Source organism: Kribbella sp. CCNWLW201 (assembly GCF_037203805.1).
GTDB lineage: Bacteria > Actinomycetota > Actinomycetes > Propionibacteriales > Kribbellaceae > Kribbella.
The window spans coordinates 284,788-396,030 of record NZ_JBBCBQ010000006.1; the positions used below are offsets into that span (position 1 = coordinate 284,788).

General features: G+C 67.9%; 118 protein-coding genes and 1 riboswitch (2 of these 119 cut by a window edge). Of the genes, 55 read left to right on the forward strand and 63 right to left on the reverse strand.

Annotation, left to right across the window (positions count from 1 at the left end; genetic code table 11):
* From V9K99_RS25425 to V9K99_RS25450, 6 genes are all read left to right on the forward strand, one after another.
* Window positions 1–373 carry the 3' end of a hypothetical protein gene (locus tag V9K99_RS25425; protein ID WP_337004546.1) on the forward strand. 1,199 nt of this gene lie to the left of the window's left edge, so 373 of the gene's 1,572 nt are visible here — the last part of the coding sequence; the start codon falls outside the window, past its left edge; the stop codon is at window positions 371–373.
* A 51-nt stretch (window positions 374–424) separates the two neighbouring features.
* Window positions 425–757 carry a cupin domain-containing protein gene (locus tag V9K99_RS25430; protein ID WP_337004548.1) on the forward strand — a complete coding sequence of 111 codons (333 nt, stop codon included), beginning with the start codon at window positions 425–427 and terminating at the stop codon, window positions 755–757.
* Window positions 758–949: 192 nt separating this feature from the next.
* Complete coding sequence (locus tag V9K99_RS25435; RefSeq protein ID WP_337004550.1) at window positions 950–1,375, forward strand: helix-turn-helix transcriptional regulator; 426 nt, start codon at window positions 950–952, stop codon at window positions 1,373–1,375.
* Window positions 1,376–1,385: 10 nt separating this feature from the next.
* On the forward strand, window positions 1,386–1,793 hold the full coding sequence (locus tag V9K99_RS25440) for a VOC family protein (RefSeq protein ID WP_337004552.1): 408 nt from the start codon (window positions 1,386–1,388) through the stop codon (window positions 1,791–1,793).
* Window positions 1,794–1,874: 81 nt separating this feature from the next.
* Entirely contained in the window at window positions 1,875–4,256 is a 2,382-nt protein-coding gene (locus V9K99_RS25445; protein ID WP_337004554.1) for an excinuclease ABC subunit UvrA, read from the forward strand.
* Window positions 4,257–4,316: 60 nt separating this feature from the next.
* Window positions 4,317–4,475, forward strand: coding sequence for a hypothetical protein (locus tag V9K99_RS25450; protein WP_337004556.1), 159 nt, complete (start codon window positions 4,317–4,319; stop codon window positions 4,473–4,475).
* 14 nt (window positions 4,476–4,489) lie between these two features.
* On the opposite strand, the gene V9K99_RS25455 is transcribed toward V9K99_RS25450, so the two are convergent.
* Window positions 4,490–5,203, reverse strand: a complete 714-nt coding sequence (locus V9K99_RS25455) for a hypothetical protein (RefSeq protein WP_337004558.1) — start codon at window positions 5,201–5,203, stop codon at window positions 4,490–4,492.
* Between the two features lie 431 nt (window positions 5,204–5,634).
* On the opposite strand from V9K99_RS25455, the gene V9K99_RS25460 reads away from it, so the two are divergent.
* Entirely contained in the window at window positions 5,635–6,015 is a 381-nt protein-coding gene (locus V9K99_RS25460; protein WP_337004560.1) for a hypothetical protein, read from the forward strand.
* A 12-nt stretch (window positions 6,016–6,027) separates the two neighbouring features.
* Here the strand turns inward: V9K99_RS25460 and V9K99_RS25465 are convergent, their stop codons facing one another.
* Both V9K99_RS25465 and V9K99_RS25470 read right to left on the reverse strand, forming a co-directional pair.
* The gene (locus V9K99_RS25465) at window positions 6,028–6,270 is read right to left on the reverse strand and encodes a hypothetical protein (RefSeq protein WP_337004562.1); all 243 of its coding nucleotides are present in this window, start codon (window positions 6,268–6,270) and stop codon (window positions 6,028–6,030) included.
* A gap of 27 nt (window positions 6,271–6,297) precedes the next feature.
* On the reverse strand, window positions 6,298–7,257 hold the full coding sequence (locus V9K99_RS25470; RefSeq protein WP_337004564.1) for a helix-turn-helix transcriptional regulator: 960 nt from the start codon (window positions 7,255–7,257) through the stop codon (window positions 6,298–6,300).
* A 91-nt stretch (window positions 7,258–7,348) separates the two neighbouring features.
* Between V9K99_RS25470 and V9K99_RS25475 the strand changes: the two genes are divergently transcribed.
* Window positions 7,349–7,810, forward strand: coding sequence for a VOC family protein (locus V9K99_RS25475; protein ID WP_337004566.1), 462 nt, complete (start codon window positions 7,349–7,351; stop codon window positions 7,808–7,810).
* Here V9K99_RS25475 and V9K99_RS25480 read toward each other — a convergent pair.
* From V9K99_RS25480 to V9K99_RS25490, 3 genes are all read right to left on the reverse strand, one after another.
* A complete protein-coding gene (locus V9K99_RS25480; protein WP_337004568.1) occupies window positions 7,807–8,514 on the reverse strand; it encodes a class I SAM-dependent methyltransferase in 708 nt (235 codons plus the stop codon). The genes V9K99_RS25475 and V9K99_RS25480 overlap by 4 nt on opposite strands.
* Before the next feature lie 154 nt (window positions 8,515–8,668).
* Window positions 8,669–10,828, reverse strand: coding sequence for an RNA polymerase recycling motor ATPase HelR (helR, locus tag V9K99_RS25485; protein ID WP_337004570.1), 2,160 nt, complete (start codon window positions 10,826–10,828; stop codon window positions 8,669–8,671).
* A 323-nt stretch (window positions 10,829–11,151) separates the two neighbouring features.
* On the reverse strand, window positions 11,152–11,874 hold the full coding sequence (locus V9K99_RS25490) for a VOC family protein (RefSeq protein ID WP_337004572.1): 723 nt from the start codon (window positions 11,872–11,874) through the stop codon (window positions 11,152–11,154).
* A gap of 104 nt (window positions 11,875–11,978) precedes the next feature.
* Between V9K99_RS25490 and V9K99_RS25495 the strand changes: the two genes are divergently transcribed.
* Window positions 11,979–12,176 carry a hypothetical protein gene (locus tag V9K99_RS25495; RefSeq protein WP_337004574.1) on the forward strand — a complete coding sequence of 66 codons (198 nt, stop codon included), beginning with the start codon at window positions 11,979–11,981 and terminating at the stop codon, window positions 12,174–12,176.
* 22 nt (window positions 12,177–12,198) lie between these two features.
* Here V9K99_RS25495 and V9K99_RS25500 read toward each other — a convergent pair whose 3' ends face one another.
* Together V9K99_RS25500 and V9K99_RS25505 are read right to left on the reverse strand one after the other, a co-directional pair.
* On the reverse strand, window positions 12,199–12,690 hold the full coding sequence (locus tag V9K99_RS25500) for a hypothetical protein (protein WP_337004576.1): 492 nt from the start codon (window positions 12,688–12,690) through the stop codon (window positions 12,199–12,201).
* A gap of 151 nt (window positions 12,691–12,841) precedes the next feature.
* The gene (locus tag V9K99_RS25505) at window positions 12,842–13,618 is read right to left on the reverse strand and encodes a DinB family protein (RefSeq protein ID WP_337004578.1); all 777 of its coding nucleotides are present in this window, start codon (window positions 13,616–13,618) and stop codon (window positions 12,842–12,844) included.
* Window positions 13,619–13,748: 130 nt separating this feature from the next.
* Here V9K99_RS25505 and V9K99_RS25510 point away from each other — a divergent pair, with 130 nt between their 5' ends.
* The 4 genes from V9K99_RS25510 to V9K99_RS25525 all read left to right on the forward strand — a co-directional run bounded on the left by V9K99_RS25510 (window position 13,749) and on the right by V9K99_RS25525 (window position 16,526).
* Complete coding sequence (locus V9K99_RS25510; RefSeq protein ID WP_337004580.1) at window positions 13,749–14,849, forward strand: ABC transporter substrate-binding protein; 1,101 nt, start codon at window positions 13,749–13,751, stop codon at window positions 14,847–14,849.
* Window positions 14,850–14,990: 141 nt separating this feature from the next.
* Window positions 14,991–15,338: a putative quinol monooxygenase gene (locus V9K99_RS25515; RefSeq protein WP_337004582.1), complete on the forward strand. Its 348-nt coding sequence runs from the start codon at window positions 14,991–14,993 to the stop codon at window positions 15,336–15,338.
* A gap of 13 nt (window positions 15,339–15,351) precedes the next feature.
* Entirely contained in the window at window positions 15,352–15,918 is a 567-nt protein-coding gene (locus V9K99_RS25520) for a dihydrofolate reductase family protein (RefSeq protein WP_337004584.1), read from the forward strand.
* Between the two features lie 290 nt (window positions 15,919–16,208).
* Window positions 16,209–16,526: a hypothetical protein gene (locus V9K99_RS25525; RefSeq protein ID WP_337004586.1), complete on the forward strand. Its 318-nt coding sequence runs from the start codon at window positions 16,209–16,211 to the stop codon at window positions 16,524–16,526.
* A 199-nt stretch (window positions 16,527–16,725) separates the two neighbouring features.
* Here the strand turns inward: V9K99_RS25525 and V9K99_RS25530 are convergent, their stop codons facing one another.
* From V9K99_RS25530 to V9K99_RS25540, 3 genes are all read right to left on the reverse strand, one after another.
* Complete coding sequence (locus V9K99_RS25530) at window positions 16,726–17,316, reverse strand: GNAT family N-acetyltransferase (protein ID WP_337004588.1); 591 nt, start codon at window positions 17,314–17,316, stop codon at window positions 16,726–16,728.
* A 54-nt stretch (window positions 17,317–17,370) separates the two neighbouring features.
* A complete protein-coding gene (locus tag V9K99_RS25535; protein WP_337004590.1) occupies window positions 17,371–18,084 on the reverse strand; it encodes a VOC family protein in 714 nt (237 codons plus the stop codon).
* Window positions 18,085–18,214: 130 nt separating this feature from the next.
* Entirely contained in the window at window positions 18,215–18,856 is a 642-nt protein-coding gene (locus V9K99_RS25540) for an HAD family hydrolase (RefSeq protein ID WP_337004592.1), read from the reverse strand.
* Window positions 18,857–19,045: 189 nt separating this feature from the next.
* On the opposite strand from V9K99_RS25540, the gene V9K99_RS25545 reads away from it, so the two are divergent.
* Window positions 19,046–20,812, forward strand: coding sequence for an ABC transporter ATP-binding protein (locus V9K99_RS25545; RefSeq protein ID WP_337004594.1), 1,767 nt, complete (start codon window positions 19,046–19,048; stop codon window positions 20,810–20,812).
* Window positions 20,805–22,586, forward strand: coding sequence for an ABC transporter ATP-binding protein (locus V9K99_RS25550; RefSeq protein ID WP_337004596.1), 1,782 nt, complete (start codon window positions 20,805–20,807; stop codon window positions 22,584–22,586). The genes V9K99_RS25545 and V9K99_RS25550 overlap by 8 nt, the downstream gene beginning before the upstream one ends.
* A gap of 28 nt (window positions 22,587–22,614) precedes the next feature.
* On the opposite strand, the gene V9K99_RS25555 is transcribed toward V9K99_RS25550, so the two are convergent.
* The 3 genes from V9K99_RS25555 to V9K99_RS25565 are packed head-to-tail and all read right to left on the reverse strand — an operon-like array spanning window position 22,615 to window position 24,778.
* Entirely contained in the window at window positions 22,615–23,538 is a 924-nt protein-coding gene (locus tag V9K99_RS25555) for an LLM class flavin-dependent oxidoreductase (RefSeq protein WP_337004598.1), read from the reverse strand.
* 41 nt (window positions 23,539–23,579) lie between these two features.
* Window positions 23,580–23,897: a hypothetical protein gene (locus V9K99_RS25560; RefSeq protein ID WP_337004600.1), complete on the reverse strand. Its 318-nt coding sequence runs from the start codon at window positions 23,895–23,897 to the stop codon at window positions 23,580–23,582.
* A gap of 47 nt (window positions 23,898–23,944) precedes the next feature.
* Window positions 23,945–24,778, reverse strand: a complete 834-nt coding sequence (locus V9K99_RS25565) for a phosphotransferase family protein (protein ID WP_337004602.1) — start codon at window positions 24,776–24,778, stop codon at window positions 23,945–23,947.
* A gap of 142 nt (window positions 24,779–24,920) precedes the next feature.
* Between V9K99_RS25565 and V9K99_RS25570 the strand changes: the two genes are divergently transcribed.
* The gene (locus tag V9K99_RS25570; RefSeq protein ID WP_337004604.1) at window positions 24,921–25,772 is read left to right on the forward strand and encodes an aldo/keto reductase; all 852 of its coding nucleotides are present in this window, start codon (window positions 24,921–24,923) and stop codon (window positions 25,770–25,772) included.
* A 13-nt stretch (window positions 25,773–25,785) separates the two neighbouring features.
* Here the strand turns inward: V9K99_RS25570 and V9K99_RS25575 are convergent, their stop codons facing one another.
* Entirely contained in the window at window positions 25,786–26,289 is a 504-nt protein-coding gene (locus V9K99_RS25575) for a cysteine dioxygenase family protein (protein ID WP_337004606.1), read from the reverse strand.
* A gap of 75 nt (window positions 26,290–26,364) precedes the next feature.
* On the opposite strand from V9K99_RS25575, the gene V9K99_RS25580 reads away from it, so the two are divergent.
* The 3 genes from V9K99_RS25580 to V9K99_RS25590 all read left to right on the forward strand — a co-directional run bounded on the left by V9K99_RS25580 (window position 26,365) and on the right by V9K99_RS25590 (window position 28,524).
* Window positions 26,365–27,252, forward strand: coding sequence for a LysR family transcriptional regulator (locus tag V9K99_RS25580; RefSeq protein ID WP_337004608.1), 888 nt, complete (start codon window positions 26,365–26,367; stop codon window positions 27,250–27,252).
* A 25-nt stretch (window positions 27,253–27,277) separates the two neighbouring features.
* The gene (locus V9K99_RS25585; protein ID WP_337004610.1) at window positions 27,278–27,661 is read left to right on the forward strand and encodes a VOC family protein; all 384 of its coding nucleotides are present in this window, start codon (window positions 27,278–27,280) and stop codon (window positions 27,659–27,661) included.
* A 131-nt stretch (window positions 27,662–27,792) separates the two neighbouring features.
* Complete coding sequence (locus V9K99_RS25590; RefSeq protein WP_337004612.1) at window positions 27,793–28,524, forward strand: VOC family protein; 732 nt, start codon at window positions 27,793–27,795, stop codon at window positions 28,522–28,524.
* 4 nt (window positions 28,525–28,528) lie between these two features.
* On the opposite strand, the gene V9K99_RS25595 is transcribed toward V9K99_RS25590, so the two are convergent.
* Complete coding sequence (locus tag V9K99_RS25595; RefSeq protein ID WP_337004614.1) at window positions 28,529–29,398, reverse strand: metallophosphoesterase; 870 nt, start codon at window positions 29,396–29,398, stop codon at window positions 28,529–28,531.
* A gap of 24 nt (window positions 29,399–29,422) precedes the next feature.
* Window positions 29,423–29,501, reverse strand: a riboswitch (ZMP/ZTP riboswitch).
* Between the two features lie 45 nt (window positions 29,502–29,546).
* Window positions 29,547–30,557 carry a pectate lyase family protein gene (locus V9K99_RS25600; protein ID WP_337004616.1) on the reverse strand — a complete coding sequence of 337 codons (1,011 nt, stop codon included), beginning with the start codon at window positions 30,555–30,557 and terminating at the stop codon, window positions 29,547–29,549.
* A 292-nt stretch (window positions 30,558–30,849) separates the two neighbouring features.
* Between V9K99_RS25600 and V9K99_RS25605 the strand changes: the two genes are divergently transcribed.
* Window positions 30,850–31,776, forward strand: coding sequence for an NAD-dependent epimerase/dehydratase family protein (locus V9K99_RS25605; protein WP_337004618.1), 927 nt, complete (start codon window positions 30,850–30,852; stop codon window positions 31,774–31,776).
* Here V9K99_RS25605 and V9K99_RS25610 read toward each other — a convergent pair whose 3' ends face one another.
* The 8 genes from V9K99_RS25610 to V9K99_RS25645 are packed head-to-tail and all read right to left on the reverse strand — an operon-like array spanning window position 31,777 to window position 37,373.
* The gene (locus tag V9K99_RS25610) at window positions 31,777–32,334 is read right to left on the reverse strand and encodes a cysteine hydrolase family protein (RefSeq protein ID WP_337004620.1); all 558 of its coding nucleotides are present in this window, start codon (window positions 32,332–32,334) and stop codon (window positions 31,777–31,779) included.
* Window positions 32,335–32,393: 59 nt separating this feature from the next.
* Window positions 32,394–32,696: a DUF1905 domain-containing protein gene (locus V9K99_RS25615; protein ID WP_337004622.1), complete on the reverse strand. Its 303-nt coding sequence runs from the start codon at window positions 32,694–32,696 to the stop codon at window positions 32,394–32,396.
* Window positions 32,689–33,639: a helix-turn-helix transcriptional regulator gene (locus tag V9K99_RS25620; protein WP_337004624.1), complete on the reverse strand. Its 951-nt coding sequence runs from the start codon at window positions 33,637–33,639 to the stop codon at window positions 32,689–32,691. The genes V9K99_RS25615 and V9K99_RS25620 overlap by 8 nt, the downstream gene beginning before the upstream one ends.
* Before the next feature lie 18 nt (window positions 33,640–33,657).
* Window positions 33,658–34,266 carry a hypothetical protein gene (locus V9K99_RS25625; RefSeq protein ID WP_337004627.1) on the reverse strand — a complete coding sequence of 203 codons (609 nt, stop codon included), beginning with the start codon at window positions 34,264–34,266 and terminating at the stop codon, window positions 33,658–33,660.
* Window positions 34,263–35,138: a hypothetical protein gene (locus tag V9K99_RS25630; RefSeq protein WP_337004629.1), complete on the reverse strand. Its 876-nt coding sequence runs from the start codon at window positions 35,136–35,138 to the stop codon at window positions 34,263–34,265. Before V9K99_RS25630 ends, V9K99_RS25625 begins: the two co-directional genes overlap by 4 nt.
* A complete protein-coding gene (locus V9K99_RS25635; RefSeq protein WP_337004631.1) occupies window positions 35,135–36,004 on the reverse strand; it encodes an ATP-binding cassette domain-containing protein in 870 nt (289 codons plus the stop codon). The genes V9K99_RS25630 and V9K99_RS25635 overlap by 4 nt, the downstream gene beginning before the upstream one ends.
* Entirely contained in the window at window positions 36,001–36,816 is an 816-nt protein-coding gene (locus V9K99_RS25640) for a zf-HC2 domain-containing protein (RefSeq protein WP_337004633.1), read from the reverse strand. The genes V9K99_RS25635 and V9K99_RS25640 overlap by 4 nt, the downstream gene beginning before the upstream one ends.
* Window positions 36,816–37,373, reverse strand: a complete 558-nt coding sequence (locus V9K99_RS25645; protein WP_337004635.1) for an RNA polymerase sigma factor — start codon at window positions 37,371–37,373, stop codon at window positions 36,816–36,818. The genes V9K99_RS25640 and V9K99_RS25645 overlap by 1 nt, the downstream gene beginning before the upstream one ends.
* Before the next feature lie 122 nt (window positions 37,374–37,495).
* Between V9K99_RS25645 and V9K99_RS25650 the strand changes: the two genes are divergently transcribed.
* Window positions 37,496–38,443 (forward strand): helix-turn-helix transcriptional regulator, encoded by a 948-nt coding sequence (locus V9K99_RS25650; protein WP_337004637.1) that lies wholly within the window; start codon window positions 37,496–37,498, stop codon window positions 38,441–38,443.
* Here V9K99_RS25650 and V9K99_RS25655 read toward each other — a convergent pair.
* Window positions 38,425–38,859: a GNAT family N-acetyltransferase gene (locus V9K99_RS25655; protein WP_337004639.1), complete on the reverse strand. Its 435-nt coding sequence runs from the start codon at window positions 38,857–38,859 to the stop codon at window positions 38,425–38,427. The genes V9K99_RS25650 and V9K99_RS25655 overlap by 19 nt on opposite strands.
* Window positions 38,860–38,957: 98 nt before the next feature.
* On the opposite strand from V9K99_RS25655, the gene V9K99_RS25660 reads away from it, so the two are divergent.
* Window positions 38,958–39,857: an LppU/SCO3897 family protein gene (locus tag V9K99_RS25660; RefSeq protein ID WP_337004641.1), complete on the forward strand. Its 900-nt coding sequence runs from the start codon at window positions 38,958–38,960 to the stop codon at window positions 39,855–39,857.
* Window positions 39,858–39,888: 31 nt separating this feature from the next.
* On the opposite strand, the gene V9K99_RS25665 is transcribed toward V9K99_RS25660, so the two are convergent.
* Entirely contained in the window at window positions 39,889–40,314 is a 426-nt protein-coding gene (locus tag V9K99_RS25665) for a nucleoside deaminase (RefSeq protein WP_337004643.1), read from the reverse strand.
* Entirely contained in the window at window positions 40,311–41,159 is an 849-nt protein-coding gene (locus V9K99_RS25670; RefSeq protein WP_337004645.1) for an LLM class flavin-dependent oxidoreductase, read from the reverse strand. The genes V9K99_RS25665 and V9K99_RS25670 overlap by 4 nt, the downstream gene beginning before the upstream one ends.
* A 94-nt stretch (window positions 41,160–41,253) precedes the next feature.
* Between V9K99_RS25670 and V9K99_RS25675 the strand changes: the two genes are divergently transcribed.
* Both V9K99_RS25675 and V9K99_RS25680 read left to right on the forward strand, forming a co-directional pair.
* Window positions 41,254–41,718 carry an Lrp/AsnC family transcriptional regulator gene (locus tag V9K99_RS25675; protein ID WP_337004649.1) on the forward strand — a complete coding sequence of 155 codons (465 nt, stop codon included), beginning with the start codon at window positions 41,254–41,256 and terminating at the stop codon, window positions 41,716–41,718.
* Window positions 41,719–41,904: 186 nt separating this feature from the next.
* The gene (locus V9K99_RS25680; protein ID WP_337004651.1) at window positions 41,905–42,678 is read left to right on the forward strand and encodes an SDR family oxidoreductase; all 774 of its coding nucleotides are present in this window, start codon (window positions 41,905–41,907) and stop codon (window positions 42,676–42,678) included.
* A gap of 391 nt (window positions 42,679–43,069) precedes the next feature.
* Here the strand turns inward: V9K99_RS25680 and V9K99_RS25685 are convergent, their stop codons facing one another.
* Window positions 43,070–43,504: an OsmC family protein gene (locus V9K99_RS25685; RefSeq protein ID WP_337004652.1), complete on the reverse strand. Its 435-nt coding sequence runs from the start codon at window positions 43,502–43,504 to the stop codon at window positions 43,070–43,072.
* 30 nt (window positions 43,505–43,534) lie between these two features.
* Window positions 43,535–44,185, reverse strand: a complete 651-nt coding sequence (locus V9K99_RS25690; protein WP_337004653.1) for an SDR family oxidoreductase — start codon at window positions 44,183–44,185, stop codon at window positions 43,535–43,537.
* 42 nt (window positions 44,186–44,227) lie between these two features.
* Between V9K99_RS25690 and V9K99_RS25695 the strand changes: the two genes are divergently transcribed.
* Window positions 44,228–45,004 (forward strand): alpha/beta fold hydrolase, encoded by a 777-nt coding sequence (locus V9K99_RS25695; protein ID WP_337004654.1) that lies wholly within the window; start codon window positions 44,228–44,230, stop codon window positions 45,002–45,004.
* Here V9K99_RS25695 and V9K99_RS25700 read toward each other — a convergent pair.
* Window positions 44,992–46,872, reverse strand: coding sequence for a propionyl-CoA synthetase (locus V9K99_RS25700; protein ID WP_337004656.1), 1,881 nt, complete (start codon window positions 46,870–46,872; stop codon window positions 44,992–44,994). The genes V9K99_RS25695 and V9K99_RS25700 overlap by 13 nt on opposite strands.
* Before the next feature lie 40 nt (window positions 46,873–46,912).
* Here V9K99_RS25700 and V9K99_RS25705 point away from each other — a divergent pair, with 40 nt between their 5' ends.
* On the forward strand, window positions 46,913–47,833 hold the full coding sequence (locus V9K99_RS25705; RefSeq protein ID WP_337004658.1) for a threonine/serine dehydratase: 921 nt from the start codon (window positions 46,913–46,915) through the stop codon (window positions 47,831–47,833).
* Here the strand turns inward: V9K99_RS25705 and V9K99_RS25710 are convergent.
* On the reverse strand, window positions 47,826–48,440 hold the full coding sequence (locus tag V9K99_RS25710) for a rhomboid family intramembrane serine protease (protein ID WP_337004660.1): 615 nt from the start codon (window positions 48,438–48,440) through the stop codon (window positions 47,826–47,828). The two genes, V9K99_RS25705 and V9K99_RS25710, sit on opposite strands and share 8 nt — an antisense overlap.
* A 229-nt stretch (window positions 48,441–48,669) precedes the next feature.
* On the opposite strand from V9K99_RS25710, the gene V9K99_RS25715 reads away from it, so the two are divergent.
* Window positions 48,670–49,869 carry a Cmx/CmrA family chloramphenicol efflux MFS transporter gene (locus V9K99_RS25715; RefSeq protein ID WP_337004662.1) on the forward strand — a complete coding sequence of 400 codons (1,200 nt, stop codon included), beginning with the start codon at window positions 48,670–48,672 and terminating at the stop codon, window positions 49,867–49,869.
* Here V9K99_RS25715 and V9K99_RS25720 read toward each other — a convergent pair.
* A complete protein-coding gene (locus V9K99_RS25720) occupies window positions 49,811–51,229 on the reverse strand; it encodes an APC family permease (RefSeq protein WP_337004664.1) in 1,419 nt (472 codons plus the stop codon). The genes V9K99_RS25715 and V9K99_RS25720 overlap by 59 nt on opposite strands.
* A gap of 114 nt (window positions 51,230–51,343) precedes the next feature.
* Here V9K99_RS25720 and V9K99_RS25725 point away from each other — a divergent pair, with 114 nt between their 5' ends.
* Complete coding sequence (locus V9K99_RS25725; protein WP_337004922.1) at window positions 51,344–52,297, forward strand: DUF389 domain-containing protein; 954 nt, start codon at window positions 51,344–51,346, stop codon at window positions 52,295–52,297.
* A 181-nt stretch (window positions 52,298–52,478) separates the two neighbouring features.
* Window positions 52,479–53,429, forward strand: a complete 951-nt coding sequence (locus V9K99_RS25730; protein WP_337004666.1) for a LuxR C-terminal-related transcriptional regulator — start codon at window positions 52,479–52,481, stop codon at window positions 53,427–53,429.
* 1 nt (window position 53,430) lies between these two features.
* On the opposite strand, the gene V9K99_RS25735 is transcribed toward V9K99_RS25730, so the two are convergent.
* Together V9K99_RS25735 and V9K99_RS25740 are read right to left on the reverse strand one after the other, a co-directional pair.
* A complete protein-coding gene (locus tag V9K99_RS25735; protein ID WP_337004668.1) occupies window positions 53,431–54,060 on the reverse strand; it encodes an HNH endonuclease family protein in 630 nt (209 codons plus the stop codon).
* Window positions 54,061–54,174: 114 nt separating this feature from the next.
* Window positions 54,175–54,990, reverse strand: a complete 816-nt coding sequence (locus tag V9K99_RS25740; protein ID WP_337004670.1) for an MBL fold metallo-hydrolase — start codon at window positions 54,988–54,990, stop codon at window positions 54,175–54,177.
* 185 nt (window positions 54,991–55,175) lie between these two features.
* Between V9K99_RS25740 and V9K99_RS25745 the strand changes: the two genes are divergently transcribed.
* Entirely contained in the window at window positions 55,176–56,510 is a 1,335-nt protein-coding gene (locus V9K99_RS25745) for an acetamidase/formamidase family protein (protein WP_337004672.1), read from the forward strand.
* Here V9K99_RS25745 and V9K99_RS25750 read toward each other — a convergent pair.
* Together V9K99_RS25750 and V9K99_RS25755 are read right to left on the reverse strand one after the other, a co-directional pair.
* Window positions 56,507–57,268: a YaaA family protein gene (locus V9K99_RS25750; RefSeq protein WP_337004674.1), complete on the reverse strand. Its 762-nt coding sequence runs from the start codon at window positions 57,266–57,268 to the stop codon at window positions 56,507–56,509. The genes V9K99_RS25745 and V9K99_RS25750 overlap by 4 nt on opposite strands.
* Window positions 57,265–58,209 (reverse strand): aldo/keto reductase, encoded by a 945-nt coding sequence (locus tag V9K99_RS25755; RefSeq protein ID WP_337004676.1) that lies wholly within the window; start codon window positions 58,207–58,209, stop codon window positions 57,265–57,267. Before V9K99_RS25755 ends, V9K99_RS25750 begins: the two co-directional genes overlap by 4 nt.
* A 35-nt stretch (window positions 58,210–58,244) precedes the next feature.
* On the opposite strand from V9K99_RS25755, the gene pepN reads away from it, so the two are divergent.
* The 3 genes from pepN to V9K99_RS25770 all read left to right on the forward strand — a co-directional run bounded on the left by pepN (window position 58,245) and on the right by V9K99_RS25770 (window position 63,403).
* Window positions 58,245–60,701, forward strand: coding sequence for an aminopeptidase N (pepN, locus tag V9K99_RS25760; protein WP_337004678.1), 2,457 nt, complete (start codon window positions 58,245–58,247; stop codon window positions 60,699–60,701).
* A gap of 188 nt (window positions 60,702–60,889) precedes the next feature.
* Complete coding sequence (sepH, locus tag V9K99_RS25765) at window positions 60,890–62,161, forward strand: septation protein SepH (protein ID WP_337004680.1); 1,272 nt, start codon at window positions 60,890–60,892, stop codon at window positions 62,159–62,161.
* Between the two features lie 60 nt (window positions 62,162–62,221).
* Window positions 62,222–63,403 (forward strand): tetratricopeptide repeat protein, encoded by a 1,182-nt coding sequence (locus tag V9K99_RS25770; protein WP_337004682.1) that lies wholly within the window; start codon window positions 62,222–62,224, stop codon window positions 63,401–63,403.
* A 2-nt stretch (window positions 63,404–63,405) separates the two neighbouring features.
* Here the strand turns inward: V9K99_RS25770 and V9K99_RS25775 are convergent, their stop codons facing one another.
* Window positions 63,406–64,416 (reverse strand): BtrH N-terminal domain-containing protein, encoded by a 1,011-nt coding sequence (locus V9K99_RS25775; protein WP_337004684.1) that lies wholly within the window; start codon window positions 64,414–64,416, stop codon window positions 63,406–63,408.
* 240 nt (window positions 64,417–64,656) lie between these two features.
* Here V9K99_RS25775 and V9K99_RS25780 point away from each other — a divergent pair, with 240 nt between their 5' ends.
* Window positions 64,657–65,070 (forward strand): hypothetical protein, encoded by a 414-nt coding sequence (locus tag V9K99_RS25780; RefSeq protein WP_337004686.1) that lies wholly within the window; start codon window positions 64,657–64,659, stop codon window positions 65,068–65,070.
* Window positions 65,071–65,162: 92 nt separating this feature from the next.
* Here the strand turns inward: V9K99_RS25780 and V9K99_RS25785 are convergent, their stop codons facing one another.
* The gene (locus V9K99_RS25785; protein WP_337004688.1) at window positions 65,163–65,546 is read right to left on the reverse strand and encodes a winged helix-turn-helix transcriptional regulator; all 384 of its coding nucleotides are present in this window, start codon (window positions 65,544–65,546) and stop codon (window positions 65,163–65,165) included.
* 90 nt (window positions 65,547–65,636) lie between these two features.
* On the opposite strand from V9K99_RS25785, the gene V9K99_RS25790 reads away from it, so the two are divergent.
* Window positions 65,637–66,455 carry an NAD(P)H-binding protein gene (locus V9K99_RS25790; RefSeq protein ID WP_337004690.1) on the forward strand — a complete coding sequence of 273 codons (819 nt, stop codon included), beginning with the start codon at window positions 65,637–65,639 and terminating at the stop codon, window positions 66,453–66,455.
* On the opposite strand, the gene V9K99_RS25795 is transcribed toward V9K99_RS25790, so the two are convergent.
* Window positions 66,448–67,008, reverse strand: coding sequence for a TetR/AcrR family transcriptional regulator (locus V9K99_RS25795; RefSeq protein ID WP_337004692.1), 561 nt, complete (start codon window positions 67,006–67,008; stop codon window positions 66,448–66,450). The two genes, V9K99_RS25790 and V9K99_RS25795, sit on opposite strands and share 8 nt — an antisense overlap.
* Before the next feature lie 102 nt (window positions 67,009–67,110).
* Between V9K99_RS25795 and V9K99_RS25800 the strand changes: the two genes are divergently transcribed.
* Complete coding sequence (locus V9K99_RS25800) at window positions 67,111–68,508, forward strand: MDR family MFS transporter (RefSeq protein WP_337004694.1); 1,398 nt, start codon at window positions 67,111–67,113, stop codon at window positions 68,506–68,508.
* Window positions 68,509–68,554: 46 nt separating this feature from the next.
* Window positions 68,555–69,658, forward strand: coding sequence for a Gfo/Idh/MocA family protein (locus V9K99_RS25805; RefSeq protein ID WP_337004696.1), 1,104 nt, complete (start codon window positions 68,555–68,557; stop codon window positions 69,656–69,658).
* 61 nt (window positions 69,659–69,719) lie between these two features.
* Here the strand turns inward: V9K99_RS25805 and V9K99_RS25810 are convergent, their stop codons facing one another.
* The 4 genes from V9K99_RS25810 to V9K99_RS25825 form a co-directional block, all read right to left on the reverse strand.
* Window positions 69,720–70,277, reverse strand: a complete 558-nt coding sequence (locus V9K99_RS25810; protein ID WP_337004698.1) for a GNAT family N-acetyltransferase — start codon at window positions 70,275–70,277, stop codon at window positions 69,720–69,722.
* A gap of 49 nt (window positions 70,278–70,326) precedes the next feature.
* Window positions 70,327–71,580: an enolase C-terminal domain-like protein gene (locus tag V9K99_RS25815; RefSeq protein WP_337004700.1), complete on the reverse strand. Its 1,254-nt coding sequence runs from the start codon at window positions 71,578–71,580 to the stop codon at window positions 70,327–70,329.
* On the reverse strand, window positions 71,581–72,459 hold the full coding sequence (locus tag V9K99_RS25820; RefSeq protein ID WP_337004703.1) for an NAD-dependent epimerase/dehydratase family protein: 879 nt from the start codon (window positions 72,457–72,459) through the stop codon (window positions 71,581–71,583).
* A 106-nt stretch (window positions 72,460–72,565) separates the two neighbouring features.
* Window positions 72,566–73,348 carry an alpha/beta fold hydrolase gene (locus V9K99_RS25825; protein ID WP_337004705.1) on the reverse strand — a complete coding sequence of 261 codons (783 nt, stop codon included), beginning with the start codon at window positions 73,346–73,348 and terminating at the stop codon, window positions 72,566–72,568.
* A gap of 41 nt (window positions 73,349–73,389) precedes the next feature.
* On the opposite strand from V9K99_RS25825, the gene V9K99_RS25830 reads away from it, so the two are divergent.
* Window positions 73,390–73,989 (forward strand): GNAT family N-acetyltransferase, encoded by a 600-nt coding sequence (locus V9K99_RS25830; protein ID WP_337004707.1) that lies wholly within the window; start codon window positions 73,390–73,392, stop codon window positions 73,987–73,989.
* Here V9K99_RS25830 and V9K99_RS25835 read toward each other — a convergent pair.
* Window positions 73,986–75,041 carry a DUF4185 domain-containing protein gene (locus tag V9K99_RS25835; RefSeq protein ID WP_337004709.1) on the reverse strand — a complete coding sequence of 352 codons (1,056 nt, stop codon included), beginning with the start codon at window positions 75,039–75,041 and terminating at the stop codon, window positions 73,986–73,988. The genes V9K99_RS25830 and V9K99_RS25835 overlap by 4 nt on opposite strands.
* 67 nt (window positions 75,042–75,108) lie before the next feature.
* Window positions 75,109–75,666, reverse strand: coding sequence for a helix-turn-helix transcriptional regulator (locus tag V9K99_RS25840; RefSeq protein ID WP_337004711.1), 558 nt, complete (start codon window positions 75,664–75,666; stop codon window positions 75,109–75,111).
* 291 nt (window positions 75,667–75,957) lie between these two features.
* Here V9K99_RS25840 and V9K99_RS25845 point away from each other — a divergent pair, with 291 nt between their 5' ends.
* Window positions 75,958–76,926 (forward strand): zinc-binding dehydrogenase, encoded by a 969-nt coding sequence (locus tag V9K99_RS25845; protein ID WP_337004713.1) that lies wholly within the window; start codon window positions 75,958–75,960, stop codon window positions 76,924–76,926.
* Here V9K99_RS25845 and V9K99_RS25850 read toward each other — a convergent pair.
* From V9K99_RS25850 to V9K99_RS25860, 3 genes are read right to left on the reverse strand one after another with little or no spacing between them, the layout of a single operon-like run.
* Window positions 76,923–77,876 (reverse strand): cyclase family protein, encoded by a 954-nt coding sequence (locus V9K99_RS25850; RefSeq protein WP_337004715.1) that lies wholly within the window; start codon window positions 77,874–77,876, stop codon window positions 76,923–76,925. The two genes, V9K99_RS25845 and V9K99_RS25850, sit on opposite strands and share 4 nt — an antisense overlap.
* 13 nt (window positions 77,877–77,889) lie before the next feature.
* A complete protein-coding gene (locus V9K99_RS25855) occupies window positions 77,890–78,708 on the reverse strand; it encodes a sulfurtransferase (protein WP_337004717.1) in 819 nt (272 codons plus the stop codon).
* On the reverse strand, window positions 78,705–79,358 hold the full coding sequence (locus tag V9K99_RS25860) for a thymidine kinase (RefSeq protein WP_337004719.1): 654 nt from the start codon (window positions 79,356–79,358) through the stop codon (window positions 78,705–78,707). Before V9K99_RS25860 ends, V9K99_RS25855 begins: the two co-directional genes overlap by 4 nt.
* A 121-nt stretch (window positions 79,359–79,479) precedes the next feature.
* Here V9K99_RS25860 and V9K99_RS25865 point away from each other — a divergent pair, with 121 nt between their 5' ends.
* Entirely contained in the window at window positions 79,480–81,123 is a 1,644-nt protein-coding gene (locus V9K99_RS25865) for a S8 family peptidase (RefSeq protein ID WP_337004721.1), read from the forward strand.
* On the opposite strand, the gene V9K99_RS25870 is transcribed toward V9K99_RS25865, so the two are convergent.
* The 5 genes from V9K99_RS25870 to V9K99_RS25890 all read right to left on the reverse strand — a co-directional run bounded on the left by V9K99_RS25870 (window position 81,120) and on the right by V9K99_RS25890 (window position 86,463).
* Window positions 81,120–82,244 (reverse strand): alkaline phosphatase family protein, encoded by a 1,125-nt coding sequence (locus tag V9K99_RS25870; RefSeq protein ID WP_337004723.1) that lies wholly within the window; start codon window positions 82,242–82,244, stop codon window positions 81,120–81,122. The genes V9K99_RS25865 and V9K99_RS25870 overlap by 4 nt on opposite strands.
* 5 nt (window positions 82,245–82,249) lie before the next feature.
* Window positions 82,250–82,861: a DUF5998 family protein gene (locus V9K99_RS25875; RefSeq protein ID WP_337004725.1), complete on the reverse strand. Its 612-nt coding sequence runs from the start codon at window positions 82,859–82,861 to the stop codon at window positions 82,250–82,252.
* 57 nt (window positions 82,862–82,918) lie between these two features.
* Complete coding sequence (locus V9K99_RS25880) at window positions 82,919–84,568, reverse strand: FtsX-like permease family protein (protein WP_337004727.1); 1,650 nt, start codon at window positions 84,566–84,568, stop codon at window positions 82,919–82,921.
* Window positions 84,565–85,275 carry an ABC transporter ATP-binding protein gene (locus V9K99_RS25885; protein ID WP_337004729.1) on the reverse strand — a complete coding sequence of 237 codons (711 nt, stop codon included), beginning with the start codon at window positions 85,273–85,275 and terminating at the stop codon, window positions 84,565–84,567. The genes V9K99_RS25880 and V9K99_RS25885 overlap by 4 nt, the downstream gene beginning before the upstream one ends.
* Before the next feature lie 108 nt (window positions 85,276–85,383).
* Window positions 85,384–86,463, reverse strand: a complete 1,080-nt coding sequence (locus V9K99_RS25890; RefSeq protein WP_337004731.1) for a P1 family peptidase — start codon at window positions 86,461–86,463, stop codon at window positions 85,384–85,386.
* Window positions 86,464–86,520: 57 nt separating this feature from the next.
* On the opposite strand from V9K99_RS25890, the gene V9K99_RS25895 reads away from it, so the two are divergent.
* Window positions 86,521–87,033 carry a DUF2087 domain-containing protein gene (locus V9K99_RS25895; protein ID WP_337004733.1) on the forward strand — a complete coding sequence of 171 codons (513 nt, stop codon included), beginning with the start codon at window positions 86,521–86,523 and terminating at the stop codon, window positions 87,031–87,033.
* A 135-nt stretch (window positions 87,034–87,168) separates the two neighbouring features.
* Here the strand turns inward: V9K99_RS25895 and V9K99_RS25900 are convergent, their stop codons facing one another.
* Window positions 87,169–89,862: a bifunctional acetate--CoA ligase family protein/GNAT family N-acetyltransferase gene (locus V9K99_RS25900; RefSeq protein ID WP_337004735.1), complete on the reverse strand. Its 2,694-nt coding sequence runs from the start codon at window positions 89,860–89,862 to the stop codon at window positions 87,169–87,171.
* 35 nt (window positions 89,863–89,897) lie between these two features.
* Between V9K99_RS25900 and V9K99_RS25905 the strand changes: the two genes are divergently transcribed.
* The 4 genes from V9K99_RS25905 to V9K99_RS25920 are packed head-to-tail and all read left to right on the forward strand — an operon-like array spanning window position 89,898 to window position 93,717.
* Window positions 89,898–90,950, forward strand: coding sequence for an SLC13 family permease (locus V9K99_RS25905; RefSeq protein ID WP_337004737.1), 1,053 nt, complete (start codon window positions 89,898–89,900; stop codon window positions 90,948–90,950).
* Between the two features lie 10 nt (window positions 90,951–90,960).
* On the forward strand, window positions 90,961–92,661 hold the full coding sequence (locus V9K99_RS25910) for an AMP-binding protein (protein WP_337004739.1): 1,701 nt from the start codon (window positions 90,961–90,963) through the stop codon (window positions 92,659–92,661).
* Between the two features lie 43 nt (window positions 92,662–92,704).
* Window positions 92,705–93,472 (forward strand): ABC transporter permease, encoded by a 768-nt coding sequence (locus tag V9K99_RS25915; RefSeq protein ID WP_337004741.1) that lies wholly within the window; start codon window positions 92,705–92,707, stop codon window positions 93,470–93,472.
* Complete coding sequence (locus V9K99_RS25920; RefSeq protein ID WP_337004744.1) at window positions 93,469–93,717, forward strand: DUF2630 family protein; 249 nt, start codon at window positions 93,469–93,471, stop codon at window positions 93,715–93,717. The genes V9K99_RS25915 and V9K99_RS25920 overlap by 4 nt, the downstream gene beginning before the upstream one ends.
* On the opposite strand, the gene V9K99_RS25925 is transcribed toward V9K99_RS25920, so the two are convergent.
* The 4 genes from V9K99_RS25925 to V9K99_RS25940 are packed head-to-tail and all read right to left on the reverse strand — an operon-like array spanning window position 93,714 to window position 96,480.
* The gene (locus V9K99_RS25925; protein WP_337004746.1) at window positions 93,714–94,136 is read right to left on the reverse strand and encodes a TIGR03667 family PPOX class F420-dependent oxidoreductase; all 423 of its coding nucleotides are present in this window, start codon (window positions 94,134–94,136) and stop codon (window positions 93,714–93,716) included. The genes V9K99_RS25920 and V9K99_RS25925 overlap by 4 nt on opposite strands.
* A 12-nt stretch (window positions 94,137–94,148) precedes the next feature.
* Window positions 94,149–94,553, reverse strand: a complete 405-nt coding sequence (locus V9K99_RS25930) for a CoA-binding protein (RefSeq protein WP_337004748.1) — start codon at window positions 94,551–94,553, stop codon at window positions 94,149–94,151.
* A gap of 29 nt (window positions 94,554–94,582) precedes the next feature.
* The gene (locus V9K99_RS25935; protein ID WP_337004750.1) at window positions 94,583–95,236 is read right to left on the reverse strand and encodes a response regulator transcription factor; all 654 of its coding nucleotides are present in this window, start codon (window positions 95,234–95,236) and stop codon (window positions 94,583–94,585) included.
* Window positions 95,218–96,480, reverse strand: coding sequence for a sensor histidine kinase (locus V9K99_RS25940; protein ID WP_337004752.1), 1,263 nt, complete (start codon window positions 96,478–96,480; stop codon window positions 95,218–95,220). The genes V9K99_RS25935 and V9K99_RS25940 overlap by 19 nt, the downstream gene beginning before the upstream one ends.
* A gap of 121 nt (window positions 96,481–96,601) precedes the next feature.
* On the opposite strand from V9K99_RS25940, the gene V9K99_RS25945 reads away from it, so the two are divergent.
* The 8 genes from V9K99_RS25945 to V9K99_RS25980 all read left to right on the forward strand — a co-directional run bounded on the left by V9K99_RS25945 (window position 96,602) and on the right by V9K99_RS25980 (window position 106,359).
* Complete coding sequence (locus V9K99_RS25945; RefSeq protein WP_337004754.1) at window positions 96,602–97,369, forward strand: ABC transporter ATP-binding protein; 768 nt, start codon at window positions 96,602–96,604, stop codon at window positions 97,367–97,369.
* Window positions 97,366–99,306 carry an FtsX-like permease family protein gene (locus V9K99_RS25950; RefSeq protein ID WP_337004756.1) on the forward strand — a complete coding sequence of 647 codons (1,941 nt, stop codon included), beginning with the start codon at window positions 97,366–97,368 and terminating at the stop codon, window positions 99,304–99,306. Before V9K99_RS25945 ends, V9K99_RS25950 begins: the two co-directional genes overlap by 4 nt.
* A 210-nt stretch (window positions 99,307–99,516) precedes the next feature.
* Complete coding sequence (locus V9K99_RS25955) at window positions 99,517–101,889, forward strand: DNA gyrase/topoisomerase IV subunit A (protein WP_443137119.1); 2,373 nt, start codon at window positions 99,517–99,519, stop codon at window positions 101,887–101,889.
* A gap of 5 nt (window positions 101,890–101,894) precedes the next feature.
* The gene (locus V9K99_RS25960) at window positions 101,895–102,605 is read left to right on the forward strand and encodes an LppX_LprAFG lipoprotein (RefSeq protein WP_337004760.1); all 711 of its coding nucleotides are present in this window, start codon (window positions 101,895–101,897) and stop codon (window positions 102,603–102,605) included.
* A complete protein-coding gene (locus V9K99_RS25965) occupies window positions 102,602–103,213 on the forward strand; it encodes a hypothetical protein (protein ID WP_337004762.1) in 612 nt (203 codons plus the stop codon). The genes V9K99_RS25960 and V9K99_RS25965 overlap by 4 nt, the downstream gene beginning before the upstream one ends.
* Complete coding sequence (locus tag V9K99_RS25970; RefSeq protein WP_337004764.1) at window positions 103,210–104,877, forward strand: MFS transporter; 1,668 nt, start codon at window positions 103,210–103,212, stop codon at window positions 104,875–104,877. The genes V9K99_RS25965 and V9K99_RS25970 overlap by 4 nt, the downstream gene beginning before the upstream one ends.
* Window positions 104,878–104,923: 46 nt before the next feature.
* Window positions 104,924–105,865, forward strand: coding sequence for a sucrase ferredoxin (locus V9K99_RS25975; protein ID WP_337004766.1), 942 nt, complete (start codon window positions 104,924–104,926; stop codon window positions 105,863–105,865).
* Window positions 105,862–106,359 (forward strand): beta-class carbonic anhydrase, encoded by a 498-nt coding sequence (locus V9K99_RS25980; protein WP_337004768.1) that lies wholly within the window; start codon window positions 105,862–105,864, stop codon window positions 106,357–106,359. Before V9K99_RS25975 ends, V9K99_RS25980 begins: the two co-directional genes overlap by 4 nt.
* 8 nt (window positions 106,360–106,367) lie before the next feature.
* Here the strand turns inward: V9K99_RS25980 and V9K99_RS25985 are convergent, their stop codons facing one another.
* Window positions 106,368–107,006, reverse strand: coding sequence for a HEAT repeat domain-containing protein (locus tag V9K99_RS25985; RefSeq protein WP_337004770.1), 639 nt, complete (start codon window positions 107,004–107,006; stop codon window positions 106,368–106,370).
* 86 nt (window positions 107,007–107,092) lie between these two features.
* On the opposite strand from V9K99_RS25985, the gene V9K99_RS25990 reads away from it, so the two are divergent.
* Window positions 107,093–107,302, forward strand: coding sequence for a hypothetical protein (locus V9K99_RS25990; protein WP_337004772.1), 210 nt, complete (start codon window positions 107,093–107,095; stop codon window positions 107,300–107,302).
* Here V9K99_RS25990 and V9K99_RS25995 read toward each other — a convergent pair.
* Window positions 107,296–108,081 carry a carbonic anhydrase gene (locus V9K99_RS25995; RefSeq protein WP_337004774.1) on the reverse strand — a complete coding sequence of 262 codons (786 nt, stop codon included), beginning with the start codon at window positions 108,079–108,081 and terminating at the stop codon, window positions 107,296–107,298. The two genes, V9K99_RS25990 and V9K99_RS25995, sit on opposite strands and share 7 nt — an antisense overlap.
* Before the next feature lie 132 nt (window positions 108,082–108,213).
* Here V9K99_RS25995 and V9K99_RS26000 point away from each other — a divergent pair, with 132 nt between their 5' ends.
* Window positions 108,214–109,506, forward strand: coding sequence for a hypothetical protein (locus V9K99_RS26000; protein ID WP_337004776.1), 1,293 nt, complete (start codon window positions 108,214–108,216; stop codon window positions 109,504–109,506).
* Here V9K99_RS26000 and V9K99_RS26005 read toward each other — a convergent pair.
* Window positions 109,503–110,792 carry a Gfo/Idh/MocA family oxidoreductase gene (locus tag V9K99_RS26005; RefSeq protein ID WP_337004778.1) on the reverse strand — a complete coding sequence of 430 codons (1,290 nt, stop codon included), beginning with the start codon at window positions 110,790–110,792 and terminating at the stop codon, window positions 109,503–109,505. The two genes, V9K99_RS26000 and V9K99_RS26005, sit on opposite strands and share 4 nt — an antisense overlap.
* Before the next feature lie 10 nt (window positions 110,793–110,802).
* Window positions 110,803–111,243, reverse strand: partial view of a carbohydrate ABC transporter permease gene (locus V9K99_RS26010; RefSeq protein WP_337004780.1) — the 3' portion only. 390 nt of this gene lie beyond the right edge of the window; only the last 441 of its 831 coding nucleotides appear in the window; the start codon falls outside the window, past its right edge; its stop codon occupies window positions 110,803–110,805.

Consider the following 111,243-nt stretch of genomic DNA (forward strand, 5'->3'; position numbering starts at 1 on the left):
GCAGTTCGAGGACATCAGCCACGGTGCGATCGACGTCGAGTTCGCGGTCCGGGCGTTCCGGGCGCGGCTCGGATTCACCGGCGTGGACATGGCCCGGATCGCCAGGACCTACACGCAGAACGTCGCAACCACCGACGCCGGTGGATTGCCGGCAATCCACACGACAGTCGCGGGTACGGCGATCGGCGCCGCGTCGGTCGCGCACCAGGCACCCCGATGGATGCAGGCCGCCCCGTGGGATCCCGCCGTACACCAGCACTGCCTGGCGCTCTACAACCGCTACCAGCCCACCCCCGAACGAGACGGCCAACAAGCCATCGGCTTCGGCTGGCTCCTAGCCAACGTCGCCTACCTCAACTGGGGCGCGAAGTAGCTCCGCGCTTGGTTCCGTATCGTCGGCCTACCTGGTTGTAGCCTCGGGTGGGTGGCTGACTTTGTCATGCGGCGGTGGGATCTGACACCTCATCCGCATCCTCAGGCTCCGTTGCATGTTCATGATCGCGGCGACGAGGGGTTCGTCGTACTGACTGGCGAACTCGACGTCACGCTTGGCCCGGAGGTACGGCGTCTTGGAGTCGGGGACTTCGTCGTCGTACCTGCTGGAACTCCACACACGTTCGCAACGGTTGGCGAGCTGCCGACGTCGGTGCTGGTGACGATGACTCCCAATATCGACGCCCTGGTCCGCGAGCTGCACGAGGTCCCCGAGGAAGACCGCCCACTGGTCTGGGCCCGCCACCATTCGCGCATGCTCTGATCGGCAACTTAGGTGTCCTGGAGTTCGGCTGCCTGGGCTGTACGCCGACCGTCTCGACGACTGAGGACGCGAACAACTCCAGGTCGGCACGAGGAGCCGCGGGGGGATCGTGCGTGGCCGGTCAGGTGTCGTCACGGTGTGTGATGGGTGGGCTCGAGGGGGACAGCGTGGCATGATCTTGGGGTGGCTGGGGTGAAGGATTTGCGGGATCTTGCGTTGTTGCGGCGTGTGAAGGACCGGATCGATCGGGAGTACGCGCAGCCGCTCGACGTCGAGGCGCTGGCTCGTGGGGTGAACATGTCGGCCGGGCACCTCAGCCGGCAGTTCAAGCTCGCGTACGGCGAGGCGCCGTACAGCTATCTGATGACGCGGCGGATCGAGCGCGCGATGGCGTTGCTGCGGATCGGCGAACTGAGCGTGACCGAGATCTGTTTCGCGGTCGGCTGCTCGTCGCTGGGGACGTTCAGCACCCGGTTCACCGAGCTGGTCGGCGTACCGCCGAGTGTGTACCGCGAGCAGGAGGAGGCGCGCTCGACGGCGGGGATCCCGGCGTGCCTGGCCAAACAGGTCACCAGACCGATCAGGAATCGAGAAGCGCCGGCCGCGAGCGCGAACTAGCGTGAGCGTCATGGACATCAAAATTCAGCAGACCTACCTACCGCACAACGATCCTGACGCCGCCATCGCCTTCTACCGCGACGTCCTCGGCTTCGAGGTCCGGATGGACGTCGGGTACGAGGGGAAGCGCTGGATCACCGTCGGCCCGGTCGGCCAGGCCGTGTCGATCGTGCTCTATCCGCCGGACGCCACCCCGGGTCTCACCGAGGACGAGCTCCGCGCGGTCGTCGAGATGATGGCCAAGGGCACCTATGCCAGCATCAACCTCGGCACCCCCGACCTCGACGCCACGTTCGCGAAGATCGAGGCGACCAACGCCGAGGTGGTCCAAGAGCCGACCGACCAGCCGTACGGTGTCCGTGACTGTGCGTTCCGTGACCCCGCGGGCAACATGATCCGAATCGCACAGGCCGGCTGACAGCACGGTTTTCCCGAGCTGAGGCGCTGGTACGGCGCCTCAGCCCTGATCCGCTCGCTGCCCAGACAGATGGAGACGACGATGCCCACCAAGGCCACCAGGAAGACCGCGTCGCCGCACACCGCCGACAGCCACGACCTGATCCGGGTCCAGGGGGCGCGCGAGAACAATCTCAAGGACATCAGCATCGAGATCCCGAAGCGCCGGCTGACGGTGTTCACCGGGGTGTCCGGCTCGGGCAAGAGCTCGCTGGTGTTCGGCACGATCGCCGCGGAGTCGCAGCGGATGATCAACGAGACCTACAGCGCGTTCCTGCAGGGCTTCATGCCGAACCTGAACCGGCCCGAGGTCGACATGCTGGAAGGCCTGACCACGGCCATCATCGTGGACCAGGAGCGGATGGGCGCGAACCCCCGCTCGACCGTGGGCACCGCGACCGACGCCAGCGCGATGCTGCGGATCCTGTTCAGCCGGCTCGCGAAGCCACACATCGGCCCGCCGACCGCCTACTCGTTCAACGTTCCGAAGCGTACGGCGACCGGCTCGATGGTCGCTGACAAGGGCCACGGCGAGAAGACCGTCGTACGCAACGCCGTCTACCACGGCGGCATGTGCCCACGGTGTGAGGGCATGGGCGCGGTCACCGACTTCGACCTGACCGCCCTGTACGACGACAGCAAGTCGCTGAACGAGGGCGCGCTGACGATCCCCGGGTACAGCATGGAGGGCTGGTACGGCCGGATCTTCCGCGGCTGCGGCTACTTCAACCCGGACAAGCCGATCAAGAAGTACACCAAGAAGGAACTGCACGACCTGCTCTACCGGGAGCCGACCAAGATCAAGGTCGAAGGCATCAACCTGACCTATGCGGGCCTGATCCCGCAGATCCAGAAGTCGTTCCTGTCCAAGGACGTCGAGGCGATGCAGCCGCACATCCGGGCGTTCGTGGAGCGGGCGATCACGTTCCAGACCTGCCCGGACTGTGACGGCACGCGGCTCAGCAAGGAAGCGCTGTCGTCGAAGATCAAGGGCAAGAACATCGCCGACCTGTCCAAGCTGCAGATCAGCGACCTGGCCGACTGGATCCGCGACCTCGACGAGCCGTCGGTGGCCCCGCTGCTCCGCGGGCTGCAGCACCTGCTCGACTCGTTCGCGGAAATCGGCCTCGGCTATCTGTCCCTCGACCGGCCGGCCGGCACGCTGTCCGGGGGAGAGGCACAGCGGACCAAGATGATCCGTCATCTGGGCTCGTCGCTGACCGATGTCACGTACGTCTTCGACGAGCCGACGATCGGTCTGCACCCGCACGACATCCAGCGGATGAACAACCTGCTGCTGCAGCTGCGCGACAAGGGCAACACCGTGCTCGTGGTCGAGCACAAGCCGGAGACGATCGCGATCGCCGACCACGTCGTCGACCTCGGTCCGGGCGCCGGCTCGGCCGGCGGCACCGTCTGCTTCGAGGGAACCGTCGAAGGGCTGCGCAAGACCGACACCACCACCGGCCGCCACCTCGACGACCGCGCGAAGCTCAAGGAGTCGGTGCGCTCGGCCTCCGGTGCGCTCGATGTCCGTGGCGCGTCGACGAACAACCTGCAGAACGTGAGTGTCGACATTCCGCTCGGCATGCTCTGCGTGATCACCGGCGTCGCCGGCTCCGGCAAGAGCTCGCTCATCCACGGCTCGGTCGCCGACCGCGAAGGCGTCGTGGTGATCGACCAGGCCGCGATCCGTGGTTCGCGCCGGAGCAACCCGGCGACGTACACCGGACTCCTCGACCCGATCCGCAAGGCGTTCGCCAAGGCCAACGGGGTGAAGCCGGCCCTGTTCAGCTCCAACTCCGAAGGTGCCTGCCCGACCTGCAACGGCGCCGGCATCATCTACACCGACCTGGGTGTGATGGCGACCGTCGAGTCGACCTGTGAGGAGTGCGAAGGCAAGCGGTTCCAGGCATCGGTGCTCGAGTACACGCTGGGCGGCCGGAACATCGCCGAAGTACTCGCGATGTCCGTGAACGAGGCCGAGGAGTTCTTCGAGGACGGCGAGGCCCGTACGCCGGCCGCGCACAAGATCCTGGACCGGATGGCTGACGTCGGACTCGGATACCTCACCCTCGGCCAGCCCCTGACCACGCTGTCCGGTGGTGAGCGGCAGCGGCTGAAGCTGGCCACCCAGATGGCCGAGAAGGGTGACATCTACATCCTCGACGAGCCGACCACCGGTCTCCACCTCGCCGACGTCGAGCAACTGCTCGGCCTGCTCGACCGCCTGGTCGACTCGGGCAAGTCGGTCATCGTGATCGAGCACCACCAGGCCGTGATGGCGCATGCCGACTGGATCATCGACCTCGGCCCGGGCGCCGGTCACGAAGGCGGCCGCGTCGTCTTCGAAGGCACCCCGTCCGATCTGGTCGCCGCCAAGTCCACTCTGACCGGCGAACACTTGGCGTCGTACGTCGCCTGATTCTGAGCCTGAATTGCGAGGTTGCCCCTGACGCAGGGTCAACCTCGCAGCATGGTCGGCATGACCAATGCGATAGAAGTCACCGGACTTCGCAAGTCGTACGGCGAGCACGAGGTGATCGCCGGCTCAGCCCGCCACCTGATCAACCTCCTCAACCACCGAGGCTGGACCGGCTGGACCAAACTAAAACGCGTGCCACCAGCACCCGCTCGCCGCTGAAGTGGATCGGGCGCCTACTCGCCGACGAGTGGGTCGATGGGGGCGGTCCAGCGGAAGTAGACGGGGTCGTTGAAGGTGCCGGGGACCTTGCCGAGGCCTTGGATGACTGTGGCGGTGCCGTTGGCGTGACCTACGGCGTACAGGTAGGCCGACTGGGTGTCCTTGTCGATGCCGAGCAGCAGGGTGCCTTGGAGACCGCACTTCTGCGCGATCAGAGACTCGAAGCCCTGCCAGGTCCGGGTACGCACCGGCTTGACGACTGGTTTCATCGGCGACGTCGTCGGGATGTGAATCGTGTAGAGCGCGCCGCCCCGGGTGTTCGCCAGGAAGGTGTCATAGGTCGGCGTCTTGCTGATCAAGGCCATCGACTTCACCGGCGCGAAGCCTGGGTACGAGCCGGTACTGCGCCAACCCGCGCTGCTGATGGTCCACCTGAACAGCACCCCGTCGCCGCGCAGCCCGTAGGCCGTCGTCCTCGCCGCGAAGTTTCCCGCGAAGTCGACGTAGCGGGACTCCTCGAACGCGACGAAGGCACCCCAGCCGCCTCCGATTCGATCCAGACGGACTGAATCCGGATCGAGCTCGCGGCCCAAGACCAGCGTGTAGGCGCTGCGGGCCAGGGTTGCGCCGATGACCACATGGCCGGAGACATCAACTCCGCCCGGGTCTGGTGAGGCGAGCATCGAACCACTGAGCCGTACCTGGGCGTGGTACAGATCGGGCGCCACCACATGATCGTCCGATCGAGTCGGAGGCGAGGTAGCGGTGACGCGCTGCGACCGGTGATCACCTCCGGCCGTAACCGACCCCAAAGCCATCGAGCACTTGCCCGCGCCCGCACTGCCGCCGGTTGTCGTCACCGCATCCGCGTCTCCAGCGACCAAGCCGGCGGTAAGGAGTGCAGCCGCGCCCAAGACAACCGAGCCCCGGCGAACGAACCTTCGCTGACCGTCCATCTCGCAACCTCCCGTGACCTAACCCCCCAGGTTGCAGGCGCAACGCCCACCAGCAGATCCTCACTTCCCTCGATGCCCCCAACCCACCCAAAGTTGCGCCCCTCAACCCACAAACCTCACCGAGGAAGACCAAGCTCGGCGACGGCGTACAGGTCCTCACCTACACACCGCAGAGCTGATTGACTTGTGGCAAGGTCAGGTCTGTGTCGTTCGACGTCTTCTTCCAGCGGTTCCTCGACGGCGAAGCCCAGCCCGGCGGCGGCGAGCTCATGCGGGCGGTTCTCGCGCCGTTCATCGTCCGCGAGGAACCTCAGCGCCGGTTCACCCTCGTCGAGTACGGCGACGGGTCAGCAAATGTCTACCTCGACGGCGACAGCATGATGGCCAACTGCGTCAGCGGGACGGATCCGTGGCACCTGCTGGTCCAAGGCGCCCTCGAGTCCGGCTGGGTGATCATGCCCGTCGGGTGCCCGACCTGCATCACCGACGAAGGCCAACGCCTCCACCTTCCCGAGGAACTCCGGGACGATGTGGCCGTCGTGACGAGCGGCGCGGACCTTCTCGCGGTGATTACGGCCGCCTGAGGCCTGGGGTGCTCAGGTCTTGAGCCAGCGTTGGACGGTGAAGGTGAGGGCTCGTCGTTCGGGGTGGTCGGATTTCCAGGTCGCTTTGGTCAGGGTGAGGAGGGCGACGTGGCCGCGGCCGGTGACGACGCAGAAGCGCTTGCCCTCTGCCGCCGCACACTGGCCTTCCAGAACCACTTCCTCCAGCTGTATCGGCAATACCAGCTCGCCGAACTCGCCTCGGGCGACGCAGACCGGCACCAACTCGCGACCCACCGCCTGACCCAGATCGTCTTCCCCGCCTCATGAAACCGCCGAGCCGGCGGACAGCAGCCGCTCGGCCAGCACGCGGCACCGATTCCTGAGCTCCGGAGGTTCGAGGACCTCGAACTTGTGCCCCAGCAGGAGCACGTGCATCAGCGCGAAGTCGAGGCTCGCAGCGCCACTGACCACCTCGCAGAGCTCGTCACCACGAGGACGTCCGACGGCCGCCGACGCCGGAACCTGCGCGCGCACAACCTCGGCCGACGCATGCACGAGGAACCGCGCCTGGTGCGGATAGACCCGACTTGCCACACTCTCCTGCACGAAGGTCGCCGCGTCCGGCGCCGCCCGCGGCCGGAAGCGCCAGGTCCGCGCAGACACCTCGGTCATCCGGTCGACGCGGAAGCTCCGCCAGTCGTCGCGATCGAGGTCGTAGGAGAGCAGGTACCAGCGCCGATCGGAGGCCACCAACCGATAAGGCTCGACGCGACGCCGCCGTACCTCGTCCCCGGATGGGTAATCGAAGTCGGCCTCGACCTCATCGCGACATGCCCTGACCAGCGTCATCAGTACGTCGGGATCGATCGGCGTACGGCCTCCGCCGAAGGACTCCACCGAGCCGGAGAGCGCGCGCACCAAGTGCCGCAGCCGAATCGGCAGCACCCGATCGAGCTTGGTCAGAGCCCGTACGGCGGCATCGCCGGCGCCGGCCACCGCACCACCCGCACCCGCGAGCAGCGAGACTGCGGTCGCGATCGCCTCCTCGTCGTCGAGCAGCAGCGGCGGTAGGTCCTGCCCTGCTCCGAGCTGGTAGCCGCCGCCGACACCTTGGCTGGCGTGAACCGGGTAGCCGAGTGCGCGCAGTCGCTCGACATCACGCCGTACGGTGCGCGGGGTGACGCCGAGCCGGTCGGCGAGTTCGGGGCCGGTCCACACCTGGCGCTGCTGGAGGAGTCCGAGCAGGGTGAGCACTCGCTCCGTCGTACCCCGCTCGTCCATATCGCCAAGCTTGCCAGAGATAGCGGACCGAATCTGTCCGCTAGGGGTGCCAGAGTGGTTCTCAACGGAAGAACACGAATGGAGTAACCCGATGAGCCGCGAGTTTCAGGTCACCTTTGATGCGCACGATCCGCAGGCGCTGTCGACGTTCTGGCGCGACGTCCTGGGGTACGTCCACCCCGGGCCGCCCGGGGTCGAGTTGCCTGAGGGCGCCGATCCGTTGGCCGCGTGGGACGAGTTCCTCGAGAAGATCGGCGTACCGGAGGAGGAGCGCAACACGAGATCAGCCCTCGAGGACCCGGACGGCGACGGCCCGCGGATCTTCTTCCAGCAGGTGCCGGAGGACAAGGTGGCCAAGAACCGCGTCCACCTCGACGTTCGGGCCGCGCCCGGGCTCCAGGGAGACGAGCGGATGGCGGCGCTGGAGGCCGAGTGCGACCGACTCGTCGCGCTGGGAGCCAAGCGGGTACGGCGCTTCGATCCCGCTCCTCCGCTGGAACTCGGCACCATCACGATGACGGATCCCGAAGGCAACGAGTTCTGCCTGGACTAATCGACGCCGAACAGGCCTGCATTCAGGAAGTCGGCGCCGAAGGCGCCTTTACGGTCCGGTCGGACCGCGCGGAGCTCGATCGCGTGCAGCGGGGCGAAGATCTCGGCGAGATCGTCGAGTGAGAACGCCATACCGCCGCTGGTATCGCCGCTGACGACGATCTGGTCGTCGTGCGGCGTCTCCACGCGCCCGGCAGCGAAGGTGACGATGCCGAACCGCTGACCGACCAACGGCAACACCCGCTCGAGATACGTGATGCGCCGGTGTGGCGCGATGTGGTGGAAGCAGCCGGAGTCGTACACCAAGTCGAACGGCCCGGCCGGCAACGGATCCCGCAGTACGTCGATCGCAGTCAACGTCACCGACTCCGGCATGGTCGCCCGCACCTGCTCCAGCAACCCCGACGCCAGATCGATCCCGGTGACCGAGGCGCCGTGCTCCGCAAACCACCTGCCGTTCCGACCGGCACCACACCCGATATCCAGCACCCGAGCCCCATCCAGGCTCCCCAGCAGCCCACGCTCGTGCCAATCCACCAGCACCTCATCCGGCAGTTGCGTAGCCAGCGGATGCCCCGGCGTCGTGAGCAACTCACCCCAAAACTCCGCAGCCGACCCCCGAGCCCGATCCCCACGCTCACTCGCCTCAACAACCCGATCCAACAGCCCCAGCAACTGCTCCACAGTATGAACGCGCCCAACCATCACCGAACCCTATCCAGCGGCCGGCTTACAGAAGATCTAGACGACTGGAAGCAAGACCGGGTGGGAGCCCGGGCCCAGCGACGCGTGACCCGGAGCCGGGCCAGGACGACTGCCCTGGCCCGGCTCACGCGTCAAGCGCCGGTGGACTTCCGCGTCACGCGCTGGTGAGGATGACGAGTTGCTGGGTTGCTCGGGTCATGGCGACGTACCGGTCGACCGCTCCTTCGATGCCCTCGCCGAACGTCTCCGGGTCGATCAGGACGACCAGGTCGAACTCCAACCCCTTCGACAGTTCCGGAGTCAACGATCGGACGCGGGGCGTCGTACCGAGTTCGACGTCCTTGACGCTGATCACGCAGGCGATCCCTTCAGCGTGCTCGGCCAGCCAACTGTCCAAGATCGAGTCCAGGTCCGCGGTCGATCCGTGGACGACGGGGAGGTCGCTGCTGCGGATCGAGGTCGGCACATTGGCGTCCGGGAGCACGGCCCGGATGACTGGCTCGGCTTCCGCCATCACCTCTTCCGGGGTCCGGTAGTTGATGCTCAGCGAGGCCAGGTTGATCCGGTCGAGCCCGACCCGCTCGAGCCGTTCCTGCCACGACTCCGTGAACCCGTGCCGGGCCTGGGCGCGGTCGCCGACGATGGTGAAGCTCCGGGACGGGCAGCGGAGGAGCAACATCTGCCACTCCGCATCGGTGAGCTCCTGCGCCTCGTCCACAACGATGTGCGCGAACGGGCCGGCCAGCAGATCCGGGTCAGCGGTGGGCAGCGCCGTCTCGTCGACCAGAGCCTCCCTCAGGTCCTGCCCGCGCAGCATCGGCACCCAGCCTTCGTTGTCGTCATCGGCCTCGAGAATGTTGTCGATGACATCGGCCATCCGCTCGCGTTCGGCTGCGGCAGCGGCCTTCTGCCGACGCTTCCGCCGGGATGCCTCCGGATCGCCGAGCCGCTGCCGGGCGGCATCCAGAAGCGGCAGGTCCGACACCGTCCAGGCCTGCGGATCCGCTCGCTGCAGCTTCCGAACCTCATCGGGCTCAAGCCAGGGCGCACACATGCGGAGGTACGCCGGTACCGACCAGAGATCTCCGACGAGGTCGGTCGGTTCGATCAGCGGCCACGCCTTGTTGAACGTGGTGACCAGTTCCTCGTTCTGCTGCAGGGATCTGCGCAGCATCTCCTCCGAGACGTCGTCGTCCTCGTACTCGTCGGTGTGCTTGTCAATCAGGATCGTCAGCAGCTCTTCCCAGACCAGATCACGCGCCTCGTTGTGCGGCGTACCGGAGTCTGCTGCTCCGAACGCCTCGGCCCAGTCGGCGGCGCTGAGCCAGATGTCGGACCAGTGGGTCTCGACCGTCATCGGCTTGGTCGGCGGTTCCTCGTACAGCCGAACGGCCGGCTCGATCGCCTTCACCATGTCCGCGGACGACTTCAGCCGGGCCACGTCCGCGTCGGGCTCTTCCGGTGCCGACGGTCCTTCGGGGAGGAGGTCCCGCAGGGTGCAGGTCTGCACACCTTCCTCGCCGAGGCTGGGAAGGACGTCGGAGACGTAGGCCAAGTAGGGCTGGTGCGGCCCAACGAACAGTACGCCGCCCCGACGGTGACCGAGCCGTGGATCGGAGTACAGGAGGTAGGCCGTGCGGTGCAGGGCCACGACCGTCTTGCCCGTACCCGGACCGCCGTCGACCACGAGAGCACCCCGGGAACCCGCGCGGATGATGGCGTCCTGGTCGGCCTGGATCGTGCCGAGCACATCGCGCATCCGGGGCGAGCGGTTGCTGCCCAGGCTTGCGACGAACGCGGACTGGTCATCGAGCGAGGCGGCGTACCCTTCGAGCCCGTCCGGGGTGAACACCTCGTCCCAGTAGTCGCTGATCCGGCCACGCGTCCAGCGGTACCTGCGGCGACTGGCCAGCCCCATCGGGTTGGCGTGGGTCGCGCCGAAGAACGGCTCGGCCGCGGGCGAACGCCAGTCGATCAGGAGCCGACGCCCGCTGCTGTCGGTGAGGCCGAGGCGTCCGACGTACACGGGCTCGGATTCGTCGCCGACCATATGGCCGAGGCACAGGTCCAGGCCGAACCGCCGCAGGGCGCGCAGACGCGAGGTGAGCCGGTGGATCTCCAGATCCCGGTCCAACGCTTCCTGGCCGGTACCGCCTGGCGCCTTGCGGGCGGCATCGAGCCGGTCGGACAGATCGGCGATCGTCTGCTCGAGGCACTCCGCGATCGCGGTGAAATGCTTCTCGTCGTTCGAGATCAGCGCCGGATCTGCCTTGGCGACGAGGTTCTCGGGAAGGTTGAACGCACTGGAATTCATCGGCAGCTCCCTTCAAGCACCAGCTCGGCATCGAGAGCCTGCAACTGCACGGCTAGCGCGATCAGCGGTTCGACGTCCCCGCGCGACTCATACGTCGACAACAACACACGCACTACAGGACCCCCAAGTCCCTTGGTTTCTGGCTACAGCCGAGGATTCTGCGCCACAAACCGGGGCTTGCCGCAAGCCCACCCATGCGCTATAAGTTAAGAGTGGAAAGGGAGTATCACTCTCTTTCCCTTTTCTTTTGCCCGCTGGACCGCGCTCCGCGGCCGTCCAGGATGTACGACGGACCGCGCACTCGCCGTACCGAAAGACCGGCGCTATCGGGGAGTCAGGACGCAGAACTCGTTGCCGTCGGGGTCGGCCATCACGACCCAGCTGACGTCGCCCTGGCCGATGTCGATGCGGGTTGCGCCGAGGGAGACGAGTCGGTCGACCTCCGCTTGCTGATCGCCGTCGGCCGGGGGAGCAAGGTCGAAATGCAGCCGGTTCTTCCCCGGCTTCGGGCCCACCGGGGGACCGCCCCAGGTGATCTTCGGGCCGCCGTGCGGTGACTGGATCGCGGTCTCCTGGTCCTGGTCCCAGACCAGCGGCCAGTCCAGCGCCTTGCTCCAGAAGTACCCGACCTCCTGGGTCCCGTCACTCGCCAGCGCCCCGACGAATCCGCAGTCGGCGAGGAAGTTGTTGCCCGGCTCGATCACGCAGAACTCGTTGCCTTCGGGATCGGCGAGTACGACGTGTCCCTCTTCGGGGAGTTGGCCGACGTCGATGTGCCGGGCGCCGAGCTCGAGCGCTCTCGCCACCGTCTGCTGCTGATCCTCGAGGGACGTGCTGGTCAGATCGAAGTGCATCTGGTTCGCCACGATCTTCTGCTCCTGGCTCGGCACGAACCGGACCCGGAACCCGGTCTCGTCGTTCGGCAGCAGGGTGATGCCGTCGTGGTGGTCCTCGGCCGTCTCCCAACCCAGGAAGCCGGCCCAGAAGCGGGCGAGATCGTGCGGGTCGTTCGCGTCGAAAGTGAGCGCAAAGAGTCGAGATGTCATGCCGCTCCGATCTGCTTCTCACAGCCTGCCCATGAGGAAACCAACGCTAGGCCGCTCGGACCCCGCGACGCACCCGAATTTCAGGCGACGACGAGGATGGAGCCATGAACCGATGGCAGGAACGCTTCCCGAAGCTCTTCGCCCGCTCAGCCTTCGAGTGGGGCGGTGTCGCATCCGGCGACCTCGACATCCAATTCTCTTTGGAGCTCCCGCCCGACGAGCTGGTCAGCAACGTGAAAGTCATCGGACGGACCGCCGGGGGAGTCGTGGTCTGCGAAAGCATAGCCACGGCTCACGTCTGAGAGGCTGTCGTGTTATCGCGGCCTAGCGGTCAGTGCCAGGTTTGCGGTGGGTCCTGACCATGACGAAGGTGACCAGAGCGAGTAGCAGAATCGAGACGGGCGCCCACAGCGCTCGTTCGGCCGTGCTTTGCGTGATCAGGTTGAGTACGACGGCGATCCCGGCGTACACCATCGTGAACCAGGCCAGCACAGTCGTGACGCGGACTGGGAGCCGCCGCCCGAGCGGGCCACGTCCGACCCTGCTGAGGATCGCGCCCGCCATCACGATAGACAGCACGCAAGACACGGCAGCCACGATGCGCCCAGACGCGGAGAGAGTGCCGCTCGTCCCGCCGCCTTGTGTGTACTCGCCCCACGGAGCCCCAAGGACGAGAGCCGCATGGAAGGCGGCGATGATGCAGAACAACACAGCAGCCGTCCAGGCCACACCGACCGGAACGGAACGAGGAGCGCCCGCCAGGGACAAGCCGCCGTCGTCCGGAGCCGTTCGGCGGGTGGTACGGAACGCGGTCATGTCGGCCTCCTGACGGTAGACGTTCGATCCCGTCACTGCCAGCCTGCCGCCTGCAGGTCGCTCAGATCAGGGACGAACGTCCCCCTCCAGATGGCCATCAGCCCTCACTCGCAAGCGCCGGCCCGTCGTGCGGCCAGGTCTCGGAGTGGCTTCAACTCACAGAGTCATCACCTTTGGCGCCGGCCTCGAGCACGGCGAGGTCGCGTACGGCGTAGCGGTGGTGCTCGGCCTCCTCCTTGAGGATCACCTTGAGGCAGCGGCGTACGACGTACTCCTGCTCGGGATACGGATCCGCCGGCTTGCGACCGCAGACCCGATCCAGCTCGGCCTCGGTGAGCCCGTCGACGACACGCCGCATGGTGGCCATCCGGGCGAACCGCGCCGCGAGCACCTCGTCGAGCGTCGGGGTGGCGTCGAGGGTGAGCCCGAGCTTCGCCGACTCTTCGGCAGGCATCCCGCCGGCCGTGTAGCCCAACGGGTGGTACGGCGCTTCTTCCTCGAGTACGGCGTTGCCGAGCCACGCATCGCTGGCGAACAGCAGATGCCGGTGAGTTTCGACGAACGACCACTCGTCGTTGACCCGCTCGTGCAAAGTGGCCTCGGGCAACATCCTGGCGCGCTTGAGCGTCTCCTCCCACAGCGCCTCGATCGCATCCCAAGCAGCCCGATAGTCGTCGGGCGAGGCGGCGTCACGCGCCAGTACCCGGGTGGGGTGCTGGCGGTCGAGCTCGGCCTCGACATAAGCGGTCACGTCGACGTCGTTGACGACGACCCGCTCGAAGTCACCACCGAGGTAGACGTCGCTCCCATAGCAGTCGACGATCTTGAGACCGCTGACCTCGCAATCACGGATCTCCAAGCCGGCAAGCTCGCACAGGTGGATGCGCCCACCACGAAACTGGTCACTCTCGACATATTCAGCAGCCATCGACGTAGTCTCCCTCACCCACCCGCGCCCACGCCACCACGGTCGCCCTCACGGCGTGATGGGATCAACAAGTACCACCCTGCGATCCGGGCATACGGCAACCATGTCGTCACACGGGAGGCCTCAACGCATGACTACGCCACCACCATCGCCATCCGGAGCCAACGGATCAGCCGTGCAGATCGGCGCTCTCGTACCGCTCAGTCGGCCCGGCTGGGTCGAGGCGGGCCAACACCTGCTCGCTGGCCTCGAGTTGGCCGTTCGCGACGTCAATGACGCCGGCGGGATCGGTGGACGACCACTCGAACTGGTGGTCCGAGACACCGCGGCTGATCAACAGAGGGCCGTGGTGGCCGTCGATGAATTGGCTGGCCTGGGCGTTGCAGCGCTGGCGGGGGAGTACCACAGCGTTGTCGCTCGTGCCGCTGCCGCCAGGGCAGACGCCCTCGGCCTGCCGTACCTGTGTTCGTCAGCGGTTCTCGACACACTTACCGAACAGCCCACGGACTGGGTAGCGCGCCTGTCTCCACCGCAGTCCCGCGGCTGGCAGGTCTATGCAGACTTCCTCCTCAGCGCGGGTCACAGCCGAATCGCCGTAGCAACCCAGCCGAGTATCTACTGGGCCGCTGGGACTCGCATCCTGCGGGACTACCTCGCGCCACGCGGCGGTACCGTCATCGAACTCGACCTGAGCACGCTCGCACCTGCAGCCGTCTGCGATCAGATTGTCGACAATCGCACGACAGCCCTCCTTCTCCTGGTCGGCCACCCGGAGCCGGCAGTGTCGATCGTCAAGTCAGTCCGCCGCGACCAGCGCCTCGCCGAGATCCTGATCGGCGCTCCGGCCGGGCAACCGGAGTTCGCGGAATGGGCGACGTTGCTGGGCGACGACGGCGCCGCGATCCCGTTCTTGCGCTACCTGCCCGAGCGCCTCACCCCGCTCGGTGCACGAGTCGAGACCGCCCTCCGCGAACTGCTGCCCGACGCGCCGTCTTTCGTCGCCTTCGAGGGCTACGACACGATCGCCGTCCTTGCCGCCGTACTGCGTTCTCACGGCACGGACCGTGCACACGTCGCCTGGTCACGCGTAGTAGTCGAAGGCACCCGCGGCCAGATCCAGTTCGCCCGCACACCAGGCATCACCGTCTGGCAATGGCCTTCGACACCAATCCAAGTAGTCGACCGAGATCCAGCGCACCCCGAACGCTTCCGGATCCTCCACGCCAGCTGACAGACCTGGTTGTGTCAGTCGTTCGGGCTAGATGTCGAGAACTCGAAGACGGCTCCGTCTCTGCTGTGAAGGCGGCCCACAGGGGGCGCGCGCCAAGGCGAGGAGTGAGCAACGATGGCGACATCTCCGACTGGACGAGGCATGAGTGAGCTCATGGGTATCGCGCGGTTCACGTTCCACGAAGGCAAGGTCGACGACTTCAAGCGCCTTGCCGATGAGTGCATGGAGATCGTGCGAACCAAGGACACCGGGACCTTGCAGTACGACATCTACTTCAGCGTCGACGAGACCGAGGCGATCGTCATCGAGCGCTACCGAGACCTCTCAAGCGCTCGTCGACACCTCACGAACATCGGCGAGGACCTGATGACGGCCGTCGGCGCCACCGGATCGGTCCACGGCGAACTCCTGGGGGAGCCGAGCGCAGAACTGAGGGCGAACCTGGAAAGTGGCCCGGTCCGCCTCTTCACCCCATTCCTCACTGCATAGAAAGTCTGGCGCCATGCGAAAATTGATCGTCCAGCAATGGGTTACCGTCGACAACATCGCCGCGGAAGAGGACGGCGGGCTCAGCTTCGTATCAGGGGAGCCATTTTCCGAGAAAACCAACCCTGCGTTCAAGGAAAGCCTGATGGGATTCATCGACGCGGTCGACACGATGATTCTCGGCGCGAACACCTATGCCCAGTCCAAGGACTACTGGCCGTACGCCGAGGAGCAGGGCGAGTACGGCGAGAAGCTCAACAACCTCACCAAGTTCGTCGTCTCCTCGAAGCTGGATGACGCTCCCTGGGGCGACTTTCCCGCCGCGACGGTGACGCGCGACCCTGTCTCCACCATCCGGGAGCTCAAGGAGCAGAGCGGCAAGGACATCTGGCTGTGGGGGAGCCTGAAGCTCATGCACTCCCTGCTGGCCGCCGACGTTGTCGACGAAATCCGGATGCTGGTCTGTCCGGCATCACGCGGCAAGGGAACACGCATTTTCGAGGATCAGCAAGAACTGAAACTACTCGAGGGCACTTCATTCGAAAACGGCATAGTACTTATGCGCTACGAGATCAAGAATTAGGCCGCACTATCGACGGCAACGGCGGTGGGACCGGGGGAGCACCTGCCGGTCAGTTTGGGTAGCGCTTCTTTGCGAAGAGGAAGCCGTAATGCAGGCTCGACAGCACGTGGATCTTTGCTGTTGGATCGGGTGGTTTGATCAGTCGCACCGATGGTGCGAACCTGCCGACAGAAGGAGCGCTCGGTGCCGACGACCGATTTCGACGAGTTCGCTGAGGCGTACGCCGCGGACAACGAGGTCAATCTGCTCAACGGCTACTACGAACGGCCGGCGATGCTGAGCCTTGCCGGGTGCTGAAGGCGGGCGGACGCCTCATTCTGTCGGCGAACCACCCGATCCTCTACACGGCATTGAAACCTGACGGCGAGTACTTCGACGTCGCCGAGTTCTCCTATGACGCCGAGCACGCCGGCCGCACGGTCGTCTACACGAACTGGCACCGGCCGCTGCAGGCGGTGTCCGACGCCTTCACGGCCGCAGGTTTCCGAATCTCGGTCATCAGCGAGCCACCGATGGCCCCGGACACGCCGACCGAACTGCGTCCGCAGGAGCTGAAGCACCCAGCGAGGTCCATCAGCTTCATCTTCTTCGTCCTCGAGGCGTGCTGACAGCACCAGTCACACCTACTCGAACCCCCATGCTGCTTGCGCCGATAAGCGACATTATGTCAACTTGTACGCTCCGTGCATCAGATGAGGCCCTGATCCACTACCCCGGCGGCGACGACGAAACCACTGTTGACCTGCGACGCTCCGCGGCTACCAGTCCGCACTGCGCGCGTTCACCAGCTACATCAGCAACCACGCCTCAGGCAGGATCGACCGTTTTCACCATGACGCAGTTCTTCAGACCTTTGGGCCGGTCGTAGGTGAAGCCGAGCCGCTCGTAGAGTCGACGGGTGCCGTTGTAGAGGAACGACGACGACATCTTCTTGGTCTGGTTGGTCAGGTCGTGTGGATAGCTTTCCACCCGCCCGCCGCCGGCCTGCGCGATCAGGTCGAGTGCCCCGGTGATCGCCAGCTCCGTCATGCCCTGTCGCCGGTGGCGCTTGTCGACGAAGACGCAGGTGATTCGGTAGTCGGGATCCGCGGTCTTGGTGGCGTCGTACTCCTTGCGGTGGTGGAGGGTGGGCAACTCGACCGGCGTGCCGTACTCAGCCCAAGCGATGGCCTCGTCGCCGTCCATCACCAGTGCTGCGTGCGCCTTGCCCTGCTCGACGTAGGCCCTTTTCAGAGCTCGGTTGGCCTCGGCGCCCTGGCCGCGCTCGGGCCCGTCAGGATGGAACCAGATGCACCAGCAACCCCCGAAGATGCCGTTGTGCCGCTGCACCAGCGCATCGAAGGCCGACCAGGTCTCGGGGCTGAGAGGCGCGATGGTGCACGACGACTCCGTAACCATGCCGCACCTTATCCCGTTGGACCCGCACGGAAACAGAAGTCGCGGGCCCGCGGGTCAACCGAGTTCCTTCTTCGCAGCGGACACGTCGACGCACACGATTCCCTTGTTGCCGTCCTGGTCGGCGATCACGGTGAGCGAGGGCGCGTTGCTGTCATCGACGACGGTCCCGCCCGCGGCGAGGGCCGCGGCGATCCGTTGGTCGGCCGCCTCGGGCGCCACATAGACCTCGATGTGGAACCGCTGAGGCGGGGTCTCGTCTTCGTCGGCATCCCCGAACCACAGGTTCGGTACCCGGCCCGTGGCGTCCCGGATCTCGTCGCTGGGGGTCCCCCGGCCCTGGGCCTCGGCGCTTCCGGTCAGCAGGGCGGCCCACACCGGGGCGATGGTCGCGGAGCGTGCCGTGTCGAGGCCGAGCTCGATGTCGCTGACCGAGGCCGGGTCGGCGGCGACCTTGTGGTCGACGGCGATCTCGGTGATCCGTCGCGCCAGGTCGACGTCCTGCTGGGTCACCCATTCGACGACGTGTTCCGTGCCCTCGTCGTCGCGGTAGATGGCGTCGTCGCTGACCAACTTGAGGTCGACGTACCCCTTGCCGATCGATACGCGCGGGTGGTGGCCGAGCGTGTCGCCCGCCTCGCCCACCGCGGCGACGAACCGTACGCCGGTGCCGAAGTCGTCGACCAGGTAGCGGGCATGCAGTCCCTGGGCCAGCTTGCGCCAGTCGGTCAGGTTGGCCTCGGCGATCTGTTCGCCCCTCAGCATGTCCATAGACGGGGACCCTACTCCTGATTCAGCAGCGGTGGCGCAATGAACGACCGATCAGCGCCACTCCCCTACGGCATATGTTTGGTTGAACGCGACTGCCGACGGGCTCGACCAGGCGCGCGTAGATGTTCCTTCAGGTTACTTTGAGGATGATGTCCTTCAGTTCCATCAGGGTTTTGATTCGATAGGTGGCCTGGGAAAAGTTCTGTGTTTTTGTGAAGTCGCTGTGGACAATGGCGCAGTCAATGCCGGCCGCCACGGCTGAGGTCAGCCCTCTGAGTGAGTCCTCTACGACCAGTGTGTCTTCTTCGGTGGCTCCGAAGCGCTTCAGGCCGGTCAGGTACGGTTCCGGGTGCGGCTTGCTGAGCTTGTAGTCCTCGCGAACAAGGACGAACTCCATGAACTGTCTGACCTGGCGCTTCTCGTGGATAAGGTCGAAATCCACCCGTTTTGCCGTCGTCACGATGGCCATGCGGACGTATTGTGACAGTTCGGCGAGGGTGTCGACGACGCCCTCGATCTCAATGGCTTCTTTTCTAAGATATTCCTGATAATAGTCATCGCGAACTTCGCGCTGCCTGCTGATGGTCTGTTCGTCGATACCTGCTGCCCTGGCTTGGGCCCAAGTGCCCAATCCCTGGTTCATGTCCCGGAGGTATTGATCCTTGTCCAACGTCAAGCCAATGTCCGCCAGTGCGCGCTCCCCAGCTTTGTAATACCAGGGTTCGGTATCCACCAGAACGCCATCATGATCGAAGAGTATGTACTTTTTCACTCCCTTGATCCCTTCCTGGGAGAGACGGCAGCAGCACAACGCTAGTCGCTCCCCCGCCGCGTCGCTGGGCTACTCCCTTCGGCGGCAGGACGCGCCCTTGTGAAGCCAGTCACAAATGGTCAGGTGTGGATGGAATGCTGGGAGGATCGCAGCATGGCCAGCGACGGTGCACGGCAGTCGGTGTGACCGATGGTGCCCATTCGCGAGTGGCTGGACAGGACGACCGAGACGTGGACGCCGCCGACTGCCCGTGATCTGGCCGGTCCTTACCGCTTCCTTTTCTGGCTTACGCGATCGCAGTCACGACGTGTCGCGTTGGGTGCGGCGCTGGGCACCTGCTGGACGGTCGGCCTGGCAGTGCCGCCATGGGTGCTGTCCCGTGCGGTTGACGAAGGACTTGTCGCAGGCGATACCGCTGCCCTGGTCGGGTGGGCTTTGGTATTGCTGGCCGTCAGCGTGCTGAACGCGCTGTTGGGGATCGGTCGGCATCGAACGATGACCAAGATCCGGATGGACGCATCGTTCCGCTCGGTCCGGGCGACGGTCTGGCACACCTCCCGCTTGGGTGCCTCTTTGGCGCGGCGCGTGAGCGCTGGAGAAGTGGTGACAGTCGGCATCACCGACGTGTACACAGTTGCGCAGGCGCTGACTGTCACCGGTCCTGGCGTTGGCGCGGTCATCGCCTACGCCGTCGTTGCAGTCGTCCTGTTCGCCATGTCGCCGTTGCTGGCCGCGGTGGTCCTCGCTGGTGTTCCGCTGCTTGCTGTCGCAGTCGGTCCGTTCTTGCACCGCATTGAACGCACGGGCGGCGAGTACCGCGTGCACCAGGGACGGTTGACGACCCGACTGGTCGACGTGCTGGCCGGGCTTCGCGTGCTCAATGGCCTCGGCGGGAAGACGGTCGTCGCCGAGCGGTACGGAGAGCAGTCGCAGAGACTGGTGAGACGCGGCTACCGGGTCGCCGGACCGGCCAGTTGGGTTGGCGCATTGGCGACTGGTTTGCCAGCCCTGTTCCTCGCCGCAGTGGTCTGGTTGTCGGCGCGGATGGCTGCCACCGGGGACATCACGATCGGTGAAGTTGTCGCCGTCTACGGGTACGTCGCCGTGCTGGTGGTCCCGGTGTCGTTCTTCATCGAGGGTGCTGGTGACATCGCTCGTGCTCGGGTAGCCGGTCAGCGAATCATCGACCTGCTCAACCTGCCGGTCGCTCGCCACAACGACCACGATGCGATGATCCCCAGCGGCCATGGCCCGTTGGTCGACCCTGAGTCGGGAGTGATCGTTCGTCCCGGCCTTTTGACAGCGTTGGTCGCTGCCCGGCCGGCCGAGGCGATCACGGTGATCGAGCGGCTTGGGCAACTGAGCACTGATTCTGACCCGGGTGTGACGTGGGCCGGCGTACGGATCGATGATGTCGCCCGCGAGGAGTTCAGGCGCCGGTTGGTTGTCGCCGACAACGATGCCGAGGTGTTCGCCGGCACAGTTCGTGAGATCGTCGCGGGACGCTTGGAGCCTGACGACAGCCGGATTCGTGCGGCTCTCCACGTCGCCGTGGCCGAGGATGTTGTGGAGGCGTTGCCCGGCGGTCTGGACGCGGCGATCGCCGCCGGCGGGAGTGATCTGTCCGGTGGCCAACGGCAACGGATCCGACTCGCCCGCGCTGTCTATGCGACACCCGACGTACTGCTCGGCATCGACCCGACCTCAGCAGTCGACGCGAACACCGAATCGGCCATGATCGACCGGATCCGCGAAGCCAGGCGCGACACGACAACTGTGATCACGACGACGTCGCCACTCGTGCTGGCCCGCGCTGACGAGGTCATCGTCCTGGTCGACGGCAAGGCGTCATCAGTCGGGACACACGCGGAACTTCTGCGCAGCGATCCCTGCTATCGCGACCTGGTGTCCCGCGCCCAGGACGGCATCGACGACGATCGGACGGCCGATGAGTAAGCAGCTGCCGGTCGCGGGTCGTGCCGAAGTCCGGGCAGCGGCGTTCCGTGACTTGGGGGCAGACCGTCGTGCTGTGGTTGGGATCATCCTGGTCAACGGGCTTGCCGCCGCGGCGGGTTTGATAGGTCCGTGGCTGCTCGGCCGAATCATCGACACGATCCAAGCCGGCTCCGGTGACGTGCTCAGTGCGGTGGACCGTCTCGCCTTCGGTGCCCTGCTGTTCACCGTCGTACAGACAGTGCTGGCGTGGTGGGCGCTCAAGATCGGCTATCGGTTCGGCGAGCGCACCGCCGCGCGTGTTCGAGAACGATTCCTCGGGCGGACCCTGGCTCTGCCCCCGCGAGTGGCGGACCATCTTCCGGCCGGCGATCTGATCGCTCGCGGAAGCACCGACGCGCCCCTGGTGGCGTTCACCTTGCGATCTGCTGTGCCCGAGATTCTCGTGGCCATCGTCCACGCTCTCTTCCTCATCGTCGCGGTGCTCGTCTTGGACCCGCGGCTCGGACTCTGCGGACTCGTCTGCTTGATCGGCGTCGGAGCGGCGATCCGCTGGTACCTGCGACGTGCGCGGCCGGCGTACTTGGCAGCTGCAGCAGCTGGTGCAGACCTGGCCGACGTCGTCGCCAGCACCGCCAAAGGCGCCCGCACGATCGAACTGCTCGGATTGGAACGCCGCCGGACGGAGGTCACAGAGGCCGCCATCTCTCGGGCCCGGTCCGCGCGCCTCGAGACGCTGTGGCTGCGAACGGTCCTGTTCCCGTGGTCAGAAATCTCGCTGGCTCTCCCAGTGGTGGGAGTCCTTCTGGTCGGCGGCGCCCTGTACGCCAATGATCTGGTCAGCCTCGGAGTCGTAGTGACCGCAACGGTGTACCTACGCCAACTCGTCGGCCCGCTCGACACCCTGATGCTCTGGATCGAACAACTACAAGGCGCCGGAGCCTCCTACGCCCGCGTCGAAGGCCTGGCGGACATCTCCACGGCGGAGCCGCAGGAGACCCCGTCGGCGCAGAACGACGGCGACCACGGTGACCGTATCCGAGTCAGCAACGCGCACTACAGCTACACGGGCGCTCGGGACGTGCTTCACGGTATCGACCTGCTGGTGCAGCCCGGAGAACGCTTGGCCATCGTCGGCACCTCCGGAGCTGGAAAATCAACCCTCGCGCGTCTTCTCGCCGGTCTCGACCGCCCGCACACCGGGTCAGTGACCATTGGTGGTACTCCGGTTGCTGAGCTGCCGCCCGACGAACTGCGCGAGCACGTCGTTCTGATCACCCAAGATCATCACGTCTTCCACGACACCGTGCGCGACAACCTGCTGATCGCGAAACCCCACGCAACGGACGAGGAGTTGTACGACGCGCTGGACGCCGTCGGGGCCGGGTGGTGGAACGACCTACCACACGGGCTCGACACCGAGATCGGCTACGACACCACCCTCGACGACGCCAGCGCCCAGCAACTCTCGCTGGCCCGAGTCGTCCTCGCCGATCCCCACACCCTGATCCTGGACGAAGCCACCGCACTCCTCGACCCCAAGACAGCACGACAAACGGAGCAATCGCTAGCCGCCGTACTCCGGGGCCGCACCGTGATCGCGATCGCCCATCGCCTGCAGACAGCGCACGACGCGGACAGAATCGCCGTCATGGAAGCCGGTGAACTCATCGAACTCGGCACCCACGACGAACTCGTCAGCGCAGGCCGCGTCTACGGCCAACTCTGGCAAACCTGGCACGCAGAACCGCAGAACCCCAAGGCCGACGAGGAGTAGCCGGCCCCCAACGCCTGAGCGAGAGTCTTTACGACAGGCGCGGTACGACGTGTGTCGCGAACGACTCGAGTTGGCGAGCGGACTCCCCCACGGGCCACAGGTCGACGCGGTGGCATCCTGCTTCTGCGTAGCGTGACAGGAGGTCCGCGCAGTGGCCGGCGGGGCCGATGCACACCCGGTCGCGCAGTTCGTCGACGTCGCGTTTCAGCAGCGGAGCCAGGACGTCGCGAAGCACGTGATCGCGCTCGGTCCGGTCCTCTGTCACCCAGGTCCACATGGTCACGAGCGCGTTCGGGAACCCGTCCGCGATGCGGCCCCGCCGTACCAGTTCTCCGGCCAGCCGCTCTCGTCCTGCTGCGAACTGATCAGGCGTCGTGTTGTACGCCGACGCGAGCCAGCCGTCGGCCAAGCGCGCGACCCTGCGGAGCCCCGCCGGCGATCCCCAGCTCCCGATCCACACCGGAATGTCGCGTGCCGGAGACGGCAGCAGTTCGTCGTCAGGCATCGCGTACCAGCGCGTTTCCTGCGGAGCCGGCGCCCGGCCCAACAACGCACGGAGGATCGCCACCGCCTCCTCGAAGTGACTCCATCGGTCCTCGAACGGTACGCCGACGGCGTCATAGTCACGCCGGGACGAACCGGGACCCAGGCCGGCGATGAGCCGCCCACCCGACAGGACGTCCAATGCGACAAGGGCTTTGGCGAGCGGCACCGGCCCGCGCAACGCGACCAGGGAGATCGTCGTCGCCAAGGTCAGGTCGCCAGAACGCTCCAGCACCGCGGCGAGCGCTGTCGGTCCGTCGAGCCAGGGCGTGGAGAACACGAAGTGGTCGTTCGCCGACACCGTCGTGAAGCCGCCCGCGCGCGCCGCATCCACGGTCGCCTGGAGCCGACCGAGAGACAGCCCCTCACCACCGAACTCCATCAGAGGCAGATGAACCCCGAGCTCCACTCAACCTCCCCCCACCTGTCCAGTATGGGATCGGTGCCGGCTCAGTTGGAGGGCGGCGGCGATGGGGAATGTTGCTCAGCCCGGGCGACGCGTTCCTCGAGGGCCCGGATGCGGTCGTAGAGATCGACCAGGGTCACACCGTCTGCCACGACGCCGGGCCGCTGCCAATGCCTCCGGACGAAGTCTTCCCTGGTCTCTTGTGACAACTGCTGGAATCCGGTCGGCGCAGCGGCGTGCGGTGCCGGCATGACGTCGCCGCGTCCCACCGAGGCCTTTTGCAGCTTCACCACGAGAATCGCACCGAGCACGATCACCACAAGAGCGGCGACCGGTATGAGCATCGCCAAAGTGGACGACATGAGCACCCCCGGGTCCCTGACAGTGGGTCGACCCTACCGTTACGGCGCTAGTCGAGCGCGTCGGCCAGTGCTTCGGCGATCATTCGGTGGCCTTGTTGTTCGAAGGGGACGTCGTGGACTTGGTAGGCCCAGACTGCGGTGCCGATTGCTTCGCGGAGACGGTTTCGGTGCCAGGCGCCGGGTTCGCGTGGATCGGCGCCGTACCCCCGCAGGAATGCTGATTCGAGTGCCGGATTCTGCCGGAACTGCTGCGCCGCCAGGCGTCCGAAGTCTGTCAGGGCCGGCCGGAGATCGGCGCGGCCGAAGTCGATCACGCTGACGGTTCCCTGGTGGATCAGCCAGTTCCGGGGCTGCCAGTCGCCGTGCGTCGGTACCAGCGTCACCGCGGGTGTCGGCCAGGATTCGACTTCCGCGCGCAGACGCTCGGTCAACTCAGGTGCAATTCGGTGCGGCTTGCCGAGCGCCTTGAGCGTCTTCCTCTTCTCGCGGGCCTCGAATTCTCGATCCGGCACTGACAATTGCGCGTGGAATTGCGCCAACAACTCACCGCCTTGGAAGTAGACATCAGGCAGCAGTTCGTATTCGCCGTCCTCCACCAACTCCCCCGGCAGATAACGCGTCAGGAGCAGTTTCGCCTCGGCGTCAGCCTGGACGAGTTGCGCTGCTCTCCCCCGCTTCGTCCAGGGTTCGAGCCACTCGTTGTGGGCGCGCAACTCACGCGTGATGTGGTCAGCCGAGTCGCCGGCCTTCGCGACGTACTGCGTCCCGTCGTGCATCAGCTCGAGCACGGTGGTGCCCACGAGTCCCCAGCTGTGGTCCTTCACGACCTCGGCGCCGGGTAGCCAGTCCTGCAGCAGGCGCCGCTGACGCTCGTCGATCACGCCGCGAATCATAGTGGAGGGAAAGTTGCCACAAAAGCTGGACGTAATTCACAGCTGGGCTTATCCTGGCCGAATGCAGAATTCACAAAAGAATGCATCTCTACCAATTAACTTATCACCGGAAAATGCGCGGCGCAAGTCGATGATCGGCGACCGGCCGGTTGAGCGCATCGGCTTCGGGACGAAGCGGCTGGCCGGCAGCACCGGTGACTACGCCCAGGAGCGTGCGATCGCTCTGCTGCGCCGGGCGGTGGAGCTCGGCGTCAACCACATCGACACCGCCGGCTTCTACCCGTCGATCGGCGGACCCAGGCTTTCCCTCGAGTTCACCAATCTCGGCTGGGCGAACGACGTGGTCCGCCGCGCGCTGGCGCCGTACCCGGAGGATCTGGTGATCGCGACGAAGGTCGGGCCGACCGAGGCCGGGCTGGCGTCGCCGGATCAGCTGCCGGGGCTCGTCGAGGAGGACCTGCGCGCGCTCGGACGCGATGTCCTCGACGTCGTGTACCTCCGCCAGCAAGGCCTTGAGTCGATCGCGGAGCACTTCGGGGTCCTGGCCGAGCTGCGGGACAAGGGGCTGATCCGGCATCTGGGGCTGTCCAACGTTCGGATGCACCACATCGCGCAGGCGCAGGCGATCGCGCCGATTGTCGCGGTGCAGAACAGGTACGGCGTTGGGTTCGGTCGCGTCAACGACGAGCTGGTGGGCTTCTGCGGTGAGCAAGGGATGGCGTTCGTGCCGTTCTTCGCAGTCACCGGCGCTGGTCGTGAGGCGGGTGGGGTTGCCGCGGACGAAGCGGTGGTCGCGATCGCCCGTGAGCACGAGGCGACACCCGCTCAGATCCGCATCGCCTGGACGCTGAGCCGAGGCGACCACGTCCTCGCCATCCCGGGCACCGGCAGCCCCGACCACCTGACAGAGAACGTCGCAGCCGGCCACATCCACCTCTCCCCCGAACAACTCGCCGTACTCAACAACCTGAGGGACGACTAACTGCGTCGTCAGGTCAGTTGTAGTAGCGGCGGACGCTGGAGCCGATTCGGGTGACGTCGGTGCCGTAGATGTGGAGGGAGATGGCGGTGGTGTCGGTGGTGTTGTGGACGCGGTGGATGTCGCCGGGTGGGGCGAAGCCGCTGACGTCGCCAGTCTGGTTGTCGCTCGAGCCGATCAGCCGGAGGTCGGCGTCGTACAGATCCTCGTGTTCGACGCCTTGGAGTACGCCGAACACGCACCAGGTCACGTGGTCGTGGATGCGGGTGATCTGACCGGGTCGCCAGACAAGACCGATGATCGAGAACGACCCGTCGGGCTCGACGTGCAGTACGTGGCTGCCGTAGCTGTCCGGTGAGCCGTCGCGCTGCTCCGGGGTCAGTACGTCGGGGCCCGGTAGGTGCAGGCGGAGCTGCTCGGCGACGAGGTCTGCGGTGTCGGACCAGTTGGCGTGCTGGTTGACGGCGGTGCGCACGCCCTCGGTCAACGCGGTCAGGGGGTGAATCAGTGTGGTTGTCATGCTTCGAGGGTGCGCGCGCTCGACCCATAGCGTCTAATGTCAATTTTCATGCTCATTGATAGATAGAGTTGATACATGCTGGACGTCGCCCGCCTGCGCGTGATCGAGGCCGTCGCCCGCCACGGCTCCGTCACCGCGGCGGCCAAGGAGCTGCACTACTCGCAGCCGTCCGTCACCCACCACCTGGCCCGGCTCGAAGCCGAAACCGGTGCGCAACTGATCCAACGCGTCGGCCGTGGCATCCGCCTCACTCAGGCCGGCCAACTGCTCGCCGACCGGGCCGCCGAGATCCTCGGCCGGATCGACGCCGTCGACGCCGAGCTCGCCGCCCACGTCGGTCTGACCGCAGGCCGCGTACGCCTGGCCGGCTTCTCATCGGCCATCGGATCGCTCATCCCGCGCGCCGTCGCCGCGCTGGCGGAGACCCATCCGGGCCTGCAGATCGGTCTGACCGACATGCATCCACCCGAGGCGCTCGAGCTCCTCCGCACCGGCAAGATCGATGTCGCCGTCGTCTTCCGGTACGACGAGACCGAGCCCGAACCAGCCGGCGTACGCCTGCATCACCTGCTCGACGACCCGCTGTACCTGCTGTCTGCGGGCCAAGGGCAACGACTTGCCGACCTGCGCGACGCGACCTGGATCGCGGGCTGCGATCGGTGTCGCAGTCACCTGTTGTCGCTCTGCGCCGAGGAGGGGTACGAGCCGCAGATCGGCTATATCTCCGACGACATGGTCGTCATGCAGACGCTGGTCGCCGCGGGACTCGGCGTCACGACGATGCCAGGTCTGGCCCTGCGTGCCCACCGGTCGGACGGTATCGTCGCGACCGAGTTGCCGGGGTCGCGCCGGCACGTCTATGCGGCGACGTACGGCGAACCACCCGATCCGCCCGCCACTGCAGCCCTCCTGGCAGCCCTCGCTCAGGCGAGCACAGACAGCGCAGATCCGGGAACCGCTTGAGCGGTGGCTCCAGTAGCCTGCTCGGATGGGGATGCATTGGACGCTGGGGTGTGATGCCGACGATCCGCAGAAGTTGGCCGCGTTCTGGGCTGACGCACTCGGCTATGTGAAGGAACCCGGGTACGACGACCCGGACGGTGCGTCGATCGTGGATCCGGACGGCAAGGGGCCGGCGATCGGGTTTCTCCGCGTCCCCGAGAAGAAGACGTCGAAGAACAGGATGCACATCGATATCCGGGTCGCTGGTGAAGCGCCGTGGGACATGACTGTGCGGGAGCAACTGATCCGGGCGAAGGCTGCCGAACTGGAGTCGGCCGGCGCGACGAAAGTGCGCGAGGACTACTACGGCGAACCACTCGGTCACATCGTCATGCTCGACCCCGAGGGCAATGAGTTCTGCGTTGCCTGACACGACTCTTCGAGCTGTCCTCTTCGATCTGGACGGAACTCTGGTCGACCAGCAGTCCGCAGCCGCCGCCGCGGTTTCGGTCGCTGCATGAGCTGGGCGGTTGCTGACCCGTCCGGACATAGGATCGCGGCATGGGACTGCGACTTGTTCAGGTGAATTTCAAGGCTCGGGATGACGCGGCGCTCGGCCAGTTCTGGGCCGACGCCCTCGGCTGGGGTGTTTCGAGCGAGGGCCCCAGCGTGACCAACGTCGAGCCCGTGGGTTTCGACTGGCCGGACCCCACCGCCGTGTGCGTCGATGTCGTCACCGTCCCGGACCCCGAAACGGTGAAGTACCGCGTGCACCTCGAGCTCGCCACCACCTCGGCGGCCCATCACGCCGAATTGGTGCAGCGCCTGAAGGAGCTCGGTGCGACGACCGCCGACGTGGGCCAAGGCGACGTCCCGTGGACGGTCATGGCCGACCCGGAGGGCAACATGTTCTCCGTCTTGGAGCCTCGGGAGATCTACCGGGACACCGGGCCGATCGCCGCGGTCGTGGTCGACTGCGCGGACCCGCGGGCGATGGCCCAGTTCTGGGGCGAGGCGATCGACTGGACCCTGCACGAGGTGACCGACGATCGTGCACTGCTGCGCTCCGCCAAGGGTGTCGGTCCGTACCTGGAGTTCGTCCGCGCGTCCCGCCAGAAGCCAAGCCGCGTCCATCTCGACGTGCTGCCGTACCCCGGTGACGACCAGGCGGCGGAGGTCGACCGCCTGCGTGCTCTGGGCGCCACCGACGCCGACGTCGGTCAGGGCGATGTGCCGTGGAACATCCTCGCCGACCCGGAGGGCAACGACTTCTGCGTCCTCGCCCTGCGCTGACGCTTCAGGAGCTCTCGATGGTGTCCTCGCCGGTCAGTGGGTTGTAGACGTACACCTCCAAGCCGGCGCGTGGATCCCGCGCGTGCACGGTGTGGAACATCGGCGACGACGGTCCACCGAGGTCGACGACGGTCGCTCCGGCACCCAGGACGCCGCGGACGAGCGCGCTCGGTGCCGTCAGGTCGATGCGGGTGATCACGCCCGGCGTCACCCACACTGGCTTCTCCCCCACCATGCCGGACAGCTGATGATGCAGATGACCGCAGAGGACGGCCTGTACGTCGGTCCCGGCGATCACGTCACCGAGCGCCGCAGGTTCCTGCAGTACGACGGACGTCATGTACGGAACCGCGTCCACAGAGATCGGCGGATGATGCAGTACGACGAGTGATCCGGCCGGCGCCGGTGTGGCCAACTCAGCCGCCAGCCAGTCCAGCTGGTCGCGGCCAAGCACTCCATGGGTCTCGCCGGGGACCAGGCTGTCGAGGGTGATCACGCGCAGCCCGTTCACGATGCTCACCGCCGCGATCACCTCGGCGATCTCCGTGCGCCGCCCGATCGGTGAACCGTCCGGACCGAGATGGCCCCAGCCGAGTGCGGCCTCGAATCCTTCCCGGCGATCGTGGTTCCCGGTGCTGTAGATGTGCGGGATCCCTCGCTCCGCAGCGAACGCGCCGACGGCCGATCGGACCGCTGAGCAGCCCTCCTTGGAGCCGTCGTCGGCGATGTCACCGCTGACGATCACCAGATCCAGCGATGTTACGTGGCGAACGTCGTACAGCAGCTGTTGCAGAGAGGCGACGCCGTCGACGCCGTCCTCGTCCGGGCCGGTGCGACTGACATGGGTGTCGGACAGATGCAGAACACGGTGCACGAGCTGGCTCCTCGACATCGTTGCCTCGGGCACCCAGGCGGTCGATGCCCTGCTGTCACTCCCCGGTGGTGTGCACCCACCCTCGCCAGTCGTGTGCGACCAGCCTACCGGTGCCCCGGGTGGCAGAGGCCCAGGGCACCGGAGCCGGCTAGATCTTGCCGGTGCCCGCACCCCCGGTGACGAGCGACTTCACGTTCTCCGCGGCGTCGACGACGTACGAGTACGGGATCGCGGCGACGCTGGCCGAGTTGCGGGAGGCCGGCGTACCGGAGTTGGCGAGCCAGTTGTTGAGGAGCTTCACGTTGCCTTGCGGCGAGTCACCGGTCTGGGTGACGACCGTGCTGCCGACGTTCTCGAAGTAGTTCCGCTCCACGTAGACGCCCGCGTTGCAGGTCGACGCGACGCCGTATCCGCTGTTGCCTCGGTAGTAGTTGTTGACGACGTGCACCGGGTTGCCGAACCGGACCCGCGGGTGCCGCTGCGTGGTCCCGTCGAACCAGTTGGCGTAGTAGGTCACCCGCAGCTTGCCGATGTCCTCGCCGCCGTTGTCGTCGCTGTGGCCGATCAGCCCGACCTTGTCGTGGTTGAAGAACTTGTTCCACGACACGGTCACGTAGTCCGACGCCCGCTTGACGTCGACGGCGCCGTCGTACCCGTTGCTGAAGTTGTTGTGGTCGACCCAGACGCGGGTCGAGTACTGGACGTTGATCGCGTCGTCACCCCAGTCCCGGAAGTTGAGGTTCCGGATGATGACGTTGCTGACGCTGGCGACGTTGAGCCCGCCGCCGGTGATCGTGGCGCCGCTGCCGACGCCGATGATCGTCTTGTTGGCCGCGACCTTGTTCATGCCGGACAGGTTGATCGTGCCGGAGACCCGGATCACCCGGGAACCGCTGGCCTGCATGTTGCTGATCAGGGCCGACGCGGTGGTGACGGTCACCGGAGACGCGCTGCCGCCGCCGGTGGTGCCACCACCCTGAGTGGCCCAACCCTGCAGCGCGAAGGTGGACGCCGACGCCTTGGGCAGCGACTCGGGTACGGCGACCGCGGACACCACGGCCGTCGCGGCGACAGTCAGCGCGGTGGCCGCCGCCAGGTACGGCAACCGTCGCCGACGGGACTTGGCGATCAGACGCGTTGGGGACGCGAAGAAGGACATGAAGAACCTCCGATTGGGGCGGTTGGCAGGCATGCCGCAGTACGCCGTCGCCACGGCGGCAGTGCTTGCCGAGATGAATCGGAAAGCGCTTTCCTTATGCAGGGAACCGTACAGAAACCGGTTTCTCCCTGTCAAGGGCTCGTCACTGTTGGTAGCTCGAAGCGGTTCGATGGATCGTTCGAATCGCCGTCCCGGGCCTGATCGGAACCCGTGTCCCAGGTCACAGCAGTTGCATGTCACGGCATCTGGGACGGGACGTGTCTTCACAGCAAGACGACGGAAAGGAACGAACATGCGAGTCTTCGTCACTGGCGCAACCGGAGCACTCGGGCGGCACCTGGTGCCCGGACTGGTCGCGGCGGGTCACCAGGTCACGGCCACCACGAGGTCGCACGGCAAGGTCGCAGGGTTGCTGGAGGCCGGCGCGGAACCGGTCGTGGTCGACGGACTGGACCGCGAGGGAGTGATCGCCGCGGTCTGCGCCGCCGAGCCCGAGGTGATCGTGCATCAGATGACCGCGCTCGCCGAGATGCGGAACCTCCGCAACGTCGACAAGGTCTTCGCCGCCACCAACACCCTCCGGACCCGCGGCACGGACAACCTGCTCGCGGCCGCCGAGCGCGCGGGTACCCGGCGGGTCGTCGCTCAGGGCCACAACTTCGTGTACGAGCAGTCCGGCGGACCGGTGAAGACGGAGACCGACCCGCTCATCTCGAAGCCGGTCTCCTCGGCAGTGCAGACGATGGCGGCGATGAAGTACGTCGACCAGACCGTGCCGCTCAAGGCACCCGAGGGAATCGTTTTGCGCTACGGCACCTTCTACGGCCCGGGCGCCTCGGATGCGCTGGTGGAGCTGGTGCGCAAGCGGCAGATGCCGATCGTGGGTGGCGGGACCGGCATCTGGTCCTTCATCGAGACCAGCGACGCCGCGGCCGCCACGCTCGCCGCGGTCGAGCGCGGCGAGCCCGGTGTCTACAACGTGGCTGACAACGACCCGGCGCCGGTCGCCGAGTGGCTGCCGTACCTGGCCGAGCTCGCCGGCGCGAAGCACCCGATGAACGTGCCCGCCTGGCTCGGGAAGCTGCTGGCCGGCGAGTTCGTCCTGGCCCAGATGACCACCGCGCGCGGCGTCTCGAACGAGAAGGCGCGGACGAAGCTCGGCTGGGAGCCGAAGTACGCCAGTTGGCGCGACGGCTTCCGCGCCAGCGTCAACAGCTGACTAGGCCTCCTTGAACGTGACGTCGGCGGTGGTTTCGACGGCGGCGGTCCGGCCGGGGGCTCGGTGGTACTGCCAGTACATGTTGGTGTGGGCGATCACCTTGTCCGGCGGCGGGGCGCCGTACTCGGTCAGGTCCTCGGTCGTGTGGGCGTCGCCGACGAGGGTCACGTCGTACCCGCGGACGAAGGCGCCGTGGATCGTCGAGCGGATGCACTCGTCGGTCTGCGCGCCGCTGACGAAGATCCGGCCGATCCCGGCCTTCGCCAGCACCTCCTCGAGGTCGGTCTCCTCGAAGGAATCGGCGTACGTCTTGTGGACGATTGGCTCCGAGTCCTCGCGTCTCAGCTCGGGGACGAGTTGCCAGTTGTCGCTGTCCTTCGGCAGTTGCTCGCTGTTGTGCTGGACCCAGACGACCGGCACTCCCCCGGCGCGCGCCTTGCCGACCAGGGTGCTGATGTTCGCCACCACCTGGTCGCGGTCGTAGCCCTCCGACACGACGCCCTGCTGGACGTCGATCACCACGAGGGCCGTGTTCGGCCGATCTGACAACGTGGACATCTCGTTCCCCTCCCTCTGCCAGCTTCCAGAACGAACGCTAAACCCACCCGCCGACAGTTTCAGGAGACCTTCCAACTGCGAAGCCGCAGGCGGACCGTCGGTACGTCGCCGTCGTCGAGGTCCTCGGCCCGCCGCACCGCCGCCTTCACCGGCAGGATGTACCGCCCGTCCTTGGGGAACATCGAGGTGTCCCAGACGCTCTCCCCGATCTCGGCCTGGACCGGGATCATCCCCCAGCCGTAGGTGACGAAGTTCGACTCGGCCTCGAAGTACCCGCACTCCTCCTCCGGCACGGTGATGAAGTACCAGGGCGCCGGTCCGCGCCAGAACCAGATCTCCCCGGCGAACTCGATCTCAGTCACCGGCACCTGCCTCCAGCAATCGTCGGCCGAGCTCGCGGCTGGCTTCCTGCAGCTCGGGTGAGCCGAGGATCCGGTACGGCGCTCCGATCGCGGTGAGCTGGCCGGCGTACCAGTCCGGCTCGTCGGTACTCGCGAGCAGCCGGGTGTGCGAGGCGTCGATCTCTTCCAGCCGGCCCATGCTCCGCGGGATCCAGCAGGCCGCGTCCGCGAGCGGCGCGTCGATGATGACCTCGATCTTGTACTTCCACCCCAACGCGAGGTGTTCCTCGACGGCCGCGAGCGGGTCGAGGTCGTGCGGAGGGGTGAAGGTCTCGGCCTGAGCCTCGACCCGGCGAATCTTGTCGACCCGCAGCACCCGCTTGGCCGACTTGGAGTTGGACCAGCAGAGGAGATACCACCGGCCCCGGCGTACGACGACCGCCCACGGATCGACGTCCATGGTCCAGCTCTCCCCCGGCGACCGCTCGTAGTCCAGCAGCACGCGCCGCTGCGCCGTACTGTGCGAGACCAGTTCGGCGGTCACCGTGGGATCGGGAGTGCGGGCACCGGGATCAGGTCCGCGGGCGCTGACCCGGCGTACGGCGTCGGTCGCCCGGGCGATCGATTCGGGCAGCACCCGGATGATCTTGCCGAGTGCGTCATCGACCGGATCGTCCACACCGCGCGGGCTCTCGAGGATCGCCATCACCAGGCCGAGTGCTTCGGCGTTGCTGAACATCAACGGTGCCAGCCGCAGTCCACGGCCGACCCGATAGCCGCCGTACGGGCCGCGGACCGATTCGATCGGGATCTCGGCCTCGCGCAGGATCGCGACGTACCGCCGGGCCGCCCGCTCGGAGACCCCGAGCTTGTCCCCGAGTTGCTCGGCCGTGATCCCCGGGCTGTTCTGGATCAGCTCGAGAACCATCAACGTCCGGGCCGTCGGACTCACGTCGTACGCCATCACTCACCATTCCGGAAGTCAATCGTCCGGAACCGACCTTAGCTTGTGGCCATGGAGTCGGCGAGGGTGTGCCAGCAGACTAATCACCAGGGCGGCAGGTAAGGCCCAGAGGGCGCGGCTGGTCGACCAGTCGTCGTCGGCTGTGTAGGGGAAGACCGGTACGACGTCCGCGAACGGGCGGGCCAAGGCGACGAATGTCGCGATTCCGACGATGCCGGCCGACACCGCGCGTGCCGGGCCTTCGGATCCGCGAGAGCGTTGCCAGGTGAGGAATCCGGCCGTGGCGACGACCAGGGCGATCCCTTGCCAGGCGACGTCCGCCGCGTGACCGAAGTACCCAGGCCGCGTCTCCCGTACGGCGACCACCCACACCACCACCAACGCGACGGCGCCGGCCGACCGTGCCGTCGTACGCCACCAAAGGCCGCGCGGGAGCGTGTCGACGACCGCGGCGGCCGGCTCCGGGTAGCACCAGACGACTGTTGCCGCGAGCAACCCAACGGCCGTCCCCTGCAACGGCCACAGCGTGTAGGGCCACCGCTCCACCAGCAGGAGCAGTCCGATCGTGAGCGCCGCGCCGGTCCCCAGGAGTCCCCAGGGAACGGCGCGGGCGGCATAGCGGATCATGGCTGTGACGGCAACGGGTTGATCATGACGTCCGGCACGCCGGTGGTGATCGCGAGTACGGCGCTCGTCACCGCGAGCACCACGATCACGGCCAAGGCGACCAGCAACTGACGCCGCGGACGTTCGCGATCGTGCAGCAGGGCGAGTACGACGCCCAGCGCACACAGCGCCAGCAGGTAGACGCAGTACCACTGCGGTGACCCGGTCAGGATCGCCATCCGGTCCGCATCTCCGGGAACGCCGTACGGACCGGCGAAGTAGGTCCACGGCGCAACCAGCCGGATGTATCGCAGCGGCTCGAACAGGCCCTGCATGATGATCGTCTCGGTCACCAGCAGTACGGCGAACAGCGGCGCGGCGCCTCGACGCGGCAACCACCGCCCGAGCAGCAGCCCGAGGATCGGCCCACCGAGTGACGGGATCAGCCCGAGCGCGATCAGGTTCGCGACAACCCAGCCGTCGCCGATCCCACCGAACGGCGCACCGTGGGCGGGCACCGGCCAGTGCCGGTACGCCCAGATCGCCCAGCCGAGCCAGCACAGACCCGCCGCGAACGGCACGACCAGCGCACACACCAGGGCAAGGGTCCGGGTTCGCTCGCTCACCACGACCGCGCCGGCGGCCGAGGCGATCTGGTCCGACGTCCGGGTCAGCGCGGCCATCACGAGCAGTCCGATCACGCCGAGCCCGGCGGCCGGCGCGATGACGTTGCCGAGCGAGGACATGTTCCCGTCCGGCTTGCCGATCGAGCTCAGGGCGACCAGCGCGACGCCGGCGAGGAAGAGTGGATGCGACGCGTAGCGGGCGATCTCTTTGCGCGCGAGCTGACCGAGCATCGACGTAGGCCGAGCGGCCACGACAGCGGTAGTCATCGTGGTTCTCCGATCATGGTGTCGCTGCGGACCAGCAGATACGCGTCTTCGACCGCAGGCTCGGCCGGACGACTGCCCGCTGCGGGGATACCACCCAGCGATCGCACTTCACCGGTCCCGGTACGCCACGACGACAGCGCCCCGGAGTTCACCTCGGCACCGATCCACACCTGGCCGTGAGCCAGCGCGATCAGCGACGACACCGATCCGTCGAACCGGATCCGGCCGTCGTCGAGGATGATCACCCGGTCGCACAACGCCGACACGTCCTCGGTCTGATGCGTCGCGATCAGGACCGCACCGCGATCGGCGTACGACGACAGGATGCCGCGCAGCGAGGCCCGTTGCTCCGGATCGAGACCGGTCGTCGGCTCGTCGAGCACGACCAGATCGGGGACGCCCATCAGCGCCTGGGCGAGGGCGAGCCGTCGGCGTTGGCCACCGGACAGTGCCGACACGCGTTTGGTACGCCGGTCCGACAGCCCGACCAGGCCGAGGACACGGTCGACCTCGCGATGCCGCGCGTCGGTGTCCTTCCATTCCTTCAGTACGGCGATGTAGTCGAGGAACCCGAAGCTCGTCATCCGGCGTGGGATGCCGACCTCCTGCGGTAGGTAGCTGAGCCGGCGACGGGCCGCCGTACGGTCTGCGGCACCACCGGTGACGACGTGCCCGCTGACGACGATTCGTCCGGCGGTCGGCGGCATCGCGGTGGCCAGCAGCCGCAGCATGGTCGACTTGCCGGCGCCGTTCGGGCCGAGCAGGCCGATCACGCCGCGGTCGAAGCCGAGGTCGGTGCGGTGCAGCACCTCGGTACCGCCGTACGACTTGGTGACGCCGTCGAGGACGGCGATCTGGGAGCTCATGCGTAGCCTCCTGGTGCGTGGTGTGAGGTGAGCCGGATGGCGAGAGCGGCCAGCGCCAGGAGGGCTGCGACAGCGAAGGCCAGTTGGGCGAACGGGGTGTCGACCGCACTGAGCTGATCCATGGACCGCAAGGTTCCGACCGCGGTGAGCCAGAGCCCGGCGACGACCCAGGCGGTCACCGGCGCGGTCCACCACGTCAGCAGGGTGAGTGCGAGCAAGGTGAGGGTCAGCGACGGCAGCAGCCAGGCGAACGCGTCCGCGCCGACGAACGGCAGGACGAGTCCTGCGAGCAGTACGACGGGCAACGCGACAGCAACCGCGGACGCCGTTCGTAGCAAGGCGATCCGCACCTTGCTGAACGGAGTGGCCGCAGCCAGCTCACGGATCGGGTCGGTGGCGTCGTAGGCCGTTGCGACGGTGATTGCCGGCAGCAACGGGGCGAAGAGCAGGTAGAACGCGCGCTGCTCGGCGGCCGGCATCATCGTCCCGCCGACACCGATCACGAACGCGCCGACGAGTGAAAGCAGCCACGGCCGATAGAGCGAGCTGGACGCGCGCAGGATGATGGCATCGGTCTCGGCCAGGCCGAGCTTCTGCAGCAGTCTGAGCGGCCAGGGCATCCGCGGCCGTGCGGTCGCGATCTGCACGCCTTGCCAGATGTCGGTGAGCAGGTCCTGCGGTGCCTTGACCGAGGCCAGCTGACGGCAGTCCGCGCAGCCGAGCAGATGCGTCTCGACCGACGCCTGGCGCGCGAGGTCCAAGTCGCCGACGGCGTAGCGGTCCAGCAGTTCAGGGCCGAGGTGCCAGTTCATCAGATCCTCCCGTCCCGGATCGGCATCAGCTGATCCCGGAGGCGACTCTTGGCCACCCGGAGACGGCTCTTCACAGTGCCTTGCGGTATGCCGAGCAGCACAGCCGCCTCCTTGGTGGTGAGTCCGTCGATCACGGTTGCCTGCAAGGTCGCGCGGAGTTCGGGTGGCAGTGTCCGCAGCGCGCGGCCGACATCGCCGTACTCGACTCCTCGCAGCAGTTCGTCCTCGGCGCTGTTCACGAGCGGTACGGCGGCGCCGACGACGTCATCGCCGAGCGGATCGGCGGCCGGGTGACCGCGGAGCGCGGAGATGAGTCGCCGGATCGAGATCCCCCAGAGCCAGGCGGCCACCTCACCCTCACCACGGAAGCGCCCGGCCGACTGCCAGACAGCGACGAAGGTGTCCTGCAACGCGCCGGCCACGAGTTCCTGGCTGCCGCAGCGACGGTTCAGCCGGAGCAGCAACCAGCCGGCGTGGCGTTCGTAGAGCTGTCGCAGCGCCGCCTCGTCACCCGCGGCGATGTTCCGCAGGAGATCGGCGTCGGACAGCGTGCTCATATCCTTACTGTCGCAGCGGAGGTCACCGGCGGATCGACCTGATTTTCCGTGCTGTGGCGGCGACTTTCCGTGGCCGGGATAAGTGCTCAGCTGGTGAGCGGTTTGTCTGCGACCATGGGCGGGTGCGGGCAGATCGATTGGTGGCGGTGCTGTTGCTGCTGCAGGCGCGCGGCCGGGTGACCGCGGCCGACGTGGCCGAGGAGCTGGAGATCTCGGTGGCGACGGCGCGGCGCGATCTCGAGGCGCTGTCGACCGCCGGGATCCCGGTCTATCCACAGCCCGGACGCAACGGCGGTTGGCAGCTGATCGGTGGTGCGCGGACCGATCTCAGTGGGTTGACCGCTCCGGAGGCGCAGGCGCTGTTTCTGCTGGTTGGGCCGGCTGCGTCGATCGCGCCGGACGCGAAGGCCGCGCTGCGGAAGCTGGTGCGTGCACTCCCCCAGACGTTCCGCGAGCACGCGGAGGCCGCGGCCGAGGCAGTCGTGATCGACCCGGCTCGCTGGGGTGAACACACCAAGGAACGTCCTGAGCTGGTGCATCGGTTGCAGGATGCCGTCGTACGACGTCTGAAGGTCCGACTGGTCTACGCAGGGCGCGGGCGGGAGCAGTCGGAACGGTTGGTCGATCCGCTCGGGCTCGTGGACAAGGACGACATCTGGTACCTGATCGCGTGGACGCCGAAGGGGCAGCGGACGTTCCGGGTCGAGCGGGTGGTGTCGGCCGAGTTGACCGACGAGCCGTTCGAGCGGCCGGCCGACTTCGACCTGTCCGCGGCGTGGAACGAGATCGTCGAGCAGATGGAGGTACGGCGATCCGGCCTGACCGCGACCGTGTTGATGGACGAGCGGCACCTGTGGGTGATGCAGGACCGGCTCGGGCGGCACTGCGAGGTCGACGGGATGGAAGGCGACCGGGTGCGGATCAAGGTGACCGCGCCGACGCCGCTGATGATCGCGCAGCACCTCGCCGGCTGGGGTGGGTCGATCGAAGTGATCGACCCACCGTCGGTGCAGGCGGAGCTGGCCCGGCTCGGGAGTGAGCTCGCGACTCGTTACAGCGGGATCGAGTAGAGGATGAAGCCGCGGTTCTCGGCGACCTGGTCGTAAAGGCGCCGGGCGGTCTCGTTCGTCTCGTGGGTGGACCAGTAGACGCGGCCGCAGCCGCGTTCGTTCGCCCACTCGGTGACGGCTTCGATCAACGCCCGGGCGGCGCCTTGCCCGCGGGCTTCGGGGGCGGTGAACAGGTCCTGCAGGTAGCAGGAATCGGGCGCCGTCGTACTGGCGTGGGTGAGGAAGTGCGTGATGCCGACCAGTGTGCCGTCGAGGCGGGCGCCGAGGGCGTGGATCTCCTTGCCCCGCCGGAATCTGGTCCAAGCCTGATCGTAGAACTCGGCCGGCATCGTCCGGCCGTAGAACTCGTTGTACCCGGCAAACAGTTCCTGCCAGGTGTCGCGGTCGGACGATTCCAGCGGGCCGATGGTGAGCATGGGCAGAACCGTGGCACACCGAAGCGCCGAATGGACCACTGGGGTGAGTAAGGTGCCGGAGTTCATCTTGTCCCGTCAACGTCTTTCAGGAAGCGTCCGTGACCACATCCCCTCCCCAGCCCCCGCAGAACCCGTACCCCGGCCAGCCGGGCGGTTACGGACCCCCGCCGGAGCAGTACCCGCAGTACACCCAGCCCCAGGGCCAGCCGTTCGGTCAGCCCGGTGGCCAGCCGCAGCAGGCGCCGTACGTGCAGCAGTCGTTCCCGCAGCAGGCGCCGCCCCAGCACGGCGGTCAGACCTTCCCACAGCAAGGCCAGCCGTTCCAGCAGCAAGGCCAGCACCAGGGGCAGTTCCCGCAGCAGCAGGGGCAGCCGATGCAGCAGGGTGGTCTGCAGTGCCGGTTCTGTGGTGCCGTGCCGGCCGCGCAGGCGACCGTCCGCGGTCACCAGGGCATGATCATCATGATGCGGTTCCTCAAGCTGCAGGGTCCGTTCTGCCGCACCTGCGGGATCGCGTCCGTCCGTGACATGACCGCGAAGAGCCTGTGGCAGGGCTGGTGGGGTATCGGGTCGATGATCATCAACCCGATCACGATGCTGATGAACCTCGAGCCCTGGTCGAAGTTCCGAAAACTGCCCGAGCCCGCCCCGGGTGCACCCGGCCGGCCGATGAATCCGGGCAAGCCGCTGTTCCAGCGCGCGCCGATCTTCATGCTGCTGCTCCCGATCGCGCTGATCACGGCGATCGTGGTGATCAACCTGAACATCACCACCACCTCCGAGGCCAAGGTCGGCTCGTGTGTGGTGAACAAGGGCACGGCGGCGAGCCCGACCGTCGAGGTGGTCGACTGCGCTTCGTCCGAGGCGGAGTACAAGGTCGTCGGCAAGCTCGACAACACCGTCGACGACTCCAAGTGCGACCAGTTCGAAGGCTACGAGGCGGCGTACACCTCCCAGGTCGGTTCGGAGAAGTACACCCTCTGTCTCGGCCGGATCTGAGGCTGGGCCTGAGTCTGGGCGGGGTGCCGGTCTATTGGTAGTAGCCGTCGACCGGCACCTTCGCCTCGTCGTACAGGGCAGGACCTTCCTGCGGTACGGCGGGGAAGCCGCCGGTGCTCTTGAGGCCGTCGAGCTGCTCACCCGACAACGCGTAAACGACCCGGCCGAGACCGGACCGGGCCAACGCGCCGGCGCACATTCCACACGGCTGGCAGCTCGTGTACATGGTCGTCGCCGCGGCAGTCTCCGCATCCAGCTGCCTCGCCGCCCACACCGCGAGCTTCAGCTCCGGATGGAAGCTGATGTTCCCGTCGGTGATGGTCGAGTTCCGCTCCTCCGCGAGTACCGTCCCGTCCGGGCCGACCAGCAGCGAGCCGAACGGCGGGTTGCCGGATGCGCGCGCGGCCGCGGCCAGCTCGATCGCGCGGCGGAGGAAGCCTTCTGCTTCGGGGGTCACTTGTTCTCCCATCGTCGGTGCGCCGCGATCGTGGCCAGCGCTTGCCAGGCCGCTTCGGGCCGTTCGGTCTCGGCAGGATCCCCTACGAAGGGATCCAGTACGACGCTCCGCGCGCCGAGTTCACGGAGTTCGTCGAGGTCGGTGAGCACCTGGTCGAGCGAGCCCTCGCCCGCGACCCGCTCGTCCTCCGGCAGGGCCGACGGGGTCAGCCGGAGCAGGATCCGCGGCGCGAACTCCGGCACCGGGCGGTCCTCCTCGGCCGCGATCGCCCGCAGCCGACCCATTGCCGTGCGCAACCAGTCGACGCGTTCCCGGAGCGGGTGCCAGGCGTCGCCGAGGCGGACGGCCCGGCGAAGTCCCGCCGTACTGCGACCGCCGATCCACAGCGGGATCTGGCCGCCGCCGTAGTCCTTGTCGTTCTCCCAGGCGCGGCGGATCTCGGTCAGTGTCTGGTCGGTCACGCGACCGCGCTGGTCGAAGTCGGCGCCCAGCGCCTCGAACTCCTGCCAGGCCCAGCCGACGCCCACGCCGAGGACGAGCCGGCCGCCGCTCAGCTGGTTGAGATTCGCCGCCATCCTTGCCACCAGCAACGGGTGGCGGTACGGCGCGATCAGCACGGTGGTGCCGAGCCGGACCCGTTCGGTGATGCCGGCGATCCAGCTCAGGGTGGTGAACGGTTCGTAGAAGGGAGCCGGGTACTGCTCGGCGACATCGGGCGTGATGGCGACGTGGTCCGAGACCATGAGGAGGTCGTAGCCGAGGCCCTCGACTGTGCGCGCCCAGTCGCGCAGCCGGGCCGGGGTCGCGCCGGGGCCGAAGTTGGGGACGTTCACACCAAGTTCCACGCCCATCAGGCTATCCAGGTCGAGGGTGGGTTCTGAAGGGAATGCTCCCGGCGTACGGCGGCTTCTGCCGTGGAATCGCCGGTATATTTGCGCTATGACCGAGAGTCTCGATCCGACCGACTGGGCCATCCTGGTCGAGTTGCAGAACGATGCCCGGATCTCGCTGACCGAGTTGGGCCGCCGGGTGAACCTCAGCGCGTCGGCGACCACCGAGCGCGTTCGGCGGCTCGAGTCGACCGGGATCATCACCGCGTACCGCGCCGAGGTGGATCTGACGAAGGTGGGTTATCCGGTGCTGGCCGTCGTACGACTGAAGTACCCGGGCAACAAGCACGGCCCGTTGCACCAACTGCTGAAGGAGCGCCTCGAGATCCTCGAGTGCCTGCGCACCACCGGCGACGACTGCTACACCCTCAAGGTCGCCGCCGCCTCGATGCCGCACCTGGAGGAGTTGGTGAACGAGCTCACCGAGTTCGGCAGCACCACCACCAACCTCGTCTACTCCCAAACCCAGCCCTACCGAGGACCGCAACAGAACCCCGCCCCGTCCGCACACTGAGTCTCGCTCTGGGCGGGGCGGACCTCCACCACTCACCAACCGCACACAATCTCCGCAGCTCAGGCTCAGCCGTGGGCTCAGACAGTCCATCCGCAAGGGTTGGTGAGTGGTGGAGGTCCGGGAAGCCGAGGTACGGCGCGCCACTCGGGCTGCCGGCGGGAGGCTGCATCGACGTAGGCTGACGGTGTGAGGGTGCTCGTCACTGGGGCCGCTGGTCTGCTGGGGAGCGAAGTTGTGCGGCTGGCCGAGCACGAGGTGATACCGACCTACCACAGAGCGCCAGTGCCGGGTGGGGTCCGGATGGATGTCCGGGACCGGGGCGAGGTCGAGGACGTCATTCGCAAGGTCCGCCCGGACGGGATCATTCACGCCGCCTTCCAGCAATCCGACTGGGTGACGACGGCCGACGGTCCCGCGAACATCGCCATCGCTGCCCGCGGCACGCGGCTCGTCTTCGTGTCGACCGACGTGGTCTTCGGCGGTGGCGAGCAGCCGTACGACGAGGACGCGAGTCCCTGCCCGATCACGCCGTACGGCGCGGCGAAAGCGGCCGCGGAGACCGCCGTCAGGGCGATCGACCCGTCCGCCGTCATCGCCCGGACGTCGCTCATCATCGGGTACGACGGCAGGTCGTCCACCGAGCGACTCGTGCATGCTCTGGCCGCCGGCGAACCAGGAGCACTACACACCGGCAACATCCGATGCCCGGTCTATGTGACCGACCTAGCCTCGGCGTTGCTCGAGCTCCTGGAGTCAGACGCCAAAGGCCCGGCTCATGTGGCCGGCCCCGAGGCGATCGACCGGCTCGAGCTCGGCCGGCTGATCGCCGCCCGCGACGGAATCCACCCGCACGTACTGCCGTTCGCGCCCGGCTCCCCCTCGGACGTCCGCCTCGACGGCAAGCGAACCCAGGCGATGCTCCGGACCCGGCTGCGACCGGTGAGTGAGTTCCTGGTGTAGGTCGATGTGGTTGCGCTGTTCCGGGCTGGACACGGTCGGCGAGCCTGGACCCGGCTGATTTCGGCGCAACCGGCCGAACCGTGAACACCTTCCGGGGGCCTCGGACATCTGGCCAGATGTACGCGGTCCCGACAAGGTGTCCGAAGTTCCGGCTTTCCGCGCGGGTTGACCACCATCCGGCTGATTCGGTCCGGATCCCGAGACCCCAGCCCCAGATCCGTGCAATCGCCGGGACCTGAGACAAGAAAACGGTTCGCGGAGACCTGATATTTCATGTCCCAGCCCACCAGACGGTGTCTCAAGGTCCCGCCTTCTCCCCTGGTTTGACCAGCATCCGGACCAAACCGGCCACCACTTGGTGTGCGACACCACAGTCGGTCCGCAGACAGGGCTAGGCGGTTTCGTCCACGGTCGTGGTGACCGGGGTGCCGAGCTCGACAGTGCGGCTGACGGTGCAGAGTCGGTCGTGGGACATCTTCACCGCGCGCGGGAGAGCCTCGCGTGCCTTGTCGCCGTCTTCGCCCTCGGGGAAGCGGATGGTGAACTCGACGGCGAGGTTCTCCATCCGGTTGCCCTCCTCGGGGTCGCGGAGCTTGTCGCCCCGGACCACCGCGCGGAACTCGGTCGGCTCGGCCCGGCGGCTGACCACCACGTCGACGTCGATCGCGGTGCAGGTGCCGATCGCGGCCAGCAGCAGTTCGACCGGGGTGAAGTCGGTGTCGTCACCGCCGGAGCCGATCCGGAGGGTGCCGCCGCGTGCGTTGCGGACCTCGTAGCTGCTGTTGGCCAGGCGCTCGAAATGCACCTGCCGGAGTGAGTCACCCATAACCGTCACATTCTGTTGCTTGTGGCAACGTCAGAGATTCTTCAGTGCCTCGGCCGCCGGGGTCTCACCGGCGACGAGTTCGAGGGTCCGGCCGATCGAGGCCGGGGTGTCGCAGAGCCCGGCCAGCACCAGCGCCACGTCGTCGCGGCTGATGCTGCCGTTCCCGGTCTTGTCCGCGAGCCGGACCTGGCCGGTGCCCGGGTCGTTGGTGAGTGCGCCCGGCCGCAGGATGGTCCAGTCCAGGTCGCGCCGTCGGAGGTCTTCCTCGGCGGCCCACTTCGCCTTCAGGTAGACGGTGAACACCTCGTCGTCGGTCAGTGAGTCAGCCCGGTCGGCGCCCATCGAGCCGACCTGGATGTGCCGCCGGACGCCGGCCTGCTCGGACGCGTCCGCGAACAGCGCGGCGGCCCCGCGGTCGACCGTGTCCTTGCGCGTCTTCCCGCTGCCCGGTCCCGCGCCGGCGGCGAAGATCGCGACGTCGGCTCCGGCCAGTACGTCGGCAACGGCTGCCGCGTCGGCCTGTTCGAGATCCAGTACGGCGGCCTGCCCGCCAACTGTGGTGATGTCGTCCTCGTGGTCGGGGTTGCGGACCATCCCGACCACCTGATGCCCGTCCTCGGCCAGCAGCTTGGTCAGCCGCAGCGCGATCTGCCCGTGTCCACCCGCAATCACCACTCGCATACCCCGAGCCTAACCCGCCGCCGAATCAGGCAGACTGCTCCCGTGCCTCACGCAACAACCGCCGACGGCTGCCGCATCGCCTACCAGGTCCGTGGCGACGGGCTACCGCTTGTTCTGCTCGCCGGCCAGTCCAACAACCACACCTGGTGGGACCCGGTCCGCCCCGACTTCGAGGCGTCGTACCGGACGATCACTCTCGACTGGCGTGGCACCGGGGCCAGCGACAAGCCGGACGAGGTCTACAGCACGCCAGGGTTCGCCGACGATGTGATCGCAGTACTGGATGACCTCGGGTTGGCCACGGCACACGTCTACGGCACGTCGATGGGTGGTCGCGTTGCGCAGTGGGTCGCGATCAACCATCCCGACCGGGTGAAGGCGCTCGTCCTCGGATGTACGTCACCGGGCGCGGCACATGGCTACGAACGCAGCCAGGAGATCCGGCGAGCACTCGCTGATCCCAAGCGGACCGGTCGGGTGCTGCTCGACCTCATGTACACACCGGCCTGGCTGGCGGCGAACCCCGGCCCACACCCGGTCCTGGGTGACGCGAAGATGCCGTCGTACGCGAAGTCACGACACCTGGTCGCGAGCAACAAGCACGACGCGTGGGACGGGCTGCCGAGCATCACGGCGCCGACGCTCATCCTGCACGGGACGGACGACGTCTTCAGCCCGGTCGCGAACGCGCAACTCCTCGCGGACCGGATCCCAGGCGCTCGCGCGGAGCTGATCCAGGGTGCGCGGCACGCCTACTTCCACGAGTTCCACCTGACCGCAGGACCGCTGGCCCTGGACTTCCTGGCTCAGTCGGACTGACTGAGGATCGGGCGGAGGGCATCCAGTACGGAGGGATCCTCGATGGTGGACGGGACCGGCTCGTCCCGGCCGTCCGCGATCCCACGCATGGTCTTGCGCAGGATCTTCCCCGACCGCGTCTTCGGCAGCGCGTCCACCACCGACACATCCCGGAACGCGGCCACCGGCCCGATGTCCCGTCGTACCGCTGCCACCAGTTCGTCCCGCAGGACCTCCTCGGCGATGTCTGCACCGGCCTTCAGTACGACGAGACCGCGCGGCAACTGTCCCTTCAACGCGTCGTGTACGCCGATCACCGCGCACTCGGCGACGGCCGGATGGGCCGCGAGCACGGCCTCCATGCTGCCGGTCGACAACCGGTGACCGGCCACGTTGATCACGTCGTCGGTGCGGCCCATCACGAAGATGTACCCGTCGTCGTCGAGGTAGCCGGAGTCGCCGGTCAGGTAGTAGCCGTCGTACCGGCTCAGGTAGTTGTCGATGTAGCGCTGGTCGTCGCCCCACAGCGTCGGCAACGCACCCGGCGGGAGCGGCAGCTTGATCGCGATCGCGCCTTCCTCACCCGGCGGCAGTTGGGTGCCGACGGCATCAAGGATCTGCAGGTTCCAGCCAGGCATCGGGACGGTGGCCGAGCCGGGTTTGGTCGGCAGCGGCTCGAGACCGCGCGGGTTGGCCGCGATCGGCCAGCCGGTCTCGGTCTGCCACCAGTGATCTACCACCGGTACGCCGAGGTGCTCGTGCGCCCAGTGATAGGTCTCCGGGTCCAGCCGTTCACCGGCCAGGAACAGAGTGCGGAAGCCGGGCAGCTCGTACTTGCCTAGCTCCAAAGCTTCGGGGTCGACTCGCTTGATCGCGCGGAACGCGGTCGGCGCTGTGAACAACGCCTTTGCGCCGTGCTCGGAGATGACCCGCCAGAAGGCACCGGCATCCGGCGTACCGACCGGCTTTCCTTCATAGAGGACGGAGGTAGCGCCGACCAGCAGCGGCGCGTACACGATGTACGAGTGGCCGACGACCCAGCCGACGTCGGAGGCCGTCCACCACACGTCACCCGGTCCGATGTCGTAGACCGCACGCATCGACCAGGCCAGCGCGACCGCGTGACCGCCGTTGTCGCGGACCACGCCCTTCGGCTTCCCCGTCGTACCCGAGGTGTAGAGGATGTAGAGCGGGTCGGTCGCTGCGACCGGGACAGGGTCGGCGGGTTCCGCGCCGGCGGTGAGCTCGGTCCAGTCCAGGTCGCGGTCGCCGAGCTTCGCGAGCGCGGCCTCGCGCTGCAGCACGATCGTGTGGTCGGGCTGGTGCTGGGTGAGCTCGAGTGCGGCGTCGATGATCGGCTTGTACTCGACCACCCGGGTCGGCTCGATGCCACAGGAGGCGGCGACGATCACGCGGGGTCGGGCGTCGTCGATCCGGGCCGCGAGTTCCTTCGGCGCGAATCCGCCGAAGACGACGGAGTGGATCGCGCCCAGCCGGGCGCACGCGAGCATCGTCATCGCGGCCTCCGGCACCATCGGCATGTAGACAATCACACGATCGCCCTGGCCGACCCCGAGCGACTTCAGCGCCCCGGCGAACACCGCGACCTCGTCACGCAACTGCTGATACGTCAGGGTCCGCTTCGTCCCGGTCACCGGTGAGTCGTAGATCAGCGCGGTCCGGTCGCCGTGACCGGCCTCGATATGCCGATCGAGCGCGTTGTACGACGTGTTCAGCTCGGCGTCGGGGAACCACCGATAGAGTGGTGCGGCTGAGTCGTCCAGTGCCCGTTGCGGTGGCCGGGTCCACGAGACCGCCTCGGCGGCCTGCAGCCAGAACCCTTCCGGATCCTCGAGACTCCGGCGGTAGCTCTCGTCGTACGCACCCATCGGCTCAGCCTCCTCGGCTCCATCGTGGCAGGGTTGAGGCATGACGGTAAGTGTCGAGGACATCCGGGCGGCGGCGGAGCGGATCGCCGGGCGGGTACGACGTACGCCGGTGATCCAGGTGGCGCCGGGCCTGACGTTCAAGCTGGAGCTGTTGCAGCACACCGGGTCGTTCAAGCCGCGCGGAGCGTTCAACCGGTTGCTCTCGGCGAAGGAACGCGGTGAGCTGACCGGGCAAGGCATCGTGGCGGCGTCCGGCGGCAATGCCGGACTGGCCTCGGCCTACGCGGCACGGGAGCTCGGTGTGCCCGCGCGGATCTTCGTACCGGTGAACACTCCGGCTCCGAAGCTCACGAAGCTGCGGATCCTCGGCGCCGAGGTCGTACAGATCGGGAACGAGTACGCGGAGGCCTACCAGGCGGCACTCCAGGCACGAGACGAGTCGGGCGCCCTCCTGGTGCACGCCTACGACCAGCCTGAGGTTGTCGCCGGTCAGGGAACCATCGGACTGGAACTCCTGGAGCAGGCCGGCATGTTCGACACCGTGCTGGTCGCAGTGGGCGGTGGCGGGCTGGTCGGCGGCATCGCGACGGCGATCGGCGACAACGCCCAGGTGATCGGCGTGGAGCCGGAGCTCGCGCCGACGATGCACAACGCCCTGCAGGCCGGTCAGCCGGTGGATGGCTCGGTCGGTGGTGTCGCGGTGGATTCATTGGGTGGCCGCCGGTTCGGCGACCTGGCGTTCGAGGCTGTCCAGGAGTACGGCGTACGCTCGCTGCTCGTCGACGACGACGCGATCATTGCCGCTCGCAACCAACTGTGGCAGGACTACCGCTTGGTCGTGGAGCACGGTGCAGCGACGGCGTATGCGGCCCTGACCGCCGGTGTGTACCGGCCGGCCGGTGGAGAGCGGGTCGTCGTCGTGGTGTGCGGAGCCAACACAGACCCGGCGACGCTCAGATAACCGTCTTGCGTTTCGGGCGGTCGTCGGCGAGGACCCAAGCGGCCAGAACACCGGCGATCGCGCCGAAGAGGTGACCCTGCCAGGAGATGCCGTCCTGCGGCAGCAGCCCGCCGAGCAGCGCACTCCCCCACACGAGCACGACGAGTACGCCGACCAGCACCTGACTGAGCCGGCGGTTGAAGATCCCGCGCGCGATCAGATACGCCGCGAATCCGAAAACGAGCCCACTGGCGCCGATGGTGATCGTGTTGGGCGGTGAGACCAGCCAGGTGCCGAAGCCGCCGATGACGGTCACGATCGCGGTGACCGCGAACAGTCGGACCGCACCACTGATGGCGATCAACGCGCCGAGCGTGACCAGCGGCAGCGTGTTCGAGATCAGGTGGCCGAACCCGAGGTGCAGGAACGGCGCCGTGACGACGCCGAGCAGCCCTTCCGGATCGCGCGAGATGATTCCGTACTGATCGAGTGCGCCGTTCATCGCCGTGTCGACGATCTCGCTCAGCCACATCAGCCCGACCAGCGCGGCGAGCAACTTCAGCCCGCCGCCGATCCGGCCCGTGTCCACGGTCCGTCCGGTCCGCTTCGCCGGCGTCTGAAAGCTCATCCACGTCCTCGCTTCGCTCCGGGCGCGGATGAGGCACGAAAAGCACTGTGCTTGATGATGAACTCGCTCCGCTCGTCCATACCCTCAACGATGCCGTATCGGCTCAAATCTCAACCCGTGGTTGGCGCGGCGACAGCACAGGGTGACCTCTGCGATACTCCCCGTGCCTGAGCGGGGCGATGGGGAGAGGCCGTAGTCGAGAGGCCGAGTGAGGTGTGGGGGAAGCGCGATGCCGGTAGCCGTCTATGTGCTCGGCCTGAGCATTTTCGCTCAGGGAACGTCGGAGTTGATGCTCGCCGGGCTGTTGCCTGAGCTGTCAGCGGATCTGCACGTCTCGATCCCCGCGGCCGGTCTGCTGATCTCCGCGTTCGCCGTCGGCATGCTGATCGGCGCACCGGTCCTGGCGGTCGTCACGCTCACCTGGTCCCGCCGTACGGCGCTCTTGCTCTTCCTCGCCGTCTTCGCGCTCACGCATGTCGCCGGTGCGCTCACCCCGAACTACGCCGTACTGCTCGCCACCCGCATCGTCGGCGCCTTCGTCTACGCGGGGTTCTGGTCCGTCGCGGCCGTCACCGTGGTCGCGCTCGTACCGAAGAACGCCCGCGCGCGGGCGATGAGCATTGTCACCGGCGGCCTGACCATCGCCACCATCGTCGGGCTCCCGGCCGGCACCGTGATGGGCCAGCACCTCGGCTGGCGTACGGCGTTCTGGACCGTCGCCGGACTCTGTGTCCTCGCGATGGCCGGTGTGCTGGCGACCATTCCCGGCGGACGTCCCGACCCGTCGCAGACACCACGGCTCCGCGACGAGATCCGTGCGCTCGCCAACTCGCGGCTCTGGCTGGCGTTCTGCACCACCGCGCTGGTCACCGCGACCATCCTGGTGGTGTTCAGCTACCTCGCTCCCCTGCTGATCCAGACGACCGGGCTGACGCCGGGTGCGGTGCCCGGGGTCCTGGCGCTCTACGGTCTCGGCTCGTTCATCGGGATCACCCTCGGCGGCCGGACCGCGGACGCGCTGCCCTTTCACACGCTCTTCACCGGTATCGCAGGCCTATGCGTCCTGTCCACGATCCTCGCCGTCACCGCGACCAGCCCGGTCATCGCGATCACGGTCATCGTCCTGCTGGGCGGCTTCGGCTTCGCGACCAACCCGGCTCTCAACGCGCGTGTGTTCAGCCTGGCGGGTGATGCCCCGACGTTGGCGACGGCGATCAACTTCTCCGCGTTCAACGTCGGAATCACGGCAGGGCCGTGGCTCGGCGGTCTGGCGATCGACGCCGGCGCGGATTACTCCGCGCTCGGCTGGATCGCCGTCGCCACCGGGCTCACGGCCCTGGGTACCGTCGTCGTGGCAGCTCTGCTGCCGGTCAGTTCACCGGACCACTCGGGTCGATATGGCTCGGGTCGAACTCGGCGTGCCGGTTGAACACGTACTTGTTCAGCAGCCAGGTGACCGCCCACAGCCCGACACCAATCAGCATCAGCCAGCCGGCGATCTTGTAGTCCGCAGTGGCCCGTCCGGACAGCGGGCTGGCCAGGTAGACGCACAGTACGGCGCCCAGGATCGGCAGCACGGTCGGTGCGTGGAAGTGCTTGTGCTCGACCCGGTCCCGGCGCAGCACCAGGACGGCCACGTTCACAATCGCGAACACACACAGCAGCAGGAACGCCGTCGTACCACCGAGCGCGGCCAGGTCGGCGTACCCGATCAGGAAGAACGCGAGCAGCGTGGTGAACAGGATCGCGATCCACGGTGTACGGCGCTTGCGCAGCACCCGGCCGAGCGGACCGGGCAGGACCTGCTCGTGCGACATGCCGTACAGCAGCCGGCTCGCCATCAGCATGTTGATCAGAGCCGAGTTGGCGACCGCGAACATCGTGATCCAGGCGAAGAGTTCGAGCGGGAAGTTCGGTGCGCCGGCTTCGACCACCTTCAGCAGCGGTGTGGATCCCTTGTTCAGGTCCTCGGGCGACACCAAGGTGACCGCCGAGATCGCGACCAGGACGTAGATGACTCCGGTGATGCAGAGGCCGATCAGCATGATCTTCGGGAAGATCTTGACCGGGTCCTTGGTCTCCTCGGCCATGTTCACCGAGTCCTCGAAGCCGACCATCGCGAAGAACGCCAGCGCGGTCGCCGCGGTGACGGATCCGAACGCCGTCTCACCGGACGGGGTGTTGAACTCGGTCAGCCGGGAGGTGTCGCCGTCACCGCTGCCGATCGCCCAGGCACCGATCGCGATCACGATCAGCAGACCGCTGAGCTCGACACAGGTCAGCACGACGTTCGCCTTCACGCTCTCGCCGACACCGCGCAGGTTCACCAGCGCGATCAGGGCCATGAAGCTCAGCGAGGTGATCATCAGCAGCGAGCCGCGCTCGGGGTCGATGTCGGCGGCGGAGAAGAAGTTCGCCGCGAACGCCTTCGACGCGCTCGACGCCGAGGTGAGGCCGGAGCACATCACCGCGAAGGTGAGCAGGAAGGTGAGGAAGTGGATCCCGAACGCCTTGTGCGTATAGACCGCGGCGCCACCGGCCCGTGGGTACTTGGTGACCAGTTCCAGATAGCTGGTGGCGGTCAGCAGCGCCACGATGAAGGCGCACAGGAACGGCAGCCAGACCGCTCCGCCGACCTGGCCGGCCACCTTGCCGGTCAGCGCGTACACGCCGGTGCCGAGGATGTCGCCGACCACGAACAGCAGCAACAGTCCCGGGCCCATCACCCGTTTCAGCTCAGGCCGGTGACCGACCTCGGGCGCAGCCGCCGCGCCAGCACTCTCACTCATCGTGCCTCCCTGGATTCGGTGCGTCAGTGGACCATATCCGGGGGTGCATCGGCACGGCCCGAGACAAGGCCGTGACCGGAAGGTGACCGGTGGCCTGCGACCATGTGGCCCGTGATGCACCTTCGTCTCATCGTCCCACCGGATCGCACCGGGCGCGTCCTGGACACGCTCGTCGACGACCCGCGGGTGACCAGCATCGTCCACCTCGCCGGAGCGGCGCATCGTCCCGCCGGTGACGTCGTCGAGTGCGACGTCACCCGCGAAGCGACCTCGGACATCCTCGCCTGGCTCAAGGAACAAGGCTTGTACGACGATGGCTCGGTGGCGATCGCGCAGGTCGACTCGGCACCGTCCCGGAACGCCCGCGCGACCGAGAAGGCGGCACCAGGCGCGCCGGACGACGCGGTCATCTGGGACGCCGTCGTCGACAACGCCTACAACGAGGCCAAGGGTTCGTGGGTGTACTACGCGTTCCTGACCCTGGCGACGATGATCGCGGCCGTTGCCGTGGTCACCGATTCGTCGATCCTGGTGGTCGGCGCGATGGTCGTCGGGCCCGAGTTCGGAGTGGTCGCGGCGCTGGCGGTCGGGATCGCGCTGCGCAACGCCGGTCTGACCTGGCGGTCCGCGCTGTTGCTGGTGTGGGGCTTCCTGCTGGCGATCGTGCTCACCACGCTCGCCGCCTTGTTGGCCCGCGCGGTCGGGTGGATCGATGTCGGTGACGTGACGGCGGCGCGGCCGTTGACCGGGTTCATCTGGCGACCGGACAGGTGGTCGGCCGTGGTCGCCGTACTGGCTGGGTGTGCTGGTGTGTTGTCGCAGACGGCCGGGCGGGCGAACGCGCTGGTCGGGGTGTTCATCTCGGTGACCACGGTGCCTGCCGCCGGCGACCTGGCGTTGTCGGTCGCACTGTGGGCGCCGCACCACATCGGAGGTGCCGCGGCGCAGCTCGGCATCAACCTCGTCGGGATGACGCTGGCCGGAGTGATCACGCTGCTGCTGCAGCGGGTGATCTGGCGGACCTACCTGCGGATGAAGAGGGGCGCGGGCGCGCGCGTTGAGGCTTGACCGGGCGTCCCCTGTCCGGTCCGCGCGCGCCCTGCCCCGTTAGTCGTACCCCATTCGGGGGTGCCCCGCACCAGACATCTGGCTGACGCATGTCGGACATGGCGCGAAGTCGCCAGCCAGCTTCAGGGCATCCGGGAGACGAGATAGCCTGTCCAGGATCCGGGCTGCACGGGAGGGTTGGATGCTGGAGTCGCTGGGGGTGGAACCGGCGGACGAACAGGCCTACCGTGCGCTGCTCGCCGCCCCGGGGTGCGACCTGACCGAGTTCACCAAGCGACTCGATCGGGACGAGAAAGAAGTCCTCGCGACGGTCGAGCGGCTCGAGGAACTCGGGCTGCTGACGACCACCTCCGACCGACCACCCCGCCTGTTGCCGACCCGCCCGGATGTTGCGGTCGACGCGCTGGTCGCCGTACGGCGTGCCGAGTTGGACCGGGTTCGGGCCGAGGCACGGGTGCTGCTGTCGGAGCTTCGGGCGCAGGAGCAGCACCGGCCGGAGAACCTGGTCGAGGTGATCGTCGGGCAGGAGGCGATCGCGGCGCGGTTCGCGCAGTTGCTGAACGGGACGCGGGAGCAGTTGCTGGTGCTGGACCGGCCGCCGTACGCGTCGCAGGTCGACGAGTCGGACACGCGGGTGCGCGGACTGCTCAACGAAGGGGTGGTTGTCCAGGGCATCTACTCCCCCGACTCCCTCGACGTACCGGGCGGAGTGGACGAGGCGTTCAGCGCGGCCGATGCCGGCGAGACGTCACGGGTGCATCCGCAGGTGCCGATGAAGCTGGCCGTGTTCGACCGCACGGTCGCGCTGCTGCCGTTGGCGGTCGACCAGTTGGTCGACAGTGCGCTCGTCGTACATCCGTGTGCGTTGCTGGACGCGCTGATCGAGATGTTCACGCTGCTGTGGGATCAGGCGGTGCCGGTGGTGCCGCCGGCGAAGACGGATCCGCTGGACGCGCGGTTGATGACGCTGCTCGCCGCGGGATTCAAGGACGACGCGATCGCGCGGCAGCTCGGGCTCAGCAGCAGGACGGTCGGACGTCGCGTCGCCGAGCTGATGGAGACGCTGGGTGCGCGGACCCGGTTCCAGGCCGGGATCCACGCTCAGCGCCGCCATCTACTCGAAGACAGCTGAGTCAGCAGGTGCCGAGCATCTGCTGCAGGGCGGTCTTCTCGGCCGACTGCAGCGCCAGACCGTAGGTGTGCTTCACCCAGATCCATTCGCGCGCGTAGATGCAGTGCACCGAGGTGTTCGGCGGCTTCCACGCGGACGGGTCCTTGTCACCCTTCGAGCGGTTGCTCGACGCCGTGACCGCGATCAGCTGCGCGATGGTCAGGTCGTTGGCGAACTGCTGCCGCTTGGAGGTGGACCAGGTGTTGGCACCGGACTTCCACGCTTCGGCCAGCGGGACGATGTGGTCGATGTCGATCGACGAGTCGTCCTCGACCCAGGTGGAGTCGTACACGCTGTACCACCGGCCGGCAGTCGGCTCGCACTGGCTGTCGACCGTGACGCCGGTGCCGTCGCGCTTCAGCACCTGGTCGCGGGTGTCGCAGGTACCGGACTGGGTGATCCAGTGCGGGAACAGGTCCCGGCTGTAGCCGGTGGTCGAGCCCTCGGCCTTGACCGTGAGGCCTGCCAGCTGGGTGGCCGCCGTACTGGCCGAGGGCGGGGTCGGTGGGTAGGCCAGCGCCGGTCCGGCGCTCAGGCCCCATGCGGTCGCGGTGGCGACAGCAGTGATCACAAGCGTGGTGAAACGTCGCATCAGTCAGGCCTCCGAAGGGTCGGGCGGGTCCCCCCTGACTTGCTGCCCTCAGCCTTCCCCGACTACACGGCGTAAGAAACCACTCACCGATGAAAGCCGCGTGAACGGTCCTGCTCAGGCCGGTGTCGGCGCCGCCGGCTCGAAGCTGGCCAGCATCTCCTCCAAGGCGCGCTGGTTGGGTCCGACGAACGGATCCGCCTGCGGTGCTGTCTCGAGAAGATCCAGAAACTCGGTGGTGTGTCGCGGTGCCGGCGGCAGGTGGGTACTCAGGATCACCGACGGGTCCATCTCCCGCAGCGGCTGGATGGTACGGCGGAAGGCTTCCTGGTCGACGTTGTGCACCCACGGGCTGTCGAGCGTCGCCCACAGCAACTGTCCGCCGCGCAACGCGTCCTGGGGAGCGTCGCTGACGTCACCGCAGTCGGCGAGTTCCGACGTCGGCATCGGCGCGCCGAAACAGTCGGAGCTGAAGCAGGCCCGCGAGCGGTCGTCGTAGAAACCGACAGTCGCCGGACTGTCGTACAACGGCGGGCGGAAGCCTGTCACCGTCCGGTCCCCCAGCGAGAGCGACTCGCCGGGATTGAGCAGGTAGAGCCGGTCCATCGGCAGCGGCCGCTCGGTCGACATGATCCCGGCGCCGATGAAGGTCGTGATCAGACGTGCCTGCGGGGCCGCTTCGAGCAGGTCGAACAGCGACCCGGTGTGATCCCGGTCCGGGTGGGTCAGCCAGATCCACCGGACATCCTTCGGATCGACCACCGAACCGAGTGCATCCATGAAACCCCGGTCCGGCAGGCTCAGACCGGTATCGATCACCAACGGTTCGGCCGCCATGAGCACGAACGCGTTGATCGGCAGAAACCCGATCCCGGGTATCGGTAGCTGGTCACTCAGCACGCTGATGTCAGCACCTACACGGTTGATCCGCATGATGATTTCCCCCTTTGGAGTTCGGCCGTCACCCACTGCAAGAACGCCGGAACCGCTCCTCTTCGGAGCGTCCGCCGCCTTCCACGTGCTGTCAAGAACCCGCCGACATCCCCTGTTTACAAGGCTTCACGGTTCCGAAATGCCGTGCCGGTATACAGGCGACACCATCCAGTGAGGAGATGCCGATGGCAACCATTGGTGAACTGGCCGCTGCCCTGCTGCGCTCCGGCCTCGGCCGCCGGGACTTCCTGCGCGCGACCGCCGCCGTCAGCGCCGCCGGTGTCAGCGCCGGCGGTGTGACGGCCTCGGCGAGTACGGCGAGTTCCGCGCAGGCCGCCGTACCGCGGGAGGTGTTGCAGCCTGGCAAGGGGCCGATCCACGGCCGTCACTATCTGCGGTCGACGCCTGACCAGGTCCGGTGGGGCTACGTCCCGTCGCTCGACAGCGCCCCGGTACTGCGGATTCGGTCAGGTGAGACCGTCACCGTCGACACGGTCTCCCACGAAGGCATCCTGGAGGACCAGGGCCGTGATCCGGTCGAGTACTTCGCCGGGCACGGCGTCGCCAGGTCGTCGGTGCTGGACGACGCCGTCGCCATCGCCCGCGACTACGACCGTGCCACGCGGAACTTCGACGTCGACGGGCCACATGTCGTCACCGGCCCGATCTTCGTCCAGGACGCGAAACCCGGCGACGTACTCAAGATCGAGATGCTGTCGATGCTCCCGCGCGTCCCGTACGGCGTGGTGTCCAGCCGGCACGGGAAGGGTGCACTCCCCCGACTGGCCGGCGGCGGTGTCCCGGCCGGGATCACGATCGACGAGATCATGCCGCCGGTCGAGACCGACGGTCGCGCCACCGGCGACCCGACCCGGTACGGCAACGTCTCGGTGTTCACCCCGGTCCGGGGCGGACGCGGGGTGATGGCGCGCGGCAAAGTGACCTTCCCGCTGAACCCGTTCATGGGACTGATGGGCGTCGCGTTCGCCGGCTCGGCATCGCCGACAGCACCGGAGCTGAACTCGATCCCGCCGACGCTCGGCGGCGGGAACATCGACATCAACCTGCTCGGCGTCCGGTCCACGTTCTATCTGCCCGTGTTCGCCGACGGCGCGCTGTTCCACGTCGGCGACCCGCACTTCGCGATGGGCAACGGCGAGGTCGCGCTGACCGCACTGGAGGGCTCGCTGCGGGCGACCTTCCGGCTCACGGCCTGCAAGAAGGGCTCTGGCGACGCGCCGTCGGTGGCCTTCGGGTACCCGTTTGCGGAGACGCCGGAGGCCTGGGTCCCGATCGGCCTGTCCGACCCGGACGGCAGCCAGAACGGTCAGGGCAACGACCTGAACATTGCCATGCGCCGCGCGGTCGTGAACGCCCTCGACTTCCTCGAAACCGACCAGGGCATGGACCGCGCGACGGCGTACGCCTATCTGTCCGCCGCGGCCGACTTCGAGGTCTCCCAGGTCGTCGACCGGACCACCGGCGTCCACGGCGTGATCCGGAAGGCAGATTTCAGCTAGTCGTGTTCGACGACCGTGAGGGTCCAGCCGGCGCCCGTGCCGTCGAGCTCGGCGTTCCAGCGTTCGCTGACGAGTTTGTGGAGCGACTTCGGGGTGCCTGGATCCTTGCCTGATTCAAGGAGATGGCGGGCGACCAGGCCGCGGGTGTGCTTGGCGTTGTGCGAGACGACGGAGCGGACGCCGTTGCGTTCGCGGACGACGTTCACCGCGACCCACTTGGCCGCCTGGTCGCCGCTCGGCCGCCAGGCAGCCACGTAGGTGGACGAGCGGCAGTCGACGATCACCCCGTCGGCCTCCGCGAGTACGGCGGCCAGCGGGTCGCGCCATACCGAAGCAAGCGGTCCGAGGCCGGGCAACGTCGTACCCATGGACAGCCGGTACGGCGGTACACGGTCGGCCATCCGCAACGCGCCCCAGGCGGCGGACACGACGAGCAGGCGGTTGCCGGCCCGTCGCTTGCTGCCCGCGGACAAGGTTGCGTAGCCGAGGGCGTCGTACAGGACCCCTGAGTACAGCTCGGACACGGGCACGGCAGGCTCGGTGCGCCAGCGGGTGTTCCGGTCGACCTCACCTTGGAGGGAGGCTCCAACCCCGAGTACGTCGTACGCGTCGGACGAGGCGGAGACCTTCGCCAGCGTGTCGAGGACCTGCTCGCGGACAGGGTTCAGCTCCGGGAACGACAGCGACGAATGGTCGACAGCGCGACCGCGAGACCGTCCGGTCTTGCCTTCGGACGGCGGCAGCAGGATGAGGGTCACGTGAGCTCGTCCAGGGCGGCCAGGTCGGCGGCGGTCGGGTCCCACAGGCCGGCGGTGACGTTCTGCTCGATCTGCTCCGGGTTGGTCGCACCGGCGATCACCGACGCGACCGCGGGCTGCGCCGCGAGGCCGCCGATGGCGATGTCGATCAGGCTCAGGTCGCGCTCGGCCGCGAACGTCTCGAGCGCCTCGATCTTGTCGAAGTCCGCTCGCGCCAGCCGCTCCGGCTGAGTCGCGAGCCGGCTGCCCTCGGGCGCCGCCTCGCCGCGCTTGTACTTGCCGCTGAGCAGACCGGAGGCGAGCGGGAAGAACGGCAGCACGCCGAGGCCGAGGTGCTCACAGGCCGGGATCAGCTCGTCCTCGACGTCGCGCTCGAGCAGGGAGTACTGGTTCTGCGCGCTGATGAAGTGCTCCAGGCCGGCGGTCCGCGCGGCCCAGTCGGCGTCGACCACCTGCCAGCCGGCGAACTGGGAGCTGCCGATGTACCGGACCTTGCCCTCGGCAACGAGTTCGGTCAGCGCCGCCAGGGTCTCCTCGATCGGGGTGACCGGGTCCGGGAAGTGCAGCTGGTAGAGATCGATCCAGTCGGTGCCGAGCCGCTGCAGGCTCGACTCGACCGCCTTGCGGATGTACCGGCGGGAACCGCGGACACCCCAGTCCGGGCCGTTCACCCCCTGCATGTCACCGCCGAACTTGGTCGCGATGACCACCTCGTCGCGGCGGCTCCCGAGGGCCTTGCCGAGCAGTTCCTCGCTGTACCCGTGCTCACCGTGGTAAATGTCCGCGGTGTCGAACAGCGTGATCCCCGCGTCCACCGCGGCATTCACCACCGCATCCGTCCGGGTCGCGTCGAGGCGCCGCCCGAAGTTGTTGCAGCCCAGTCCCACCACGCTGACCGTGAGGCCGGAGTCACCCAGCTGCCGGTACTCCATATCCGTCATGTGCCAAGACTAATGACAGGCATAGAGTTGCCGGCATGCCGAGTCTCACCGTCGACGGCGCCCGTACCCGGGCTGCCGCGCTCTCCGTCCAGTCCTACGACGTCGACCTCGACCTGACCCAGGGCGAGCGCACGTTCGGATCCACCACCACGATCAGGTTCACCGCCACCGGTACGACGACCTGGCTCGACATCAAGCCGGACGAGCTCACCTCGGTGACGCTGAACGGTACGGCGGTCGACGTCGCCGGACTGAACGACGGGCGGCTCGAGCTGACCGGCCTGCAGCCGGACAACGAGCTGGTGGTGGTCGCGTCGATGCTCTACTCGCACGACGGGGAGGGACTGCACCGCGCGGTCGACGCCGCCGACGGTCTCGTCTACACCTACGCGATGTCGTTCCTGGACGCGGCGCCGCGGATCTTCGCGTGTTTCGACCAGCCCGACCTCAAGGCGCCGTACCGGATGAAGGTCACCGCGCCGAAGGAGTGGCTGGTGCTCGGGAACGGCGCGGCCACCCAGGTCTCCCCCGGTCGCTGGGAGCTGGCCGAGACGCCGCCGCTGTCGACGTACTTCGTCACCGTCGTGGCCGGGCCGTACCACCAGATCACCGACGAGCACGACGGGATCCCGCTCAGCGTGGTCGCGCGGCAGTCGCTCAAGGAGGCGCTGGAGCGGGAGGCCGAGGACATCTTCACGGTCTCCAAGCAGTCCTTCGACGAGTACCACCGGATGTTCGGCTACCGGTATCCGTTCGGTGAGTACCACCAGGCCTTCGTCCCCGAGTTCAACGCCGGCGCGATGGAGAACCCGGGCTGCGTCACCTTCCGCGACCCGATGGTGTTCCGGTCCGCGGTGACTGACGGCGAGCGGAGCAGCCGGGCCCGGACCGTCGTCCACGAGATGGCGCACCAGTGGTTCGGCGACATCGTCACGATGGAGTGGTGGAACGACCTCTGGCTGAACGAGTCGTTCGCCGAGTACATGGCGCACCGGGTCTCGACCGACGCGACCCAGTACACCGACAACTGGATCGACTTCGCCTTCGTCCGGAAGTGGTGGGGCCTGCAGGCCGACCAGCGGGCGTCCACCCACCCGGTCGCGGCCGACCCGGTCAAGGACGCGCTCGCCTCGCTCGACGACTTCGACGGCATCTCCTACGCCAAGGGCGCCGCGGTCCTCAAGCAGCTGGCCGCGTACCTCGGTGACGACATCTTCCTGGCCGGCGTCGCGGCGCACATCCGGGCGAACGAGTTCGGCAACGCGACGTTCGGCGACCTGGTCGCCAAGTGGACCGAGGCCGGCGCCGTCGACCTCGAGAACTGGGCCAAGCATTGGCTCCGCACACCCGGCCTCGACACGATCAGCGCGTCGCGGACCGACACCGGTATCACGCTGCGCCGCGTCGCCCCGGCCGCGTTCCCGGCCGAGCGTCCGCACAAGCTGACGGTCGGCGGGTACGACGCGGACGGTCAGGGTACGACGGTCGACGTACTGCTGGACGCCGACGAGGTGACGGTCGAGCTCGACCCCTCGGTCGCGGTGGTGATCCCGGACGCGGGTGATGACACCTGGGGCAAGATCCGGCTCGACGCGGACAGCCTGGCGAATCTGGCGTCGGTGCTTCCGAAGATCTCCGACGGGGTGACGCGGGCCGTCGTACTGAACAGCATCCGTGACGCGGTCGCCGACGCCGAGCTGGACCCGAAGCTCGGGTTCGACGTACTGATCGGGATGCTGCCGCACGAGACCAGCGACATCGCGGTCAGCACGATGGTCGGGTGGGCGAACACGCACCTGCTCGCCATCTACCTGCCGTACGAGCCGTACCGCGGCCAGCTGGCCGACACCCTCGGAGCGCGACTCCGGACCACGCCGGCCGGGAGCAGCCTGCAGTTGGCGGTGGCGCGTGGCTATGTGCGGTTCACGGACGAGGCCGACGTGCTGACCGGCTGGCTGAACGGTGAAGGTGTGCCGGACGGGCTCGCGATGGACGCCGACCTGCGGTGGACCGTCCTGCTCCAGCTCGCCCGCCTCGGTGCCGTCGGCGACGCGGAGATCGACGCTGAGCTGCAGCGCGACACGTCCTCCGAGGGTGTGGTGCACTCGGTCCGCTGCCGGGCCGCGCTGCCGACGCCGGAGGCCAAGGAGCGGGCCTGGACGCTGATCATGACGGACGCCGACGTGGCGAACTACGAGCTCTACGCCGCGTGCGAGGGCTTCTGGCATCCACGTCAGGTCGAGCTCACCTCGCCGTACGTGGACCGGTACTTCGCCGAGATCGCCGGCACCGAGAAGCTGCGGTCCGGCTGGGTCGTCGCACAGAGCGCGAAGCTCGCCTTCCCCCGGTACGCCGTCGAGCAGGCGATCGTCTCGCGGGCCTCGGATCTGGTCGCGGACGAGTCGGTCGCGGCCGGGATCCGGCGGTCGGTCGGCGACAGTGTGGACGACCTGAAGCGGGCTCTTGCGGTCCGTTCGGCGTTCGCCGGATAGCTCCTGAGTCGCGGTCACACCGTGTTGTGACTAATGTGACTGGTGTGATCACAAGGACCCTTGTGAGCAGGCAAGATGTGATTTCGTGACGTAACCTCCACAATGACCGCGCGGCACGGCGCGCCGGTCTTGGTCTGGCAGCACGTCCCGGGAGAGACTGTCGAGAACCGCACAGGAGAACAAAGGCAATGCGCGAGGCGAGGCTCGTCGGTCTGAGCCAGGATGGCAAGCAGCTCATCCTGGCGATGGCAGAGACGGGTGAGGAGTTCGCCATCCCGGTCGACGACCGGTTGCGTGCGGCCCTCCGCGGCGACCGTGCCCGACTCGGCCAGCTGGAGATTCAAATGGAGAGCGCGCTGCGCCCACGAGACATCCAGGCTCGTATCCGCGCCGGCGAAAGTCCCGAGGCGGTCGCAGCCGTCGCCCAGATGCCGATGGAACGCGTGATGGCGTTCGCCGGCCCGGTCCTGGCCGAGCGGGACCACATCGCGAGCCTCTCGCAGCGCGCTTCCGTGCGTCGTCGTGGCGGTGCCGACGCCCCGACCCGCAACCTCGGTGCCTGGGTCACCGAGCGGCTCCGCACCCGCCAGGTCGACCCGGCCTCGGCCGAGTGGGACGCCTGGCGGCGCGACGACGGCCGCTGGGCTGTCCGCGTCTCCTACTTCGTCGAGAGCCTGGACGAGGCGGAGCAGAAGGAAGAGAAAGTCGCCATGTTCGCGTACGACGCTCCCGGTCGGTACGCGGTCCCGGACGACGACGAGGCCCGCTGGCTGGTCGGCGAGCAGGCCCAGGTGCTGCCGCCGCCGGTGCAGCCGACCCCCCAGCCCGGTGAGCGCCGGCTGTCCGCGGTCGCCGACATCGACCTGTCGATCGCGCCCGACCACGGCGCCGACAGCTATGAGGCCGGCTTCGAGGACACGGTCAGCCTGCCGCGCAGAAACCACCCTGTTTCCCGCGAGACCACGCGCGAGGCATCGCGGGATGTGGAGCGTGGTCCGCGCCGCGTGCACTCGGTTCCGGATCCGGACACCGAGCCGACGCTGATCGACGTACCGATCGAGCAGCCGCCGGCCTTGCGGCCTGCCGTTCGTGCCGTCGAGAGACCCACCGAGCTCCCGGCCGAGGCCGCCTCCTTCGCTCCGCCGGAGGAGCGCGCTGCCGCCCCAGAGAACCCGTTCACCGAACGACGCTCTCCGGCACCTCCTCGTCGTACTGCTGAAGACCGCACTCCCCCACCTGTCGAGGAGCCCGCGCCCGTCCAGCAGCCGGTCCTGCCTGCGGAGCCTGCTCCGGAGCCGGCGCAGCCCGAGCCTGCGGCTGCACAGGCAGCTCCCGCCGAGGCTGCTGACACTGAGCCGGCCACTACCGAAGAGCCCAAGAAGAAGCCGGCCCGCCGCAATGCCAAGCGCGCCAGTGTCCCCAGCTGGGACGAAATCATGTTCGGCAAGAAGGCCGACTGAGCTGGACCCTCTGGCCGGGTAAGTTCCCGGCTCGTGCTCACAGGTCTTGAGGAGGCTGCGTTGGCAGCCACAGTGCTGGCGGTACGACGCGATCCGGAAGCACGCGAGGCGGTCGACAAATGCTGGCGCCCACTCCAGGAGCTGCAGCCGGACGGGCAGCGGAGTGCGTTCCTGCTGGGCTGGGCCTATCTTGCGCTGGATGATTACGCCTCCGCCTGGGAGTGCCTCAGAGCGGCGGTCGCCTACGGAACAGAACCGGAGCTGACCGGCCGCGCCGCGCTCCTTGCCGGTCTGGTCTCGATGCGTCGCGGGGAGCCTGCGGCTGCAGTGGCTGCCTGGCATCGCGGTTCGGACACGGTGACCGCCGTACTGGACGAGGTCGACTTCAGCCGGGACCTCGCCGTCCAGATCACCGACGACGTGATCCGGCCGGATTACGGCGAGCTCCGCGTAGGCGAGCCAGTCGTGCCTCGGTTGCTGGCCGGCTTCGACACCGAGACCCGGTCGCGGACTGCACTGGGCCTGTATGCGCAGCATTTCGCGGTGAAGCAGCACGCTGCCGCCGCACGAGCGGCCAGGCAGGTCGTGGCGCTGGGACACCCCGATTTCGTCGGCGCAGCCTGGCTTGGCCTGGCGGAGGTCCTGGTGATGACCGGCGACAAGGCGACTGCCGCGCAAGCCTGCCGAGAGGCCGTCGAAACGGCTGCCGCCGGACAAGCGCCTGTACGCGACATCCTCGGATTCGCCGACGTACCGGTCGCCGACGTACCGACGCAGGCGAAGACGCTGCTGGGCGTGCTGCAGCGAGATGCCGGTGAGATCGAGGAATCGCTGGCGACTCTCACCGACGCGGCGCGGGACGACGATCCCGAAGCGGCCTACGCGCTGGCCCAGACCTACGTGAAGGCGGATGACCTCGCGGCGGCTCGCGCGGCTTATCAGCGGGCGGCCGAGCACGTGAGTCCAGTGCAGGAAGAGGCGATCTTCAACCTCGGCCTGCTCGCGAAACAACAGCGCGACCTGGTCGAGGCGACCTGGTGGTTTGGCCAGTACATCAACGCGGGGTGGTCGGCCGGTGCGCTGGCGGCGGCTCATCTCGGGGAGCTCAACTATTGGCTGGGCAACAAGGAAGGGGCGCTGCACTGGTACGAGTACACCCTTCAGCACACCGAGGTCGAGGTGCTGGTCGAGGAGGCGGAGCAGCGGATGGCCGAGATGCTCGCGTCTGGTCCGGCCGACTGAAGTCAGCGCAGGGCCTTCAGGCGGCTGAGCGCCTGCATGGCGTCGCGCTCGATCCGTGAAAGCTCACCGAGGATGGTGCCCGCTTGCACCAGGCATTGCGCGTCGCCTGACTCTCCTGCCTTAGCGATCAGTGCGGCGACTTCGGTCCACAGTGCGGCGGCCTCGCCGTACAGCCTGTGGCCAGTGCGCAAGTGGCTGCTGTCGAGCAGGTCGGTGCATTCGCCGAGGAAGTCGCGGTAGAGGTTGCGGAACAGGGCACCGCCGGTGCCGGCCTTCTCCATCAAGAGGGCAGCCTGTGGCAGGTCCCGCTCCGGGTCGTCGGTCCGCTGAAGCCAGGTGCGTACCAGCTTGCCGGCCTTCTCGATGCCTCGGTGACCGAGGTTGGCGATGGGCGGATCGAGGAAAGCGTCGGCGCAGGCGGTGATGGCGGGAACGATCTGGTCCGACAGAGAGGGCAGCTCTCGGGGAGCGGTGAGGGTGAAGGACCGGTGCTTGGCGGTCATCGGGCCGCGCGCGGCCCTGGCCTCGGCGAGGCTGGTCAGACTCGTGGACACCGCTCCGCCTTGCTGGTCAGTGTCGATCAAGTACGCCGCGTGGTCGTCGTACCCGTACATGGCGACGACATGACCGCCGAAATGCACCTTCGCGCTGAAGTAGTCCAGGTAGTAGCTGTCGAGCTGCAGTCCGACTGAGTGGCCGGCCTGGATCGGCGCCACCACGTTCTCCCACGCCCGGCGGGGCGAGGTGGTCTCCTGGACGACGAGCTCCAATTCGAGTCTGGTCGCCAGGTTCCTGGTGAGCTCGAAAGGCTTGACTCGTCCGCCGAGAAACGGGAAGCCCACGTTCTTGCTGTCCCAGTAGATGAAGGACAGGCCCGAGCCGAGGCCGAAGAGCATGGGTTCGGACAGCTCGAGTCCCTGGTGCCGCAGCAGTACGCCCAGCGCGGTCGTCTCGCAGTGCTGCCCACCGCGGGCATCGACACCTGTCACCGTGGTCGGAAGTTCGTCAGGCACGCCATCATGGTGGACCCTCCGGCCAGGGGAGAGTCCAACGCTTCGCTGACACATCACGGACAGTTGTCCCAGATGGCGGACGGTGTTTGGCGTGGTCTGCCTGGCTCTGCCATCATCTTCGGCATGCAGATCCTGCTGTGTTGTTGCTGTTGTCGCTGACGCGCGCCGTCTCCGGCGCACGAGGCCTGTCCCTTTCCGTGGCCCGCCCGCCGACACCAGCACTCACAGGATCTTCCGCACATGAATCTCCCGGCCTTCGCCGATCTGCTCGCGTCCCGCGGCCTCCGTCTGCTGCCCGGCTCTCACGCCGTCCCGGTGGAGCTGCTCGTTCAGTTGCCCGACGCCACGATCACCCGGTTCACCGCCCGCGGCACGACGCTGCGGATGAGCCGCTTCTCCCCCGACGCGCTGACGTCCATCACTATCGCGGCTGAGTGCGGTTGCGGCGACCACCACCCGCAGACCGGCCCGACCCGGGTCACTCTCAGCCGGTACGCCGTACCGTTCGACGAGCGCACGATCGACGGCGAGCTCGTCTTCGGCTGGCAGTCCCACGAGGCCGGCCTGCTCCGCCTCCCCGACGCCGCCACCCACTTCTTCGCCCTCCTCGACCAGCTCCAGACCCCCAACCGAGTCCTCGTCGGAGTCGCCTGAACCCACTTTGTGCACCAGATGCGTACGCCGAGGCGCTCGACGTACGCACCTGGTGCACGAAGCCGCCGGAATCCGAGGGCCGGGCCGGATGGTCAGGGGCGGCGGTGGGGTAGTTCGTGGGTGTCGTAGTGGCGGCGGGCTTCTTCGACTTTCGCGAGGTTTGGGGACCAGTCGGCCAGCGAGTGGAACAGGGGCGCGAGGCTGCGGCCGAGGTCGCTGATCTCGTACTCGACCCGAGGCGGCACCTCCGGGTAGTAGGTCCGCACGACCAGCCCGTCGCGTTCCAGTTGCCGTAGCCGCTGGGTCAGCACCTTCGGCGTGATCACGCCGATCCGCCGCTCGAGCTCCACGAACCGCTGCTTGCCGAACTCGTTCAGGCTCCACAGGATCGGCGTCGTCCACCGGCTGAACACCACGTCGACCACCGGCGCGATCGGACACGCCTGCACCGGATCCACCTCTGTGCTCTCGATCACAACAGACCCCAATCCCAGTACTTTCCTCTAGGTACCTACTATGCCAGCGCAAGTAGCGTCCTCGTCAGTCAACCAACCGAGGAGCGAAAAGTGATTGTTGTGACTGGCGCGACGGGGAACGTCGGACGCCCGCTGGTGGAGACCTTGGCAGCGGCAGGCGAGCAGGTGACGGCGGTCTCGCGACGGGCCCAGGAGCTCCCGGCCGGCGTGCGGTCCTTCCAGGCCGACATGTCCGAGCCCGAGAGCCTGAAGCCCGCGCTCGAGGGAGCCGAGGCCGCATTCCTGCTGACCTCGCCCGACTTCCTGGCGAACGGCGATCTCGGAAGCGTCGTGAACGTCGTACGGGCGGCCGGCGTCCAGCGGGTCGTGTTGCTGTCGTCCCAGGGCGTGGGTACTCACCGCCACCCCTCGGCACTGGAGGACGTTGTCACCGAGTCGGGCCTGGAGTGGACCATGCTGCGACCCGGCAACTTCAACTCCAACGCCTTCCAGTGGGCCGAATCGATCCGCACTCGCCGGCTGCTCGAGGCGCCGTTCGGCGACGTCGCACTGCCGGCCGTCGACCCGGCCGACATCGCCAACGTCGCTGCCGTAGCGCTGCGCGAGCCCGGCCATGGCGGCAACATCTACACGCTGACCGGACCCGAGCCGATCTCACCGCGTCAGCAGGCGGACGCGATCGCGCACGCCGTCGGCGAGCCGGTGCGGTTCGTCGAGTTGAGTCGTGACGAGGCGAAGAGCCGGATGCTCGGCTACATGCCCGAGCCCGTGGTGGAGGCTACCCTCGGAGTCCTTGGCACGCCGTCCGCAGAAGAGCAAGCCGTCAACCCCGATGTCGAGCGCGTCCTCGGCCGCCCGGCTCGCACCTTCGCCGACTGGGTCGAACGCAACGTGGCCGCCTTCAGGTAGCTCGAACCAGCGGCAGGAAGATGTCGTCGACCAGGGAGGTGAGGGTGGCCTGGTCGACGGGGTCGCGGGTCAGAAGCATCTCGTGTCGGAGGAGGTTGATCGGCGCGGTGAGGACTCGATCGGGAAGGTCGGCGCTCGGAATCTCGCCGCGTGCCGCGGCCCGGTCGACGATCGTGCGCATCAGCCCGGACATCCGGGAGAACACCTCTGGGTCCATCGTCGGCGCCTCGGCGAGCAGGCCGTGGATGGTGTCCGGGCCGAGTGTCGCGAACCGTTCGACCATCCGCTGCAGCACGGCCAGTACGTCGTCCCGCAGGTCCCCGGTGTCCGGGATGTCCTCGACGATCGAGCCGGTCCGGTGCCGAACGGCCGCCAGCACCAGGTCGGCCCGGCTCTTCCAGCGGCGGTAGAGCACCTGCTTCCCGGTCTGGGCGCGGGCCGCGACACCTTCCATGGTCAGCGCCGCGTAGCCGCTCGCCTTCAGCTCCTCCCACGCGGCGTCGAGCAGCACGTTCTCCAGCTCGGCGCCGCGCCGGCGCTGCGTCCGCTCCATCGATCCACTCCCAGAAATTAGAGACCTTGCGTCTCTTGCATACCCGAGCCTACTCTGAACGACATAAGAGACGCAACGTCTCTTCGATCGTTTGGAGTACGGATGACCACCACCAAGGACACGGACCGCCTGGACCCCGCGGTCCTCAAACTCGCCGGGGTCCTCGTGCTGGGCGCGCTCGCCCCACTGCTCGACAGCACGATCGTGAACGTCGCCCTCCACACCCTCGGCGCCGAGCTGCACGCCTCGGTGTCCACGGTCCAATGGGTCAGTACGGCGTACCTGCTCGCACTGGCGATCGCGATCCCGATCACCGGCTGGTCGGCGAACCGCTTCGGCGCCAAGCGGATGTGGATCATCGCACTGGCCCTGTTCCTGGCCGGCTCGATGCTGTGCGGGGTCGCCTGGAACATCGGCTCGCTGATCGCGTTCCGGGTGATCCAGGGCATCGGCGGCGGCCTGATGCTGCCCATCCTGCAGACCCTGGTGATGCGCGCGGCCGGTCGCGAACGCATCGGCCGCCTGATGGCCGTGATCACCCTGCCTGCCCTGATCGGTCCCATCCTCGGCCCGGTGATCGGCGGTGTCCTGGTCGGGCATTTGAGCTGGCGCTGGATCTTCTACGTCAACGTGCCGATCTGCATCATCGCGATCGTCCTCGCCATTCGCGTCCTGCAGCCCGTCACAGAGCCGACCGCAGCGGCGCTCGACATCCCCGGCTTGCTCCTCATCTCCCCCGCTTTGGCCGGCATCATCTACGGCCTCACCCAGGTCGGCGAGCATGGCGGCTTCGTCCACCCCACCGTCCTCCTGCCGCTCGGCGCGGGCCTGCTGCTGGGGATCGTCTTCGTCCTGCGAAAGGGCCCGTTGATCGACCTGACCCTCTTCCGCACCAGATCCTTCGCCGCCTCAACCGGGCTGCTCTTCCTCACCGGCTTCGGTCTGTACGGCGCGATGCTGCTCCTCCCGCTCTTCTACCAACAGGCCCGCGGCGCCACCGTCACCGCAGCCGGTCTCCTGCTCGTCCCCCAAGGCATCGGCAGCCTGCTGGCCCGAGCGGCCGGCGGCCTCACCGATCGCCTCGGCCCGCGTCCCGTCGTACTCACCGGCATCGTTCTCACCGCGATCGGCACCATCCCGTTCGCCTTCGCGGGTACGGCGTACTGGCTGCTGGCGATCGCACTCGTCATCCGCGGCGCGGGCCTCAGTGCCGTCAACCTCGCCGTGATGGTCGGCGCCTTCCGTGACCTCGAGCCCCAGCAGATCCCGGACGGCAGCAGCACGACCCGCATCATGCAGCAGCTCGGCGGAGCGTTCGGCGCCGCGACGTTGGCCGTGATCCTGCAGAACCAGCTGTCCGGGCACACTGTCCCCACCGCCTACGCGTACAGCTTCGCGTGGGCGATCGCGTTCACTGCACTCGCCGCCGTACCCGCGTTTCTCCTCCCCGCGCGGGGTCGGCGCGCAGGTGGCCGTGACGGCGACGCAAAGATCGGATAGCGTTTTCCGGGTCCTGACCGCGCACTTCACTGCAAGTAGGAGCGAGATGGCTGCGCCAGACAATGACCCGACACAACACCAGGTCGCGATCGTGGGGTGCGGCATCATCGGCCGCACCCACGCCGACACCATCGCCGAGCGGCCCGATGCGACCGTGACCGCACTCGTCGACGGTGACGCCGCCGCCCGCGAGGCGCTGGCCGCCCGGCTCAAGGAGGCCGGCCAGCCCGAGCCCAAGGTGTACGACGACCTGACCACGGCGCTGAGCGGGTCGGACATCTCGCTCGTCGCGATCTGCACCCCCAGCGGGACCCACGCCGCACTGGCCGAGCAGGCACTCAACGAGAAGAAGCACGTCGTCATCGAGAAGCCGCTCGATGTCGAACTGACCCGAGCGCGACGCCTCGGCGCGGCCGCCTCCCGGGCGGCGAGCCACGGTGTGGTGGCGTCCGTGATCAGCCAGCACCGGTTCGACGCGGGCAGCGCGCTGGTCCACGAGGCAATCCAGGCCGGCCGGTTCGGTCAGCTGACGTCCGCCGTCGCGACGGTTGCCTGGTGGCGCAGCGACGAGTACTACGCCTCGGCCGGCTGGCGCGGGACCTGGGCGCAGGACGGCGGTGGCGCGCTGATGAACCAGGGCGTGCACACCGTCGACCTGCTGCTGTGGTTCATGGGCCGCCCGGTGAACATCCAGGCGCAGGCTCTACGCGCGGCACACCATGCGATCGAGGTCGAGGACACCGTCGTCGCGACGCTGACCTTCGAGTCCGGCGCCGTCGCCACCCTGCACGCCACCACCGCGGCGTTCCCCGGTGGCCGGACGCGTGTGTCGGTGCACGGGACCGAAGGTGGCGCCGAGGTCGAGGACGATCTGCTCCGGCGGTTCAACGTGGACGGCTCCACCGATGACGTCGACGTCGACGCAGGTCCGCCCGGCCGGCACAAGGCGCAGTACGACGACATCCTCGGCGCGATCGCGAACGGCGGGCAGCCCGGCATCACAGTCCAGGACGCGATCGACGCCCTGGCCACGGTCCGCGCCGTCTACATCGCCTCGACCCTCCAACGCCCGGTCAAGTTCATCGACGTACTGGAAGGCCGCTACGACGACGTCGACGTCTCCCGAGGCATCCGCCTCCCTCCCAACTAATGCGTTACGTCCGAAGATATGAGGGCTATAGGCCACACATCTTCGGACGCAAGGGATGGGGTCAGGCGCCGGGATCGCGGTCGTTCAGGATGCGTTGGTAGAGGTTGCAGTCTTGCCAGGCACCGCCGGTGTGCAGGTACTTCGGGGCGTGGCCGATCTGGGTGAAGCCGGCGCGCTGGAGGACGCGTTGCGATGCGACGTTGTGCGTCCGCGTGCTGGCCGCGATCCGGTGCAGCTTGAGCTCGGTGTCGGCGATCTCCGCGACGGTCTCGACCGCGCGGGTCGCCAGGCCGCGGCCGACCGCGTCGATCGCGAGCCAGTAGCCGACGGCCGCACTGCGGAGCGCACCGGGAACGAGGTCGTTCAAGGTGATCGCGCCGACGATCCGGTCGCCCTCGGTCAGGACCCAAGGGACGGTCCGGTCGTTCTCGTAGTTCTCCAGCAACCTGGTCAGCCGTTCACGTTGACCGGCCGGCGTGAACCAGCTGTCCGGCCGGGACGGCTCCCACTCCTTCAGGTGGTCCCAGCTGCGGGTGTAGGTGTCGGCCAGCGCGGCGTCGTCGTCCAGGGTGGCGATACGGAGCTGAACTTCAGGAGTCAGCGGGCGAGGAGAAATCACCGGGGCAGCCTACGTGCTTGGCTGGGTGAGTCCGGCACACAAACCGAGGTCACGGTGCTTCCAGGGCTCCGTCGATGCGTCGTACGCCGGCGGCCCATTCGTCATGTCCGGACAGTTGCGCCGGATAGCGTGCCGCCGCCTCGAGATCGAGGTCGATGCCCCAGCCCGGTGCCTCGTTGGGCCGCAGCCAGCCGTCCTCGATCCGTAGTGTGCCGGGGAACACCTCGTACGTCGCCTCGTTGTAGAGGTGCCCCTCCTGGATGCCGAAGGCAACAGAGCTCACGTCGAGCGCGACGTTCGCGGCAGCACCGATCGGCGAGGTGTCGCCGGGGCCGTGCCACGCCGTACGCACCCCGCACAGCTCGGCCAGGTCGGCGAGCTTGCGGGCCGGGGTCAGGCCGCCGAGGTCCGAGACGTGCGACCGGATGAAGTCGACCCCGCCGTCGCGGACCAGCCGAACCGCGTCGCCCATCGACGTTGTCAGCTCACCGACCGCCAGCGGCACCGGCGAGGCCGCGCGCACCTCGGGCAGCCGGTCCCACAGCTCGGGCGCCAGCACGTCCTCGAGGAAGAACAGCCCGTACGGCTCGAGCGACCGCGCGAGCAGCACCGCTTCCTTCGGGGTCAGCCTGGAATGTACGTCGTGCAGCAGCTCCACGTTGTCGGGCAGCACCGAGCGGGCCGCCTCGAACAGGGCCGGCGTCGTCCGCAGGTAGTCCCGCGCGGACCAGCCGTTGCGGTACGGCGCATCCGGATAGAGCGTCGCCATCGCAGGAGCGCCGTACCCTCCACCGCCCGGTGTCGACATCTGCAGGCGGACGTGCCGCCAGCCCTGCGCGACGAACTTCTGCGCCTGCTCGAGCGTCTCCTCGATCGTGCTCCCGCTGGCGTGGATGTAGGTGTCGGCGGCCGCCCGGACCTTGCCGCCCAGCAGCTCGTAGACAGGCATGCCGGCGCGCTTGCCGGCGATGTCCCACAGCGCCTGGTCGATCCCGGAGATGGCGTTGTTCGTCACCGGTCCGCCGCGCCAGTAGCCGGAGTATCCAGCCAGTCGGGTCAGGTCACCGATGTCCCCCGGGTAGCGCCCGATCAGCAGTCGGGCCAGGTGCTCGTCAACAAACGTCTGCACTGCCTTCCACCGCTGGGTGAAGGTCGCGCAACCGAGCCCATACAGTCCCGGCTCGGTGGTGTCGATCTTCACCACGACCAGCGGGATGCCCTGGGGTGCGGTGACGATCGCCTTCACCTCCCTGATGCGTACGTCGTCCCGCACCGGCCAGGGCTGGTCGAAGTTCGAGGGCATTCAGATCTCCAGGGGAAGTGTCGGCAGGTCGAGTTCGTGGCGGGCCTTGAAGCCGAGCACGGTCCGGGCCGCGGTCAGGTCGATCGGCACCTCGCGCCCGATGAATCGCCGCAACCGCGGCACGTCCGGCGCGAAGGCATCCAGCAGAGCCTCGGTCTGGTACGGCGCATTCGTGTTGTCAGCGGCAACGAAGAAGGTATGGGCCCCGGACAACTGTGCCGTCAGCCCCAACTCGATCGCGTGAGCGGCATCCCGCTGGTCCAGGTAGCTCCACGCCTCCCGCATCCCGCCGGCCGGATCACGATGCGCTCCGTCCGCGAACTCTCGCAGTACCTCCACCGAGTTCACATGCGGGAACCGGAACGCGACCACGTCGATCCCCCACCGCCGCCACGCCATCCTGGCGGTGTTCTCGTCGTTCTGCTTGGACAGCGAATACGGATCGCCGATGTCGACTGGGATCTTCTCGTCCAGCGGGAAGTAGGCCGGCCGGATCTCGTGCGGGTTGAACGGGATCCCGGTCGCGTTGATGCTGCTGGCAATCACCGCCCGGTCGATCCCGAGCGCACCGGCCTGGGCGAGCACGTTGAACGTCGACACCACGTTGATGCTGTAGACGTCGTACGGCGTACCGGCCGAAGGATGAGCCAGCGCGGCCAGATGGACGACGAAGTCGACATCGGTGAGCGCCTCGGCGACATCGGCCTCGGACCGGGTGTCGCCGATCAGGACCCGGTCGGCCTTGAGATCCGGGTGCTCGAGATTCGACAGCGTGGTGACCAGCGCCCCGAGCGCGGTCAGGTGCTGCACCGCCACCAGCCCGATCCGCCCGGTCGCCCCGGTCACCAGCACCCGCCGGCCGTTCAGTGCTGAGTTCACCTGAGTCCCTTCAGAGGTCGGCGACAACCTGACGCGACTGGCAGGCTCGGAATAAGTTAAACCACGCGTGTTACTAACTCAACGGATACTGCGCTAGCGCTTTCGCTCAGCTGTGCAGATCGCCCATCGGCATGAACTTGGGCGCCTGTGTGTCGGCCAGGAAGTCGAGCAGCAGCCGGTTCACCAGCTCGGGCTTCTCCAGCGGCACTCCGTGCGACGCACCGGGTACGACGGCCACCTGAGCGTCCGGAATCGCCCGGGCGACCTCAGCCGCGTGCTCGATGCGCACGCAGTCGTCGTCCCCCTGCATCACCAGCACCGGCATCGGCAGACTCTTCAGACTGCCGAGATCCAGGTCAGGGAGCGTCGTCCACAGCTCGACCCACTTGGCGAAGACGACATCGAAGTGTTCTGGGCCGTCCGGTGACGTCTCGCCGTACTCCTGCCGGAACCAGCCCGCGAGGCTCGCGTGTCCTTCGCGGCTCAGCGTGAGGTGGTCGTTGGCCGGCGTACCTCCGGCGCGGGTGTGCTCGGTGCCGATCATCACCAGCTTGCGGACCAGGTCCGGGCGGCTCAGGGCGACCCGCACTCCGACCTTCCCGCCGTCACTCCAGCCGATGAGGTGCACCGGGTCGAGCTCCAGCGCCTCCAGGAACGCGACCGTGTCCGCGGCGTACACCTCGAACGTCACCGGCCCTTCGACATCCGGGCTACGACCGTGTCCGCGGCGGTCCGGGATGAACACCCGGTACTGCTTCGCCAGCTCGGGCGCCTGCGCCGACCAGCTGCCGCCGGCCGTCCCCCCGCCATGCAGCAGCACGACCGGATCGCCGTCCCCGAGGACCTCGTAGTACGTCCGCACGCCCCCAGCATCGATGTACTCGCCCATGCCCAACATCATCCGCCAGCAGACAAACTCCAATTAAGGCCATGACCGAAAGCCCTTCGACGGACGGCAACGCGGTCTTCGCGCTCAAGGCACGCAACCTCATCCGGATCGCGCTCGCTAATCCAGTGGAGGAGAGGTCACCAGTCGGAGAGGATGGCGCCATGCTGCTCCGACCCGCGACCGCCGACGACTTCACGTTCCTGACCGAGATGTTGCTCGAGGCATACAACTGGGACGGAACGCCCTGGTTCACCCTCGACAAGCTGCGCGCCGAGGACAAGGCCTGGCGCTACGTCGCCGGCTGGCCGCGCCCGACCGACTTCGGGGTCATCGCGGAGGTCGACGGCACACCGGCGGGAGCGGCGTGGGCTCGAGTCCTCACTGCCGATCGCCCCGGCTACGGCTACATCGCGGACGACGTCCCTGAGTTGTCTCTCGGCGTCTCCCCCGCATTCCGCCGCCAAGGCATCGCGCGTGCGGTGCTGACCGAGCTCATCACGGTCGCGCGCAGCAGTACGCCGTACACCCGGCTGAGTCTCAGCGTCGATCCGGCGAATCACGCGGCGAAGCTCTACCGCTCGCTCGGCTTCGAGACGGTAGGCACGGTCGAGACGTCCGAGACGATGGTCCTCCAGCTTTAGCCGAAGCCGCGGACGCGGAACTGCATCACGCGGTAAGGCCAGCCGGCGTCGGTTTTCCATTGGCTGACGGCCAGATGCAGGTCGCTCAGGGTGGAGCCGGGGATGATGTAGCCGCCGTACAGTTGGGCGACGTGGTTGTCGTCCTCGGCGCCCCACGCGCCGCCGTAGATCAGGGTCTGGCGGTACGCCGTGTAGAGGTTCGAGGTCGGGGTGTCCATGATGATGCCGTCGATCCGGTAGTCGCCGGCGTTGAACCAGGTGAGCACCCATTTGCCGCCGAGCGGACGGAGGCAGAGTTCGCCGAAGCTGCCGGTCAGGATCGGTGTCGCCGGGTTGCCCCACGCCCATACGCCGTCGCGGTAACCCCACGGCTCGTACGCCACCGGATTCGCGATCTGGTTGCTGCGTACGCGTTTGAGGATGATCGGCTTGTTGCGCTGGAAGCCGGTCGAGTAGACGTACACGTACCCGTCGTTGCCCTCACCCCAGGTCAGGCACTGGAACATCCCGCCGTCGAGGTTCGGATCGAACTTCGCGCCGGTGTGATACCAGGTCGCGCCTGAGTTGTCGCTGCGCCAGATCTCGGTCCAGACCACGTTGCCCAGACCCTTGTTCACCATCGCGTGCAGGTACATCGACCCGCCGATGGTGATCACGTCCGACGGCAGCACGGTCGAGAACACCGGGTTGTCGTGCTCGTACTCCCACAACTGCTGCGCGGCCGCTCCCCCGACCGCGCCGGACCACTTCACCCCACTGTTCAGGTCGGTCGTGGTCGACCACAGCGCGACCGGCGACCGCCACCAGCCGCCACCGACATAGGGCTGCTCGAAGGTGTCGCCGAACATGAACAGCATCCGCCCGTCCGGCGTACGGACCGGGATCCCCAGATCCGTCGCCGCCATCCGGAACCGATCCGTCAACCCGGGCCCGGTCAGATCAGCCACCTTGTTCGTCAGGACGGCCTGACTCCTGGCCGCAGCCGGCAGACCAGGTACGGCGGCCACCACACCGGCACCAAGAGCAGCACGAAGGAACGTGGATCGCTTCATCAGGACTCCCAGGGGCGGAGGGTGGAAATCGATTTCTCCGGACGATCCCCCAACCACACCCACAGCGTCAAGACCGAGTCGGGACCTTTCCACCACCGCCGAAAGGCGGCCCTGCCCGATAGCGTCCTGGGGTGGTGCCGACGAGGTTGGAGAAGGCTGCGATGAAGGTGCTGGGGTTCGACCAGCCGCAGGCGTGGGCGACGTGGGTCGTGTCGTGTCCGTCAGCGAGCAGGACCAGTGCGTGGTAGATGCGGAGTTGGGTGCGCCACTCGTAGAAGGTCATGCCGAGTTCGTTGTGGAAGAGCCGGCTGAGGGTGCGGCCGCTGGCTCCGATCGTCTGCCCGAGGTCGGCCAAGGAGGTGTTGTCTCCGGGCGTCTCGTACAGCAGTTGAGCGATGGCTCTCAGGCGATCGTCGCGTGGTTCTGGCAACTGCAGAGGCTGCTCGTGTGCCTCGTGGAGTTCGTCGACGAGGACGCGGTGCAGGCGAGTCCGGGCGGCCCGGTCGCGGTCCGGTGGGCCGGTCAGGGTGAGCAGGATTTCGCGAGCGAGGTCGGAGGCCATGAAGACTGCCGGATGGTCTGGCACGAGCCGGGCCAGGGATGCGGGCAGGAACAGGATCCGCATGTCGGTGTTGCCGTGTGCCCGGTGGTAGTGCGTGAACCCGCCCGGGGTCCAGGTGACTCGATTGGCCGGGACGATCGAGGTCCCGCGTTCGGTGTGAACCGACAGGACGCCGCGAGCTGCGTAGACGAGGTGCCCACGTGGATGGGAATGCGCTGAGCTCGTGCCGCCCGACGGCCACAGATGTATCCCCGCGGACGGAAACAGTTGGGACTGAGGAACTTGGCGGCCAACGGGCATAAGTTGGCATTTTACCGGTGGCCGGTCACGGCACCCGCTGGCAAGACTGCAGACATGATGATGCGAGCGGCGATTTGTGCCAGGCCGGGTGGCCCGGAGGTTCTGGAGATCCGTGAGGTGCCGGTGCCGGCGGTTCGGGCCGGCTGGAGCCTGGTGGAGGTGAAGGGCGCGGGCTTGAACCGGTCTGAGCTGAGGACCCGCCAGGGCCATTCCCCGACCGTGACCTTCCCGCGGGTGCTCGGGATCGAGTGCGTGGGAGTCGTCGCAGCCTCGACCGATCCCAGGCTGCCCGAGGGGACGACAGTTGCCGCGGTCATGGGGGAAATGGGCCGCGATTTCGACGGCGGTTATGCGGAGTATGCGTTGCTGCCGAACTCACTGCTGATGCCGATCACCACCACGCTGGAATGGGACGTCCTGGCCGCATTACCCGAGACCTACTTGACCGCACACGGTTCGCTGGACGCGTTGGGCGCCGTACAGGGGCGATTGCTGATCCGTGGCGGGACATCGTCGGTGGGAATGGCGGCTGCGTCGATTGCCTCCGGCCACGGTCTCGAGATCGCGGCCACGACTCGGCGGCAAGATAAGGCCGCTGCGCTCACTGCAGCCGGCGTCGACCATGTGCTCGTGGACAACGATGGATCACTGGCGTCCAGCATGCACTCGCTCTGGCCCGAGGGTCCCGACTACGTGCTGGACCTCGTCGGCGCGAGTACGACGGTGGACTCGCTGCACCTGGTCCGTCGTGGCGGGACAGTGTGCGTGGCCGGATCGCTCAGCGGATGGACGATCCCGAGCTTCGAAGCCATCGCGATGATCCCCTCCGGAACCAAGCTCACGGCCTTCCACAGCGACACCATGAAGGGCAACGCGCGCGCGTTGCAGCGGATCGTCGACGAGGTCGAGGCCGGCGTCTACAGGCCGAACATCGACCGGGTCTTCTCCCTCGACGACATCGGCAAGGCCCACGACTACATGGAGAACAACCAAGCCACCGGAAAGGTCGTCGTCGTGCCTTAAAAGGTGGCGATCGGGTTGACCGGGCTGCCGGACGTACCGGCGAAGCGGACCGGCGCGACGGCGAGCTGGAAGTCCCACTGGCCGAGCTCGGCAGCCGTCGTCGCGCACGCCTCCAGGTCGCAGTTGTCGAGTAGCCACAGACCCATCGCGACGAGACTCACGGCGTGAACCGGCATCAACACGTCTTCGTAGCCCGACGGCTGAACGTCCTGCGGGGTGTCAGCGCCGATCAGCGCGACCTCCCGTTCCTGCAGCCACGGCAGGCAGGACGCGTGCCAGCCGGCCTGTGTGAAGCCGCCGGCCGCACCGGCCTCGTGCCGAGCGCGGCCGTAACCGGTCCGCAGGAGTACCGCGTCGCCGGACCGCACCCGCACACCCTGGCGACGCTCGGCTTCCTCGAGATCGTCGGGAAACACAGCCTGCCCAGGTTCCAACCACGGCACCTCGCGGACCCTCGCAACGTCCAGCAGGACACCACGCGTGATGATCCCGTTCGCCGCCGCCGTGACGGCCGCCCACGCCGATCCCGATGCGGCGTCGACCAACGAGTGCGACCGCCCGTTGTACATCGTGCCGTCCCAGAAGAGGTGGCACGGCGAATCGACGTGGGTGATCGTGTTGCCGTGGAACATGATGCCGAGCCGCTCGTTCGAAAAGCCCCAGCGCCGGTCATTGTGGAACGGCGCCGGCATGTTCTCGGCGCCCGGCATGTCGGCGGCGCACGGGCACGTCGTCGTCGACCGCTCCATTTCGTCCGGTACGGCGACCTCCCAGGCGCACGACACACTCCTGCCGTGGCGCACGGCCCGCGCCGCCGCCAGCCGGACGTCGTCGGTGATGTGGTTCAGCGTGCCGAGCTCGTCGTCGTCGCCCCACCGTCCCCAGTTGGACAGCGTGTCGAAGTACCCGAGCACCTCGTCCTGTGTGGGTATCGGTCGCGCTGCCGTCATCCCAGCATCGCTCTCAGTCCTTGCCGGTGGCTACTGGGCGGGTGGGGTCGGTGATCCACTCGGACCAGGAGCCGATGTAGACGGTGGCGGGGGTGCCGGTGATTTCGAGTGCTAGTGCTTCGTGGGCGGCGGTGACACCGGAACCGCAGTAGACGCCGACCTGGGTGGAAGTGTTGACGCCGAGCTTCTCGAAGCGCTCGCGGAGCTCGTCAGCCGGGAGGAAGTGGCCGCTCTCGTCCACGTTGGCGGTGGTGGGGGCGTTGACGGCGCCAGGGATGTGGCCGGCGACCGGGTCCATCGGCTCTACCTCGCCGGCGAAACGCTCGGGCGCCCGGGCGTCCAACAGAACGCCTGCCGCGGCGACCTCGGCGGCGCCATCGGCGTCCAGCATCGAGATGTGGCCTGCCGTGGCGATGAACGAGCCCGCGCCGTCGGCCGGAACGTCGGCGGTGACCTCTCCCCCGGCCGCCTGCCAGGCCGCGAGTCCGCCGTCGAGCACGCGTACGTCGCTGACGCCGAAGTACCGGAAGATCCACCAGGCCCGTGCGGCCGCCATCGAGTTAGCCGCGTCGTAGACGACCACCGGCGTACTCGGGTCGACCCCGGCCCGGCGCAGCGCCGCGGTCACTGTGGTTGCTGCTGGCAACGGGTGGCGGCCGGGCCCTGGTGGTCCGGCGAGCTCGGTTTCCAGGTCGACGAAGTACGCGCCCGGGATGTGGCCGGCGTCGTACGCCTCCTTGCCTGGCGGGCCCGCGAGGTTCCAAGTGACGTCGATCAGCACCGGACGCTCAGCCGCTGCCCGCAGCTCGTCGACGGTGATCAGTGGGCTCATGACGTGGCTCCTCCGAAGGGCAGTACCTCTGGTGACAGGGTGGCGCGGGCTCGGGCCTGGGTGAGCCGGCGCCGGTGATGGCGGCGGCACAGCACCTCGTACGCGACCTCGTGGTCGTGCGACACCATGTCACCCACCACGAGTTGCTCGCCCTCCGTCACCATCTCACCACCGATCGTACGGGCGTTGTGGGTGGCCCGTTCACCGCACCAGCACAATGCCTCGACCTGGAGCAGTTCCATCCTGTCAGCCAGCTCGACCAGCCGGGCCGAGCCGGGGAACAACGTGGCCCGGAAGTCGGTCAGGATGCCGAAGCAGAACACGTCGATCTGCAGCTCGTCGACCAGCCGGGCCAGCTGCTCGATCTGCAGGGCGCTGTAGAACTGGGCCTCGTCACAGACCACGTAATCGATCCGGCCGCCCTGGGTCAGCTCGCCGACGACGAACTCCCAGAAGTCGAAGTCCGGCCGTACCTCGATCGCCTTGGCGGCCAGTCCGAGCCGGGACGACAGCACCGATTCGCCGGCCCGGTCGTGGCTGGTGAAGATCCGGCCGAGCCGGCCACGGGCCTTGTGGTTGTGGTCCATCTGCAGGGCGAGGGTGGACTTGCCGCAGTCCATGGTCCCGGTGAAGTAGAGCAGCTCAGCCACGGGCGATCATCCTGCCAAGTCAGCGGACCACCCCGCACCTCGGGGTGGCGCGTCGTACCAGGTCGGTACCGTTCCCGGGGGTCGGCTTGGGTTCTGAACCGTCGTACGGTTTGAATGGATCGTGCGCAAAGCCCTGGTCCTGCTCCTCGCGGCCTTCCTGATGACCGCGTCCGCCTCTCTACCGGCGGTCGCCGTACTGGTCCAGGCCGAAGCTGGACTGCGGGCGTACTTCGTCATCACCGAGCCGAAGCAGACCGCCAAGGTCACCGGCGCGATCACCTCCAACGGCGGTGTCGTCTACGCGGCGTACGACGCGATCGGCGTGATCGTGGCGCACTCGACCGCGACCGACTTCGCCACCAAGATGCGCGCGGTCGACGGAGTCCAGAAGGCCGGTGCCACCCGCACCTCGGATCTGCCCGCCGACATCGGCGCCCCGGCGATCCCGGCGCAGGTGCCCGAGGTTCCGAGCAGTACGCCGGAGACCGACCGGCCCGACATGGCCCAGATCGGCGCGAACCGGGCCTGGGACAAGAACCCGGGCGCCAAGACCATCACGGTCGGCGTGCTCGACACCGGTGTGGACGACCAGCACCCCGATCTGAAGGCCAACTTCGACGCCACCAGATCCGCGTCCTGTGCGTACGGCAAGGCCGACACCCGGCCCGGTGCCTGGCGCCCGGTCGGCGAGCATGGCACGCACGTTGCCGGCACGATCGCGGCCGCCCGCAACGGCGCCGGCATGGTCGGCGTCGCACCGGGCGTGAAGGTGTCCTCGATCCGCGTCGCCGAGGCGGAGAGCCAGTTGTTCTTCCCGGAGAACACCGTCTGCGCGTTCATGTTCGCCGCCGACAAGGGCGTCTCGGTCACGAACAACAGCTATTACACCGACCCGTGGCTGTTCCTGTGCCCGTCGGACCCGGACCAGGACGCGATCGCGGAAGCGGTACGGCGATCCGTCGCGTACTCGGACTCCAAAGGCGTGGTCAACGTCGCCGCGGCCGGCAACGAGGACTACGACCTGGCCAACAAGACCGACGACGACTCGAGCCCGAACGACTCGACCCCGGCACCGCGCACGGTGACCGACGACTGCCTCAACCTGCCGGCCGAGCTGCCGAGCATGGTCGTGGTCGCCTCGGTCGACGCGGCCGGCGCGAAGTCGCGGTTCTCCAACTTCGGCGAGAACAAGATCAACGTCGCCGCGCCCGGTGAGAACGTCTACTCGACCGTCCCCGGCGGCGGCTACGAGTCGATGAGCGGTACGTCGATGGCCTCGCCGCACGTGGCCGGTGTCGCCGCACTCGTGCGCAGCATGGACCCGAAGCTGACCACCGCCCAGGTCCGCGCGAAGCTCGCCGAGCAGGCGAACGATCTGGCCTGCCCGCCAGGCGCGGCCGGCGAATGCATCGGCAGCCAGGCGAACAACTCGTACTACGGCGAGGGCATGGTCGACGCGGCCGAGGCAGTCGGCGCGGCCGCCGCCCAGCCGCAGGGTGCCATCTCGATCACCAAGCCGTCCGATCAGCTCGGGTTCGGCGGCGTACCGGCGATTCCGCTGCTGCTGAAGGGTTCCGGCGGCACCGGCGAGATCAGCTACTCGGCATCGGGTCTGCCGCCCGGCCTGAGCATCGACGCCGAGCGCGGCTGGATCACCGGCGTACTCACGCCGGGATCGGGTCGGTACAAGGTGACCGTCACCGCACGCGACGGCGAGGCGAAGACCTCGCAGGCAAGCTTCTTCTGGAACGTCTGGAGCTTCTAGACCCCTGCGTCGACGAGCAGCGGGATCGCCATCTCGTCGTCGGTCAGTGATCCGTGCAGGCCGATCAGACCTGCCTCCTGCGGATAGCGTCGGCTCGCCACCAGCGCGACCGGCCCGAGGGACGCGACCACGACATCGCCCAGTCGCGGCGCGACCCGATCCTCGACGCTGCCGAACCATCCGAGCTCGGTGGCTTCCGCGCGGCTGAGCACCAGCGCCTTGTCGCCCAGCCGCTCCCGGTACGTCGCCAGTACATCGGCCTCCGCGCCATCAACGCAGTACAAGTGCCGGAAACGTGACTCACCGCCCACGAGCCGAAGGCCGTCGGTGAGAGCCGGCTCGGCGTCGAGGTCGACCCGGTCCTCCGGCGCGACGTCGACCATCCCGTGGTCGGCGACGACAACCAGTACGGCGTCCCGCGGCAGGGCTGACCTGACTTGGAGGGCGAACGTGTCCGCCGCTGCCAGCTCCTTGCGCCACTGCCAGGACTCGGAGCCCTGGTTATGACCGGTGTAGTCCAGCTGGGAGTCGTACACGTAGACCAGCGACGACTTCCCCTCCCGACTGGCGAAGCGGGTCGCGTCCAGCCGGTCCTCCACCGTGTCCGCGCCACGATGCGCACTCCCCCGGAACGCCGCGGCGGTCAGCCCGGACGTGTCGAAGCGGGCCTTGCTGACGTTGCGGGTGGCCACACCGGCGGCCGCGATGCGCTCGAACACAGTCCCGTGCGGCTGCCACCTCCGCGGGTCCACCGGCGCATCCCACGACAATGCGTTCAGCAGTGCACCGGACTCGGGCACGATCGAGGTGTATCCGACGATGCCGTGTGCACCAGGCGGAAGGCCGGTCCCGAGGCTGGTCAGGCTGACCGCGGTCGTCGAGGGCACTCCGGCGGTCAGACTGCGACCTGTCGGCAGCAGCGACGCCAAGTACGGCGCGACGTCTGCATGCCGCTGCAGCAGGTTGAATCCCAGTCCGTCGAGGAGCAGGACGGCGTACCTGGGGGCGGGCGGTAGACCGAGGACGTTCTGCTCGTGGGGGACCGAGAGGGCACCGGCCACCGAGGGCAGTACGTCGGCTAGCGACCCACCGCCGTACCGCGGGCTGACCGGGGCAGACATCGGCACTACCTGCTGGTGGCGAACGACAGCGCCTGCGCGAAGTCGAGCACCTGCTGGATCCCGGCCGGCCCGTCGGCGGCGGCGCTGATCCGCAACGAGATGTCGTCGGCCGCGACGGAACCGGTGTAACCGTGGTCGGCCTCGCAGTTCGGGTCGGCGCAGACGGCCGGCTCGAGGTCGATCCGGTTCACCATCCCCCAGCCGATGGTCAGGACGACCTCGCCACCGCCGGCCACGGCCGGGTCGGACTTGCCCGAGGCGTAACCGGCCGGATTCGGCACCACCCGGTTGACGACCACCGCGTTCACCCGCTGCAGCGGGATCGCCTCGGTCGAGGTCGACGCGTACGGCGCCCGGATCAGCTCGTCGGCCGCGTGCTCGTCGGTGTGCCCGACGATCAGCCGGGTCGGGGTCAGCGCCAGGATGGTGATGTGCCGCCGGACCTCGTCGCGGTCGAACGTCGGCTCGTGCTGGAGCACGAAGGCGGTGATCGGCTCGCCCGCGATCGCCACCGCGAGCGAATCCGTCACCACGTCCGGGTAGTAGCCGCAGCGATCGATCGCCTCGCGTAACGCGGAGGAGACATCTGCGAGTTGCGGCGCATTCAGGTCACGCATGCCCTCATCCTTGCACGATCCGGTCCACGCGCGATTTCCCCTTGTGGACAACCGCGATCAGTTCGCACTTGCCTTCCGCAGCACCGGCGCCCCGGCAGCGCCCGCGACGGCGACCAGCACGAGCCCGGCGACGATCTGTCCGATCAGCAGCAGAACGCCGGAATTCCCCTCCGTGATGATCTTTCCGCCGCTCAACGCGAGCCCACACAGCGCTCCGAACCCGACCACGGGCAGTCCGGCGCCGATCACAGGTACGACGGCCGCCAGCCGGGCCGACCGTTCGATTACTGACAACGGCACCCCGGACCGCCGTAGCGCACGTGCGGGAGCGGCTTGGTCCAGCGCCGTACCAACTGCTCCAGCCGCGGTCGAGGCGGCCACAGTCATGAACACCAGTGTCAGAAGCAGCGCCACCCCGATACGCAGGTCCTGGAACGTCGGATCGTCGTCCCCTGACGGCATGAACACTGAGATGAATCCGGTGACGAAGCCACTCAGCACCAGCGCCGCCACCGGCCGGAACGCACCCTTCGGATCGTCAGCGAGTCGTCGCCCGGCCAGCAGGGCAACCGGACCGTTCGCCAGGTTCGCCAGCGTCTTGCCGATCACCTGCACCACCCAGGGTCCGATCACTCGTACGGCGAGCGCAGCCATACCAATCCCGATCAGCAAAGGGAGAAGGGCAGCCTGCATGCCGTAGTACGCAAGCACGATTGGTCCAATCGCCAGCAGCCCGAGGCGCAGCGCACTGGTCGCCTTGCGAGTCTGACCACGTACGACGCCCAGCGGGGTGATGCTGACCCGGCCGAGCCCGATCAACGCGCTGATGACCGACAGGATCGGTACGGCGGCCAGTACGACGAGCACGTTCCACCAGCTGACCGTGATGTCGTGCACGAACCACCGACCACCACCCAAGGGGATGCGCGCGATCAGCGGAGTCAGGACGGTGTAGCCGACGAGACCGACAACTGCACCGGCCAGACCAAGGACTGCTTGCTCCACCGAGCTCAACCACAGCACCTGGGTCCTGGTGGCACCTGCGAGCCGCAGAGCAGCCAGACGGTGTTCACGACGCATGGCCGCTACGCCTGCAGCCTGACCAACGAGGCTGAGCAGTGGGAACAGCACGAGTGCGATGCCAAAGGCAACTGCGATCAGCAGACCGACCATGCGGCTGTCCATGACGTTCTCACGCCAACTGGCGACGTACTGCGGGTGTTCCCCCACCGCGCTGGGCGCGACACCCCGTATGAGGACCAGCTCCTCCGGGGAGGACAAGCCCTTGTCGCTGATCACGCCGGTCGGCTGCTCGACGCCGTACTGCTTGCTGAGGCTGGACCAGTGCTTGGCGAGCTCTGGCGAGACGAAGACCTCGCCGGCCTTCGGAGTGTGGTCGAGACCCGGCGGTGGCGGGAGCGCGTTGGGTCGCAGGGTCGCGAGGTCAACGCGCAGCATCGGGAGGCCATCGACCTTCTGCTCGTCGTCCTGGTTGATCGCACCTATCGCGGTCGCGGGGTCAGCCTTGTCGGCCGAGCGCCAGCCGATCCGGTCCGAGCGGTGGACCAGGCCGAGAGACCCGGCGATCAGGAACGTGACAAGGAGCGCGACGACGGCGGTCGCACCGAGAGCGGCGAGGTTGGCCGCGCGGCCGCCTGGGCCGGGACGACGGACGAACCGCAGTCCGAGATCGGTCATCGGGTTCATCGGTCGGCTCCGTGCGACTCGCTCACGCGGCCGTCGACGATTCGCACCACTCGGTGGCAGCGGGCGGCGACAGCGTTGTCGTGGGTGACGACAACGACGGCGGCACCGCGATGCGTGGCGGCGCCGACGAGCAGGTCGATGACGTGGGCACCTGTCGCGGCGTCGAGTGCGCCGGTGGGTTCGTCGGCGAAGACGGCCTGCGGCTCGCCGACCAGGGCTCGCGCGATCGCGACACGCTGTGCCTGACCGCCGGACAGCTCGCCCGGACGGCGACCGGCCTCGGCGGACAGGCCGACCTGGGCGAGCATCATCCGGGCGCGGCCGATCGCATCGCGGCGGCTCACCCCGTCGACCATCAAGGGCAGCGCGACGTTCTCGTCGGCGGGCAGTTCGGCGAGGAGTTGGTTGTCCTGGAAGACGAACCCGAGCCGGCGACGCCGCAGGACCGTCCGGGCGGCGTCGTTCAGCTGATCGACACGCTCACCGGCCAGCCAGACCTCGCCCTGGTCCGGGGTGAGGATGCCGGCTAGGACATGGAGAAGCGTGGTCTTGCCGTTGCCGCTCGGGCCCATGACGGCCAGAGCTTCACCTGACCGTACGGCGACATCCACGCCGGCCAGACCGACGACGTCGCCGTAGTACTTGACCAGGCCGTGACCGCTGAGGACGACCCGCTGTTGCGTGAGTTGGGGACTCTGGAAGTTCATGCTCCCGAGCTTTTCGCGACACGCTCGAAGGATCGTCGGCCCACGGACCGGTCCTCGCGTCGCCTTCCGGAGTCCCTCGTCGCGTTGTCGTAGTACTGGGGTCGTACGTCAGTCGGTCCGGAAGGTTGACGGGAACGCCGACGGGAAGGCGTCGCGGTAGCTCAGGATGGGGCCGGACGGGGTCTCGACGGTCTCCGCGTTGAGCATCGCGTGGACAACCGCGCGGGACAGCGTCCGGGCTCCGGCCGTGTAGAGCGTCTCCAGTTGGCCGAGGGCCGCCGTGTCGGTGACGCTGAGCCGGGGCCGGTCGTCGTCGGGGATGCGGGTCGACAGCGCGAAGATGCTGTCGCCGTCGACCAGCGTGTGGATCGGGTCGATCGCCCGGGCCAGCCCGTCGTGCGCGATCATCGCCATCCGCTTCGTCGCCGCCTTGTCCAGCGGTACGTCGGTCGCGAGCACCGCGATCACGGTGTTCATCCCCGAACTCGGGCCGGGGATCAGGTTCCGCCCGGGTACGACGAGGGCCGGCTGGTCGGTCGGGGTGCGCAGGAACGAGAACTCGTCGCCGAGGCCGAACCGCGCGCCGTACAGCCGCCCCTCGGTGTCCACGGTCGAGCCGGCCGCGTTCACGATCACCAGCGCGCCGACCGTCGTACCGTCCTCCAACCGGACGCTGGCCGAGCCGACGCCGCCCTTGAGCGACCGCGCCCGGGCACCGGCTCCGGCACCATGGTTGCCGAGGGCAACAGGACCGTCGGACGCGGCGGCGATCGCGTCAGCACCCCAGGATGCGTCGGGCCGTGCCGTGAACTCACCGCCGCGGCCGAGGTCGAAGATCACCGCGGTCGGCACGATCGGTACGACGTCCCGCTCCCCCGGCCCGACCCGCACACCTTCACCGCGCTCCTCGAGCCATCGCATCACACTCCCCGCGGTGTCGAGCCCGTACGCGCTCCCACCGGTCAGCACGACCGCGTTGGCACCCGCATTCGAGTTCACCGGGTCGAGCAGATCCGTCTCCCGTGTCCCCGGCGCTCCCCCGCGCACATCCACTCCGGCCACCGCCGTACCAGGCACGTGAACCACCGTCGTCCCCGTCAGGTACGGCGTATCCACCCGCTCCACCTGCCCCACCAACACCCCAGGAACATCAGTGATCGCATTGCGCGGACCCGGCGTCATCGTCATGCGCACTGTCTAGCATCCCGCCGAAATCCGGTTGCGGCGGACACTAGCTTGGATGGCATGAACGCTGATCTGCTCTGTGGTCTGTTGGCTGAACCGGCGAGGTTGCGGACGTACTCCGCGGTGGTCCTCGGCGCCACCACTCCCGAGCAGGTTGCCGGGAGCACCGGACTGCCAGCGGCCACCGTCGTCAAAGCCCTGCAGCGCTTGAGCAAAGGCGGCCTGATCACCTCCGGCACCGACGGTCTCCGGGCTGACGAGGCCGCGTTCAAGGACGCCGTACGCGAAGGTCGTCCGGAGCGGCAGCCACTCGATCCGGATCCGGACCGCGACGCCGTCCTCAGATCCTTCATCCGCGACGGCCGCCTGACGATCTTCCCGACCGTCCCGGCCAAGTTCCGCATCGTCCTCGAGCACATCGTCACCAGCTTCGAGCCCGGCCGCAGCTACCCCGAGTCCGAGGTCAACGAAATCCTCAACCACTGGCACCCCGACCACGCCGCCCTCCGCCGCGAATTAGTCGACGCCCGCCTCCTCACCCGCGCCAACTCCATCTACACCCGCCCCGCCTGAGCCCGCCTGAGCCCGCCTGAACCCGATCGGGCATCGAGTGCGACCACCGTGCTGGCGACAAGCGCTTGCCGGCAGCCAACTCCTTCCACTCGATGAATCGCCGCACGGTGGCTTCAGTGGCGAGCTGATGCGGGGTCAGGTGAGACGCCGGGCCGGGGTGTCCTGACGGGGCTTCTCGTTGGGGGCGATGCGGATGGCGGTGTCGAGGACGGTGGCGCCTTGGGCGGCGACGAGGACTGAGCGGAGGTCGAGTTTGACGACCTCCTCGAGGTCGAGGGTCAGGCGGGAGACCCGGTGCAGGAGGTTCTCGATCGCGGGGATGTCGACCGGGTCGGTGCCGCGATAGCCGTAGAGCAGCGGCGCCGCCCGGACCTCGCCGACCATCTCGGCGGCGTCGCGGGTGGTGAGCGGCGGCATCCGGTACGAGCGGTCGCCCAGCAGATCGGTGGCGACACCGGACAGGCCGAACGTCACCACCGGACCGAACGACACGTCCTCCAGCGCCGAGATCACCACCGGCACACCCGGCGGTGCCATCTTCTGTACGACGAACTGCGCGCGACTCGGGTCGGAGGCGACACCAAAGGTCCGCGTCATCTCGTCCCAGGCCTCGCGCATGTCGTCCTCGTCGTGGATGTGCCGCCAGATGTCGGCCAGGTCCGGACGCATCCGCCACTGCTCGGCTGTCGCCTTCAAGATCACCTCGAAACCGAGATCCGCGGCCCGCTCGACCGCCTCGTCGGCGCTCTGCACCGGGAACGCCGGGAGCACCGGGATCCCGTAGAGGCTGAGCAGCACCTGCCGGTCTTCGTCGTTTAGGTCGGCGCCGTTCGGGTGCTCCTGCAGGTACTGCGCGACGAAGTCCTCCGCCGCCCGGGTGTCGACGTCGGGCAGGTCGGGGATCCCGCTGTCCGACTGGCGCCGCCACTCGGCGTACTGCGTCGCCTTGGCCAACGCACCCACGGCGTACTGCGGGTTCAGGAACGACGGAATCGAGCCACGCGCGGCACCACCTTCCGCATCCGGCACCCGGAGCGCCTCAGGCACGCTGCGCGACGCGAGGAAGGTCGACACGACAGGCTTGTCCGATCCCGCGGCCGCAGCGGCGACGACTCGGGCGACCTCGGCACCGTTCGACTGGACCGGTGGCGTGTAGATCACCACGACCGAGTGCACCCGGTCGTCGGCGAACACCTCCGACAACGCCGTACCGAAATCCTCGGCACTGGCGTCCGGGCTGAGGTTGCGCGGCTCCCCCGCGACGTCCAGCCCGCAGCCGGCCATCGTGTCGAGCGCAAGCAGCGTCAGCGCGTCCGAGTTGCTGACGACCGCTACCCGCCGCCCCTTCGGCAGCGGCTGGTGTGCGAGCAGCTGGGCGACGTCGAACAGCTCACCGTTCGTGTCGACTCCGATCAGCCCGCTCTGCCGGAACATCGAGTCGATCGTTGCTGGCGGCAAGTGGCTGCGCCGGACCATCTGACCGAGCGGCACACCTTGGGTGGCCCGGCCCGACTTGAGCGCGACCACCGGCTTGCGGCCGGCCAGTCGACGCGCCACCCGGCTGAACTTGCGCGGGTTGCCCAGCGACTCCAGATACAGCAGCACGACCTCGGTCGACTCGTCGGAGTACCAGAACTGCATCAGGTCGTTGCCCGAGACATCGGCCCGGTTACCCGCCGACACGAAAGTCGACAGCCCGAGGCCACGCCGCACCATGTCGGCCAGGATCGGCACCCCGAGCGCACCCGACTGGCAGAAGAACGCCACCCGGCCCCGGCTCGGCATCAACGGCGAGAGCGTCGCGTTCAACGACACCCCGGCTGCGGTGTTGATCACCCCGAGCGCGTTCGGCCCGATCACCCGCATCCCGTACGACCGGGCCAGCCCGGCCAGGTACCGCTGCCGCTTCCGCCCCTCGTCCCCGATCTCCGCGAACCCGCTCGACACCACGACCAACCCGCGAACCCCTTTGGCCGCGCAGTCCAGGACCACATCGGCCACCATCTCGGCCCGTACGGCGACCACGGCCAGATCGACCGTGTCGTCCACGTCCCGGATCGTCGGGTACGCCGGAACACCCTCGATCTCGTCCGCGTCGGTATCGGTGTTCACGGCGTACAGGCGACCGGTGAAACCGCCGTCGCGGAGATTGCGCAGCAGCGCGTTGCCGATCGTCCCCTCCCGCCGGCTGGCGCCGATCACCGCGACACTCGACGGGGCCAGCAGCCGGGCGATCGACAGCGCCTCCGACCGCTGCTCCCGCGCCTGCATCACGCCGAACGACGTATCGGTCGGCGCGATGTCGAACTCGACCATGATCACGCCGTCCTCGAACTCCCGCGCGACCTTGTATCCGGCCTCGGTGAAGACGGTGATCATCTTCCGGTTGTCGGGCAGCACCTCGGCGACGAACTGGGTGATCCCGTTCTCCCGGGCGGCCTGGGCGAGGTGCTCGAGCAGCAACTGACCGAGGCCGCGGCCCTGGTGCGCGTCCTCGATCAGGAACGCGACCTCCGCGGTCCGGCGCCCGGTCCGCTCGTACCGCCCGACGCCGATCATCTCGTTGCCGACAGTGACGATCAGTGCCAGCCGGTCGTGGTAGTCCACCTGCGTGAACCTCGCCACATCCCGGTCCGACAGTTGTGGATACGGGGCAAAGAACCGGTAGTACTTCGATTGTTCGGACACCCGGGCGTAGAACGCGACCAGCAGGTCGGCGTCGTCCGCGGTGATCGGCCGAAGATGTGCGGTAGCGCCGTCCCGCAGTACGACGTCCGCCTCGAACTCGGCCGGGTAACCGGCTGGGGTCTCCTGCTCCGGCGGTGTCACCCGGCCAGCGTACTCAACCAACCCGACGGGAGATCGTGAATTTGGTCGAGCGGATCGCACCGGTTCTGGTGTTCTTGGTCGCAGTGACCGTCATCGCCGAGCTGGCCGACGAGGCGAAAGTTTTCGACGTCACCGCGCGTGAGGCCGCTCACCTGGCCCGCGGACGGGTCTGGCGGCTCTGGCTGCTCGTGGTCGCGCTCGCCACCGGGCTGACGATCGTCCTGTCTCTGGACACCTGCGCAGTGCTGCTGACCCCGGTCGTGCTCGCGATGGCGCGGCAGCTCGACATCCCGCCGAAACTGTTCGCGTTCACCACCGTCTGGCTGGCCGGCACCGCCTCATTGCTGCTCCCGGTCTCGAACCTCACCAACCTGCTCGCCTTGCACCAGTTCCGCAGCCTCGACGCCAGCTTCATCGCGGTCAGCCGGCGACCGGCGATCGCCTCGATCCTGATCACGGTCGGCGTGCTGGCAGTTCTGTTCCATCGCGATCTGCGCCGGACGTACGTCGTACCGCCGACTCCTCACGTGGACGACAAGGTGCTGTTCTGGGGCTCGGCGGCGGTGTGCGTGCTGCTCGGACCCGCGTTCGTCTCAGGGATCGACGTGGCCTGGCCGGCCGCTGTGGGCGCGATCCTGCTGACAGCGTTGTTCGCGGTCCGGCGGCGGAGCGCGCTGCGGTGGTCTCTGATCCCGGCGAAGCTGGTCGTGACCGTCGTCGGGCTGTTCCTCGTTGTCGGTTTTCTGTCCGATCACGGTCTCCAGACCATTCTCAGCCGGATCGCGGGCGCGTCCTCCGAGCTGCGGTTGAGCGCCACCGCGGCACTCGGCGCGAACCTGGCCGACAACCTCCCGGCGTACCTGGCGATGGAACCGGTCGCTTCGAGCGACCCACACCGCATGATGGCGCTCCTGATCGGCGTGAACTGCGGCTGTCTGCTCACCCTCTGGGGCTCCCTCGCCACCCTGCTGTGGCGCGATCGCTGCGACGCCGCTCGGGTCGACATCTCCTGGTGGTCGTTCCTCTGGCGCGGCCTGATCCTGACACCGCTCGTCGTGGCGGGATCCGTCCTCGCGCTGGGTGGGTAATGTGCGCAGCATGGCTACGGAGCAGAGCACTTCGGACGTCACGCGCGAGTTCCGGGAAGCACGGGACTTCCTGGTGGCCCACCGGGAGGACTACGAGACGGCGTACCGGGACTTCAACTGGCCGCAGTTCGACCGGTTCAACTGGGCGCGGGACTGGTTCGACGCGCTCGCGGTCGAGCAGCCCGAGGTCGCGGCGCTGACCATCGTCGAGGAGGACGGCGAGGTCAACGCCCGGACGTACGCGGAGATGGCCGAGCGATCCCGTCAGGTGGCCGGCTGGCTCACCGAGGCCGGGCTGCAACCGGGTGACCGGGTCCTGATCGTGCTCGGCAACACGGTGCCGCTGTGGGAGACGATGCTCGGCTGTATCCGGGCCGGCGCGGTGATGATCCCCGCGACCACGCTGCTCACCGACGCCGACCTCGCGGACCGGATCGAACGCGGCGGCGTACGGGCCGTGGTCACCGGCAGCGCGGACACCGGCAGGTACGCCGGTATCGCCGACCACTGCATCCGCGTCGCCGTCGGCTCGCCAGTTGAGGGTTGGCTCGATTTCGACGAGTCGGCGTCGTATGACGGTCCAGTGCCTGAGGTCGACACGGCAGCGGACGACTCATTGCTCCTCTACTTCACCTCCGGTACGACGAGCCAGCCGAAGCTGGTCGAGCACACGCACGTCAGCTACCCCGTCGGTCACCTGTCGACCATGTACTGGATCGGTCTCCAGCCCGGCGACGTCCACCTCAACGTCTCGTCCCCCGGTTGGGCCAAGCACTCGTGGAGCAACGTGTTCGCCCCGTGGAACGCGGGCGCGACCGTCTTCCTCTACAACTACACGCGCTTCGACGCCGAGAAGATGCTGCAGGTCCTTCAGACGTACGGCGTGACCACCTTCTGCGCGCCGCCGACGGTCTGGCGGATGCTCATCCAGGCCGATCTGTCCGCGGTGAAGGTGCAGATCCGCGAATGCATCTCGGCCGGTGAGCCGCTGAACCCCGAGGTGATCGAGCAGGTCCGCAATGCGTGGGGCATCACCATCCGGGACGGGTACGGGCAGACCGAGACGACCGCCCAGATCGGCAATTCCCCCGGCCAACCGGTGAAACTCGGCTCGATGGGCCGCCCGCTGCCCGGCTACTCGATCGTGCTGATCGACCCGTCGACCGACGACATCGGCGACGACGGCGAGATCTGCATCGAGCTGGCGCCGGCGCCCGTCCCGCTGATGCGCGGGTACCGCGACGCCCGTGAGCTGACCGACGAGGTCATGCGCGGTGGTCACTACCACACCGGCGACGTCGCGAGCCGTGACGAGGACGGCTACATCACGTACGTCGGCCGCTCCGACGACGTGTTCAAGGCCAGCGACTACCGCATCTCCCCGTTCGAGCTGGAGTCGGTGCTGATCGAGCATCCAGCGGTAGCCGAGGCGGCCGTCGTGCCGTCACCGGACCCGGTCCGGCTCGCGGTGCCGAAGGCGTACGTCGTACTGGCCGCGGGACGTGAGCCGTCGCGCGAGCTGGCCGGCGAGATCCTGGCGTTCTGCCGGGAGCACCTGGCGCCGTACAAGCGGATCCGGCGGATCGAGTTCGCGGAGCTGCCGAAGACCATCTCGGGCAAGATCCGCCGAGTCGAACTGCGCGAGGACGAGGCGGCCAGAACCGAGCGGGGCGAGCACGCCTATGACGAAGCAGACTTCAAAGAAGGGTGAGTCAAGCCGCTGGGCCCGGTGACCTGCGTGCTGAAATGGGCGGATGTCTTTTGACACCGGGCTAGGGCTTGCGGCGATCGTCGTCCTGCCGCTACTGATCGCGATCGGTGTCGGTGCGTCCCGGTATGCCGGTCTGCGGCATGACAAAGGCATCGTCACGGCCGCGCTGCGTGCTGTCGTGCAGCTCACCGCGGTGGGTCTCGTGGTCGGCGCGGCGCTCCAGCACACGCTCGGGGCGATCGCCTTCGTGCTGGTGATGTTCGTCGTGGCCACCTTCACCAGCACTCGGCGGATCCGCTCGACGGCGGTGATTCCCCGGCAGTGGGCGTACTGCGCGATTGCGATCGGCTCCGGTGCGTTCGTCGTACTGCTGCTGCTCATCCTGCCCGGAGTGGTGCCGCGGAACCCAGCCACGATCCTGCCGATGGGCGGCATCATCATCGGCGGGACCATGACCGCCACCACACTGGCCGGCCGGCGGGTGCTGAGCGAGTACGGGACCAGGTACGGCGAGTTCGAGGCCGGACTCACGATCGGGCTGCTGCCGCGCGACGCGTTCAAACTCGTGGTCGGGCCGGTCGCCGGTGACGCGCTGCTGCCCGCACTCGATCAGACCCGGACAGTCGGCCTCGTCTCGCTCCCCGGAGCGTTCGTCGGCATGGTCCTCGGCGGAGCCTCGCCCACCGAGGCCGCCGCACTCCAACTGGTGGTCCTGATCGGCCTCGTCGCCGCCCAGTCGCTGGCCATCCTGACCATCACGGAGTTGCTAGCCCGCTCGCCCCTGCCCGACGGGCGTACGGTTTCCTCATGAGTGATGACAAGAGCCTGTTCAGCCGGATCGACGAGTTGGTCGCCGAGGAGCACGAGCTGCGTACCAAGCACGCCGCCGGACAGGTCGCCGACGAGGACGAGCGAGCCCGCCTGCAGGCGCTCGAGGTCGAGCTCGACCAGTGCTGGGACCTGCTCCGGCAACGCCGCGCCAAGCGTGAGTTCGGCGAGAACCCCGACGACGCCCAGCCCCGGTCCGCCGGCACCGTCGAGGGCTACCTGGGCTAGAAGCCCCGGAGCTTGTCCGGGGTGATGCGGATGAGCACGGAGTAGTCGGCGTGGAACTGGTCGTTCGTCATGCCGAGGCGGGCGATGTCGTCGGCGTACTTGTCGTTGTACGCCGACAGCTCGCCACCGCTGATCGGGTTGTCGTCGATGACCGCCGTACCGGAGATGACGCCGACGTCGCCGCCGGTGTGGGTGGCGTTGAAGTTGAGCGCCACCCGCGGGTTGGCGCCGACGTTGTGCAGCTTGGCCTTGTCCGGCTGACTGCAGATCAGCAGCTGGTCGTCGTACCAGAGGAACCAGACCGGGTTCGGCGCCGGCATTCCGGACTTGCCGACGGTGGTCAGCCACACAACGCGCTCGTCGTCCAGCTGCCGCGTGATCCGCTTGCCGAAATCGGTGGACGTGTCGATCGAGATCATCAGAGCCCTTCGTCAGTCACCAGGACCCAGGCGCCCCCACTCGATCGCCGGGCAGCGGTTCATCACCATGGTCAGCCCCGCGGCCGTCGTACGCGTGTAGGCCTCCGGATCCACTACATCCAGCTGGAACCACACCGCCTTCGCGTTGATTCCCACCGCCTGGTCCGCGATGGCGCCGGCCAGCTCGGACCGGACGAACACGTCCACGCAGTCCACCGGGAACGGGATCTCGGCGAGCGTCGCGTATCCCTGCTCGCCGTGCACTGTCTCGGCCGACGGATGCACCGGCACGATCCGCTTACCGTGCCCCTGCAGGAACCGCGCCACGCCGTACGCGGCCCGGCTGGTGTTGTTCGACAGCCCGACCACGGCCCACGTCTGGCAGTCGGCGAGGATCTTCCGGATGTCACTGTCCATGCGTCGATCCTCCCTCGCCGCGCAAGGATTCAACCGCGCAGATACGTCAGTACTGCGCTCACCCGCCGATCGAGCCCGTCGTCCAGCCGGAGCTTGGCGAAGATGTTGCCGACATGCTTGCGTACGGCGGCCTCACTGACGACCAACTGCTCGGCGATCGAGGCGTTCACCCGGCCCTCCGCCATCAGCGCGAGCACCTCCAGCTCGCGCGGCGTGAGCGCCGACAGCGGCCCGTCGTTCCGCCGCCGCGCCAGTAGCTGCCGAACCACTTCCGGGTCCACCACGGTCCCGCCGTCCGCGACCCGGTCGAGCGACTCGAGGAACTCCGCGACATGCCCGACCCGGTCCTTCAGCAGGTACCCGATCCCGCCGGTCGTTGTCTCGAGCAACGACGAGAGGTAGGCGTCGGCGACGTACTGGGACAGCACCAGGATCCCGATCGACGGCAGCTCGGCCCGGATCGCGGCCGCCGCCCGCAGTCCTTCGTCACTGTGCCCGGGCGGCATCCGTACGTCGGTGATCACGATGTCCGGCGGTTCCTTGCGCACGACGGCCAGCAGCGTGTCCCCGTCACCGACAGCGTCCCGTACTTCGTGGCCGGCGCGGTCCAGGATGCTGGCCAGGCCCTCACGCAGCAGCAGTGAGTCTTCGGCCAGCACGATGCTCAGTCGCCGAGTCGGCACGGGCACTCCATCCTCAGTCGAGTCGGCCCACCGGGTGGGCTGTCGATGTCGAGTGTGCCTCCCAAGGCGTCCAACCGGGTCACCAACCCGGTGAGTCCGGTCCCCGCACCCGTCCGAGCACCGCCGACGCCGTCATCGGTGATCGTAATGATCAGGCGGTCACGCTCGACCCACCCGCTCACGTCGCAACTGGTCGCCTGTGCGTGCTTGGCGACATTCGACAGCGCCTCACTGACGACGAAGTACGCCGCCGCCTCGATCGGCGGCGGCAGACGCGACGGCAGCGTCATCTGAACCCGCACCGGCAGCGGACTCCGGTCCGCCACCTCCAGTACGGCGGCCTCCAGCCCATGGTCGACGAGCACGCGCGGGTGGATCCCCCGGACTGCTTCCCGCAAGTCCGCCAGCGCCGCCTCGGCCTCACCGTGCGCCTTCACGACCAGCCGCTTGCCTTCGCCGTCGGGTAGGTCCAGCTCGGCCAGACCGAGCGTCATGGTGAGGCCGACCAACCGCTGCTGTACGCCGTCGTGCAGGTGCCGCTCGATTCGCGCCCGCTCGGTCTCGAACGCATCCACCAGATCGAGCCGGGACCGGCGCAGCTCGGCCAGGTTCCGCTGCAGTTCATCGTGCCGCGGACCCAGCATCGCCTTCGTCAATGCCGCCTCAGCTCCGGCGAGAACGCCGAGGAGGTAGGAGCTGACCGCGTAGAACGGTGGCGTGAAGCACAGCAGGAAGATGAACCCCTCCTGCGCGCTGTCCAGGATCCAGGGCCCCATACCCATCTGGTCGCCGTCAGCGATCACCGGCGCAGCCAGTGTGGTGAGGAGGATGGTCACGCTGAGGCCGGCGAACAGAGCACTCAGCGGCCAGATGAACACGCCCAGCACGAACCCGTACCCGAGCGCCCGCAGCGACGCCTGCTCGCGCCGCCGGAACTTCAGCTTCTCCCGCCGGGACAGCGACTCCGGCATCTTCGCGTGCGGGCTGCTGATCCCGTCGATCAGCACGAGACCGGCCCGCCACCGCTCCACTCGCCCGATCACCACCCCGATCAGCGGGAACATCGTGATCATCACGACCCCGATCAGGATCGGGCTCAACAGCGCGCAGGCAGCCGCTAGCCCACCCAGTACGCCGATGGTCACCAGACCCACCGGCACCGAGCTGAGCAGGTACGCGTAGCTGCGCCACGGCCAGGACGACACGAGGAAGCGCGGCGACGCCATCGCCGCCCAGGTCGTCATAGGTCTGTCCACGTCGACAACCCTAGATCCCGGCCAGCCCGGTGGACGGTAGCGTGCGCGCTACTCCAGGTCTCCTCTGTGGGCCAGGGTGGAAACAGGCGGTCACCGGTTGTCTGGTGTTATGACCGCTACCGCACCGACGTACCCAGCCGTCGTACCGACTGAAGCTCCGGCGCTGCTGCTGGACGGCATCACCAAGACCTACCGGTCCAAGGCCGGTGCGGTCGACGCGCTGCGAGGCGTGACGTACCACTTCCACCGAGGCTCGTTCACGGCCGTCATGGGCCCGTCCGGCTCCGGCAAGTCCACGCTGCTGCAATGTGCGGCCGGACTCGACCAGCCCACCGACGGCACCGTCGTACTCGGTGGGGTGAACCTGCGTCGACTCAACGAGGTCGCGCTCACCAAGCTGCGTCGGGAGGAGATGGGGTTCGTCTTCCAGGCTTACAACCTGCTGCCGTCCCTCACCGTCTACGACAACGTCGCACTCCCCCTGCGGTTGACCGGTCGCCGCCCGAGCCGGAACGACGTACATCGGGTGCTGGAGCAGGTCGGGTTGGAGGGCAAGGCCAAGCGGCGGCCCGCGGAACTGTCCGGTGGACAGCAGCAGCGGGTCGCGATCGCGCGGGCGCTGATCACCCGGCCGTCGGTGTTCTTCGCCGACGAACCGACCGGAGCGCTGGACAGCGGGACCAGCCGGCAAGTGCTGTCTCTGTTGCGTGAGGCAACCGACCGGGCAGGTCAGACCGTGGTGATGGTCACCCACGACCCGGTCGCGGCCGCGTACGCCGAGCGGGTGCTGTTCCTGTCCGACGGCCTGATCGCAGGTCACCTCGACCGCGGTACGCCGGCCCAGATCGCCGCGGCCATGAGTTCGTTGGAGCGATGATGTTCTACCTCAGCCGCCAGACAGTCGGCCGCAACCGTTCGTTGTACGCCGGCTCGTTCATCGCGCTGGCGGTCGGCGTGTTCCTGCTCGGCCTCGCCGCCACCGCCACGGCCGCCACCATCGCCTACCGCGGCCCGCTCGCCGAGAGCATCACCGTCACCACGCTCGGCGGTGACGACACCGCACCGACGCAGGTCCGCCTCCCGCTGTCCGGCGCGGACGCGTCCGGACTCCAGGTCGTCCTCAGCCTGGTCGCCACGATCAGCGGGTTCATCACGATCTTCGTCATCGCCAGCACCTTCGCCTTCGCAGTCGCGTCGCGGCGCCAGGAACTCGGACTGCTCCGCCTCATCGGCGCCACACCTTCGCAGGTACGGCGGATGGTCCTCGGCGAAGCGTTCGTCGTCGCACTCGCGGCCGCGCTGACCGGGGCGGTGCTCGCCCAGTTGGCGACTCCGCTGCTGCTCAGCAAGGCGTCGTACACCGATCTTGCGCCGGTGAAGCTCGAGCCGGCCTCGCCGTGGGTGCCGCTGGCGATCGCGGTCTGTGCCGGGCTGGTGGTGGCGATGCTCGGTGCACGGTCGGCGGCGCGTCGTGCCGGGCGGGTCGGGCCGATCGACGCGCTGCGGGAGGCCGCGCTGGAGCCGCCGCGAATCGGTCCGGTGCGGATCGTCTTCGGGCTGCTCTTCCTCGCCGGGTCAATCACTCTGCTGGCGCTGATCCGGCCGTCGACCGGCGAGGGCGTGATGCCGCTGGCGATGTTCACGCCGATGTTGCTCGTGATCTCGCTGACCCTGCTCGCGCCGCTGGTCGTGCCGTGGATCGCCCGACTCTGGGCGGTACCGCTCACCGAGTGGACCAAGGTGTCGGGCTTGCTCGCGCGCAGCAATGTCGTCGCCGCTCCCCGTCGCAGCGCGTCGCTCGCGGCCCCGATCCTGGCGATCTCGGCGATCGCCGGGTCGATGGTGCTCAGCCTCAGCTTCGCCGCCGACAGCGCCGAGGCCGCCATCCGTGACACCGTCCGCGCCCCGATCGTGGTCACCGGTCCCGACGCCGTCGGCTCGGCGCCAGGGGTCGGCGTAGTCGATGCCGGACTGCCGCTCCAGATGGTGCGGATCGGTCAGGACTATGCCGAACTCGAGGACGCCGAGGGCATCGACCCGGCGATCGCCACCCGGACCCGCGACCTGACCGCGCTCTCCGGGGACATCGGCCGGCTCACCGGCAACACTGTTGTCATCGGCAAAGAGATGTCCGGGTTCGAGGGCTACCGGGTCGGAGACGAGATCCCGGTGACGTTCCTGGACCGGACCGAGGTCAAGCTGAAGGTCGTCGCGATCGTCAAGGACGCGTTCGGCGTGAACCCGTCGTTCCTCATCCCGCTCGAGCTGGCCCGCAAACACGCTCCGACGGCACAGCCGGACCGCCAGTTCGTCTTGCCCGCCGATGGCGTTGACCCTGCGACCTTGGTGACCCAGCTGCCGAACGCCGTACCGGCGACTCAGTGGGAGGCGGAACAGGCCCAGGGCGTCCGGGAGGGCAACCGGTTCGGACTGATCCTGCTGCTCGGGCCGGCCGCGCTCTACAGTGCGATCGCGATCGCCAACACCCTGCTGATGGGCAGTCTGCAGCGGCGGCACGAGTTCATCACCTCGCGGCTGCTCGGAGCCACGCCGGCGCAGATCCGCCGGATGGTGCTGTGGGAGGCGTCCCTGGTCGGCGCGGTCGCCCTCAGCCTCGGTACGGCGATCACAGTCACGGTCGGGGTCTTGATCCGGCGGGCCATGAACGACGGGCTGACCGATGTCCCCGTGACCGTGCCGTGGGGTGTGCTGCTGGGTATCGGAGGAATCTGTCTGACCCTGGCGGTAGGGTCCGCTCTGGCCCCGACGTCGTACATCCTGCGCCGGTCGCAACCGTCCGCAGCGGTGGACTAGACCGGTTGTGGTGACGGTTCGGCATGGATGGCGGGTCGTGGCCGGGCAAACTGCCGTTGACCAGGGACAATGGGCACGGCGCCGGACCGTCGCGGCGCCGTACCGGTTTGATCGAGGAGTTCGTAGACCCGCATGGCACGCCGTACCAGCACCACCGCCGAGCCCGAGGACTTCGAGGAGCACATCCTCGACGTCGACGTCTCCGACGAGATGCGTACCAGCTATCTGGAGTACGCCTACTCGGTGATCTACTCCCGGGCGCTGCCCGACGCCCGGGACGGACTGAAACCGGTCCAGCGGCGGATCCTGTTCTCGATGGCGGAGAACAACATCCGCCCCGACCGCGCGCACGTGAAGTCGGCCCGTGTGGTCGGTGAAGTGATGGGTAAGTACCACCCGCACGGTGACGGCGCGATCTACGACGCCCTGGTCCGGACCGCGCAGCCCTGGTCGATGCGGGTCCCGCTGATCGACGGCCACGGGAACTTCGGCTCCCTCGACGACGGCCCCGCCGCGATGCGGTACACCGAGTGCCGGATGGCGCCGTCCGCGATCGCGATGACCCAGGGCCTGGACGAGAACGTCGTCGACTTCCGGCCGAACTACGACGGCCAGGAGCAGGAGCCGTCGGTGCTGCCGGCCGCGTTCCCGAACCTGCTGGTCAACGGCGCCGCCGGGATCGCGGTCGGGATGGCCACCAACATGGCCCCGCACAACCTGGTCGAGGTGATCCAGGCGCTGCGGCACCTGATCAAGACCCCGACCGCGGACCTTGACGACCTGATGCGGTTCGTGCCCGGCCCGGACCTGCCGACCGGCGGCAAGATCGTCGGCCTGGACGGCATCAAGGACGCCTACGCCACCGGTCGCGGCAGCTTCAAGATGCGCGCCACCGCCCGGATCGAGAACGTCACCCCGCGGCGCAAGGGCATCGTGATCACCGAACTGCCGTACTCGGTCGGTCCGGAGAAGGTGATCGAGAAGATCAAGACCCTGGTCCAGTCGAAGAAGCTGCAGGGCATCGCCGACGTCAAGGACCTGACCGACCGCAGCCACGGCACCCAGCTGGTGATCGAGGTCAAGAACGGTTTCGTCCCCGAGGCGCTGCTGGAGCAGCTGTACAAGCTGACCCCGCTCGAGGACGCGTTCCACGTCAACAATGTCTGCCTGGTCGACGGCCAGCCGCGCACCCTGGGCCTGAAGGAACTCCTCGAGGTCTACCTCAGCCACCGGTACGACGTCGTCCGCCGGCGCAGCGAGTTCCGCCGGACGAAGGCCCAGGACCGGCTGCACATCGTCGACGGCCTGCTGATCGCGATCCTGGACATCGACGAGGTCATCCAGATCATCCGCAGCAGCGATGACGCCGCCGCCGCCCGCGCCCGGCTGATGGAGATCTACGACCTGACCGAGGTGCAGACCAACTACATCCTCGACATGCCGCTGCGCCGGCTGACCAAGTTCTCCAAGCTCGAGCTCGAGACCGAGAAGGGTGAGCTGGAGCGCGAGATCGAGCGGCTGACCGCGATCCTCGAGGACGAGAACCTGCTCCGCAAGACGGTGTCGGAGGAGCTGGCCGAGGTCGCCAAGACCTACGGCACGCCGCGGCGGACCGTGCTGCTGGAGTCGTCCGGCGCGACCAAGACCGCGGCCGTGCCGCTCGAGGTCTCCGACGACCCGTGCTGGGTGCTGATGAGCTCGACCGGATTGCTCGCCCGGACGAACGGTGTGGAGCCGTTCGGCACCGGCGACACCCGGGCCAAGCACGACGCGATCGTGTCCGCGGTGAAGAGCACCGCCCGCGGTCAGTACGGGCTGATCACGAGCGCCGGCCGGTTGATCCGGCTCGAGTCGCTCGACCTTCCCGCCGTACCGACGACTGCCAACGCGCCGAACCTGCAGGGTGGTGCGCCGGTGGCGGAGTTCGTGTCGCTGGAGCCTGGTGAGAAGGCGCTCGCGCTGACCACGATGGATCCCGACTCGATCGGTGTGGCCTTGGGCACGACGGGTGGCGTGGTGAAGCGGGTCGTGCCGGACCACCTGAGCAACCGCGACGCGTGGGAGATCGTCCGGCTGAACGACGGTGACGAGGTCATCGGCGCGGTCGAGCTGACCACCGGCGACGAGGAGTTGTGCTTCATCACGTCCGACGCGCAACTGCTGCACTTCCCGGCGTCGGCGGTGCGTCCGCAGGGCCGGACGGCGGGCGGTATGGCCGGCGTCCGGCTGGCCAAGGACGCGAAGGTCGTGTTCTTCGGTGCCGTCGACACCAACCGCGAGGCGCAGGTCGTCACCGTCGCGGGCTCGTCGTCGGCGCTGCCGGGGACCGAGGTCGGTGCGGTGAAGGTGACGCCGTTCAGCGAGTACCCGGGCAAGGGCCGCGGCACCGGTGGTGTGCGCTGCCAACGGCTGCTCAAGGGCGAGGACGGGCTGCTGCTCGGATTCGTCGGTGCGGCCCCGGTCCGGGCGAGCGCGAACAGCGGCGCCCCGGTGGAACTGCCGCCGATCGACCCGCGGCGCGACGGCTCCGGCGTGCCGGTGGCCCAACCCATCGCCGCAATCGCTCCCGACCTGGCAGGCTGACCCCCATGAAGAGACTGCTCGCGCTCGGCGCGGTGCTGGTACTGGCGCTGGCGGGCTGCAGCGACGACAAGAAGGACTCCGACGGCGGCAACGGTCAGACGAGTGACGATCCGGTCGCGCTGCTGACGGCTGCCAAGAAGACCATCGACGAGGCGGCCAGCGTGCACATCGTGCTGACCGGCCGGGACCTGCCGGAGAACGCGCAGACCCTGTCCGCAGGTGACGGCGTCGCGACGCACGCCCCGGCGTTCAAGGGCAAGCTGACCGTGCGCACGGCCGGCTCGCCGATCGACGCCGAGGTGGTCGCGGTCGGCAGCAAGGTCTACGCGAAGCTGCCGTTCACGACGAACTTCATCGAGCTGCCGCCGGCCCAACTGGCCGGCCTCGGCGCACCGGACCCGGCGATCCTGCTCGACCCGGCCAAAGGCCTGACCGCGGTGCTGCCGACGCTCAAGGACCCGAAAATCAAGGGCGAGACCCGCGACGGCGCCAAGGTGCTGACCGAGATCACCGGCGCGGTCCAGGGCAAGTCGTTGCAGGGCATCTTCCCGAAGGCCCCGGCCGACCAGGACTTCCCGAGCACCTTCAAGATCGACAAGGACTCCAAGCAGTTGGTGTCGGCAACGATCACCGGCCCGTTCTACGACGGCGCCACCAGCAGCTACGACGTCACCCTGGACAGGTACGGCGAACAGGTCGAAATCACCAAGCCGTGACCAACAACCCGCCGAAGGTGTACCGAACGCGCCGGCGAGTCCTGCAGCGCTGCCCGGTGGACGACGAGATCGACGACCTGGCCCAGTCGTACGGCTGGCCGGTGGTGTACGACGCCGATCGCGACTTCGACCGAGGGCGCGGCCGCGAGGTCAACTGGGGCGTCACCAGCGACTCCGTGCTCGGCTACCTCGAGAGCCACATCTCCAACGATTGCTGCCTGGTCGGGGTCGGGAAGGATCCCGGCCAGGCCGAGGAGATCATCGCGCGCGTCGAGGCCGACCTGGCCGGCGAGATCGAGAGCGTCGACGGATTGCTGGCCGTCCTCCAGGACGAGGACGATCCCCGGCTCCTGGCCCGCGGTCTGGTCCGGGCGGGCTTCGGCGCGCCGCGGGAGTTCGACCGGGTGTTCTTCGACGCGTTCGCCGCGGCCGCGTGTCACCATCCGGTGTACCAGGTCCGCGACATCGCGATCTCCTCGATGGTCTATATCGAGTGGCCCGAGTTCGCGCCGTTGCTGGAGCGGATCAAGGCCGAAGAGCCGGACGAACAGGTACGCGCCCGGGCGACGATGGTGCACTCCGCCTATCAGGCTGCCGGGCTGTCGTGAGCAGTACGGCGTTGCGTCCGCGGACACAGTTGACGCTTGCCTCGATTGCGGTGGCGTTTGCGGCTGCTGACACGTATGTCGTCGTACTGGCTCTGCCGGACATGATGTCCGGGGTCGGGTTGTCCGCGGACGAGTTGCAGCGGGCGGCGCCGATCATCTCCGGGTTCCTGCTCGGGTACATCGCCGTACTGCCGTTGATCGGGCGGGTCGCCGATGTCGTCGGTCGTACGCCGGTTCTGATCGGGGCGTTGCTGCTGTTCGCGGTGGGGTCGCTGATCACGGCCGGTGCGTATGACCTTTCCCTGGTGGTGACCGGGCGGTTCCTGCAGGGCGTGGGCGGTGGTGGGCTCGTGCCTGCCACGTTGGCGTTGGTGGCTGATTTGTGGCCGGCTGACCGGCGTGGCTTGCCGCTGGGTGTGGTCGGTGCGGTGCAGGAACTCGGGTCAGTGCTGGGGCCGTTGCTTGGCGCTCTCGTGCTTGCGGTGGCGGACTGGCGATACATCTTCTGGCTCAATCTCGTCGTCGCGCTCGTGCTTGCGGTGCTGCTGCGCGGTCTCCGTCCACCGCCACTGTCCGCGGCCGTTGGGTTCCTGGCGTGTGTCGCGTTGGGGCTGACTCTGACCGCTCCGGAACGGTTGGCGTCCGGCGTCACGCTTGGCATCCCATTCGTCCCGTTCTCCGGTGACTCGCGTCTGCTGACCCCGATCGGCGTCGTCACCGCGGTACTGCTTCTGCTCTGGATCGCACTCCTGTTCCGCAGGAGCCACGTGAGGTCTTTGGCCGCTCGGGTCGACCTTGTCGGCGCGCTGCTGCTCGGTCTCGCGCTTTCCGGTGTCGTCCTAGCCTTTGCGACGGCCGACCCAGAGCGGGAGTTGATGGCGCCGGCCGGGCCTTGGTTGCTGGTCGGGGCTGCTGTGTTCGCGGTGGCCTTCGCGGTCTGGCAGCGGCGTACGACGCGGGCGATCGTGCCGCGCGGTTTGCTGGGTCCACGGCCTGCCTGGGGTTCGTTGGTGGTCAGCTTCCTTGTCGGGTGTGCGTTGATCGCGGCGCTGGTCGACGTACCGGTGTTCGCGCGCACGACTCAGGGTGGCGGGCAGTTGGCGGCCGCGTTGGTGTTGCTGCGGTTCCTGATCGCGCTGCCGGTCGGTGCGGTGGTTGGCGGCTGGCTGACCCGGCGTTATGGGCTGGGACTCATCACCGGGGTCGGGCTCGCGTTGGCCGGGGCGATGTTCGTGGTGATGGCGTTCTGGGGTCGCGACGCGCTCGATCACTGGCCGGCGAGCGTCGTACTGCTGCTGTGCGGGTTCGGGTTCGGGCTGGCGTTGTCGCCGGTCAACACGGCGATGCTCGGCGCCACTCCCCCGGACAGCCACGGCCTGGTCAGTGCACTCGTCGTGGTCGCCCGGATGGTCGGCATGCTCGTCGGTGTGTCGGCGCTCACCGCGATCGGCCTGCGGCGGTACTTCGCCATCGTCGACGACATCCCGTCACCCAATGAGCTGTGCCCGACAGCGCCGGGTTCGTGCCGTCCGTTCGTCGACGCACTGCGGGACGCGGCCGTTTCACAAGTTCACGCGATTTTCGCCGGAGCCGCCGTTTGCGCGTTCCTGGCCGCCATACTCGCGGTGCTCCTGCTCGGCCGCGGGCGAGTTATGCACAGATGATGGTCACCATGCGAGACCCGGGTCTCCGCTGTCGTACCGTGATCCCGTGACCGCACGACTCGACGCAACCGGCCGGCCAGGCCTGTGCTCGACCTTCTGCCGCGAGCTGCGTGAGCCGCTCGCCGGTACGGCGGTCGTGGCGCGCGGCTGGGTTCTCGTCGAGCAGCCCGGTCCGTGGGGCGCCAAGGCGCCGACGCAGAGCCACCTCGACCCGGAGTTCGGCGGCGCGATCGACGCGGCGTGCAAGAAGGCGGACGTCCGGTTCGGGCTGATCCGCTCCCCCGGACGGCACCCGGACGCGGCCGAACGGATCCACCAGGTGTACGTCGCCTCGACCTCTCCCGGCCGTACTTGGCTGCTCGGCGGTGGTGTCGCCGACCCGGTGGAGCTCGAGCGTCTCGACCTCGAGGCCGTCGGTCGAGGTGATCGGGATGCCGTCATCGAGTCGCTTCCGGCGCTGACCGTGGTCGACGAGCCCGTGCTGCTGGTGTGCACGAACGGCAAGCGGGACGAGTGCTGCGCGCTTCTCGGCCGGCCGCTGGTCACGGCGCTGAGTGCGGTCGCACCCGGCCGGGTCTGGGAGGCGAACCACCTCGGCGGGCACCGGTTCGCGCCGACCGCTACGCTGCTGCCCGCCGGCACGATGCACGGTCACCTGACCGTCGAGACCGCGACCGCGGTGCTGGAGGCCGGCGCTCGTGGTGAGACCGTGCTGACCGGGTTGCGCGGCCGCTCGACCTGGACCAAACGCGGTCAGGCCGCGGAAATCGCCGTACGCCGGCTCATCGGTGAGCTGAAGCTGGACGCCCTCAGTGTCGTGGGCGAAGATCTGGGCGCCGTCGTCGTCGCCCATCGCGACGGGCGGTCCTGGACCGTACCGGTCACCAGCGCTCCCGCCGATCCACCCCGACCGGAGTCCTGCGGAAAGGAGCCGTTCGCCATGTCGATCCTGCATGCCGCAACCCCAATGCCAGGTGACGTCCGATGACCAGTGGCTTCGAGGACCTGCTGGCCGCCAACGCCGACTACGCCTCGGACTTCGCCTACGGCGGGTTCGACGGCATCGCCCACGCCGGGGTCGGCGTGGTCACCTGTATGGACTCACGCATCCCGCCGCTGGAGATGCTCGGGCTGAAGCCGGGTGACGCGAAGGTGCTGCGCAGCGCGGGCGGGCGGGTCACCGAGGTGACCATGACCGGGCTGGTGCTCGGCGTCCAACTGCTCGGCGTCCGCCGGATCATGATCATCCCGCACACCCGCTGCGCGATGGCCGCGATGTCCGAGGACGAGCTGCGCGCCAAGGTCGAGACGGCCGCCGGCCGACCCGCCGGCTACCTCCCGATCCACGTCATCCCCGACCAACTCGAAGCCCTCCGCCGCGACGTCGCCGCCGTCCGCGACCACCCCCTGATCGGCGAGGACATCCTGGTCGGCGGCTTCATGTACGACGTAGACACCGGCCGCCTCACCCAAATCGACTGACGCCCCGCCTAGCCGATCCCGAAGTCGGCCAGCAGCCCTCGTGCTGAGTTGCGGACGGCTTCGTGGGGGTCGTTGGCGGCGAGGTCTTTGAGCAGGCCGAGGGATTCCGGGCTCTCCAGGTACACGGTCGACCATGCGGCGGCGTTGCGGATCTCCGGATCTTCGTCACGGGCAGCGTCCGCGAGCGCCGCGAAGTACTCGGAGTCGAAGTCCTTGCCCATCGCAAGGGCCACCCGCAGCATGGCCCTGATCTTCTCTTGGCCGCGAAGCCGGCTGACCGCGGTCAACAGCTCCTCACGCGTGTACGGCGCGACGCCGATCACGGCCAGGATCCTGCGGCTCAACTCGGCGACATCGTCCGCGTCCTCACCGAACACCTCGAGAGCCGAAGCCCGCGTGGTCAGATCCTCCAGGTACATCACCCACAGCCCCGCCGCGGCACCCCAAAGCCGGTAGCACTGGTACGCCGCGTCCTCTGCGCCGTCGTTGCTCTCGATGACCTGCCACGGGCTGACCCGCGCGATGCGCTCCACACTGGTTCGCGGACTGCCGTCGTAGGGCTCGAGCAGGATCAGCCGGGTGTCCGAATCGCCCCGGTCGACCGATTCGCGGAGCACCATCTTGTTGCGGTGATAGGTCGCAGTCACGAGCCGGAAACCTACCCACCCCCGAGGTCACCCCTGGAACGGAAATCGGTTGATGCATCCTGCCCACGCTGGCAGCATCGCCCTTTGTGCCCGGATCGGATGCGCCCGAGGACACGTTCTGGCTGGCCGCCGCTGCCTTCGCAGCAGGGGCGGCCGCCGAGTTCTTCACAGTTGTGTGGTCGACGGCCGCGGTGACGATCACCGGCGGTGCCGTGCTGGCGGTCGCCATGGTGCTACCCCTGCTCCTGCCGTCGCTGCGGCGAATCGAGGTGGAGGTCCCCAAGGGAGGCTACTGAACGATGACCTTGCCGGTGTCCAGCTCGTAGTAGGCGCCGACGAGTTTGAGTTTGCCGGACTTCTCCAGCGGGCCGATGAGCTTGGACTGGCGGAGTTTGGCGAGGGTCAGGTCGACGTTGGCGTGGATGGCGTTGGTGAGGCGGTCGCCGGGTCTGCCGGCGACCTGGCGGACGGCGGGCGCGAGGGTGTCGACGAGGTAGCCGATCTCGCCGTTCTCGGCGGTCCGCTGGCCGGCGTCGAGTGCCTTGATCGTGGCGTCGAGGGCGCCGCAGCGCTGGTGCCCGAGGACCATCAGCAGCGGCGTGTTCAACTCGGCGACGCCGAACTCGAGGCTGCCGATCACTGAGTGGTCAAGTGCTTCACCAGCACTCCGTACGACGACCAGATCGCCGAGCCCTTGGTCGAAGACGAGCTCGATCGGCACCCGGGAGTCGACACAGCCGATCACGGTGGCGAACGGGTGCTGTCCCTTGCTCACGGCAACTCGCCGGGCGATGCCCTCGTCGAGGTTCTCACCGCGGTCGGCGACGAAGCGGGCGTTGCCGTCCAGCATCCGCTGCAGCGCTTGGTTGCCGTCCACAACAGGCGGCGGACTCGGCGGATTCGTCCCGATCGACTGGGCGGCCGGGGCGGACGCCGTACCGGAGTCCGAGCACGCCGTGAGGGTGGCGCCGCCAGCTCCGGCGACGAGAGTAGTGTGCAAGGCGGTGGTCAGGAAGCGGCGCCGCGAGGTGACGGGCGCACCGGCTACCGACCGGCGACGAGATGTGATGCTCAACTCTGCTCCTTGGAAAAAAGGCGGCGTGGGCGAACGCCGCCTTCTGAAGGTAACCCCTTGCATACTGTCTGCAATACCCGGGGTCTGTTCGAATGTCTCGGCGGAGCCGCCGGGATCTGATAGACAGCCGTTATGAGACTCCGCCCCAGCTCGTTCTCACGCTCCCTGCTCATCGGTGCGATCGCCCTGACCACCGCCCTGTCCGGCGCTCCCACGGTCCACGCCGCGCCCACCACCGGCTGTCTCGACACCGGCGTCAAGGGCACCGTCGAGGAGCAACGCCTGGACAACGGCGTCGCCGGCGGACCGTCGGTACCGGCCGAGATCCTCCGCCGCTCCGGCTTCGACCGGCACGTCGCACTCTTCACGCGCCTGCTCTGCTCGGCACCGAACCAGCGAGCCGCCGCGGTCCTCGTCCGCGCCCAAGGCGAAGCCCTCTGGCGTACGGCGACCCACCGCGCCCAGCACCCACAGACGGCACCCGACGCACTCCCCGCCACCGACGATCGCGGCCTGTACTGGGCCCGAATCTCGATGGCCCTCGCCCTCCGACAGTGGCAACCAAACTTCACCCTCGGTACGGCGGAACGCGCCGGACTGATCCGATCACTCGAATATGCGTCCCGCGGCATCACCGGCACCCAGTTCGCACCCGGCGTACGGAAGATCCTGGTGACCGGATTCGACCCGTTCACCCTCGACGCGGACATCCGGATCGGCAACCCGTCGGGCGCCAACGCCTTGACCCTCGACGGTCAGCGCTGGGTGGTGAACGGCAAGACCTACGAGATCCAGACCGTCGTCTTCCCGGTCAGGTACACCGACTTCGACGAGAACATGGTCGAGAACGCACTCGTCCCGCACTACCGCCCCGGACCACAACGGGCCGATCTGGTCATGACCGCGAGCCAGGGCCGGGTGGGCATCTTCGACCTCGAGGTGTTCAACGGCCGACGCCGTTCGGTCAGCTCGATCGGTGACAACAACAACCTCTGGGGCGGCGGAACCACGAGCGCACCGGTCGTCTCCCCCAGCATGCCGGCCGGACCCGAGTGGCTGACCTCCAGCCTTCCGCTGGCCCGGATGTCGCAAGCCGACGTCACGCCGTTCCGGATGCGCGTCAACACCTCGGTCCTCGAGATCCCGGCCGGGCAGACGCAACCAGTCCGCCAACCGCTCGGTCCGACACCCGGCTCGATCGCCTCCGAGGGTGCCGGCGGCGGCTACCTCTCCAACGAGGTTGCCTACCGCAACACCCTGCAGCGCGACCTCCTCGACCCGTCGATGCCGGCCGGCCACCTGCACGTCCCGGTGCTGTCCTTCGACCCCGCCAACAAGACCGCCATCACCGACCCGACCTACGAGGCCAACCGCGAAGCCATCGTCCGCGGAGCCCACACCGCCTTGCGAGCAGCGCTGGGCTAAAGCTTCAGTACGTCGGCAGTCCGCACCGGCTGACCGGTTTCGAACGAGCGGTTGGCAGCCAGCCCGGTCACCAAAGCCAGAGCGGCCTGCCGGGCGTCCGCGACGTCGTCGTCCTCCGAGGAGTCGAGCAGCGCGGCCAGCACCCGCGCGTCGGCTCCCCCATGACCGGCGTGATCATGCTCGACCGTGTGGTCCTCGGGCGGCGACCACAACGGACGCAGGGTGATACTCGTCCGCCCGGCATTCGGCGCCGCAAGGTCACCATGCACTGCTCCCCTGGCCGACGCCACGCGCTCATGTGGCTTTGTGAATGTCGACTCTTCGACATCGAGCTCCAGCCGGCCGCGTGATCCGTTGAACATCACCCGATAGCCCTCGGCCGGCGAGTAAGCGGTCAAGTGGTAGGTCATCGTCGCGCCCGTGTCGTACGACACCAGCAAGGCCATGTCGTCCTCGATCGTCACGCCCGGTGCGAAGACGTTGCGATCCCGGTAGTACCCGTCCTCGACCTCGGCATCCAGATACAGCGAGCGCAGCGTCGGATTGTCGACCAGGTGCAGGGCGAACGGATCGTCGAGCGCCGCGTCCGAACCGTGCGCCCGGGAGTAGTCCCGCGCGTACCCATGCCGCTGACCATCCCCGTAGAACGCCAACTGCCCCTGCCCGTAGACCAGCCGCGGCTCAGCACCGAGCCACCAGTTCACCAGGTCGAAGTGATGACTTGCCTTGTGCACCATCAAGCCGCCGGAGTTCGCCTTGTCGCGATGCCACCGCCGGAAGTAGTCGGCCCCATGCGACACGTCGAGCAGCCACTCGAAATGCACCGAGTGCACATCGCCGATCGCACCCTCGGCCAGCAACGACCGCACCCGACGATGCACCGGGTTGAACCGATAGTTGTAGGCCACCGCCAGTGATCCACCCGTCGACGACACGGTGTCGAGGATGCTCTGTGCCTTCACCGCGTCGGTCGTCATCGGCTTCTCACTGATCACCCGCACCCCGGCGCGCAACGCCGACTCGATGTAGCGATCATGGGTCGCATCGACGCTCGTCACCACCAGCAACTCGATCCGCTCGACCCGCAACATCTCATCGAAGCGCGCCGGCGGCCATTGATGAGCGGTACGACGACCAGCCGCCAGCAGCATCCGGTTGTGGAACGCCATCCGGACCGAGTTCGGGTCGCACAACGCGACGACGTCGTACGCGTCGCGTTTGGCCAGTCCCTCGGTGAACAACTGGGCACGATTGCCGGTTCCGACGATCGCGGTCCGCACAGACATTGATGACCCCCTATTGCTTGACCGCACCGGCCAGGCCGTTGACGAAGAACCGTTGCAGCAGCAGGAACAGCAGGATGATCGGAGCGAGCGTGATCACGGTCCCCGCGCACAGCAGCGTCCACTCGGTCGAGTTCTCCCCGATGAACGCGTACATCCCGATCGCGAGCGTCCGCAGCTCCGGCCGGCCGAGCGTGAAGACCAGCGGGATGAAGAAGCTGTTCCACGCCGTGATCGCGGTGAACAACCCGACCGTGGCCAGCATCGGCCCGGACAGCGGCAGCATGATCCGCGCGAACGTCTGGTGGAAGTTCGCGCCGTCGACCTGCGCCGCGTCCTCGAGTTCCCGGTCGATCGCCATGAAGTAGCCCATGAACAGGAACGTGCCGAACACCACCCCGCCGGATGCCTGGACGATGATCACCGCCCACAGACTGTTCAGCAGGTGCAGCCG

Coding starts and splice junctions, on each gene's coding strand:
- V9K99_RS25945 (WP_337004754.1), top strand. CDS start 96,602: ATGACCGCTACCGCACCGACGTACCCAGCCGTCGTACCGACTGAAGCT.
- V9K99_RS25675 (WP_337004649.1), top strand. CDS start 41,254: ATGACCGAGAGTCTCGATCCGACCGACTGGGCCATCCTGGTCGAGTTG.
- V9K99_RS25940 (WP_337004752.1), bottom strand. CDS start 96,480: ATGACGACCTGGGCGGCGATGGCGTCGCCGCGCTTCCTCGTGTCGTCC.
- V9K99_RS25730 (WP_337004666.1), top strand. CDS start 52,479: ATGCTGGAGTCGCTGGGGGTGGAACCGGCGGACGAACAGGCCTACCGT.
- V9K99_RS25735 (WP_337004668.1), bottom strand. CDS start 54,060: ATGCGACGTTTCACCACGCTTGTGATCACTGCTGTCGCCACCGCGACC.
- V9K99_RS25830 (WP_337004707.1), top strand. CDS start 73,390: ATGACCGAAAGCCCTTCGACGGACGGCAACGCGGTCTTCGCGCTCAAG.
- V9K99_RS25610 (WP_337004620.1), bottom strand. CDS start 32,334: ATGTCCACGTTGTCAGATCGGCCGAACACGGCCCTCGTGGTGATCGAC.
- V9K99_RS25920 (WP_337004744.1), top strand. CDS start 93,469: ATGAGTGATGACAAGAGCCTGTTCAGCCGGATCGACGAGTTGGTCGCC.
- V9K99_RS25930 (WP_337004748.1), bottom strand. CDS start 94,553: ATGGACAGTGACATCCGGAAGATCCTCGCCGACTGCCAGACGTGGGCC.
- V9K99_RS25815 (WP_337004700.1), bottom strand. CDS start 71,580: ATGCCCTCGAACTTCGACCAGCCCTGGCCGGTGCGGGACGACGTACGC.
- V9K99_RS25505 (WP_337004578.1), bottom strand. CDS start 13,618: ATGGCTGCTGAATATGTCGAGAGTGACCAGTTTCGTGGTGGGCGCATC.
- V9K99_RS25490 (WP_337004572.1), bottom strand. CDS start 11,874: ATGACATCTCGACTCTTTGCGCTCACTTTCGACGCGAACGACCCGCAC.
- V9K99_RS25620 (WP_337004624.1), bottom strand. CDS start 33,639: ATGGCGTACGACGTGAGTCCGACGGCCCGGACGTTGATGGTTCTCGAG.
- V9K99_RS25890 (WP_337004731.1), bottom strand. CDS start 86,463: ATGACGATGACGCCGGGTCCGCGCAATGCGATCACTGATGTTCCTGGG.
- V9K99_RS25635 (WP_337004631.1), bottom strand. CDS start 36,004: ATGAGCTCCCAGATCGCCGTCCTCGACGGCGTCACCAAGTCGTACGGC.
- V9K99_RS25570 (WP_337004604.1), top strand. CDS start 24,921: ATGATCGGCGACCGGCCGGTTGAGCGCATCGGCTTCGGGACGAAGCGG.
- V9K99_RS25800 (WP_337004694.1), top strand. CDS start 67,111: ATGACCACCACCAAGGACACGGACCGCCTGGACCCCGCGGTCCTCAAA.
- helR (WP_337004570.1), bottom strand. CDS start 10,828: ATGAATTCCAGTGCGTTCAACCTTCCCGAGAACCTCGTCGCCAAGGCA.
- V9K99_RS25445 (WP_337004554.1), top strand. CDS start 1,875: ATGCCCACCAAGGCCACCAGGAAGACCGCGTCGCCGCACACCGCCGAC.
- V9K99_RS25685 (WP_337004652.1), bottom strand. CDS start 43,504: ATGGGTGACTCACTCCGGCAGGTGCATTTCGAGCGCCTGGCCAACAGC.
- V9K99_RS25580 (WP_337004608.1), top strand. CDS start 26,365: ATGCTGGACGTCGCCCGCCTGCGCGTGATCGAGGCCGTCGCCCGCCAC.
- V9K99_RS25630 (WP_337004629.1), bottom strand. CDS start 35,138: ATGACTACCGCTGTCGTGGCCGCTCGGCCTACGTCGATGCTCGGTCAG.
- V9K99_RS25640 (WP_337004633.1), bottom strand. CDS start 36,816: ATGAACTGGCACCTCGGCCCTGAACTGCTGGACCGCTACGCCGTCGGC.
- V9K99_RS25625 (WP_337004627.1), bottom strand. CDS start 34,266: ATGATCCGCTATGCCGCCCGCGCCGTTCCCTGGGGACTCCTGGGGACC.
- V9K99_RS25440 (WP_337004552.1), top strand. CDS start 1,386: ATGGACATCAAAATTCAGCAGACCTACCTACCGCACAACGATCCTGAC.
- V9K99_RS25895 (WP_337004733.1), top strand. CDS start 86,521: ATGAACGCTGATCTGCTCTGTGGTCTGTTGGCTGAACCGGCGAGGTTG.
- V9K99_RS25655 (WP_337004639.1), bottom strand. CDS start 38,859: ATGCTCACCATCGGCCCGCTGGAATCGTCCGACCGCGACACCTGGCAG.
- V9K99_RS25845 (WP_337004713.1), top strand. CDS start 75,958: ATGATGATGCGAGCGGCGATTTGTGCCAGGCCGGGTGGCCCGGAGGTT.
- V9K99_RS25835 (WP_337004709.1), bottom strand. CDS start 75,041: ATGAAGCGATCCACGTTCCTTCGTGCTGCTCTTGGTGCCGGTGTGGTG.
- V9K99_RS25510 (WP_337004580.1), top strand. CDS start 13,749: ATGACTACGCCACCACCATCGCCATCCGGAGCCAACGGATCAGCCGTG.
- V9K99_RS26005 (WP_337004778.1), bottom strand. CDS start 110,792: ATGTCTGTGCGGACCGCGATCGTCGGAACCGGCAATCGTGCCCAGTTG.
- V9K99_RS25545 (WP_337004594.1), top strand. CDS start 19,046: ATGGTGCCCATTCGCGAGTGGCTGGACAGGACGACCGAGACGTGGACG.
- V9K99_RS25910 (WP_337004739.1), top strand. CDS start 90,961: ATGGCTACGGAGCAGAGCACTTCGGACGTCACGCGCGAGTTCCGGGAA.
- V9K99_RS25450 (WP_337004556.1), top strand. CDS start 4,317: ATGACCAATGCGATAGAAGTCACCGGACTTCGCAAGTCGTACGGCGAG.
- V9K99_RS25795 (WP_337004692.1), bottom strand. CDS start 67,008: ATGGAGCGGACGCAGCGCCGGCGCGGCGCCGAGCTGGAGAACGTGCTG.
- V9K99_RS26000 (WP_337004776.1), top strand. CDS start 108,214: ATGAGACTCCGCCCCAGCTCGTTCTCACGCTCCCTGCTCATCGGTGCG.
- V9K99_RS25710 (WP_337004660.1), bottom strand. CDS start 48,440: ATGAGCTTTCAGACGCCGGCGAAGCGGACCGGACGGACCGTGGACACG.
- V9K99_RS25780 (WP_337004686.1), top strand. CDS start 64,657: ATGAATCTCCCGGCCTTCGCCGATCTGCTCGCGTCCCGCGGCCTCCGT.
- pepN (WP_337004678.1), top strand. CDS start 58,245: ATGCCGAGTCTCACCGTCGACGGCGCCCGTACCCGGGCTGCCGCGCTC.
- V9K99_RS25950 (WP_337004756.1), top strand. CDS start 97,366: ATGATGTTCTACCTCAGCCGCCAGACAGTCGGCCGCAACCGTTCGTTG.
- V9K99_RS25720 (WP_337004664.1), bottom strand. CDS start 51,229: ATGAGTGAGAGTGCTGGCGCGGCGGCTGCGCCCGAGGTCGGTCACCGG.
- V9K99_RS25840 (WP_337004711.1), bottom strand. CDS start 75,666: ATGCGGATCCTGTTCCTGCCCGCATCCCTGGCCCGGCTCGTGCCAGAC.
- sepH (WP_337004680.1), top strand. CDS start 60,890: ATGCGCGAGGCGAGGCTCGTCGGTCTGAGCCAGGATGGCAAGCAGCTC.
- V9K99_RS25575 (WP_337004606.1), bottom strand. CDS start 26,289: ATGACAACCACACTGATTCACCCCCTGACCGCGTTGACCGAGGGCGTG.
- V9K99_RS25495 (WP_337004574.1), top strand. CDS start 11,979: ATGAACCGATGGCAGGAACGCTTCCCGAAGCTCTTCGCCCGCTCAGCC.
- V9K99_RS25915 (WP_337004741.1), top strand. CDS start 92,705: ATGTCTTTTGACACCGGGCTAGGGCTTGCGGCGATCGTCGTCCTGCCG.
- V9K99_RS25690 (WP_337004653.1), bottom strand. CDS start 44,185: ATGCGAGTGGTGATTGCGGGTGGACACGGGCAGATCGCGCTGCGGCTG.
- V9K99_RS25715 (WP_337004662.1), top strand. CDS start 48,670: ATGCCGGTAGCCGTCTATGTGCTCGGCCTGAGCATTTTCGCTCAGGGA.
- V9K99_RS25530 (WP_337004588.1), bottom strand. CDS start 17,316: ATGGTTACGGAGTCGTCGTGCACCATCGCGCCTCTCAGCCCCGAGACC.
- V9K99_RS25925 (WP_337004746.1), bottom strand. CDS start 94,136: ATGATCTCGATCGACACGTCCACCGATTTCGGCAAGCGGATCACGCGG.
- V9K99_RS25470 (WP_337004564.1), bottom strand. CDS start 7,257: ATGGACGAGCGGGGTACGACGGAGCGAGTGCTCACCCTGCTCGGACTC.
- V9K99_RS25855 (WP_337004717.1), bottom strand. CDS start 78,708: ATGAGCCCACTGATCACCGTCGACGAGCTGCGGGCAGCGGCTGAGCGT.
- V9K99_RS25960 (WP_337004760.1), top strand. CDS start 101,895: ATGAAGAGACTGCTCGCGCTCGGCGCGGTGCTGGTACTGGCGCTGGCG.
- V9K99_RS25955 (WP_443137119.1), top strand. CDS start 99,517: ATGCGTACCAGCTATCTGGAGTACGCCTACTCGGTGATCTACTCCCGG.
- V9K99_RS25875 (WP_337004725.1), bottom strand. CDS start 82,861: ATGCGTGACCTGAATGCGCCGCAACTCGCAGATGTCTCCTCCGCGTTA.
- V9K99_RS25605 (WP_337004618.1), top strand. CDS start 30,850: ATGCGAGTCTTCGTCACTGGCGCAACCGGAGCACTCGGGCGGCACCTG.
- V9K99_RS25705 (WP_337004658.1), top strand. CDS start 46,913: ATGACGGTAAGTGTCGAGGACATCCGGGCGGCGGCGGAGCGGATCGCC.
- V9K99_RS25725 (WP_337004922.1), top strand. CDS start 51,344: ATGCACCTTCGTCTCATCGTCCCACCGGATCGCACCGGGCGCGTCCTG.
- V9K99_RS25585 (WP_337004610.1), top strand. CDS start 27,278: ATGGGGATGCATTGGACGCTGGGGTGTGATGCCGACGATCCGCAGAAG.
- V9K99_RS25885 (WP_337004729.1), bottom strand. CDS start 85,275: ATGAACTTCCAGAGTCCCCAACTCACGCAACAGCGGGTCGTCCTCAGC.
- V9K99_RS25645 (WP_337004635.1), bottom strand. CDS start 37,373: ATGAGCACGCTGTCCGACGCCGATCTCCTGCGGAACATCGCCGCGGGT.
- V9K99_RS25745 (WP_337004672.1), top strand. CDS start 55,176: ATGGCAACCATTGGTGAACTGGCCGCTGCCCTGCTGCGCTCCGGCCTC.
- V9K99_RS25560 (WP_337004600.1), bottom strand. CDS start 23,897: ATGTCGTCCACTTTGGCGATGCTCATACCGGTCGCCGCTCTTGTGGTG.
- V9K99_RS25980 (WP_337004768.1), top strand. CDS start 105,862: ATGACCAGTGGCTTCGAGGACCTGCTGGCCGCCAACGCCGACTACGCC.
- V9K99_RS25825 (WP_337004705.1), bottom strand. CDS start 73,348: ATGGGCGAGTACATCGATGCTGGGGGCGTGCGGACGTACTACGAGGTC.
- V9K99_RS25870 (WP_337004723.1), bottom strand. CDS start 82,244: ATGTCTGCCCCGGTCAGCCCGCGGTACGGCGGTGGGTCGCTAGCCGAC.
- V9K99_RS25805 (WP_337004696.1), top strand. CDS start 68,555: ATGGCTGCGCCAGACAATGACCCGACACAACACCAGGTCGCGATCGTG.
- V9K99_RS25590 (WP_337004612.1), top strand. CDS start 27,793: ATGGGACTGCGACTTGTTCAGGTGAATTTCAAGGCTCGGGATGACGCG.
- V9K99_RS25700 (WP_337004656.1), bottom strand. CDS start 46,872: ATGGGTGCGTACGACGAGAGCTACCGCCGGAGTCTCGAGGATCCGGAA.
- V9K99_RS25475 (WP_337004566.1), top strand. CDS start 7,349: ATGAGCCGCGAGTTTCAGGTCACCTTTGATGCGCACGATCCGCAGGCG.
- V9K99_RS25480 (WP_337004568.1), bottom strand. CDS start 8,514: ATGGTTGGGCGCGTTCATACTGTGGAGCAGTTGCTGGGGCTGTTGGAT.
- V9K99_RS25515 (WP_337004582.1), top strand. CDS start 14,991: ATGAGTGAGCTCATGGGTATCGCGCGGTTCACGTTCCACGAAGGCAAG.
- V9K99_RS25520 (WP_337004584.1), top strand. CDS start 15,352: ATGCGAAAATTGATCGTCCAGCAATGGGTTACCGTCGACAACATCGCC.
- V9K99_RS25600 (WP_337004616.1), bottom strand. CDS start 30,557: ATGTCCTTCTTCGCGTCCCCAACGCGTCTGATCGCCAAGTCCCGTCGG.
- V9K99_RS25535 (WP_337004590.1), bottom strand. CDS start 18,084: ATGGACATGCTGAGGGGCGAACAGATCGCCGAGGCCAACCTGACCGAC.
- V9K99_RS25755 (WP_337004676.1), bottom strand. CDS start 58,209: ATGACGGATATGGAGTACCGGCAGCTGGGTGACTCCGGCCTCACGGTC.
- V9K99_RS25850 (WP_337004715.1), bottom strand. CDS start 77,876: ATGACGGCAGCGCGACCGATACCCACACAGGACGAGGTGCTCGGGTAC.
- V9K99_RS25500 (WP_337004576.1), bottom strand. CDS start 12,690: ATGACCGCGTTCCGTACCACCCGCCGAACGGCTCCGGACGACGGCGGC.
- V9K99_RS25880 (WP_337004727.1), bottom strand. CDS start 84,568: ATGAACCCGATGACCGATCTCGGACTGCGGTTCGTCCGTCGTCCCGGC.
- V9K99_RS25740 (WP_337004670.1), bottom strand. CDS start 54,990: ATGCGGATCAACCGTGTAGGTGCTGACATCAGCGTGCTGAGTGACCAG.
- V9K99_RS25550 (WP_337004596.1), top strand. CDS start 20,805: ATGAGTAAGCAGCTGCCGGTCGCGGGTCGTGCCGAAGTCCGGGCAGCG.